Origin of the sequence: Tsuneonella sediminis, assembly GCF_051912845.1 — a bacterium.
Classification (GTDB): domain Bacteria; phylum Pseudomonadota; class Alphaproteobacteria; order Sphingomonadales; family Sphingomonadaceae; genus Tsuneonella; species Tsuneonella sediminis.
This window is the reverse complement of sequence record NZ_JBNCBU010000001.1, coordinates 939,484-1,051,224: the sequence shown is the minus strand read 5'-3', so window position 1 is coordinate 1,051,224 and position 111,741 is coordinate 939,484. Positions and strand designations below refer to the sequence as shown.

The following is a 111,741-nucleotide window of genomic DNA, read 5'->3' as shown; positions in this document are numbered from 1 at the left end:
TCAAACTCGCCAAGGAACTCAGCCGCCGCAGCACCGGGCAAACGCTCTACATCCTCGACGAGCCGACCACCGGCCTTCATTTCGAGGACGTCCGCAAGCTGCTCGAAGTGCTCCAGCGGCTGGTCGACCAAGGGAACTCGGTCGTGGTGATCGAACACAACCTGGACGTGATCAAGACCGCCGACTGGATCGTCGACCTCGGCCCCGAAGGCGGCGTGCGCGGCGGGGAGATCGTGGCGGAGGGGACGCCTGAGGCGGTCGCGGCGAATACGCGGAGCTTTACGGGGCAATATTTGCGGCCGATGTTGGCGAAGAGCGAAGAGCGGGTGGAAGAACCAGCCGGATGACGACGCGTCCATCGTCTGTGGTCAGTTAGCTTTAAAACTGTTAGCTGACCTAGCGATGAGCGGGGAGGGCGGCTGATGACATTGACCTTTTTCAATTTTGAAAAGGGCGAGATACCGCCTCCCGGCAAGCCAAACTCAATCCAGCTTTTTTACAACGACTGGGATGACTGGTTCACATATGAAACCAAGTTTGGCGTCGCCTACTTCGACGCCAACGGCGCCCGTCATCACATCGGCTGGGTGAAAATCGGACACGCTGGTCAAAATGGATTGGAACGGCGCACCAAATTGCCGCGGACTTTCACACAATTACCTGAAGATTTTTTTTCCGTTGGCTTGTCCGGCGATTATTACTCCGACATCGTAAATTTGGGCATCGCAGATGAATATTTCTCATCTATGCGCGACATGGCGTATGATTTAGAAATCTATCAGAAGCACAAAACGGAGCACGTAGCTCAGACTTCTCTCTTTAGGTCGATAGACCAAATGCGTTTAGAGACCCGGTACCATAGATTGGCACACGGTGACGTTGAGCTAACACCCTACAAGTTCACATATGAGTTTCCACCTAGAGATGAGAGACAGGTGGGCAACACGGCGGTTCTCGAGTTTAACGTCAAGCCACAGTCCTTGCCACCGACGAATGTTCACGTCCTGATTGGGCGTAACGGTGTAGGCAAAACTACCACCCTTAATAATATGATTGAGGCAATACTAACACCCGCCGCTAACACTGGTGAGTTCGAAATCGATTCCGTCTCCGGGGGGGAGGAATTTGCCAACTTGGTCGCTGTGACCTTTAGCGCTTTCGACTCCTTTGATCATGATGCACTTGGATCTAATTTCCACCATATCGGATTGAGAGGATGGGCGGAGGTTGATGGCGAACAGGTTCCTTATCTGAAGGATACCGACGAGCTTGTTTTCGACTTCGTTTCTGCCGCCTCAAATTGCCTTTCAGGAGTCAAAAGAGATCGTTGGGCTCGAGCTCTGGCGACCCTTTCGTCAGATCCGCTCTTTGCAGAGTCCGGCGTTGCAGAGCTGGCTGATACGACCATCCATTTTGACGATTGGGGTTCTGAAGCGCGGGAAATCTTTGGCGGACTAAGTTCCGGCCACGCCATCGTCTTACTTACGATCACGCGATTGGTTGAAGTCGTTGAGGAGCAAACGTTCGTCCTATTGGATGAGCCTGAAGGTCATCTGCATCCTCCACTTTTGTCTGCTTTCATAAGGGCTCTATCGGAACTTCTCATAAGTCAGAATGGCGTTTCCCTTGTTGCCACGCACTCGCCCGTCGTTCTGCAAGAGGTACCTGCGAGTTGCGTGTGGATTGTCAATCGATCTGGACGAACAATTGCTGCTTCGCGGCCGCCGTTAGAAACATTTGGGGAGGATGTCGGACGCCTCACGCACGCGGTTTTTGGATTGGAGGTGACTGATACGGGTTTCCACAAGATCATTCGCGAGAAGATGGTTGATGAAGGCTGGGACCTTGATAAGCTATTGGGGGAGTTCGAAGATCGAATAGGGTCCGAAGGAATGGCCGTTGCTCGCAGTCTTCAGGCACTGAAGTAATGCTTAGCCTCACTGTACCCGGTATCGCTCCTGGTGAAATTTATGATTTGGCCTCCGAGCGATTTCTTGACCCCAATTTTCGCCAACGGCTAGCCAGCGCGCGTCCTTCTTATCTGGATCAAGTGGCCAGCTATGGAGAAAAGGGCCGCACTCATAAACTTCACGAGATCCCTGAAGGAAACCCCGCCAACGGACTGACTAGCTCGGCCGACCTAGTGACTCTTTACGACCAAGGACTCTTACGGCGACGCTCGAAGGCCCGCCTTTTATACGAAGAAATTCGTCTTTCCACACCGTACAACATTTGTCCTTATTGTAATCACCGAAACGTTGGTCAACTTGACCACTTCCTAGCCAAAGGCAAATTCCCGATTTTTTCGGTTTGTCCAGAGAATTTGATACCATCGTGCTCCGATTGCAACAAGGTCAAGCAGGACAAAATTTACGAGAGCTTTGTTGATGCGCCGCTTCATCCGTATTTTGACTACTTTGAAGGGGTTGACTGGCTCACATGTTCTGTCGAGCAGTTTCAAGGCGGTTGGGTTGGAAAATTTGAGATTAACAACGCGGAGTTGCATGAGCATAACGTGTTGAAGTTGCGCAACCATTTTAGCGAGTTTGGGCTTTGGGAATTGTACACTATTCAAGCAACGACCGAGTTAGCGCGGCAGGCTGGGTTGGTAAACGCCTTTAGGGAATCTGGAGGAATTGAAGCGGTGCGAGATTATCTTGAGAAGTCACTCACCAGTTTCCGGTCTTTCAGTAACAATCATTGGCGGACCGCGTTGGCGCGCGGCTGCCTAAATGATGAAGCTTATTTAGCTGGGTAGTTCGCTTGGTCGCGGTGACGGCGATTACGGAGACTGGACACTAAACTGCCATACTCCAACTCAGAGCGCCGCTGCATCACCTCGCCAGAGGCACCATCTCGGGGGTGGAAGCGCAAGAGCCGGAACCCCGCCCCCTCTCACGCGCTGTTTTTCTTGAGGGAGAATCCCGGTGAGCAACGAGCGGACATTCCGCGAAGGCGACAATGTTGAGTGGAACAGCCACGGCGGCACACCGGGATGTTGCCCGCGCCGCGCACAAGCCGGAGGCGCTCAGGAAGCGCTGAGCGCCCGCACAAACCATTTTCCTACAGCCCCCCATCCCGCATACATAACGCGGTCCATCTCCCCACGGACGGACCCGCCCCATGCACGCCAACACCCCCGCGCTCACCCACCCGATCGCCGCGCTCGCGGACGATCCCGCCGACCTTGCCCCGCACGCCGTCTTCACCCGCGAGCGCCAGGTCGCGTTCCTCCACGCGCTCGCGGGGAGCGGGGCGGTGCGGCCTTCGGCGGCGCAGGCGGGGATCAGCTATCGCACTGCCTATCGCGAGCGGCGCGCCTCTCCCGCATTTCGCCGTGCGTGGGATGCCGCGCTGCTTTCGGCCCGCGCGCTGCACGAGGACGTGCTGGCATCGCGCGCGATCGACGGGGTGGAGGAGGAGGTGTGGTACCACGGCGAGGTCGTCGCCACCCGCCGCCGCTATGACGCGCGCCTGCTGCTCGCGCACCTCGCGCGGCTCGACCGGCTGACCGAAGACGCGCGGCTGCGCGCCTTTGCCGATGACTACGAGGGCGCGCTCGAGCGGTTCGCCGCCGGCATCGACGATCCCGCGCCGGTCTGCGCCGAGTGCGGCGAGGCGCTTGCCCCGCTGCCCGGCGAGCGCGTGGACGCGCCGGCGGACAATTCTTCGCCAGGATTGTGTGACAGGTGTGACAAACCCCCCGCCGCCGCCCGGCGGAAGAAGGCCGCCGCGCCTGCAATCGAGAACCCCTGTCCCGATTGCGGCGGGCGCTGCCTCGACGAGACGGCCGAGCTGACGAAGCGGGACTGCCAATGGTTCGGCAACCGGCTCCTCCGGTTCGAGGATGCGCGGCCCATCGGCGCGCGGTGGCCGCACCAGTTTCCCGGCTACGATCCCGACGAGGTCGAGGCCGAGCAGATGTGGGCGTTCGAGGAAGGGGTCGAGCGCTGGTGGCTCGTCGTCCCCGGCCCCGACGGCGACGACGGCAAGTGGCACTATGCCGACGGGGGGTGAGCGGGGGCTTGTCGCGGCGCCGGGGGGGCGTGCGCCTGCCCCGCCATCGGGCGACCGGGCGGCGGGGAGGGTCGATTAGGTGATTCGAGCCGGGACGTGTATAGCCGCGCCATCGCTGCGCCCGACCCCATGGCTTCGCCGCGACAGAGAGACGTCTCGTATGTGCTCCCGCCTTTTATCCGGAGCACCTGCGTGTCCCAAGTATACTTCGTCGCCCTGTTAACGCTCGCCTTTCTTGCGGCCGCCTGGCTGGCGTCGAACTGGCTCCTGCGCCGCCGCGAACAGCGGATGGCCGGGATGGACCTTCTCGAATCGGACGATCACGAAAGGATGCACGGTCCGTCCTGACCGGACGGCCGCTGCCTGCTCGCTTTCGATAATGGGGTAACGCGCGCGCCGCTCAGTCGAGCAGCGCGAGCTCGACCTGGCCCGAGCCGCGGGCGATCAGCCCCAGCTCGCCCGCTGCCGAGCGCGACAGGTCGATCACCCGGTTGCCGTGGAACGGGCCGCGATCGTTGATCCGCACTACCACCGACTTGCCGTTGGCGCGGTTGGTCACGCGGACCTTGCTTCCGAACGGCAGGGTCCGGTGCGCAGCGGTGAGCGCGCTCATGTCGAACGTCTCGCCGCTGGCGGTGCGGCGGCCGTTGAACTTGCGGCCATAGAAGCTGGCGACGCCCCCGCCGATCGCGGTGCCATCGTCGTCGGCCTCTTCGACCGGCGCGGTGATCGCGGTCACGTCGACCGCTCCGGCTGCCGGCGCGGTCCCGCTGACCGGGGTAGAGATGTCGGTGAAGGTGCGGACGAAGGCGTCGCTGTCGTCCGCCAGCGCCGACGTGCTCGCCGAGGCGGGCAGGGCGAGCGCGGCGGCGAAGGCCAGCATGCGCACGATCCGGCGGCCTGCAAAGGTCGATGTCCCGTCCATGCCGGGCGGTTTACTCCCGGTTCCGCCCGCCGGGCACCCCGTCACCCTCGCTCCACCCCGGAGTCACCACCGTTCATCGTGGAGTTACCGCGCGTTAACCACGTTCGCGCGTCGGCGGAGGCCTCGCCGCACCGATACTGCCGATGGACCTTGCCGCCCGGGATGCCGAGTCGCGTCGTGAGCGCGCCCATCGCGATCGCACGGTTTCGCCGGCCCGGATGACGCTTTGCCAGAATGCAAATGGGGCCGACCCGAAGGTCGACCCCACTCTCACCGGCGCGTGGTCCTTTCCGAAGAAAGGCGCTTGGCACCCAGTGTCGTTGCCATGCGGTCCCCGATCGAGGATCGGTTTCCATCCGGCTCTGTCACCGGCGCTCGCACCGGCATCCGGTTCCGTCTGGCGGTCGGTCCGGATCCGAAGATCCTTTCCTGTTCCGCCAGGCGGTTCCGAGACCGGCCGTCGATTGGTCTCCCGCCTCTCGCCCCCGAAGGGACGGCGGCTGCATCACTCCGGCCGAAGCCGTATGCGATGCCTCCTCGGCGAGCGACCGGATGACCGGTCGATGGTGGCCTGCCGGCGTCCTTCTTAAGCGATCCCCTTGCTTCTGGCCGAAGCCGTCTGCAAGGCGATCTCGAAGACCGCGCGGACTATGCCGCCACCTCGAAAGAATTTGGAAAAACTTCGAACTTTCAAACCGTTAGGATCGTCTGTTCAGTGGCTCCCGTGCCCTTCCGATAACCTGAAGTTGCATCCCGGAACCGAGTCGCGCAAGCACGCAAGTCCACGCTTTTCCACTGTCCCCGCTTTTCGTTGTGGACACGAGTGGATAACTCAACGGTTCGTCGCGGGGGCGTTCTGCGACCGAATATTTCAACGATCGCGCTGGGCGAGCAATCTCAGACGAAGCGCGTTGAGTTTGATGAACCCCTGGGCATCGGTCTGGTCGTAGGCGCCGGCATCGTCCTCGAATGTCACGTGCCGCTCCGAGTACAGCGACTGCGCGGACTTGCGCCCCACGACCTGCGCGCTTCCCTTGTAAAGCTTGAGCCGGACGGTCCCGCTGACCTTCTCCTGGCTGAGGTCGATCGCCGCCTGCAGCATTTCGCGCTCGGGAGCGAACCAGAAACCGTTGTAGATAAGCTCGGCGTACTTGGGCATGAGCTCGTCCTTGAGGTGCGCCGCCCCCCGGTCGAGTGTGATCTGCTCGATCCCGCGATGCGCGCGGGCGTAGATCTCGCCGCCAGGGGTTTCGTACATTCCGCGGCTCTTCATCCCCACGAAGCGGTTCTCGACGAGGTCGAGACGGCCGATACCGTGCCTGCGACCCAGATCATTGAGCGCGGCGAGGAGGGTCGCCGGGCTCATCGCCGTGCCGTTCAGCGCGACGCCGTCACCTTTCTCGAAATCGATCGTGATGTATTCGGGCGCGTCGGGCGCATCCTCGGGATTGTCGGTGCGCGAGTAGACGTAGTCGGGCACTTCCTCCCACGGATCTTCCAGCACCTTGCCCTCCGAAGAGGTATGCAAAAGGTTCGCGTCGGTCGAGAACGGGCTCTCGCCGCGCTTGTCCTTCGGGACGGGAATCTGATGCGCCTCGGCCCAGGCGATGAGCGCGGTGCGGCTGGTGAGGTCCCACTCGCGCCACGGGGCAATAACCTTGATATCCGGGTCGAGGGCGTAGGCGGACAGTTCGAAGCGAACCTGGTCGTTGCCCTTGCCTGTCGCGCCATGGGCGATCGCGTCGGCGCCGGTTTCGCGGGCGATCTCGATCAGCCGCTTGGAGATCAGCGGACGGGCGATGCTGGTGCCGAGCAGATAGTCGCCTTCGTACCGTGCGTTGGCGCGCATCATCGGAAAGACGAAGTCGCGCACGAATTCCTCGCGCAGGTCGTCGATGTAGATGTGGGCCTCGGGAATGCCCATCAGCTTCGCCTTGGCGCGCGCGGGTTCGAGCTCCTCGCCCTGGCCGAGGTCGGCGGTGAACGTGACGACTTCGCAGCCGTAAGTCACCTGCAGCCATTTTAGGATCACGCTGGTGTCGAGGCCGCCGGAATAGGCGAGGACGACCTTTTTGATATCGGACATGGACACTTTCCCGTTCGTTCGGCGCGGCCCCTATGGCAAGCTGCACCGGGCGGCAAGGGAGAGCACGATGGCGCGATACGAGGCGAAGACGAGGGTCACCCCCGTCAGTCCGGCCGAATTCATCGCCGAACTGCCCGACCCGCGGCGCCAAGAGGAAGCCCGGCTCCTCGACGCGCTCCACAGACGGGTGACCGGGTTGGAGCCGAAGATGTGGGGGCCGTCAATCATCGGCTACGGCAGCTATCGGTATCGCTATGCAAGTGGCCATGAGGGCGAGGCGATGCGCGCCGGTTTTTCGCCGCGCAAGGCAGCCCTGACCGTGTATCTGATGGGCACTTACTGTGATCGGCAGCCGGAAGCCGACGCCTTGTTCGCGCGCCTCGGCAAGCATAGGGCCGGCAAGTCGTGCCTCTATATCAGCCGGCTGTCGGCCGTAGATTCCGATGCCCTGGAAGGCCTCGTCAAGCTGAGCTGGGACACGATGAACGCGCTTTACCCTGCGTAAGAAGATGCAGACCGGCGCCCGGCTGGCGTGACCATGCGGAGGCAGCGAGGCTCAATCTGGCGCCAGCGGATGCCTTCATCCCGTGCGGGGACATGAACGGAGGGCGGCCTACTCGGCCGCCTCGCGAAGGGCCGGGTGAAGGTGCCAGACTGGCGGCGTCTCTGCGCTGCGCAGGCGCGCGCTTTCGATCTCGATAAACTCGCGCGTCATCGGAATGGCGGCGCGATCCTTCACGTATATCAGTTGCCAGTTGACGAGGCTGCCATTGCGGAAGGCCTGCTCCGCACCGGCCAGGTAAAACAGCCACATCCGGTAGAACTGCTCGTCGTAAAGCGCGACGATCTCATCCCGATGCAGGACCGTGCGGTTGTACCATTTCTCGAGCGTGTGGCTGTAATGGAAGCGCATCGCCTCCACGTCCATCACCTGCCATCCAGCCCTCTCGCTCGGTGCCACGAGCTCGCTGAGGGCGGGGATGTAGCCCCCGGGGAAGATGTATTTGCGGGTGAAGGCGTCGGTCCGCCCGGGAGGTCCGGCGCGCCCGCAACAATGGCTGATCATGACGCCATCGGGCTTCAACAGCCTTGCAGTATGCTCGAAGAATTGCGGGTAGTGCGGCGTGCCGACGTGTTCCAGTAGCCCGACCGAACTGATCCGGTCGAATTCGCCCTCGACGTCGCGGTAGTCCATCAGTTTGAACCTGACCTTGTCGGCTACGCCCTCGGCGTCGGCGCGCTCGCGGCAGAATGCGATCTGATCCTCGGCGAGCGCGACTCCGAGCACCTCGCACCCGTAATGCCGGTGCAGGTAGAGCGCGAAGCCGCCCCAGCCGCACCCTATATCGAGTACCTTCATGCCCGGCTTGAGGAACAGCTTCGCGGCCAGGTGCGCCTTCTTGTCGAGCTGCGCCTGCTCGAGCGAGGTCGCCTCCGGATCGCCGCGGTAATAGGCCATAGTGTACTGGCGGTCCTCGTCGAGGAACAGCTCGTAGAGCCGGCGCGTGAGATTGTAAGTGTGGGCGGCGTTTCGCGCCGCCTTGCCGCGCAGGTTCACGCTGTCGGCCATCGCGACGAGCCTGTCTGCTGCCCTGCGCAAGGGCCCTTGCGCCTGGATCGCGCGGTCTCCGTCGACCTTGGTGTTCGCCGTGACGAACAGCAGGAGATCACGGATGTCATGCGGCTCCTCGACCACGAGCCAGCCCCACATGAACGCTTCGCCTGCTCCCAGTTGCGGATAGCGGGCGATATGGCCTGCGGCGCGGCGGTCCGTCAGCCGGATTCGGATCGGTTCATCCAGGCCCGGTCCATATTCGAACACCTTTCCATCGTGGTCCGTGACGAGCAGACGCCCGCTTCGGATCCCCTGCTTCAGGAATTTGTCCAGCAGCCACATGATCGTTGCGTCCCCTAGATGCCAGCGTACCAGTGATAACCCGCGCGGTCCTCCCAGTATCCGCCATTGCCGCCGCCGATGCCCTCGAGGCTTGCGACCGCTTCGATCCCCGTCAGGTACTTGGCGTGCTTGTAGCCCAGTTGCCGTTCGACCCTGAGGCGCAGCGGGGCTCCGTTGCGCACGGGGAGTGGCTCGCCGTTGAGCAGGTGCGCGATGATCGTCTGCGGGTGGAAGGCGTCATCGAGGTCGATGCTCTCGTAGTATGGGGCGCCCGCAAGCGTGTCGGCGCAGCGGAACACGATATAGCGGGCCTGGGGCAGAAGCCCGGCACCTTCGAGGATCGTGGAAAGCTGCGGCCCGGTCCACTCGCCGATCGCGCTCCAGCCCTCCACGCAATCGTGCCGGGTGATTTGCGTGCGCTGGGGTAGCTTGCGGATATTGTCGAGGCTCAGATCGAGCCTGTGGGCGATCAGACCTCCGACTTGCAGCCGCCAGTCGGCGAACCCCGAGGCTTCGGCGATCGCGTAGTCTGGCGTGTCTATTGTTACCGATCCATTGCCGCGAAAGAACGGGGAGATCTCAGTGCGTTCGTATTCCTTGACCAAGCCCCCTCCGCCAAGGAGCCGCTGGGCCCCGCGGTGCCAGCCTTCCGACGCGCGGAACAGCGATTGCGCGGCGCGTGTGTCGGCGACTTTCGAACAGCCGCCGGCAAGCAGCGCAGCAGCGCCGGCGACGAACCCTCTACGGCGCATCGCGACCTCCGGTAATCATGTCGCGCATCTGCCGCCATGGATGTGACAGGAGTACGAGCGCGACGTGCAGGACGAGGAATCCGAAGATCGCCCACGCGAAGATGAAATGGAGCGATCGCATCGACTGGCGTCCGCCGACGGCCTCGATGACGGGCGAGAGAAGCGGCTCCATGCCCGGGCTGATGCCCATGCCGGTCAGGATCATGCCCGGCAGCAGTATCCCCAGGACAACCCCGTAGGCGAGTTTCTGGAGGAAATTGAACTTCGTTCCGGCGTGCTCGAAGTCCAGCCGCAGATGCCGCGCCACCTCGGCGCGTATTGCGCTCCAGCGCCACTCGGCCCGGGTTGTCGCGAGGTCGCGAACGAAGTGCCGGTTGGCCAGCATCGCGACCCACATGAACAGGAGGCCCAGCGCGAAGGGCCACGCCATCAGAACGTGCCACTCCCGCGCACCGGCAAGGCTGTAGTGACCGGGGATCGTCATCCATCCGGGGAAGCGCGGCACGGCGAGCCACTCGGTCCCGGCGGCGAATCCCCAGTCGCCCCAGTAAAGCCGCGGGTGGGCGTTGGAGATGTTGAGGCCGGACATGAAGAGAATGACGACGCAGACAAGGTTCAGCCAGTGCCACAGCCGGGTCGAGAGCGCATGGCGATTCAACGCGCGTGCCCTCGGGCGAGGTAGATCACGTCGCGCGGCTGAGCCAGAAGGTGCTGGCCGCTGTCGACGTAGAGAGTTTCGCCATTGGCGAACCACCCTTCCGCGAGAAAGAGGCACGCGTTGGCGATCTCATCGGGGCCAGTCCTGCGCTTCAGAAGGTTCAGCCGGTGGCTTGTCTCGGTTTCTTCGGGCGTCTGGTCGTGGCTTGGCAGGATGGCTCCGGGCGCGAGGGCATAGACCCTGTCTTCCGGCCCCGCGGCAGACATCGCCAGCATCGGCACCGTTGCTGCCAGCGCATGCTTGCTCATCGTGTAGGTGAAGAAATCGGGGTTGGGATTGGCAAGTTTCTGATCGGTCACGTGGATCACCCGCTTGCCTCCCTTCGACCGCGCATGGGTCAGGAACGCCTGCGCCATGCGAGCGGGACTCCCCGCATTCACTCGCAGCGTCTTGCGAAAGTTCTCCATGTCGATGTCCCCGTCGTCGTCGGGGACGAAAATCGACGCGGAGTTAATGAGGACGCGCCAGTCGGGAAGATGAGCGGCCAGCCGCGATACCATGTCCTTGGCCGCGTCGGCATCGGACAAGTTGCAGTGAATTGCGATAGCGCTGGGCAGTTGGGACGCCAGTTTCTCGGCCTCGGCAGCCGACCGGCCATAATGAATGACGACGTGCCATCCCGCGTCCCCGAATGCCTTGGCGATATCCGCACCGATCCGCTTTGCGCCGCCGGTCACGAGAACTGCAGGTCGTTTGGAAGCCTCCATAGCTTCCATCAAAGCACACGTGCGCAGGTATGGGAAAGCAAAAGGCGCGCCGCCTGTCGCGAGCGGCGCGCCTGTTCGTGTTCAGTTCAAGGGTCTAGCGGCAGCGGACCGTGCGGCGTTGCACTTCGCGGCCCAGCAGCGCGCCGGCGGCTGCGCCCAGAATGGTGCCAGTCGCGCGTTCGCCGCGGGTGTCGATTGCCCTGCCGACCAGCGCACCGGCAGCCGCACCGACGACCAGTCCGACCGTGCCGTTGGATTTCTTGCAGTAGTAGCGGCCGTCACGACCTTCCCAGTACTGGACGCCGTTTTCGCTCGTGTAGTGGCGATGGTTGTATCCGGTGTTGTGGGCAAGAGCGGGGGCAGCGGGGACCGCCATACTGGTAGCGGCGACGGCGAGAAGAAACTTGTTCATGGGGTATTCCTTTCCCTCATCAAGCGTGTCGACTGTTCGACGCTCCACCGGCCTTCGGGGTCCACAACCTCAGATGAACGGGAACGACCCATGCGTATCGCGCGGCAAACCGTTCTGAAATATCGACCGATCGTTCGCGGACATTTGCGGAAAAGACAAAAAGGGCGCCGCCCTTTCGGACGACGCCCCAATTGCGGATTGTTGCTCCAGCGATCAGCGGCAGCGGACCTCGCCGCGCTCGACCTGCCGGCCGAGCAGGGCGCCCGCGGCGGCGCCAAGAATGGTGCCAGTGGCGCGTTCGCCGCGCGTGTCGATCGCCCGGCCGACCAGCGCGCCGGCGGCGGCGCCGACGATCAATCCGGTGGTACCGTTGGATCGCTTGCAATAGTACCGACCGTCATCGCCTTGCCAGTACCGCACCCCGTTGCCGCTCGTGTAATAGCGCGGCTGGTAGTCCGAGTGCTTGGCGCGGTGGCCGTGCGCCGGCGCCCATCGCGGCGGATCGGCAAACGCCGGAGCGGCGGGTAGCGCGAGGCCGGCGGCGGCAATGGCGAGTAGAGACTTCTTCATCGTTGTTTCCTTCCCGAAGTAACCTGTGGCCGCAGGTCTGCGCTTCGGCAAACGAACCGCCGATGAACGCTTCATGCCGGCACGAGATTCGCGACGGAATGCGCTGCCGTTCGGGTGAGCCGATGACTCACGCGGAGAGTCTCTCCTCGTGCGGCGCCGGGGGAGCGGTATGCTGGCACGGGGAGAATGCCGATGCGATGTGACTTGGTAGACGTTTTCGGTTCAGGCCCTCTAAGCGGCAACCCGCTTGCAGTCGTGCATGGCGCCGAAGGCCTCGACGAGTCTCAGATGTTGCGACTGACGCAGTGGCTCGGATTCTCGGAAACGACCTTCCTGTTGCCGCCGACCGATCCCGCTGCCGATTACCGGGTGCGCATATTCTATCCCGCGGGAGAACTGCCTTTCGCCGGTCATCCCACGCTGGGTTCGTGCCATGCCTGGCTCCGCGCTGGCGGGCGGTCACGGCACGAGGGAATCTGCGTCCAACAGTGCGGCGTCGGCCTAGTCACTGTGCGCGGAACGCCCGATCACCTGGCATTCAAGGCGCCGCCTCTTATCCGCTCCGGTCCGCTCGAGGCGCGGGACCTCGCCGATTGTGTACGTCTGGCCGGCGTCGAGGAAGCCGCGGTCGTCGAGGGAGTCCATGTCGCCAACGGGCCGCAATGGCGCCTCCTTCGACTTGAAAGCGCGGAACAGGTGCTCGCGGCTCGGCCGGCGCCCGAAGCGCCTGCGGGGACCGACATCGGGCTCGCCGCGCCCGGCGCATCGGGTTCCGGGGTCGACTGGGAGCTCCGCGCGTTCTTCGCCGACCACAACGGCCGCTTGCGGGAGGACCCGGTGACAGGAAGCTTCAACGCCGGCGTTGCGCTGCACCTGTTTGACAGCGGGGCGGCGGCGGGGCCGACCGTTGCCGCGCAAGGACGGATGACCGGTGCAGACGGACGCGTTTCCTGGGAGCGCGATCCTGACGGCAGTGTCTGGATCGGGGGGCGGTGTGAGACGATATCGCTCGGTGCCGGCTTGCCGGTCTTCGCCGGCTAGCTAGCCGCCGCCGCCTCGCGGTCGCGCTCTGCCCGGCTCTTCTTTTCCGCCGCGGTCTTGAGCTGGCCGCAGGCCGCATCGATATCGCGCCCCCGCGGCGTGCGGACCGGGGCGCTGATCCCATTCTCGAACACGATGTCAGAGAAACGCTTCACCCGCTCGGGCGTCGAACATTCATAGGGCGCATCGGGCCAAGGGTTGAACGGAATGAGGTTGACCTTGGCCGGAAGCCTGTACTGCTTGATCAGTCGCACGAGTTCGCGCGCATCGTCGTCGCTGTCGTTCTTGCCCTTGAGCATGACGTATTCGAATGTGATTCGCCGGGCGTTGCTGGCGCCGGGATAGGCGGCGCAGGCCGTGAGCAACTCATCGATGCCATACTTCTTGTTGAGGGGAACGATTTCGTCGCGGATCTCCTTCGTCACCGCGTGAAGCGAAACCGCGAGGTTCACCCCGATCTCCTCGCCGCACCGGTCCATCATCGGTACGACACCGCTGGTCGACAGGGTAATCCGTCGCTTGGACAGGGCGAGGCCGTCGCCGTCCATGACGATCTTTAACGCGTCGCGCACGTTGTCGAAATTGTACAGCGGCTCGCCCATGCCCATCATCACGATGTTGGTGAGCAAGCGCCCGTCAGACGAATAGTGCCCCGCGTCCTCCGCCTCGTCGAGACCGGCCATGCTTCCCTTGGGCCATTCGCCCAGCGCATCGCGGGCAAGCATGACCTGGCCGACGATCTCGCCCGGGGTCAGGTTGCGGACGAGCTTCATCGTCCCGGTATGGCAGAACCGGCAGTTGAGCGTGCAGCCGACCTGGCTCGAAACGCAGAGTGTCCCGCGATCGGCATCGGGGATGAAGACCATCTCGAAGTCGTGGCCGTCCGCGGTGCGCAGCAGCCACTTGCGGGTGCCGTCGGAAGAATGCTGCGCTTCGACCACTTCGGGGCGGCCGACCACGAATCGCTCGGCGAGCCAGGGGCGCATGGTCTTGGCGATGTCGGTCATCGCCTCGAAGTCGGTGACGCCGCGGTGGTATAGCCAATGAAAGACCTGCTTCGCGCGCAGTTTGGCAGCCTTCGCATCGAGGCCGGCCTGCGCAAACAGTTCGGTGATGCGCGGCCGGGGCAGGCCGAGCAGATCGATGCGCCCGTCGGCACGCGGGGTCACGTCGCGCGAGACGGGGATCGGATCGACTGGTCCGGGGATCGACATAAGGGCGGTATCGGCCATGGCGTGGCGCATATAGGGTGAGCCGTCCTGACTGGCAAAGCCCATCGTCGAGGCGGGCCCTTTGAGCGGCGGAAAGCTGTTTCACTGCCCGCCATACCAGTCTGGACGCAGAAAATTCCATCAGGTGCGAAGGCCCGTCGCTTAAATTGCCCGGTTCGCCGAGCAACATTGTTGCTTCAGGGCAACACAATCTGGTTGTCTGAGGTTCATGAAACTGGTGCCCTACACGTCCGTTGAGCGGGTCCATGGCAGCCGCATGACCGGTTGCCTGTGACGAAAACGGAGTACTGTTAATGAATACCAAGATCGCATCGCTCGTCGCCGCTTCCCTCGCCGCCTTGGCCACCCCGGCCATGGCCCAGTCTGCGGGCGACGCGCCGTTCACCGGCGCTCGCGTGGGCGCCGAAGTGGGTTACGACCATATTCGGTCCGGCAGCACCGAGGACGTCGACAATACCCGCGATCTCAAGCAGTCGGTCGACGGCGTGACCTATGGTGGACTGGTCGGATACGATTTCGCGGCGGGCGACAACCTGCGCCTGGGCGCGGAAGCAAGCTATTCGGGCAGCAGCGCCGGAACCGATTTCGACAACGATCGCCCGACTGTTTTCAACCTCGGCAACGTCAAGGCCGATCGCGACATCTACGTGGGCGGCCGGCTCGGGTTCGTGACCAGCCCCAGCAGCATGGTCTACGTGAAGGGTGGCTACACCAACCAGCGCTACTCGCTGACCGGGACCGACGGAACCACCACGCTCGACGGCAAGCTCGACACCGACGGCTGGCGCGCGGGCGCGGGTGCGGAATTCGCGGTCGGCCGCAATTCCTTCATCGGCGCCGAATACCGCTACTCGAAGTACTCGAAGGGCGAAGTCGACTTCGAGGGCACGACGCCTGACGGCAGCCGCTTCAACCTCGACACCGATCGCCATCAGGTCGTGGCGACGGCGGGCATTCGCTTCTAGTCGGGCGAAGCCAGGGAACGGAAGGGCGGGGCCATGCGCTCCGCCCTTCTTCTTTGTTGCCAGGCCGTCAACGACGGGCGCGCGCACAACCGATCGATGCGGCATCGAGTGCCGTTGCCGCACCGCGGAGCGAATAGCGATCGGTGAACCGACGCCCCCGCACATCGGTCGCTGAAACCGCCATCGAACCCGCCGATCGCATCGCGGCGATGATCGCCGCGTCCATCGCCTTGTCCGCTGCCCAGGCATCGCCGCCGCCACCGGTCAGCGGAAAGCGCTTTCCGCCCAGCGTTAGGGAAATGGCGGGGGCCGCTGCCAACCTGCGCGACAAGCGGATGTGAACCTGTCCGCGTACCCCGCGCCGCGGCCACGTGCCGACGCTGGCAAAGGGTTCGTACTCGCGCGCCGCCCGGTTTGGCTGCGGCACGGCGATCGCATAGCATCGGCCGGCACCCGGGTCCCGGAACGCGCCCCAGTCCTCGAACACTCCAAGGTCGTCCCTCGCGCTTGCAGGAACCGCGAGCAACGCCAGCACGGACGCGACAAGCTTAATCATAGGCGATCCCCACGATCTCCCACTCCTTCTCGCCGCCCGGCAGCCGGACGGTTCGCAGGTCCCCCACGCTTGCTCCGCGCAGCGCACGCGCGAGCGGAGAGGACCATCCGATCCGGCCGACGCCTGCATCCTGCTCGTCATCGCCGACGAGGGTGACGACCTTCCGGACCTCGTCCTCGTCCGCCAGGGTCACCGTCGCACCGAAGAACGCGCGTGTCTTGTCAGGTTGCTCGCCGGGGACGACGACCCGGGCGGCCTTCATACGCCGCGCGAGGTGCGCCAGTTCACGGTCGATCTCGCGCATGCGCTTGCGGCCGTACAGGTAATCGCCGTTCTCGCTGCGGTCTCCGTTGCCAGCCGCCCAGCTGACTATCTCCACGATTTCAGGCCGCGCGGTTCCGAGCAGGTGCTCGTATCGCGCCTTGAGCGCGGTGAACCCTGCCGGCGTAATCGGATTGTCCGCCCCCATCCGGCCCGCTAACCCGGTGCGCGCTTGCCGATGAACTGGCTGACGCTCTTGGGCTGGGCGCCGAAGCGGATGCGTTCGGGATGCAGCGCCTCGTAGACGACCGCGTTCTCGAGCACGCGCTGGACATAGTTCTTGGTCTCGAAGATCGGGATCTCCTCGATCCAGCGCAGCCAGTCGATCCCGCCGAGCCGCGGGTCGCCGTTCGCGCGCAGCCACTTGTTCACGTTGCCCGGCCCGGCGTTGTAGGCCGCAGCGGCCAGCGGATAGCTGCCCCCGTAGTAATCCATCATCCGCGAGAAATACCCGTCGCCGAGGCGGATGTTATATTGCGGGTCGGTCATCAGGCTGGCGCTCATGTAGGCCATGCCCATCTTGCCTGCCTGCTCGTTCGCGGTGCCCGGCATGAGTTGCATGAGACCACGGGCCCCGGCGTGACTGATCCGGTCGATATCGAATTCGCTCTCTTGCCGCGCGATCGCGTGGACCATCGTATAATCGGCACCCGGCGGGGTTGCGATCACCGGGAAGCCGACCCGCGTGAATCCCTCGATCCCCTTCTCGGGGGCAGTCCTGCCGATCACCACCGCGAGTTCCTCCAGGCCCAGTTCCCGAGCGAGGCCGGCTGCTAGCTGGAGATCGGTCGGATCCCTGGCGTTGTCCGCGAGCGCGGTGAAGAAATAACGCTCGGTCCGCCAGTCGGTGCTGCGCGCCACTGCCCTAATCGCCTGGGCGAGGGGGGAGGCATTGAACCGGGCGATTTGCTGCTGGGTGGGAGCGCTGAGCGCAACCTGGCGAAACTCCGGCAGCGGCCGGCCCAGCCGCTCGAGAGCAAGCTGTCCGTAGAAGTACTCGGGATACTTCGCCGCCAATTCAAAATAGCGGGTGGCTTCCGCCTGGTTCCCCGCGCGGGCCGAAGCGTTACCCGCCCAATAGAAGCCCTTCGAACGCGTTTGCGGCGTCTGCGCGGCGTTGCCGTATCGGAAAAAGAGCGGGGCGGCGAGGTTGCCGTCGCCCATCGTCCAGAGTGCTTTCGTACCCCCCAGCCACATCAGCGAGGTGTAATCGTCGCGCAGCTTGTAGCTTAGTTGCGATATGTCGGTGCCCGGGGCGAACAGGTCATCGACCTTGCTCGCGATCGCCGCGGCAGTGTTGGCGCTGGCGCCACGCGCCTGCACGAGCATCTCGGTGACCATGTCCTCGGGATCGTGCGGCGGGCGCGCAAAGCTGGCCCGCGTGGCGAGCAGCTGCTGACCCCGGTCCGCCTGGCCATTCTTCCGGTAGTGCCGTGCGAGGCTGTAGACGTAACCGGGATCGCTCATGAGGTCGGCCGGAACCGACAGCCCGATCGCTTGCGGCAGGCTACCCTGCAACAAGGCGAGATGGGACATGAACTTCTCCCGGCTTGCCAGCGGCACCAGGTTCATCTGGCGCGCCGCCGCCTCGGTTTCGCCCTGCCACAGCAGTGCGCGCATCCGCTCCTCGTGATCGGCGGCCGAGAACTGCGAGCCGAACATGCTGGTTAGATAGGCTTCCGCAGGGCTGCTCATCCGGCCGCCTTGCCACGCCAACCGCGCCTGCTCGCGCGCCTCAGGCCGGCCGAGCGACGACAGGGCGAGGGCGTAGCGCGCACGGGCGGGATTGGTAAGCGGGGGAAAACGGTCGAAGAAGGCGATCACCTGGTCCGGACCGGGAGCGTCGCGCTCGAGCGCCTTCTCCGCATACGATCGGATCAGCGCCATCCGCGGATAAGTGGGATAGGCCAAGGCGAACCCCGCATAGTCGGAAAACCCCATCCGGTCGTTCGAGGTGAGCTGCTTCCAGCGCGCGACAGCGGCCGCGGCCTGGGTGGGCTGCGCAGCGACCATCATGGCACGCCCCGGGTCGGATTGCGACTGGGCAGCGAGCGGCGCAGCCGCGAGGGTAAGGGTTGCAAGTGCCGTAAAGCGCAGGAGATTCAGCTTGTTATCGACCATGCTGGACATTCTGCCTACCGGCTCCTTATCACGCGATGAATGCATGGTATCCCATGCGGGCAACGGGCACGCAAAGGCCACCCCCCTTGCGGCGCTTATGAGACTAACGAAGGCGAAGCGACAATGTTCTCGGGCTCGATTCCCGCTCTGGTGACTCCTTTTCGCGATGGGTCGTTCGACGAAGCGGCGTTCCGCCGTCTGGTCGATTGGCAGATCGAGCAAGGGTCGAAGGCGCTGGTCCCATGCGGCACCACCGGCGAAGCCTCGACGCTGTCGAATGCCGAGCATCACCGGGTGATCGAGGTCTGCATCGAGCAGGCCGCGGGGCGCGTTCCGGTCATTGCCGGTTGCGGCAGCAACGACACCATGAACGCGCTGCTTCACATGAACTTTTCCAAGAAGGCGGGCGCAGCCGCCGCGCTGTGCGTCGCGCCGTATTACAACCGGCCCAAGCAAAAGGGACTGATCGCGCATTTCAGCTATCTGGCCGAGCATTGCGACCTGCCGATCGTGCTCTACAACGTGCCCGGACGGACCGTGACCGACATCGAGCCCGAAACGGTCTGCGAACTCGCCAAGGCCTATCCGGACAAGATCGTCGCGATCAAGGACGCAAGCGGCGACCTGTCGCGCGTGACCGATCACCGGATGGGGATTGGCAAGCACTTTTGCCAGCTGTCCGGCGACGACGAGCTTGCGTTGCCCGCCAATGCGGCCGGGGCGGTGGGGTGCATCTCGGTCACCGCCAACGTCGCGCCGGCGCTCTGCGCCGAATTCCAGGCGGCCTGCGCGGCCAACGATCTCGCCCGTGCGCGCGAACTCAACGACCGGCTCTATCCGTTGCACTACGCCATGTTCGAGGACGCCAGCCCGGCACCGGTCAAATATGCCCTTAGCCGCCTGTTTCCCGACATCAGCCCGGCGGTGCGGCTCCCGCTTGTTGAGTGCGGCGATGCGGCCAAGCGAGCTGTCGACGAGGCCCTGGCACACGCGGGCCTCGTCTAGCGCGCAGTTCGGACTCGTGCGCGCTGCCCTTGGTGAGGCGGTCGAGGGTCCGGGATACCGCCCTCCTTTCGGACCGGCGGAAAGCGGGGCCTTTCGCTCCTGTCCCTGTGCGCCTACATGCGCCCTCCCATGGCGCGCCCGAAACCCGAAACCTTCGACAAGAAGAAGACCGTTGCGGAGAACCGCCGCGCACGGTTCGACTATTTCATCGAGGACAAGTTCGAAGCCGGGCTCATGCTCACCGGCACCGAGGTGAAAAGCCTGCGGGCAGGCGAGGCGACGATCGCCGAAAGCTATGCCGAGGTGCGCGGCGGCGAGGTGTGGCTGGTCAATTCCAACATTCCCGAATTCAGCCACGGCAACCGCAATAACCACGAACCGAAACGGCCGCGCAAGTTGCTGCTCCACGAGCGCGAGATCGACAAGATGACCGGCGCGGTCGAGCGCAAGGGCATGACGCTCGTCCCGCTGTCGATATACTTCAACAGCCGGGGCCGCGCGAAGGTCGAACTGGCGCTCGCCAAGGGCAAGCAGGCACAGGACAAGCGGGCGACGATCAAGGATCGCGACTGGAAGCGCGACAAGGCGCGCCTTTTGCGCGAGCGCGGCTGAGCCGCCTCTTCAAACCCATTTCGAAAAGTGTATCTGCACCTCCATGTCTAACCCCTTCCACCGCTGGGCCAGGCGCAACATGCCCACGCGCGAGGGGATGGCGAAGAACAAGTACCTCGCCCCGATCGCGCACCGGTTCCTGAGCCCCGAACTGTGGCGGTTTACCCGCCGCTCGGTTCCACGAGGAGTGGCGCTGGGCCTGTTCGCCGGCTTCATCGTCCCGGTCGGACAGATATTCCTTGCCGCGTTCCTCGCGCTGCCGGCGCGGGCAAACGTGCCGCTCGCCGCGCTGGTTACGTTCGTCACCAACCCGTTCACCCTGCCGTTCTGGCTCTACGTCGCGAACCAGGTGGGCGCATTTACCCTCAAGATCGATGCCGCGACCGTCAACGCTGCAAGCAACGAGCTGGCGAGCGGTCGGTGGGAGCAATTCGGCTGGTTTCTTCAGACAGCAGGCGTGACGGCCTTCGGATTTATCGTGCTGTCGGTCGTCAGCGCGGCGGTCGGCTATCTCGTGTCGGGTCTCGTCTGGCGTTTCGTGGTCGCGAACCGGCGCAAGGTCCGGCTCAAGCGGATGGGCGAGGAACGCGCCCGCCGCCGCGAGACCGCGCCATGATCGAGGGGGCGACCCAGCCCATCCGGCTTTACGGTTTCATCGCGGCCGCAATCGCGCTCAGCACGGCGGCGATCTGGCTCGCGAGCGGCGAGGGCCTGACTGCGGCCGCGTTCCTTGGCGGGGTCGCTGTATTTATAGGTACGGGCCTCGCATTGACCCGGCTGCGTCCCGCGACAGGGCCGGAGGATCTCGCTCCGCCCGATTGGTCGGTCACCGTCGCCGCCATCGAGAGACCGGGCGTGGCGGTCGCGATCGTCGATCGGGCCAATCGGCTGGTCTGCGCCAATTCCGCCTATACCGAGTGGTTCGGTGTCGGCAGCGCGCCGCCGAACCTGCCCCTTGACCGCTCCGCGCTGGAGGCGCTGTCGCGCGGAGCGCGGGAAGCCTGGCGCGATGGTTTTAGTTGCGCCGAAGAAATCGAGAGCGCCGACGGCACCCGGCGGTGGGCGGTGCAGGCCCAGCGCGCGGGAAGAGGAGACGACTACCTCGTCTGGCGGTTCGAGGGACAGGCCGAAGAGGACTTCGTAGCCGACCTCGCGCGGGCCATTGTCGGCCCGCTCGGCAGGCTGCTCTCACGCAGCGGGATCGAAGCTGCGCTGGTGGGGGCCGATGGCATCGTACGCGCCGCCGCTGCCGGCTTTGCTGTCCGGGCGGCAGGTGACCCAGCAGCAACGCTTGCGGGCCAGGATTTCGCCAGCCTCCTGCGCGCCGACGAGCGCGATCGGATCTTCTTCGCGCGCGAAGGACGCCGGGGCAGCCCGCAGACACTGATCCACGTGCCGCTGGGCGAGGCCGCCGAAAGCCGCGCGCCCGACGCAAACGCCGGCTCGAGCCTCATGCTTCTGATCGATGCAGGCGTTGGTCTCGGCGCGAACGGCGAGCAGGCCGGATCGGCGGCGACGCCCCAGCTCGAGGCGCTGCTCGGAGCGCTGCCGCTCGGCCTTGCCATGACTGATCGCGACGGCCGGCTGCTGTTTGCCAATGCGCCCTTCCGTCGCGCGGCCGGGATCGAGGACAAGCCGCTTCCGCAATACCCTTCGGACCTTGTCGTGCGCGAGGACAAGGGGCCCGTTTCCGACGCCGTTCGCCGGTTCGGCAAGGGCCCGGCCAGTGCAACAGACATGGCAGTTCGCCTGCGTGGGCAGCCCGACGATCCGGTCAGCCTGGGCATTGCGGGCGTCAGAGGGCTGGGAGAGGCCGCGGTGCTGCTCAGCCTTGTCGATTCGACCGAGGAGACCCGCCTCAAGCGGCAGGTGGCCCAGGCCACCAAGATGCAGGCAGTGGGGCAACTCGCCGGCGGGGTCGCGCATGATTTCAACAATGTGCTCACCGCGGTGATCGGTACCTGCGATCTCATGCTGCTGCGCCATACCCCGGGCGACAGCGATTACGACGACATCCAGCAGATCCGCGCGAACTCGAACCGTGCCGCGGCGCTGACCCGCCAGCTCCTCGCCTTCAGCCGTCAGCAGACGCTGCGGCCCGAGGTATTGCAGCTGCCCGACGTAGTGAGTGAGGTCAGCCAGCTCCTGCGCCGACTGCTTGGCGAGAAGATCGAGCTCAAGGTCCACCACGATCGGGATCTGGGACCGGTGCGCGCCGACCCCCAGCAACTTGAGCAGGTTATCGTGAACCTTGCGGCCAATGCGCGCGACGCGATGCAGTCGCGCGGCGACGGTTCAGGCAAGCTCTCCATCGCCACGCGCCGGGTCAGCGCGCGCGACGTGCGCAAGATGGGCAGCGAAATCATTCCCGAGGGCGATTACACCGCGCTGGTCGTGCAGGATTCGGGCGGCGGTATTCCGCACCAGCATCTGACCAAGATCTTCGAGCCCTTTTTCACCACGAAGCAGCAGGGCAGGGGCGTACCCCAGGGTATGACGCTGGGCGGAACGGGCCTCGGTCTTTCGACCGTCTACGGGATCGTCAAGCAATCGGGCGGCTTCATCTTTGCCGACAACATCCCCGAGACCGCCGGCACGAAGGCGGGCGCACGCTTCAGCGTCTATCTTCCAGTCTATCGCGGCGAGGTCCCCGGCAAGGCGCCGGCTGCAGAGACATCGCAAGTGGCGGAATGGTCGGGCGGCGGGCGCATCCTCCTCGTTGAGGACGAGGACATGGTGCGCGCGGTGGCCGAGCGCGCGCTCGTGCGGGCAGGCTACGCCGTGACAGCCTGCAGCGACGGCGAGGAGGGACTGGCGGCGGTCGCCAACGGGGGCGAGTTCGACCTTGTCATCTCTGACGTGGTGATGCCGGGCATGGACGGTCCGGCGATGGCGCGCGCGATCCGCAAGGCGAGGCCGGCGTTGCCCGTCCTGTTCATGTCGGGTTACGCGGAAGAGCAACTGCGCAACGATATCGATATCGCCGACATGCATTTCATTCCCAAGCCCTTCAGCGTCAAGCAGATCTCGGACAAGGTCGGGGGCATCCTCAGCGCCGCGCGCGGTTGACGCGCGTTCAGGTTGCGGCAAGAATAAGGATACAATGTTACATAGGTCGCCTCGAATGCGACCGAACGAGGGGAAATGCCCATGCGCCTCTACCGGCTGACTCTTGCCGCTGCCGCGGTGACCGCGACCGCCGCCATCGCTCAGAACCCCGCAGATCGGGAAACCGCGCAGGGCGAACTCGACGTGACGATTTACAACGGCAACGTCGCGCTGGTGCAAGACGTGCGGCGGCTCGACATCGACAGGGGCCGCAGCCGCATCGAATTCCCCGACGTGTCTGCGCAGATCCGGCCCGAGACGCTTAGCTTCAATGCTGCCGATGCGGGGATAGTCGAACAGAATTTCGATTTCGACCTGCTCACGCCGGCCAAGATGATGGAAAAGGCCATCGGCCAGACCGTCACGCTGATCCGCACCAATCCGGCCACCGGGGCAGAGACCCGCGAACGCGCGACGGTGCTGTCGACCGCGGGCGGGGTCGTGGTGAAGATCGGTGATCGGATCGAGGTGCTGCGCGACGACGGTTTGCCGGTTCGCGTGGTCTTCGATCGGGTGCCCCCCAACCTGCGCGCCCGGCCAACCCTGGCGGTGACCGTCGACAGCGACCGTGGCGGCGTCCGCCCCGCCTCGATCCGGTATCTGACCAGCGGGCTGGGCTGGTCGGCGGATTACGTCGCGCTTTACGACGAGGCGCGGGGGACCGCCGACATGCAGGGATGGGTGACCCTGACCAACCAGACCGGCACCACGTTTCACGACGCAGATACCGTGCTCGTTGCGGGAAGCCCCTCCACGAGCGGAAATAACCGCACTTATCGGCGTCCCTCTCCGACCCCGCCGCCGCGCGGAGGATTCGTTCCCGGGACCGAGACGGCCGAGCGGGAGCGGCTTGGCGACTATTACCTCTATCCCCTTCCCGGCCGCACGACCATCGCGAACGCCCAGACCAAGCAGGTCGGATTCCTCGACGTGCAGGCCGTCCCCGCACGGAAGATCTACGCCCGCACTGTCGGCTGGCTTGCGAGCGACGACCGGCCCGTCAACGTCGCCAGCGCTATCGGTTTTTCGACCTCTCGCGAACAGGGGCTGGGCGACGCGCTTCCCGCCGGCACTGTGCGGTTCTATCAGCGCGATGCCCGGGGCACGCCCCAATTCGTCGGGGAAAGCGGCATCGGCCATACCCCGATGGGCAGCGCCTTGACCCTGACCACCGGCGATGCATTCGACCTGTTCGTCCAGGCCGAAGTGATCGCCCGCGACAAGATCACTTCCGGGGAATACGAATCGAGCGGGCGCTACCGGGTGATCAAGGACGGCGAACAGGTCACCGAGTACAGGTACGACCGCGCGGTCGACTATTGGCGCACGACGATGCGCTACGCGTTCACCAACGCAAAGTCCGTGCCGGTCGAGGTCGAGCTTGCACAGGGCGGGCTCGACCGCGGGTGGTGGGCCCGCGATTACCGGGTGACGAGCGAGGACGTTCCCGGCGAGCAGGTCAATGCCGATACCCGTAAATACCTCGTGACGGTGCCCGCGAACGGCAAGCGCGAGGTCCGGGTGACCTACGAGACCCGGTACTAGGGACGGGGCCGTGCGCCGCGTCCTTCTGTGCCTCCTGCTGGCCGGCGCCGCTCCCGCTGCGGCGCGCGAGGCGGTCGACGCGTCGGAGCCTTCGGCGCTTTCGGTGACAGTCTATCGCGACCCCGATCGCGCGCCGGATCAGGACATGCGCCGCGACTGGCCGCGCGGCTTCGCGATGATTACCGAAACGCGCCAGGTAACCTTGCCCGCGGGAGAAGCGACGATCCGTTTCGAGGGAGTGTCCGAGGGCATGGTAGCGGTAACCGCGATCGTCACCGGTCTTCCAGGCGGCACGATCGAGAAGAACCGGAACGCGGACCTGCTGAGTCCGGGTGCGCTCGTCGACGGCTCGCTGGGCAACCGCGTCACCATCACCCGTACCGATCCCGCGAACGGGCGCGAAACGAGCGAATCGGCGATCGTGCGCAGCCGCGCCGACGGCGGCCTCGTGCTGCAGACGGGCAGCGGGTTCGAAGCGGTGCGCTGCTCGGGACTGCCTGAGAAACTCTCCTTCGATCGCGTGCCGGCGGGAGTTTCCGCAAGACCGGTCTATTCGATCGATACCGCGGCCCCGGTCGGCGGTACCTACACCGTGACGCTCACCTACCTGTCATGGGGCTTCGACTGGCAGGCGCATTACGTCGCCACGCTCGCTGAGGGCGGAGCTGTCGATGACGTGCGAATGCGCCTCACCAGCTGGCTGACGCTGGTCAACGACAACGGTCAGAGCTTCCCCGACGCCGAACTCATGGCCGTTGCCGGACGCCTCAGGGTAACCAGCGATTACGCGGCTCTCGCCGATCCGCCGCAGGGGCGCCCGTTGCAGCTCGTTTGCTACCCGATCGGAAGCACGGCTGCCGGCTCGCCAGTCCCATATTACGGCAACGCGCCCTATCCGCCGCCTCCGCCTCCACCGCCACCCATGGCTGCGGCTGTGATGGAGGAAGCCGACGCGCGCGGGCTGTCTATCATGGTGACCGGCTCGCGGATGGCAAAGGCCGCGATGGTCGCAACGGAAGAGGACCTGGCGGACCTCAAGCTCTACCGCGTGCCCGAGCGGGTGACCGTATCCGCGCAAAGCCAGAAGCAGATCGCGTTTCTCGATCGCGGCGAGGTCCGGGGCACCCTGTGGCACACCACCTACTGCGCGCCGTGGCGGAACGGCAACGGCGAGGCGGCACCCGCCGCGATCATTCTCGCCACCGTGAACGATTCGCGCCATGGCCTCGGCGCCGCGCTACCGACGGGCGGACTAACGGTCTTCGAAGCAACCCCTGCGGGGGATTTGCTCATCGGGGAAGATCGGGTGCGCGATTATGCCGAGGGGCAGGATGTCGAGATCGCGGTCGGTGACAGCGGGCAAGTCTTCGCCGCGTGCTCGGTCGAAGGGGCGGCTGAGAGCCGCCAATCGGGTGCCCGAGTGCCGATGAAACTGGTCGTAACGAACGCCACGCCGGCACCGGCGAAATTGCGGGTTACGCTCGGGGGATCGGTGGTGCGGATCGCCGGGCTGGCCGGTACCCGCGTCAAGGATGGTGCGCGGATTTACGAGACCAGCATTCCCGCCAACGGGCGCCGCGAGCTGCGCTGGACGGTGGTCGACGAATAACCGTAGCATAGGTCAGCGAAAAAATTTTCGTTCCACTCTTGTTCTCATGGAACAAAACGGATACATGCCGCTTCGGGTGACAGGTGGCCCCGGGATCGCCCAGGGGTCTAGGCAAAACGCGAAAGGGTGTGTCATGGCGGCTTCGAACCTCAAGCTGGTGGAAGACAAGAACTTGGATACGGACCGTCAGAAAGCGCTCGACGCCGCGCTCGCCCAGATCGACCGCGCGTTTGGCAAGGGCTCGGCGATGCGGCTGGGCCAGAAAGAAGCCATGCAGGTCGAGACGATCTCGACCGGAAGCCTCGGACTCGACATCGCGCTGGGCGTGGGTGGCCTGCCCAAGGGACGCGTGATCGAGGTGTACGGTCCCGAAAGCTCGGGCAAGACCACGCTCGCGCTCCACGTCATCGCCGAAGCGCAGAAGAACGGCGGAACCGCTGCTTTCGTCGATGCGGAACACGCGCTCGATCCGGTTTACGCCAGGAAGCTGGGCGTCAACATCGACGAACTGATCGTCTCGCAGCCCGACACCGGTGAGCAGGCGCTCGAGATTACCGACACTCTCGTGCGCTCGAACGCGATCGACGTGCTGGTGGTCGATTCGGTTGCAGCTCTCGTCCCCCGGGCCGAGATCGAGGGCGAGATGGGCGACAGTCACGTCGGGCTTCAGGCCCGCCTGATGAGCCAGTCGCTGCGCAAGCTCACCGGCTCGATCAACCGGTCGAAATGCATGGTGATCTTCATCAACCAGCTGCGCATGAAGATCGGCGTGATGTACGGCAACCCCGAGACCACGACCGGCGGCAATGCGCTCAAGTTCTACGCCTCGGTGCGGCTCGACATTCGCCGCACCGGACAGATCAAGGATCGCGACGACATCATCGGCAATTCGACGCGGGTGAAGGTCGTCAAGAACAAGGTAGCGCCGCCGTTCAAGCAGGTCGAATTCGACATCATGTACGGTGAAGGCATCTCGAAGATCGGCGAGATTCTGGACCTGGGCGTGAAGGCCGGCCTCGTCGAGAAGTCGGGATCGTGGTTCAGCTACGATTCGATCCGCATCGGCCAGGGCCGCGAGAACGCCAAGACCTATCTCAAGGAAAATCCCGAAGTTTGCGACAGGCTGGAAGCCGCAATCCGCGGCCGGACCGACGCCGTCGCCGAGGAGATGATGACGGGTCCGGACGCGGACGACGACGCCTGATCCTCACACCGGGCGCATGCTCGCGCCCGGAAGCACGGAATGCCGGTGCGGATGCCTTGGTGCGTTCGCACCGGCTTTTCCGTTTCTGCGCACCGCCTCATCGTGATACCGCCCTCAGCGTAACGCATTGTCGTGAGGGATGGGCCGCCGGATGACTGACCGCCGGGACTGGGAGGGTCGGACGGGCCGCAAGTGGGCCGAGGAATGGCGCCGCACCGATCGCAGCTTCGCCGAGGTCACCCAGCGCCTTCTCGACAACGCGCGACGCGGACCGGTCACCCGCGCACTCGACGTCGGCTGCGGAGCGGGCGAGCTATCGCTTGCCCTGGCCCGAGAGCACGGGGACGCCCGGATTCTCGGGATCGACGTGAGCCGGCAGCTCATCGAAGTAGCCCGCGAGCGCGGAGCGCACCTGCCCAACGCCAGGTTCGACGTCGCGGATGCCGCGACCTGGCGCGACCGGGAAGGTAGCCAGGACCTCGTGATTTCGCGCCACGGAGTCATGTTCTTTCCCGATCCCGTCGCCGCATTCGCTCATCTGCGGGCGCAAGCCGCACCCGGTGCCCGCCTGCTGTTCTCGTGCTTCCGCGAGCGCAGTGAGAACCCCTGGGCAAGCCGCATTGCCGAATTGCTTCCGCCGGGGAAGGTGCAGCCCACGGAACCCGGTGCCCCGGGACCGTTTGCATTTTCCGAGCGCGCCTATGTCGAGGCTATCCTCGTGGGGGCCAACTGGCGCGACATCGCCTTCGAGAAGGTCGATTATGCCTATGTGGCCGGAGTGGGCGGCGATCCGGTCGGCGATGCCCTCACCTATTTCCTCGCCATAGGGCCTGCGGCGGCCGCCGCCGCCGAGCTCGACCCCGACGAGCGGCGCGTCTTCGCCGACCGGCTCGAGGCGTTTCTCGCCGAATATCGTGACGGATCGATCGTCGCGATGCCGGCAGCAGCGTGGGTTGTCAGCGCGCGAGCAAACTGAGCGCGTCGCCGCCGCCTCCATGCTGCCGTAATTCGCTTGTCGCTCGCGCGCGCAGCAATTACCTGCGGTGACGCCATGACCTCGACCAACGACATCCGCCGGAGCTTCCTCGACTATTTCGCGTCTCAAGGACACCGCGTCGTGCCCAGCGCGCCGCTGGTGCCGTACAACGACCCGACGCTGATGTTCGTCAACGCGGGCATGGTGCCGTTCAAGAACGTTTTCACCGGCCTCGAGACCCCGCCGAATCCCACCGCGACGAGCAGCCAGAAGTGCGTGCGCGCGGGCGGCAAGCATAACGACCTCGACAACGTGGGTTACACCGCGCGCCACCATACCTTCTTCGAGATGCTGGGTAATTTCAGCTTCGGGGACTATTTCAAGGAGCAGGCGATCACCCATGCGTGGACGCTGCTTACCAGGGAATGGGGTCTCGACCCGGAGCGGCTGACCGCGACCGTCTATCATACCGATGACGAGGCGTACGAGCTCTGGCGCAAGATCAGCGGTCTGCCGGAAGCCCGGATCATCCGCATTCCGACCAAGGACAACTTCTGGGCAATGGGCTCGGAGGGACCGTGCGGCCCGTGTTCCGAAGTATTCTACGACCACGGCGATCACATTTTCGGCGGCCCACCCGGCAGCCCCGACGAGGACGGCGACCGGTTCGTCGAGATCTGGAACCTCGTGTTCATGCAGTACGAGCAGGCGGCCGACGAGATCGTCGCGGACCTTCCCAAGCCCAGCATCGACACCGGCATGGGACTCGAGCGCATCGCGGCCGTCATGCAGGGCGTATCCGACAACTACGACACCGACACCTTCCGGGCACTGATCGCAGCGGGCGAGAGCCTGACCGGCGTGCGCGCCGAAGACAATGCAAAGGCGAGCCACAGGGTGATTGCCGATCACCTGCGATCGACGAGCTTCCTGCTCGCCGACGGCGTGCTGCCGTCGAACGAGGGACGCGGCTACGTGCTGCGCCGGATCATGCGTCGCGCAATGCGTCACGCGCACCTGATCGGCGCGAAGGAGCCGCTAATGCACCGCCTGGTGCCGGCGCTAGTCACGGAAATGGGTCAGGCCTACCCCGAACTCGGCCGCGCGCAGCCGCTGATCGAGGAAACGCTCGAACGCGAGGAAACCCAGTTCCGCCGCACGCTGGCGAATGGCCTCAAGCTGCTCGACGAGGCGACCGGGGATATGGCCGAGGGCGGCGAACTCGATGGCGAGACCGCCTTCAGGCTCTACGACACGTACGGCTTTCCCTACGACCTCACCGAGGATGCGCTGCGCAGCCGCGGCATCGCTGTCGATCGCGCGGGCTTCGACGCGGCGATGGCGCGCCAGAAGGCCGCCGCGCGCGCCGCATGGAAGGGCAGCGGGCAGGCCGCTGACGGGGACCTGTGGTTCGACATCGCCGAACGCGAGGGCGCGACCGAATTCACCGGCTACAGTTCGACCGAGGGCGAGGGCAGGGTGGTCGCGCTGGTCAAGGCAGGGGCCGAGGTCGGAGAGGCGGCCCAGGGAGACGAGATCGTCGTCCTTACCAACCAGACCCCGTTCTATGGTGAAAGCGGGGGCCAGACCGGCGATGCCGGCACGATTACGACACCCGAGGGCTTGAAGATCGCCGTATCGGAAACCGGCAAGCCGCTCGGCCGGCTCCACGCGCACCACGGCAGGGTAGAGGCAGGCGCGATCAAGGTGGGCGATGTCGTTCACCTGTGGGTCGATGCCGATCGGCGTGACCGGATCCGCGCCAACCATTCGGCAACGCATCTCCTGCATGCGGCGCTGCGGCACAGGCTCGGCGACCATGTCACGCAGAAGGGTTCGCTGGTCGCGGAAGACCGGTTCCGTTTCGATTTCTCGCACCCCAAGCCGCTCGACCCCGAAGACATTGCGGCAATCGAGGCCGAAGTGAACGCCGAGATTCGCGCGAACGAGGTGGTCACGACCCGGCTGATGAGCCCCGACGATGCAATCGCGGCAGGTGCGATGGCGCTGTTCGGCGAGAAGTACGGAGACGAGGTCCGCGTGCTCAGCATGGGCCGCAAGCGCGACGGGTCCCGGCACTATTCGGTTGAACTGTGCGGCGGCACGCACGTGCGCGCCACGGGCGATATTGGGGTGTTTCGCATCGTTTCGGAAAGCGCCGTGAGCTCGGGCGTCCGGCGCATAGAGGCGCTGACCGGAGAGGCCGCGCGAAAGTGGATGGTTCAGCGCGAGGACGCACTGAAAGACGCTGCCGCTGCGATCCGCGCGACACCTGAGGAAGTGCCAGGCCGCGTCGCCGCGCTGCTTGACGAGCGCAAGCGGCTGGAGCGCGAGCTTGCCGAGGCCCGCAAGGCGCTTGCGCTCGGCGGCGGCTCGCAAGGCAAGGGTCCCGCAGCCGACGAGGACGTGGCTGGCGTGAAGTTTTCCGGGCAAGTGATCGAGGGGCTTGAGGCGAAGGCGCTGCGCGGATTGCTCGACGAGGCGAAGCAGCGGCTCGGTTCGGGCGTGGCGGCGATCGTTGCCGTCAACGACGGAAAGGCCGCGATCGCGGCGGCGGTGACAGACGATCTTACCAGCCGGGTGAGCGCGGTCGAACTCGTGCGCGCGGGGGTCGAGGCATTGGGCGGCAAGGGCGGCGGTGGCCGGCCCGATATGGCTCAAGGTGGCGGCCCGGACGGTAGCAGGGGCGCCGAGGCGATCGAGGCGGTCCGCCGCGCGCTTGCACGCGAGGCCGCGACCGCCTGATCGCAGTCAGGGATGGATCAGCCCCGGTTACCGCTCGCGTTGCGCGTCGCGGGACCGCTTCCGCGGGCGGTGTCCTTCACTTGCGTTACATCACCGGTCCGCTGCGGACCCTTGATCGGCCCGTTCTCCTCGCCCGACTGTTCCTTGGGCGCGGCATCGGGGCGCTGCTTGATATCGCTCATGTTAGTCTCCTTTCCCCTCACCAACGGTCAAGGCGGTCGATCTATCCGGCGTCATGGGCACCAGTGCGCAATTTCGGCTTGTGGTCGAGCGCGGCCTCGTGCTGCAGCAGCGCGCGAAACTCGTCGCGCTTCTCGTGGATCGAGGCGATGACCGGTCCCATCGCGACCCCGATGTCGACCAGCACCGCCTCGCTCAATTGCAGCGAGCTCTCGAGCGTCTCGGGCACCGCGTGCGAGGCGCCTGCGCGGTAGAGGTGCGTGGCGTGGTTCAGGTCGCGGGCACGAACGATGATCGGCAGGTCCGGGTGATCCTTGCGCAGCTTCGTGGTCAGGCGCTGCGCGAGCACCGGCTCGTCCATGGTGAGGATCACCGCCGAGGCGCTCTCGATGCCCAGCCGGTCGAGAGCGTTGCCTCGAGCCGCGTCGCCAAAGGTGGCCTTGTAACCCTTGCGCCGGGCGCGCTCGATCAGGTCCGCGTCGCTGTCGATGGCGATGTAGTCCTTGCCATGCCGCGTGAGCATGTCGGCCACCAGCCGCCCGACGCGGCCGATCCCGATGATGATCACCCGCGGCTCGCCCCGGCTGGCCTCGTCGATTTCCGGAACGGGCTCGATGCGCCGTGCGACCAGGCGTCCGAGCCGCGCGAGCAGGGGCGTCACCGTCAGGCCGAGCGCGGTCACGATCTGCCAGAACTGCGCGGTTTCCCGGTCCAGCAGCAGGGCGGCGGTTGCTGCGGCGAGAACGATCAGGGTCGTTTCGCTGGGCGATGCCATCATCACCCCGGTTTCGATCGCGGTGCTGCGGCGCGCCCCCATGAGGCGCAGAAGGATGCTGGTGACGATCGCCTTCAGGAGGAGGACGCCGACGACCGCGATGGCGATGGATCCGATCTGGTCCCATACCTGGAGGAGGTCGATCCCCATGCCGACGGTGATGAGAAAAATGCCGAGGGCGAGGCCCTTGAACGGCTCGATGATCCCCTCGACTTCGCCGTGGTATTCGGTCTCCGCGATCAGGAGCCCGGCGATCAGGGCGCCGACAATCGGCGAAAGCCCGGTCGCCGCGGTGGCGAGGCTCGCGCCCATCACCACCAGCAGGCTTGCAGCAAGGAATAGCTCGGGACTCTTCGTGCGCGCGGCCTGTGCGAACAGGCGGGGCAGAAACATCCGGCCGATGATCAGCAGTGCGGTGACGACCAGCAGGCCCTGCCACAGGGTATCGACCAGCCCCTCCCAGCCATCCGACTGCGCGTAGGGAGCCAGCGCGCCGAGCACGAAGATAATCGGCACGATCGCGATGTCCTCGAACAGGAGCATCGACAGGGCCGCACGCCCGACGGGGCTGGTCGTACCAGAGATCGGCAGGACGATTGCGGTCGATGACAGCGCAAGCGCGAAGCCGAGTGCGAAGGCCGCGGTAGTGTCGAGACCGGTGAGCGACAGCGCGAAGGCAAGCAGCGCCCCAATGATGATCAGTTCGAGCGCTCCCAGGCCGAAGACCAGGCGGCGCAGCGCCCACAGGCGGTTGAATGATAGTTCGAGCCCGATGGTGAACAGCAAGAGCACGATGCCGAACTCGGCGAACGGTTCGAGCGCCTCTGGATCCGTAATGGTCACGTGGTAGAGCCAGGGCGCCTCGGGCACGAGCCGGCCCAGCCCGAACGGCCCGACGAGAAGGCCGATGAGGATGAAGCCCATCACGGGAGTGATGCGAAACCGATGGAATATCGGGATCACCAGTCCTGCCGCGCCCAGGATGACGAGGGCATCGGACAGCATCGTCGATTGCGTCATCCCCTCCGTCATCGTGCCGGGTCTCGCGCTGCAATGGTCGACGCCGCATGGGTCAGGGGCGGGTGGTGTCTCGCAGAAGATCGCATGGCAGCGACGCTAGCGGGTTACGCCCCGACAGGGAAAATCAAATGTTCCGGGGTCGCGCGATAGGGTAGCTTTCCCGGCATGGAACCCGAGGTCCTGATCGTCGGAGGCGGCCCCGCGGGCATGATGGCCGGTCTCCTGCTTGCCCGCGCGGGGGTGGCGGCGACTGTGCTGGAGAAGCACGCGGACTTCTTTCGCGATTTCCGCGGCGACACGGTTCATCCCTCGACGATGCAAATCCTGGCCGAGCTCGGCCTGCTCGCGCGATTCCTTGACCGTCCGCATACCCGGATCAATCGGGCCGAGATCTGGTTCAACCAGCGGCGCCTGACAATCGGCGATCTCACGCATCTCGATATGCCGGCGCCATTCGTCGCGATGATGCCGCAATGGGACTTTCTCGATTTCCTGCGCGACGCGGCACTTCGGCTTCCCGGTTTTGCGCTGCGGATGGAAGCCGAGGCGACCGGGTTCGTCGAGGGGGGTGGCCGCATCGTGGGGGTCCGGCTCGCGAGCGGCGAGGAACTGCGCGCGCGGCGACTGGTGCTTTGCTGCGATGGTCGCGGCTCGATCGCGCGGCGGGTTCTGCCGGTCGAAACGCTGGGGGCGCCGATCGACGTGTTCTGGTTCGCCATCCCGAAGGCCACGCGCGGCAGTGCCCTGCGCGGGGTCGTAAGCGGACACCGGCTGTATGTCATGATCGACCGCGGCGAGTACTGGCAGTGCGCCGCGGTCATTGCCAAGGGCGGGGCGGACGCCGTCATGGCGCGGGGGATCGTGGCTTTCCGCAAGGACGTTGCTGAAGCGTTGCCGGAGGCTGATGGTATCGAAGCGGCGCTCCCCGACTGGACTGCCGTGCGGTTGCTCTCCGTATCGCTCGACCGGCTCACCGAATGGAGCCGCCCGGGCCTGCTCGCGATCGGCGATGCCGCACACGCCATGAGTCCGGTGGGTGGGATCGGCATCAACCTCGCGATCCAGGACGCGGTGGCGACGGCGAACATCCTCGCCGCGCCGCTCGCTGCGGAATGCGACACCGATCCGCTGCTGCGAAAAGTCCAGGAGCGCAGGCTCTGGCCGACCAGGATCATCCAGGGCCTCCAACGCGCCGCGCACGAACGCTTGCTCCGGCCGCTGATCGAAGAACGGGCTGACCTCCCGTCAGAACCCCCGCTTCCCTTGCGCCTGCTCGACCGGTTCCCCCTTCTTCGCCGGATTCCGGGCCACTTGATCGGGCACGGCATCCGGCAGGAACACGTCCGGTCGCCGATGGCGAAGGAGTTCTAGCCGCCTCCCGGTCCGTGTGGTCCGCCGAGCGGCTCGCGGCGCGGGCGGGGCTTGCCGGGATGCTTGCCGAATTCGTCCCACTCGATGCGGTAGAGGTCGAAGCGGCGGTCGGCGAGGTTGCGCACGGTGCCTTCCGCGCGGGCCCAGCTGAGGTCGGCGAGGTTGATGTCGCTGATCGTCAGCGTCTCGACGTTCTCGGTCGCCTCGGCCGCGATCCCGTCGCGGGCGAACGGAAAATCGCACGGGGTCAGGATGCAGCTCTGCGCGTACTGGATGTCCATGTTGCCGACGTTGGGCAGGTTGCCGACATTGCCGCTCATCACGACGAAGCACTGGTTCTCGATAGCGCGCGCCTGACTGCAATATCGGACCCGCAGGTACCCCTGGCGGCTGTCGGTGCAGAACGGCACGAAGATGATCCGCGCGCCCTCGTCGGCGAGGCGGCGGGAGAGTTCGGGAAACTCGCAGTCGTAGCAGATCTGTACGCCGATCGGGCCGCAATCTGTCTGAATCACGTCGATCTTGTCGCCGCCCTTGATGTTCCACCAGTACCGCTCGTTCGGGGTGGGGTGGATCTTCTCCTGCTCGTGCACCGATCCGTCGCGCAGGCAGACGTATGCGACGTTGTGGATGTCGCCGTCGTCCATCCGGGTCGGGTGGCTGCCGGCGATGATGTTGATGTTGAATCGCATCGCCATGTCGGAGATGTCGGCCTTGAGGCGCGGTGTATACTCGCTGAGGCGTTCGATCGCCTCGACGGGCGATAGTTCCTTTTCCTCGAAGCTCAGCAGCATCAGCGTGAAGAGCTCGGGGAAGAGGATGAAGTCGCTTTCGTAGTCGCTGGCTACATCGACGAAATATTGAACCGTGCGCAGGAATTCGCCGTAGTCGGCGACCGCGCGCGCCTGGAGCTGGCAGGTCGCCACCCGAACGCTCTCGACCCCGCGCGGCAAGCGCTTCTTCGCCGGCTGGTCGCTTTCCACGTAGGGATTGCGCCAGACCATCATCACGGCGTTGGCTTCCGACGCCTTGTCTTCGGGGAGGTAATTCTCGATCACGCGCTCGGGCTCGAAGCCGTTGGCGAGCTGGAAGCGCAGCACCGGGTCGTGGAGCTTTCCGGCGACGACCTGATCGAGGTAGTCCTCCGGCCCCTTCACCTTGCGCTTGTTGCGGCGATAACCGGGCATCCGGCCGGCGAACACGATGCCCTTGAGATCGTGCTCCTCGGCGAGCGCACGGCGTTCCTCGTAGAGGCGCCGGCCGATTCGCACGCCGCGCACCTTCGGGTCGACGCACATCTCGTAACCGTAAAGCCAGTCGCCGGTCGGGTCGTGGCGGCTGCCGAACCCGTTTCCGGTAATCTCGTCCCAGTCGTGGTCCTGGAACGCGAGAGCCTCGGCCACCTGCATCGTCGCGCAGTAACCGATCACTTGCTCGTCGAGCAGCGCAACGAAGCAGCCTTCGCGGAAGTTATTGATCTGCCCCCGGATCTCGCCATGGGTATAGGCCGGCATGTCATCGTAAACCCGGCGCACGAGGTTCGCGATGCCGGGGATGTCCTTGACCCGTGCGTTCCTCACCTCGAGGCGGCGCCGACCGAACTTTTCCGCCCTGGGCCGGCTGGCGGTGCGCCTGGCTGGGCGTTTGGCGGGCGAAGGGGTTTGGGCCATGGTGTTCCTTGCGCGGCGACGGATACGAAAGGACCGGGTGCAGCTGGCGCCGACCCGGTCCCGGTTCACTCTGTCAGGTCAATGACCGGAGGCGGTGAAGGTTTCAACTCCAGCCGGCCATTTCCTTTTCGAGGTTCTCGACGATCGCCTCGAAGAACTGCTCGGTGGTCATCCACGGCTGTTCGGGGCCGATCAGGAGGGCGAGGTCCTTTGTCATCTTGCCGCTCTCGACGGTATCGATGCAAACTCGTTCGAGGGTCTCGGCGAACTTCACCACCTCGGGCGTGCCGTCGAACTTGCCGCGATAGCTGAGGCCCTGCGTCCACGCGAAAATGCTGGCGATCGGGTTGGTCGACGTCGCCTTGCCCTGCTGGTGCTGGCGATAATGGCGGGTGACCGTGCCGTGCGCGGCCTCGGCCTCGACGGTCTTGCCGTCGGGCGCCATCAGGACCGAGGTCATCAGCCCGAGCGAGCCGAAGCCCTGCGCCACGGTGTCCGACTGAACGTCGCCGTCGTAGTTCTTGCACGCCCACACGAACTTGCCCGACCACTTGAGCGCCGAGGCGACCATGTCGTCGATCAGGCGATGTTCGTAGACAATGCCCTTTTCCTTGAATTTCGCGGCGAACCCTTCGCTGTCAAACACCTCCTGGAAGAGATCCTTGAAGCGCCCGTCATAGGCTTTCATGATCGTGTTCTTGGTCGACAGGTAGACCGGCCAGCCGAGGTTGAGGCCGTAGTTGAACGACGCGCGCGCGAAGTCGCGAATGCTGTCGTCGAGATTGTACATCGCCATCGCGACGCCGGCGCTCGGGAACTTGAACACCTCGAGGTCCAGACTCTCGCCGTCGTCCCCGTCAAACACCAGCCGCAGCGTGCCGGGGCCGGGGATCAGCGTGTCGGTGGCGCGGTACTGGTCGCCGAAAGCGTGACGGCCGACCACGATCGGGTCGGTCCAGCCGGGTACCAGCCGCGGCACGTTGGAGATCACGATCGGTTCGCGGAAGACGACGCCGCCCAGGATGTTGCGGATCGTGCCGTTCGGGCTCTTCCACATCTTCTTGAGGCCGAATTCCTCGACCCGCGCCTCGTCCGGCGTGATCGTGGCGCACTTCACGCCCACGCCGCAGGCCTTGATCGCGTTCGCACTGTCGACGGTAACCTGGTCGTCGGTCGCATCGCGATTCTCGATCGACAGGTCGAAATACTGCAGTTCCACGTCGAGGTAGGGCAGGATCAGCCGCTCGCGGATCCATTGCCAGATGATGCGGGTCATCTCGTCGCCGTCGATCTCGACGACCGGGTTCGCTACCTTGATCTTCGCCATGTGCGTCCTGCTCTGTCTGAAAGGGAGGTTGCGCGCGCTTTAGCAGGGCAGGGGCGGGGTGCAAGGGCGGCGCCCCAACGCAAAAGGCGCCGCTTGCGCGACGCCTTTTCGAATCCCTTCGATGGTGGGCGCACCAAGGATTGAACTTGGGACCCCTACGATGTCAACATAGTGCTCTACCACTGAGCTATGCGCCCACACCATCGAGCGGACGGCCATCTAGCGATGGTCCCGCATAAGGGCAAGGGGTCAGATGCGCGCGGCGGCTTCGGCGTGGAACATCCGGTCGACCTCGAGCACCAGGTCCTTGAGATGGAACGGTTTAGACAGGACCTTTGCGCGCGGCTGCTCGCGGCTGGCCTTGAGCGTGACGGCAGCAAAGCCGGTGATGAACATGACCTTCGTCGCTGGGGAGATCTCGTTGCAGCGCTGCGCGAGTTCGATCCCGTCCATCTCGGGCATCACTATGTCCGACAGGAGAAGGTCGAAATGGGCCGATTCGAGATGCGGAATGGCCTCCGTCCCTCGATCGACGGCGACAACCGAATAACCGGCATTTTCGAGCGCGCGCGCGAGATAGGTGCGCATCGCTTCCTCGTCTTCGGCGAGGAGGATGCGGATCGGGGCAGGGTCGTTCATGGCCGTCGCCATAGCCCAACGCGCTTAAGAAATCTTTCGCGTCGCGACCGATGACCTGCTTTGACACAAACGCCTGGGTGGTTACTTCTGCCGTCATGACCGAAGAGGCGGCCGGGATTGCGGGCGAGAGCGGGGGAGACATTCCCGGCACCGGCGCGCCTGCGTACACCCTGCGGCGGCCACCCGGTTCGCCGATCCCCGTCCTCGTCGCGGCTCCGCACGGCGGGCGCGCCTATCCGCCGGCGCTCAGCCAGCAGATGCGCGACGAATCCTATGCATCGCTCCGTCTCGAGGATCGCCATGTCGACCAACTGGCCGATTCGATCGCTGCCGCCACCGGAGCGGCGTTGCTGGTCGCGCACGCTCCACGCGCAATGCTCGACCTCAACCGCGCCACCGACGACATGGACTGGTCGATGGTCGCGGGCGGTTCTGCGCCCGGCACACGCCACTCCGCGGCCAACCGTCGGGCGCGCGGCGGCCTCGGCCTCGTTCCGCGCCGGCTGCCGGGCCTGGGCGAGATATGGAAATCGCGGATGACGCGCGCCGACCTCGACGCGCGGATCGAGGGTATCCATCGCCCCTATCACACCGCGCTTGCCGCCGCGCTCGAGGACCTGCGCGACCGCTGGGGAGCGGTGCTGCTGATCGACCTTCACTCGATGCCGCCGCTGCGCCCGCGCCATGCGGGAGAGCAACCCGGCGAGTTCGTGATCGGTGACCGGTTCGGCGCCAGTTGCGCCCACCGCCTCGTCGCGAGCGCGTTCGATTGGTTCGAGCGGCATGGTCGCATCGCTGTCCACAACCGCCCCTATGCGGGGGGGTACGTGCTCGACCGCCACGCCGCGCCCGCACGCGGAATCCACGCCATGCAGATCGAAGTCTGCCGGACGAGCTATCTCGATGCCCGCATGGAGGAGCCGAGCGGCCGGTTCGCAGGCGTGTCGCGAACGCTGGCCGGTCTCGTCAGGGCCCTGGCAGCGGACGTCGCCGATCTGGGCGGCGCCAGATTGCCGCTCGCCGCGGAGTAGGGGTCCGACACGGACCAGCTTTTCAGCTGGCTTGTCGCCCTCGCGTGCGGCCGGTCCCGGGGAACGAAGGCGGACGATCTGTACCCGGTTACCGTAAATCAAACGATACTGAGCCCGTCTCCACCGGATTTAGATACGCGTGCTCACTCGCAGCAACTGGCGCAAATTGAGCTATGGTGCAGATGAACTATGCTGTCGTTCGGAGAGGAGTACAAAATGCTGACGACATTCCGATCTTGCGCGGCGGTTCTCTTTCTGGCTGCCGCGGGTTGTGCCGGCGTGAACCAATCCCCGATCGGGCACTCATGGGCGGGCCAAAAGGCAAACGGTGAAACTTTGATTGCAGCGAACACCGTCGAGAGCCGGAGTTTTCGAAGCGACCTCCTGAATGCGGATGTCACTTACCATGTAGTTCTGCCCCCCATGATGCAGAGGGACCCGGAGGCGCGATATCCCGTCATTTACTGGCTGCACGGGTCAGGCGGCTACCCTCCAGGCGTGCTCGATATGCTCGCCAGCGGTTTTTATAACGCGATGATCAAGGAGAAAATGGACCCCGCCATCATCGTGTTTCCCGACGGCTTTGAAGGCACTTTGTGGGCAAATGCTGCTGATGGAAGCAGGCCGGTAGAGGATGTGCTGGTGAAGGAGCTTGTCCGTCACATCGATTTCACCTTCCCCACCCAAGCGAGCCCGAGTGCAAGAGCGATAGAAGGCGCAAGCATGGGAGGATATGGAGCGGCCCGTCTGGGAATGCTCTATCCGAACGTGTTCGGCACGATCTCGATGATCAATCCAGGCCCCATGCAGCCGGTCTTGGACCCGCAAAATGCCCCGCTTGCGGGGAGCGCACGGGCTCTGGCGACATTGAACGATGTGTTTGGTGGGGATGTGGAGGACTTCAAAAGGCGAAGCCCGTGGGCGATCGCCCAGGCATTCGCGGACCGTGAATGCACGCACACCGTGATGAGGATGATCCTGGGCAAAGACGATCCGATAACGCCAACCAATCTCATGTTTTCCCAACGTCTGCGTGAACTCGGCATATCTCACGAGGTTCGGTTGATTGCCGATGCTGGCCACAACCCGAAAGAAATGCTGGAAAATTTAGGCGATGATCATTGGGGCTTCCTGACCGCGGCTTCGACTGAAAAAGCGGACGAGGATCTTTCATGCGGCATTTCATAGTTTGCATGCAGTTTGTGCGGCCAATGGCCGCGCCCTTCACGCGTCTGCAAGCAAGGCCGCCGGCTCAAACCGTCCTTTGCTTCCCTCTCGGTCGGAAGACCCTGATGGGTTCAGGGAACCAACTGTCCGTTCCAAACGGCTCGTTTCACGAACGGGCCGCACATGCGGCGCCGCTCGACTGAGCTGTTCCGGTTACGTGCGCCCAAGAAAAAACCACCTGGTGCAAGCACCAGGTGGCCAAGGTTCAGGGAGGAGGTGCACCGCAGTGCACCAGCCCGAACCGGCCATGAGGGAAGCGCGGAACGGGCAAAACCTAGTTAAGCCCGCTCGTTGGCGGATTCAAGCCCCGTCCGGCCGACCGGACGGGGCGTTTCGTCGCGGTCAGTTGGCTGGCTGCGGCGCCTGGGCAGGCATCTTGCCCTGAGCGACCTGGCGGCCGAAGATCACACGCATCTGGTCGAGAGAGAACAGGTGCGCATACAGAAGTGGGAGCAGGCCGTTCTCGTTCCACTCCTTGACCTTGTCCGCGTCGAGCGCCCGCAGCTTGTCCTGGTCGATCATGCTGAAGCCGCGGTAGACATACGGCTTGTCGGGATCGTCGGCACGGGTGATCGCGATCTCACCGTCCATGAGAAGATCGTGCTTCTTGATCTCGTCCATGAACGCCTGTGTCTTGGCGCCGGCCTGCTCGAACTGCTCGCAGAACTGAAGCGCCACCTGCACCGGCTCGCGGGGCTGGCCGGCGTCGTCGAACAGGGCTTCGCCTTCCTTATGAGCGCCGATCGCATCGCAGGTCGGATCGAAACAGAGCGACAGCTCCTCAACATCCGGGGTGAGCTTGGCGAGCAGGAAGGGATAGCGGCGGACGTACGCGGGCAGGTAGAATTCGCCGATTGGCTTGCCTTCGTCGTCGATGAAGGTGTTCACGCCTTCGTTGAGGCCCATCAGGGCGAGCGGGACCGGCTGGTCGCCCGCGCTGAAGATGATCGGGAAATCGCGCTGGGCCTGGTTGAACTCCTCGACCGTCAGGGGCACGGCATGCTGGTTCTTCAGCCAGTCGACGCTGTCGAGCGGCTTCGACTTCCACTGCGCGTGGTCCCGGCTGTTGAGCGGCATGAGGTCGTTGTAGAACAGGGGCAAGGTGGGCTGCGGCGCGCTGGCCATCGGTCTCTCCGGATGAGCTGAATTTCGAACTCGCAGCGATCTGGGCGCCGCGCATGGAAGGCCGCGCTTTAGTGGCTGGCGCCCCGCGGTGCAAGCGGGAGCAGCTTGCCCGGATTGAGGAGCCCGGCGGGGTCCAGCGCCTGCTTCACTTGCCGCATCATGGCGAGTGCAACAGGGTCGCCCAGCCGCGCGAGCGCGTCCCGCTTGAGCTGACCGATTCCGTGTTCCGCGCTGATCGAACCGCCCCACTGTGTCACGAGGTCATAGACCTGGTCGCTGATCGCCTTGCCGTCGCCTTCCTGCCAGGCAACCGGATCCGCGCCCTCGGGCGCGACAACGTGGAAATGGATATTGCCGTCTCCAAGGTGGCCGAACGCGATCGCCCGGGTCCCGGGCCAGTCAGCCTCGATTCGCGGCACCGCTTCATCGACGAAGGCCGGCATCCGCTCGACCGCGACCGAGATGTCGTGCTGGACCGCGGGGCCTTGCGCGCGCTCTGCCGGGGCGATCGCATCGCGCAAGGACCAGAACGCCTCGGCCTGGGTTTCGCTGGCAGCAATCGCGGCGTCCTCGACCAGGTCCGCTTCGAACGCTGTCGCCAGAAGGTCTTCGGCAAGCCGCGGTAGTTTCTCGGCCCCCGCCCTGTCGGCAACGAGTTCGATGAGCACATGCCACGCATGGGGTCCGGCGAGCGGTGCGCGCGCAGCGGGAAGATGGGCGAGGACGTTTCCGAGCGTTTCGTGAGGCAGGACTTCGAACCCCTCCAGGGCAGCACCGGCCACGTCCTCGGCATGCAATAACAGCCCGCGCGCCACCTCGAGCGAGGGGACCCCGGCCCAGAGCACCCGGCGATCCGCGATCGCGGGCAGCAATCGCAGCGTCGCCGCGGTCACGATTCCCAGCGTTCCTTCGGATCCGATCAGCAACTGCTTGAGGTCGAAGCCCCGGTTGTCCTTCTTGAGCGGGGTGAGCGCGGAAAAGACGCTACCGTCGGCAAGCACCGCCTCGAGCCCCGTTACCTGCGCCCGCATCGAGCCGTGCCGCAGGACCTGGGTGCCGCCCGCGTTGGTCGAGATGAGCCCGCCCACGGTGGCCGAGCCCTTGCCGCCGAGCGTGAGGGGAAACCGCAGGTCTTGTGCTCCGACGGCTTCGTGCAGGGTCTGGAGGACGACTCCCGCCTCGCAGACGACCTGGCGGGATTTGGCATCGAGCGAGCGGATCGCGGCCATCCGGCGCAGCGAGACGAGCAGGGCGTCCCCCCCCTCGTCCGGGGTCGCCCCGCCGCACATTCCGCTGTTACCCCCCTGCGGGACGATCGGAACCGCGTGCCTTGCGCAAAGCTTCACGAGCGCGGCCACCTCGTCGGTCGAGGCGGGCGATGCCATCGCCAGCGCGCGACCGGTGAATCGTCCGCGCCAGTCGGTGAGCCAGGGAGCGATCAGATCGCAGTCGCGCGTGAGCCCGCGTGGACCCAGCAGCTCGCGCGCTTCGACGAGAAAGGCAGAGCGATCGGTTGGCACCGCGCCCCTATGACACGCCGCCGGGACCGTGCGCCAGACTCCATTGTTCTCTTTCCCGGCCGGATTAAGCCGCTATTCAACCCCGTGCGCTATTGGCGTCCTGATCGCTGGACCATGAACCCGACCCTCGCTCTCCTCGCCCCCTTGGCGCTGCTGGTCCCTTCGCTGGGCGACATGCTGGGAAGCGAGCAGCAAAGCCAGCTTCTGCCTCCCCCCGAGCCAATCGAAGCCGCGCCGCGTAGCCCCGTGGCCCCTCTCGACTTCGTCGACGGATCAAGCGTCCGCCAGGTGCGGATCGAGCAGCGCGTGACGATTCGCATAGCTCCCCGCGATCCGGCGGTCCGCCCCTCGATGCTGGCCCAGATGGCGCCCGACGCCGGCGCGCCGGCGCGCTTCGCGGAGAGGAGGATGGGCAAGTGCGTGCCGGTAAGCGGGATCGCCGCGGTCGAGCCCGATTCGGGCGGCCGGCTGCTTCTGTTCATGCGCGACCAACGGCTTGTCAGCGCCAGCCTCGATAAGGCGTGCAGGGCGCGCGACTTTTATTCCGGCTTCTATCTCGAGCGGACGGGTGACGGCCTGCTGTGCGTGGATCGCGACAAGCTGCATTCGCGCGCGGGTGCGAGTTGCGGGATCAGCAGGATGCGTCAACTCGTCGCCGCGGGCGACTGAGGGCCTGCGAATCTTGACTTCGAGGCCGTTTCCGCGCAGGGGCGCGCGCGGAACGCAACGGATATTCTATCCGTATACGCTTCGGGCGCTCGCCGCCCCCTAATCCGGAAATCGTAAACCGCATGACATTTGCCGATCTCGGCCTCTCTCCCGAATTGCTGAAGGCGGTCGAATCGGCCGGCTACACCGAGCCTACGCCGATCCAGGCCCAGGCCATTCCCCCAGTGCTCATGATGAAGGACATCATCGGCATCGCCCAGACGGGCACCGGCAAGACCGCCAGCTTCGTGCTGCCGATGATCGACATCATGAGCCACGGCCGCCGCCGCGCGCTCATGCCGCGCTCGCTTATCCTCGAACCGACGCGCGAACTTGCCGCGCAGGTAGCCGAGAACTTCGAGAAGTACGGGAAGAATCACGACCTCAAGATGGCGCTGCTGATCGGCGGCGTGCAGATGGGTGACCAGCTCAAGGCTCTCAACGAGGGCGTCGATATCCTCATCGCCACGCCGGGGCGGCTGATGGATCTCTTCGAGCGGGGCAAGATCCTGCTGACAGGTTGCGAACTGCTGGTCATCGACGAGGCGGATCGCATGCTCGACATGGGTTTCATCCCCGACATCGAATTCATCTGTTCGAAGCTTCCCGAGACGCGCCAGACGATGCTCTTCTCGGCGACGATGCCGCCTCCGATCGAAAAGCTGGCGAAAAAGTTTCTCGACAATCCCAAGCGCATCGAAGTCAGTCGCCGCGCCTCGACGAACGAGAACATCACCGCGTTCAAGGTGCCGGTGAAGGCGCGCGACAAGCGCAGCACCCTGCGCTGGTTCCTGGAAAACGACCTCGTCGAAACGGCGATCATCTTCGCTAATCGCAAGACGACCGTGCGCGATATCAACAAGAGCCTGCAAAGCTACGGCTTCCGTTCCAGCGAGATCCATGGCGACATGGATCAGGCGAGCAGGATCAAGGAACTCGACCGGTTCAAGAAGGGCGAGGTCAACATCCTCGTTGCGTCCGACGTCGCCGCCCGCGGCCTCGACATCAAGGGCGTGAGCCACGTTTTCAACTTCGATACGCCGTGGCATCCCGACGACTACGTCCATCGCATCGGCCGAACAGGCCGTGCGGGCAACAAGGGTCGCGCGTTCACCTTCGTCGCCGAAGACGACGCCGAGGCGATCGAGAACGTCGAGAAGCTCACCGGCGCACCGGTGCCGGTATTTGGCAAGAAAGACGTGCGGGTCGAACTGAAGGCGCCCGAAACCAGAGCACCGAAAAGCGATGCGGGCGAAGCGGACCCACAGGGTGACGAGCCTGCGGCGGACCGAGGGTCCCAGGCTCGCGAGCGCCGTCCGCGCCGCGAGCGCGGCGACGCGCCCGCCCGTCCGCCCCGCGAGGCCGAACCGCGCGCCCAGCGCGGCGCCCGCGGGGACCGCACGCGCCGCGACGAACGTGACGATGACGCTCTCTCGAAGCCAGGCGAATGGAACGGTCCCGTGCCCGGATTTCTCGACGTGGGCTTCGGCTGAACGCTAACTTTCGTCATCGCCTGACCCTGCCTTTCGCGGACTTGTTCTGTTCCGCGTTATCCTGCAATCGCCTGTCATCAGGATTTGCGGGATCGGGGGCCTGGGCCTTGTCAAAGTCGCACTATATTCATTTGCTGGACGGCAGTTCTTCGCGCCGGGCGAGACTTGCTAATGCGATGAACGCGCACGGTCTCCATACCGAGATCTACGAAACCGCCGACGAGCTGCGCGGGCAGTACGGACGGTCGGGGTATCCTGATCAGGGCGCGGTCCTGATGAGCGATGACGATCACACTGATCTTGCCGCCATGATCGCAGACATGCGCGAGGCCGGTTGCTTCCTGCCCGTCGTCGCGTTCACCGCCGATGTTCCCAAGCCGCGCCGGATCGTGAGCGCCCTGCGGGCCGGGGCGGTCGACTATCTGTGCTTCCCTGAAGACCTGGCGATCGTCGGCAGTACGGTCGAGGCGGTGATCGAACATGCGGCGAGTCTTGCCCGTCATTACGAAATGACCGCGCTCGCCAAGACCCGTATCGCCCGCCTGTCCCGACAGGAGCGTCGTGTCCTCGAATCGGTGATTGCCGGAGCCACGAGCAAGGAAACCGCGCGTCAGATGGGCCTGAGTAACCGCACGGTCGAAGTGCACCGCGCCGCAGTGCTGGCCAAGCTCGAGGTCGCCACCTCTGCAGGCGCGATAGCGATGGGGATCGCGGCGGGCATCATGGCCACGATCGACGATCGCGCGCCCAAGGAGCCAGACGAGGCTGTGCGGTCGACGCTCGCCGTTCGCCGGATCGGAACCGGCTCATCGCTGATCCCGCCGCCCGGCCGCATGATGGCCGCAGGACCGGAATTGTACCGGCAGGCGAGCTGATCGGCTTCCGCGCGCGTTTCAGGTTCCAGTCGGCGGATGGCAAGTCGGCCATCGCCGAACCGGTTCAGGCTGCACTGACGAAGCTGTCGATCACCCGCTTGCGGCCGGCTTGCTCGAACTCGATTTCCAGCTTGTTGCCTTCCTGATCCAGAACTTCGCCGTAACCGAACTTGTCGTGGAACACGCGCTGGCCAATCGCGATGTCGGTGCGAGGCTTGGCGGCGAAACTGGCGGCGCTGCGCGTATTTTCCTTCACCCGCGCAGGCGTGGAATCATAGCCTGTCGCCACCGCGCGCTGCCAGCCGGGGCCGCGGGTGAGGGTGCGCGCCGGCTGGACCCTGGCGACGTGCGCGAAGGGATCGTCGTGCTCGCTCATCTGCGCGCGCCATAGCGAGGCTCCGCCGGTGAGCGTGGTCTCTTCGGTGACGTGATCGGCCGGCAGTTCGCCGACGAAGCGGCTCGGGATCGAGCTCGTCCACTGGCCGTATATGCGCCGGTTCGCCGCATGGACGATGGTGCAGCGCCGCCGGGCGCGGGTAATCGCGACGTAGGCGAGGCGCCGCTCCTCCTCGAGACTGGCGAGCCCGCCTTCGTCGAGCGCGCGCTGGCTCGGAAACACGCCTTCCTCCCAGCCCGGCAGGAACAGGTGATCGAATTCGAGGCCCTTGGCGGCGTGGATGGTCATGATCGTGACCTTTTCGCCTTCGTCGGCGCGGTCGTTGTCCATCACCAGCGCGACGTGCTCGAGGAAATCCTGGAGAGTGTCGTACTCCTCCATCGCGCGCGCGAGTTCGCTCAGGTTCTCGAGCCGTCCGGCGGCCTCGGCGCTCTTCTCGGCCTTGAGCATCGCGTCATAGCCGCTCTCGTCGAGGACGGTGCGCAGCAACTCGGCAGGCCCGGTCGTCTCCGCAAGTTCGCGCCAACGCAGGAACTGTCGCATGAGGTTCGCGATAGTGCCGCGTGCACGGGCCGGCAGTTCGTCGCTGTCGGCAAGCTGAAGCGAGGCGGCGGCCAGCGGCAGCCCCGTGGCGCGGGCGTGGCGGTGCATCTGCTCGAGCGTCTTGGCCCCGAGCCCACGCTTGGGCTGGTTGTAGATCCGCTCGAAGGCAAGATCATCGGCCGGCTGGGCGATGACGCGCAAGTAAGCGAGAGCGTCGCGGATTTCGGCCCGCTCGTAGAAGCGAAAGCCTCCGATGATCCGGTAGTTTAGGCCGATCTGGATGAAACGGTCTTCGAATTCGCGGGTCTGGTACTGCGCCCGCACCAGGATCGCGATCTGGTCGAGCCCTGCGCCTTCGCGCTCCAGCCGCTCGATCTCCTCGCCGATCCGGCGGGCTTCCTCCGGCCCGTCCCATACCCCGATGACGCGCACCTTTTCGCCTGCGGGCATCTCGGTCCACAGCGTCTTGCCAAGCCGCTCGCTGTTCGCGTTGATGAGGCCGGAAGCCGCGGCGAGGATGTGCGGCGTCGAGCGATAGTTCTGCTCGAGCTTGATCACCGCCGCACCGGGGAAGTCTTTTTCGAACCTGAGGATGTTAGCCACCTCTGCCCCGCGCCACGAATAGATGGACTGATCGTCGTCGCCTACCACACAGATGTTCTTGCGCTCCTGGGCGAGCAGGCGAAGCCAGAGGTACTGGACCTGGTTGGTGTCCTGATACTCGTCGACGAGGATGTACTTGAAGCGTTGCTGATAGTGCTGGAGCACCTCGCGATGCTCGCGGAATACGTTGAGCATGTGCAGTAGCAGGTCGCCGAAATCGCAGGCGTTGAGCGCCTTGAGCCTATCCTGGTAGCGGGCGTAGAATTCCTCTCCCTTGCCGTTGGCGTAGGCCTCGTTCTCGATCGCATCGAGGTCCTTGGGGTTGAGACCCCGGTTCTTCCATCGATCGATCAGGCCGGCGAGCTGGCGAGCCGGCCAGCGCTTCTCGTCCAGCCCGGCCTCCACGATCAACGCCTTGAGCAGCCGCAGCTGGTCGTCGGTGTCGATGATCGTGTAGTTCGATTGCAGGCCGGCGAGTTCCGCATGGCGGCGAAGCATCTTTGCCCCGATCGAATGAAAGGTGCCGAGCCACGGCATTCCCTCGACCGCCTGGCCGATATGCCGTCCGACCCGCTCGCGCATCTCGCGCGCGGCCTTGTTGGTGAAGGTTACGCACAGGATCTCGCTTGGCCATGCCCGGCGCGTTGCGACGAGATGAGCCAGCCTTGCGGTCAGGGCAGCGGTCTTCCCGGTGCCGGCCCCTGCAAGCATCAGCACCGGCCCTTCAGTCGTCAGGACTGCTTCGCGCTGGGGCGCGTTGAGTCCTTGCGCATACGCCGGGACGTCGTGCCTGGCGGCGCTGGGAGTTGGGACTGTGTCGGACATGCGTTTCCCGTGAACAGCTAGGGAACAAGGAGCTGCGGTGCAAGGGCCGGGCGGAACCGTGCAGCCGTGCTGCGCGTAGTGACACGGTAGATGGAAGTTCCGGAGAATTTCACAATGAAGAGACTGATCCTTGCCGGTGCCGCCGCGCTGGCCTTCGCTGTTCCCGCAGCCGCGCAGGATGCGGGCATGTCCCACTCGATGGAGATGTCCGCCCAGCAGAAGTCGATGTACGACAGCTGGCCCGCCGATCGGCAGACCTCCTATGATGGCTGGCCGCACGACTACCAGATGTACTTCTGGACCCTCACCCCGACCCAAATGACCGGCTGGTGGGCGCTGACCGACGAGCAGCGCGGCAGGGTCTATGCGATGACACCCGAGCAGCGCGTCGCAGCGTGGACCGCGATAGAACGCCAGATGGCGGGCATGCCGGCCGGGAACGCGTCGGCGACAGCAAGCGCGGCGACCACCGCTGCCGCCACAGCGAGCACGTCGGATCCGCGCTTCGTAAGCAACGCGGTGGTGCAGACGACCCCGGCCGACCCCGGACCGCCAACCGGCGACCTGCCGATTTGCAGTCCCAATCAGCAGGACAACTGCATCAACGCATGGGAAGCCGGCAAGCGCGGGCCGGGCGTTGCGCGGCCGCTCAATTACTGGCCGGGCAAGCCGGCGAGCGAAATCCCGGGCAAGAAACCGGCCGAAAAGCCCGGAATGTAGGCACAAGAGAGATCGAAAGAGGATGGGGCGCCCCCCTCAGCAGGGAGGCGCCCTTCCTATTGGGCCAGGCGGAGGAGCCGCAGTCGTGCCTTGCCGACCTTGCGGTCGGCTTCGATGGAGAGGGTGCGGACCGCCAGATCCTCGGTCGCGCCGGTTTCGACCGCGACCCACGTGGCCGGACCGACCCAGCCGAGCCGCAAGAGGCGATCGAGCGCGACACCCGCGGCGCCGGTCCCATAGGGGGGGTCAACCAGGATCATGTCGTGCGGCATCTTCGCCGCACCCAGCGCCGTTACCGATCCTGCGCTGACCGTGGCGCGCGTCCGCGCATCGAGCGCGGCAATGTTGGCCCGGATTGCGTCGAGCGCCGCCTTGTCGTGTTCGACGAACAGACACGAAGCGGCACCGCGCGAAAGCGCCTCGATCCCGAGTGCCCCCGATCCCGCGAAGAGATCGGCGACCGCCAGTCCGTCGAAGTCGCCGATGCGGCTCGCCAGCATGTTGAACAGCGTTTCGCGCGTGCGGTCGGCGGTCGGGCGGGTGGATTCCCCTTTCGGCGCGACCAGCCTGCGGCCGCGCCATTCGCCGGCGATCACCCTCATGTGCGAAGGCTCTTGCGCAGCCTTTCGACCTGGACCTGCGGGATCTCGACCGCCGTCCCGCGGGGAAGGTCTCCCAGGTTGAACGGACCGTAACCAACCCGCAGCAGCCGGCTGACCTGCAATCCGAGATGTTCGAGAACGCGCCGAACCTCGCGGTTCTTGCCCTCGGTCAGCGTCAGCAGGACCCACTGGTTGCGTCCGCCCTTTCCACCCTTGGCCGCTCCCTCGAGGTCCGCCTCGATCCGGCCGTAGCGCACCCCTTCGATCTCGACCCCTTCGATCAGTTCGTCGAGCTGGGCCTGGCTTATCTCGCCGAATACGCGGGCCCGATAGGTGCGGGGCACGTTTGAGGCGGGCAATTCGAGCGCACGCTTCAGTTCGCCGTCGTTGGTCAGCAGCAACAGGCCCTCGGTGTTCATGTCGAGGCGTCCCACCGGCATGACCCGCGGCGCCCCCCGTGGCAGCGCGTTGCGCAGCGCGGTGTATATCGTCGGCCGCCCCTTCGGATCGCGCTCTGCGGTGAGCAGCCCCGAGGGCTTGTGAAAGGCGAAGACGCGCGTCTGGTCCGCTTGCGCGACCGGCTTGCCGTCGACCGTCACCCCCTTGAGGTTGGGGAGCACCGTGGCGGGGGTGTCCAGTACCTTGCCGCCGATCGCGACCCGGCCGTCGGCGATCATTCGCTCGACCTCGCGGCGCGATGCGATCCCGGCGCGCGCGAGCAGCTTGGCGATCCTTTCGCCGCTGCGCGGGGCAGGGCGTTCACCCGGTCTTTCGGTCTGCGGCATGGCGCGGGAACTAGGCGCTCAGTTCGCTGCGCGCAACGCCTCGCTCACGGTTTCGTGGAAACGGCTGATGCCGCCTTCAAGATCGCCCAGCGTCAGGTGGGGGACCGCCCCGGTCGACAGACCCTGCTGGCCAAGCTCGGCGGCGCGAAAGTCCTCGCCCGCGAACACGCCCCCGTCGAGCAGCGCCCACGAGCGCTCCCAGTGCTCGCGCGCCTTCTCGGTCGCGGGAGGTTCCGGGATGAGCATGAAGTCCTCGACAAGCGTGTGGTCAACTGCCTGCGGCCAGAGCGACATGACGTTGATGTAATCGGGGCTCGGGATAATGATGGTCGCCGGCAAGAGCTGATAGGCGAACGTCACGCGCCGACGCAGCGCGGTCATGTCGGTAAGGTCGATCCCGTCGAGCTCGTCCACGCGGCCCACCGCGCTGCGCGCGTGCGGGCCGATCATGTCGCCGCTGGTCACCCCGTCCTTGAAGAACGGGCCGATCGTCTTCGCGTGAAGCCGGGTGACGTGGTAGCTTTCGAGAAACGCGTCCATGACAAGCTTCCAGTTGCCCGCGACGCTGTGGGTCTTGCGACGGAACAGGAAATGGTCGGGCGCGCCAAACGCGGCCATGTCCTCGCCGAGCGTGTCGGCATGGGCGAACTCGGCTCCCTCGACCGGCGCAAACCAGATCAGCCCGCCCGCTTCGCGGCTCGGGAGCTCCCGCAGGTGGTAGTCGTCCTTGTCGAGACCCGGAAAACTGTCCGGGCGCGGTAGCGCGAGCAACGCGCCGTCGAGGCGGTAGGTCCACGCGTGATAGGGGCACACGAGCCGCGCGGCGCAGACCGCTTCCGCCCCCTCCACGAGGCGCGTTCCCCGGTGCCGGCAGACATTGAGGAAGACCTGCACCTTGCCTTGCCTGTCGCGCGTGACCAGCAGCGGCTTGCCGGACAGGTCGTGCGGAACCGCCATGCCCGGTTCGGGTAGCAGGGCGCTCGGCATCAGCACCTGGGGCAGCCGGTCGAACAGTGCGGACTTCTCGCGCCCGAAATGGTCGGGATCGGTATAGACCCCGGACGGGACCGTCGCGATCCCGCCTTGCGGGCGGGTGTCCCCCCGCGCGAGCGCCTCGGCGAGCGCGAGCTGGCCCGCGGTCGGACGTTTTCCCCCGAGCGTTGTGGTCTCGTTCATGGTGACGCTTTCTAATTCCTCTCGCTGCGGTAAGTGTCGCATGGATTTGGTCGCACGGAAAGGACGCTAGGGCATGGGCGGGGTCGAAGGCGAAGCACCGAAAAAGCCGTCGAGCTGGCGCATACTCGGGCGCGCTCTCAACAACCGGAAGACCGGCTTCATGCTGCTGTTCGGGTTCGCCAGCGGGCTGCCCTTCGCGCTGTTTCTCGGCACGCTGTTCGCCTGGCTGACGGAAGCCGAGGTCGATCTCGAAACGATGGGCGTGTTCAGCCTCATCGGGCTCGCCTACGCGTTCCAGTTCCTGTGGTCCCCGCTGATCGACAAGGTCGACATTCCCGGTCTGCGCAAGCTCGGCAAGCGCAAGCAGTGGATCGTGCCGATGCAGGTGATCCTCGGCGCGATCCTGGTGACGATGAGCCTGCTCGACCCCAAGGGCGCTCTCGGCATGTTCAGCCTGCTGGCCGGGATCGGCGCCTTCGCCAGCGCCACCCAGGACATCGCGATTAATGCCTGGCGCATCGACGTCGCCGACGAGAAGGCGACGCTCGATATCCTCTCGACGATCTACCAGATGGGATACCGGCTTTCCTCGCTTGTCGGAGGGGCGCTTGCGCTGATCATTGCCGAGCGGATCGGCTGGCCGCAAACCTATCTCGCGCTGGGCGTGATCCTGCTCGCGATCGGGGCGGCGGGCTTGTTTGCACCCAACGCCGAGGGCGACGGGTCCGAAGTGTCCGGCGAAAGCGAGGAGCAGGTGCGTGCGCTGCGCAAGGCAGGCGGGATCGCACCGTCGGTTCGTTACAAGGCGCTGGCGCTCGTCGGCCTGTTGTGGGCGGGCGCGATCGGGGTCGTGCTCAACTTCATGATCGCATCCCTGACCTCGCGCCCGGAAGACAGGCCGGATCCGACGGCGTTCACTCTCAACTGGGGTCCGTGGATCATCGTCGCGACGATCATCCTCCCCGCGCTGATTGCCGGCTGGCTCGCGGCCCAGCGCAAGAAGGGGCAGAACCTCCTGGTCGAGGACGCCCCGCCCGCGCGCGGAGCGAGCTATGCCGCCGACCATCTCTATCGCGCGCTCGTGCTGCCGCTCGAGGAATTCGTCGGGCGGCTCGGCTGGTCGCTGGTGCTCATTCTCGCGGTGGTGCTGACCTACCGCATCTGCGACGCGATCTGGGGGACGTTCGCCTATCCGTTCTACCTCGGCGAACTCGGGTATTCGAAGGACGAGGTCGCGTTCGCCAGCAAGTTCTTCGGCGTCGGCGCGATCGTGCTCGGCCTCGCGATCGGCGGCTGGATGCTGACCGCGCTGGGGCGAATGTTCACGCTTCTCGTCGGCGGGTTGCTCGCGGCGCTCACCAACCTGCTCTACGCTGACATGGCGCGCGGCGGGCAGGTTATGGACGCGGTGGCGAATTTGACCGGCTTTGCCGCGCTCGTATCGAGTTTTCCCGGCGGCAGCGAGAAACTGGCACGCCTGATGGTGACGATCGGCGGAGAGAACCTTGCTATCGGCATCGCCGGCGCTGCCTACATCGCGTGGCTGTCGTCGATCGTTTCCAAGCAATTCAGCGCGGTGCAATACGCCTTGCTGTCTTCCCTGACGCTTCTCATCGGCACGTTGGGACGGGGCGCGCTCGGCCAGATGATCGAGTTGCAGGGGTATTATGCCATTTTCATCTTCACGACCTGGATCGGGCTAGGCGCGATGGTGCTCGTCTGCTTCGAATGGTGGCGACAGGCGCGCACGGGCCACGCGGGTGAGATCGCGCCCCAGGCGGCGTCCGCCGTGGCGGACTAGCACCTGCCGGTCCGGCACGCCGGGATTCTTCAGACAAATTTAGGGTTGTCGATTAATCAAACCACCTCCCGACAATGCTATCGTTCGATCATGGCGACGAATCGCGACCATTGTTCCGAAGACGACAGTCGACGCCATTTCGCCCGGCTCGAAGTGGGGTTCGGCGCGCGGCTGGAAACGCTCGATGGAGGGCAGCCGGTGCGGCTGATCAACCTGTCCCAGGGCGGCGCGCAGCTCGTGCTCAGCGAACCCGAGGAAGCGGGCGAGGGATTTCTCACCTGGCTCGATTTCGAGACGTTCGGCGAACTTGCGTGGCAGGACGGCGACCGGATCGGTCTCACCTTCGATGTCCCGCTCAGCCCGCTTTGTCTTGCCGAGACCCGCCGCCGCGCGCCCTCGGTCGTAATGGACGAGCAATCCGGTTCTTCGTTCACCAAGGCATGGGTCTCGGGTGAAATCGGCGACGACTGACCTCAGTCGGGGATTTCCCCGTTCATGCGCAGAACGGACCCTGCCAGATAGAGCGAGCCGGCGATAAGGATCGGCAGGTCGTCCGCCGGTGACGCCCTCAGCGCATCGGCGACCCCGGCGAAAGAGCGGGCGGCAGGACCGAACGCGTCCGCCCCGTGGCTCTCGCTCCCCGGCACCGGAACAACGGACAGCGATGCGATCCGGCCTTCCAGCGCGCCTACGATCGCGTCCGGGTTCTTGTTCGCGAGCATCCCGATCACGAGATGCACCGGTGCACCGAAATGCCGCGCGATCGCCGCTCCGGCGTCGGGATTGTGGCCGCCGTCGAGCCATACTTGCCGGCCCGGAGCCAGCGCGGTAAGCGGACCATCGTGCAGAAGCTGCAACCGCGCCGGCCAGCGCGCGCGTCGCAGACCCTCCGCGATCGCATCGGCGCCGACAGAGACGTAGTCCTGGTGCCGCAACATGGCGACCGCCAGCGCGGCGTTGTCGACCTGGTGCGAGCCCGGAAGCGAAGGCGCGGGCAGGGCGAGGCGGCCGTGGCGGTCTTCGTATTCGACAGCGTCACCGGAGCGGGCAAACCAGTCGCTCCCGCGCATGTGGAGCGGCGCGCCTGCCGCCATCGCCGCCCGCTCGATCTCGAGTTCCGCCGCCTCCGGATAGGCCTGCGTGACGAGCGGCCGGCCGGGGCGCACGATGCCTGCCTTCTCGAACGCGATCCGCGCGAGAGGTTGCGAGGGCGTGCCCTGTTCGGGCGCGAGCAGAAATGCCTCGTGATCGATGCCCAGGCTGGCGATGCCGCAGACGGCAGGCTCTTCGATCACGTTCGTCGCGTCGAACCGTCCGCCCAAGCCGACTTCGATCACGCAGGCGTCGGCGGGGCTTTCGGCGAAGGCGAGAAAGGTCGCGGCCGTCGTCACTTCGAAGAAGCTGGGACCCAGGTCCTCGCCCGCGTCGAGCACCGTTTCCAGTCGTTCGGCAAGCTCGGCGTCGGAGACCAGCGCGCCGGCGATGCGAATGCGCTCGTTGTAGCGTACGAGGTGCGGCTTGGTCGCGGTGTGGACGCGCTTGCTGTCCGCCTCGAGGATCGCGCGAAGGTACGCGCAGGTCGATCCCTTGCCGTTGGTCCCGGCGACGTGGAACACCGGCGGCAGCCGCTTCTGCGGATTGCCGAGCCGGCCCAACAGCGCCCGGATGGTGCCGAGGCCGAACCGTCCCTGCGGCAGCGAAAGCCGCGCCAGCCGGTCGAGCTGCGCCTGCACCGCCGGGTCGTCTGACCGCGCGAAGTCCTTCAAGGCTTGCGCCCTTACGCCGCCTTCTTCGGCGCGAGGTAGTCGATCAGCGTGGCAAGCGTCGCCTTCAGGTCCTTCCGCTCGACCACCATGTCGACCATGCCGTGCTTGTGCAGGTATTCGGCGCGCTGGAAGCCATCGGGCAACTGCTCGCGGATGGTGTCCTGGATAACCCGCTGACCGGCAAAACCGATCAGTGCGCCCGGCTCTGCGATATGGACGTCACCGAGCATGGCATAACTGGCGGTCACGCCGCCGGTCGTCGGATCGGTGAGCACCACGATGTAGGGCAGGCCCGCCGCCTTGAGGCGGCGGGTCATCACGGTCGCCTTGGGCATCTGCATCAGGCTGAGGATGCCTTCCTGCATCCGCGCACCGCCTGCGGCGGTGACGACGACATACGGACACTTGCGGGCGAGCGCGCGCTCGGCCCCGGCGCAGAACGCGGTGCCGACCGCCATGCCCATCGATCCACCCATGAAAGTGAAATCCTGAACCCCCACGACCGCGGGATGGCCGTCAATCGTTCCCGCGCCTACGCTGAACGCGTCCTTGTGGGCGTTTGCGGCGCGCGCCTTCTTGAGGCGATCGGTGTATTTCGAGGTGTCGCGGAACCTGAGCGGGTCTTCCTTGACGGTGGGCTGCGGCAGCAGATCGAAGCCCTCGTCGAGAATCAGCGACAGCCGGCGGTCGGCGTTGATCCGGCCGTGATGATTGCACCGGGGGCAGACATTCAGGTTCTCCTCGTACTCCTTGACGAAGAGCATTTCCTGGCAGGCGGGGCACTTGACCCACAGGTTGTCGGGAGTGTCGCGCTTGGCGACGAAGGGAAGGCGATTGCGGACGCGGCTGAGCCAGCTCATGCGGTTTCTCTCTTTGCTGCGTGGACCACTTCGCTGATCGAAGCGGCCAGCGCCTGGATGTGTTCGGGGGCGTCGGCCCCGTGACGTTCGCACAGCTCGACCAGCGCCGAGCCGACGACCACGCCGTCGGCGACCCGTGCGATCGCGGCCGCCTGATCGGGAGTGCGCACCCCGAACCCGACCGCGATCGGCAGATCGGTCGAACCCTTCAGCCGGGCGACCGCGGTTGCGATCGAGCCGGTCGCGGCCTGCTGAAGCCCGGTGATCCCGGCGACCGAGACGTAGTAGACGAACCCGCTCGATCCCTCCAGTACGGCGGGCAGGCGCGCGGCGTCCGTAGTCGGGGTGGCGAGGCGGATGAGGTCGATCCCCTCGGCGCGCAACGCGGGGCCAAGCGCATCGTCTTCTTCAGGCGGGATGTCGACGCAGATCACCCCGTCGACCCCGCAGCCCTTTGCTTCGGCGGCGAACCATTCGGGTCCGCGGCGGATCATCGGGTTGGCATACCCCATCAGCACCAGCGGCACGTCGGGGTGGCGGTCGCGGAACTCGTTGGCGATCATCAACACGTCGCGCGTGGTCGTGCCTGCGCTCAAGGATCGCAGGTTCGCCGCCTGGATCGCGGGGCCGTCGGCCATCGGATCGGTGAATGGCATCCCCAGTTCGATCACGTCCGCGCCGCCAGCGACCAGTGCATCGAGATTGGCCGCGGTGTCGCCGTCGCCCGCCGTGATAAACGCGACGAACGCCGGACGGCCTTTGGCGAAAGCGGAAGCGAGACGGGTCATTTGCGCTTCCGGCTCCAGCGGTCGAGGAGCGGCCGGGCAGCGATCGGCGCGATGAAAAACGCGAATGTCCCGGCCGCCACGAGCGCAATGGTCGAAGCTGTCTTGGAGGGCCACTCAACCAGCAGGGTTGCGAGCATGAGCGGCAATGCGATCAAATACATGACCATCCGCTCGAAATAGCCTTCATTGCGGACCCATCTCACATCTCCACTCCCAGCGCATCCGCCACGGTGAAGATATCCTTGTCTCCCCGCCCGCACAGGTTCGCAAGGATCACCGCGTCGCGGTCCATTTCCTTCGCGCGCCTGGCGACGGCGGCGATGGCGTGGCTGGGTTCGAGGGCGGGGATGATGCCTTCGGTGCGGCAGAGGAGCTGGAAGGCGTCCAATGCCTCGTCGTCGGTGACCGCGGTGTATTCGACCCGGCCGATGTCCTTGAGCCAGGCGTGCTCGGGGCCGATGCCGGGATAGTCGAGCCCGGCGCTGATCGAGTGCGCCTCGGCGATCTGGCCGTCATCGTCCTGCAACAGGTAGGTCTTGTTGCCGTGGAGGACGCCGGGCGAGCCGCCGGCGAGGCTGGCGGCGTGCTGCTTGTCGAGTCCATGCCCCGCTGCCTCGACGCCGAGCATCCTGACGTCGGCATCGTCGAGGAACGGGTGGAACAGACCGATCGCGTTGCTGCCCCCGCCGATCGCCGCGACGAGCAGGTCGGGCAGGCGGCCGGTGCGGCTGAGCATCTGTTCGCGCGCCTCGCGCCCGATCACGCTCTGGAAATCGCGCACGAGCTCGGGATACGGATGCGGGCCGGCGGCGGTGCCGATGATGTAGAACGTGTCCTCGACATTCGCGACCCAGTGCCGCAGCGCCTCGTTCATCGCGTCCTTCAGCGTCGCCGCGCCGCTGGTGACCGGGATTACCTCGGCGCCGAGCAGCTTCATGCGGAAAACGTTGGGTTGCTGGCGGGACACGTCGGTCGCGCCCATGAAGATCGTGCAGGGCAAGCCGAACCGCGCGCAGACGGTGGCGGTGGCGACGCCGTGCTGGCCCGCGCCGGTTTCGGCTATGATCCGCGACTTGCCCATGCGGATCGCGAGGAGGATTTGGCCGATGCAGTTGTTGATCTTGTGCGCGCCGGTGTGGTTCAATTCGTCGCGCTTGAACCAGACCTGCGCGCCCCCGAGCGCTTCGGTCAGCCGTTCGGCGAAATAGAGCGGGCTGGGGCGGCCGACGTAATGTTCAAGCAGGTCGTCGAACTGCGCCTTGAACGCCGGGTCGGCCTTCGCTGCGCGATAGGCCTGCTCCAGTTCGAGAATCAGCGGCATCAGCGTCTCTGCGACGTACCGGCCACCGTAGTCGCCGAAATGCCCCCGCTCGTCAGGCTGGTTCCGATAGGAGTTGGGTGTCGATTCCATCGCCGGTCCCATGGCGGTCAAGTGCCGCGAAGTCGAGACAGGAAAGGTTCGGGGCGCCGCCTCAGGCGTTTCGCGCAGCCTCGACGAAGGCGCGGATGCGCCCGGCATCCTTTACGCCCGGTGCGCTCTCCAGCCCGCTCGAGGCATCGACCATCTCCGCTCCCGACACGCGGATCGCCTCCGCGACGTTGTCGGGCGTCAACCCCCCGGCAAGGCCCCAGGGAATCTGGTGGCGGAAGCCGCGCAGCAGCGTCCAGTCGATCGCGACCCCGTTGCCGCCCGGCAGCACGCCGGGCGCGGCATCGTAGAGCAGCCTGTCGACCGCGCCCTTGAACCGGAGCGCGCTCTCCAGCGAATCCGCGCTGCGCACGCCGATCGCCTTCCACAGCTCCTGCGGGACGTTCGGCTTGAGAAGACCGAGCCACTCGGCCGTCTCCCCTCCGTGAAACTGCACGACATCCGGCCTGACCGCATCGACAGCCAGCGCGGTCGGGACCGGCTGCTGGTTGACCAGCAGCAACACGACCCTGGTATCCTGCGGAACCCGCGCTCGCAGTCGTTTCGCCTCGTCGAGCGTGACGTGCCGGGGCGAGGGTTCGTAGTGAACCAGCCCCACGTAGTCGGCGCCCGCGTCGACCGCCGCGTCGACGGCTTCGGCGGTGTTGCACCCGCAGACTTTCACCAGCGTCCGATTCATGGCGTCAGAGCGTCGCCTCGATTGCGCGGGCGGCGGCCACCGGATCGTCGGCACGCGTTATCGGGCGACCGACCACCAGCACGCTCGCGCCATCGTCCCGCGCGGCGCGCGGGGTGACCACGCGCTTCTGGTCGCCCGTCGAGTGGTCCGGAAGGCGCAGCCCCGGAACGACGAAGAAGCCGTTCTTCCATTGCCTGCGGACCGCCCCGACCTCGCGCCCGGAACAGACTATTCCGTCGAGGCCGGCGGTCTGTGCCAGTTCGGCAAGCCGCATGACCTGATCGTGCGGCGACCCTTGCACGCCGGTACGTTCGAGGTCGCGCTCGTCGAGGCTGGTGAGCATGGTCACCGCTACAACCCTGCAGCGTTCGCCCGCTGCGGCTTTGGCGTCCTCCATCATCGCCCTTCCGCCCGACGCATGGACGGTAACGATTGCCGGCTCGAGCACGTGGATGGCCTGCATCGCCCCCGCAACGGTGTTGGGAATGTCGTGGAGCTTCAGGTCGAGGAAGATCGGCAGGCCGACGTGGGCAATTTCGTGCACCCCGTGGTGGCCGTGCGCACAGAAGAACTCGAGGCCGAGCTTGATGCCGCCGACATGCGCTCTGACCCGCGCGGCGAGGGCGCTGGCATCATCCAGCCGGGGCAGGTCGAGCGCGACGTAAACCGGGTTCGTCACGACTGGCGGGGAGCAGAGGCGGGCGTGTCGTGTTCCCCGTCCAGCGCATCGTCGCGCAGGTCGGGATCGGGCCGCGGCGCCTGCACCGTAGGCCCCGCGGCTGTGGGAGAGGGCGTCATGGCGACGTTTCGCGCGGCGGTTTCCAGGCCCGAAATCCGCCGCTGTAGCCGCCATTTAACCCCGCGGTGGAGCAACCACATCGGCACGAGTCCGAGTAGGAACGAGACCACGACGAGCGCGGGCACCTTGGTCTCGAGGACGAGGTTGTCCCAGATCTGCACTTCCACCGGCTTCCAGTTGAAGAAGCTGAAGACGAGCAGCACCACCAGCAGCGCGAACCAGGCGATGGTGCGGACGATCTGCATCTTGTTTCCTCGCTCCCCGTTTCGGCTCTCGTTCGGGCTTAACCGCGATGGGCGAAGTTGGGAAGGGCGGCGCTATTCACCGAACACGCGCGCGAAGATCGTATCGACGTGTTTGAAGTGATAATCGAGGTCGAACTTTTCCTCGAGTTCCGCGGGGCTCAGCGCGGCGGTCACCTCGCTGTCGGCCTTGAGCAGGTCGAGCAGGCTGAGTGCTCCGTCCGATTCCCACACCTTCATCGCGTTGCGCTGGACGATGGCATAGGCGTCTTCCCGGCTCACGCCGGCCTGGGTCAGCGCCAGCAGGACGCGCTGCGAGTGGACGAGGCCCCCCATCCGGTCGAGGTTCTTCTGCATCCGGCCGGGATAGACGAGGAGCTTGTCGACGACCCCGGTCAGCCGCGCGAGAGCGAAGTCCAGGGTGATCGTCGCATCGGGCCCAATGAACCGCTCGACCGACGAATGGCTGATGTCGCGCTCGTGCCATAGCGCGACGTTCTCGAGCGCAGGGAGGGCATAGGCACGGATCATGCGCGCCTGTCCGGTAAGATTTTCGGTCAGGATCGGGTTGCGCTTGTGCGGCATCGCGCTGGAACCCTTCTGCCCGGGCGAGAAGTATTCCTCCGCCTCCAGCACCTCGGTGCGCTGGAGATGGCGGATCTCCACCGCCAGGCGCTCGATGCTGCCCGCGATCACCGCGAGCGTCGCGAAGTACATCGCGTGCCGGTCACGCGGGATGACCTGTGTCGAGACCGGCTCGACCGCAAGACCGAGGCGTTCCGCGACATGGGCCTCGACCTCCGGCGAAACGTTGGCAAACGTCCCTACCGCGCCCGAAATTGCACAGGTGGCGATTTCCTCGCGCGCCGCGACCAGACGTTTGCGGCAACGCGCGAACTCGGCATGGGCCTGGGCCAGCTTGAGCCCGAAGGTCACCGGCTCGGCATGGATGCCGTGGCTGCGGCCGATCGTCGGCGTGTACTTGTGCTCCTGCGCGCGCCGCTCGATCGCCGCCAGCAGCAGGTCGAGGTCTTCGAGCAGCAGGTCGCTCGCCTTGGCCAGCTGAACGCTGAGTGTCGTATCCAGCACGTCGCTGCTGGTCATGCCCTGGTGCATGAACCGCGCCTCGTCCCCGACCTGCTCGGCTACCCAGGTGAGGAAGGCGATGACGTCGTGCTTGGTCACAGCCTCGATCGCGTCGATCGCGGCGACGTCGATCTTCGGATCGGTCGCCCACCAGTCCCACAACGCCTTCGCCGCGCTTTCAGGCACCACGCCGAGCTCGCCCAGCTTCTCGGTCGCGTGCGCCTCGATCTCGAACCAGATGCGATATCGCGCCTCCGCTTCCCAGATCGCGGACATGGCAGGACGGGCGTAGCGGGGGACCATCATCGACTCCGGTTGAAACGTGCCGAGCGGCTAGGGATGCTCGCCGGTCATATCAACCCTTTCGCCTTCAGGCTGACGTGACCCTGGCGCCCGACGATGACGTGATCGTGAACGACGATGCCGAGGAGGCGCCCCGCTTCGGCGATGCGGCGGGTGATCTCGATGTCGGCGCGGCTGGGTTCGGGATTGCCGCTCGGGTGATTGTGGACGAGGATCATCGCCGTAGCGCCCACGTCCAGCGCCTTGCGGACAACCTCGCGGGGGTGGATCGATGCCTCGTCGATCGATCCGTCGCCCACGTGGTGATCGACGATGAGCCGGTTGCGCGCGTCGAGATAGAGTACTCGCACGCGCTCTACCGTCAGGTGTGCCATGTCGATGGTCAGGTAATCGAGCAGTGCCTGCCAGCTGCCGAGAACGGGCTTGTCCTGAACTTCGCCCCGCGCCATGCGACGGGCGGCGAGCGCGACGGCCTTGAGCGCGCCCGCGCCGCCTTCGCCCATGCCCTTGACCTGCCGGAGCGCGCCGGGTTCGGCATTGAGCACCGCGCTCAGCGTGCCGAACCGGGCCAGCAGGGCCTTTGCCAGCGGCTTTGTGTCCCCGCGTGGGTTGGCGGCGAACAACAGATACTCGAGCACTTCATAGTCGGCCAGGGCCTCTGCGCCGCCATTCAGCAGTCGCTCGCGCAAACGGGCGCGGTGCCCGGCCCGGTCATTTGCCGCCGATCTGTCTTCAGCTTGCGGCAACCTTTCCCCCGTCATCGCGTTGACCTGCCAGCGCATTGCCTTCGGGCGCGCGGACGCGCAAGTAGGGGTCGATGGCCGAGGCCGACTGCGAGATGGAAAAGGAAGTCTCGGTCGGGCGTCGCCGGCGCTGGCCGCGCGTACTCGCAATTGCCGCGATCCTGGTACTCGTGGTGCTGGCGTCGTTGTGGTTCTCGCGCGAAAGGATCGCCGGGAATTTCATCGCCGGACAGCTCCGCCAGTACGACATTCCCGCCACCTACGAGATCGAGCGTGTCGGACCGGACAGGCAGGTCCTGACGAACGTGGTCGTCGGCGATCCGCAAGCGCCGGACCTGACGATCGAACGTGCCGAGGTGGCGATCAGCTACCGCTTCGGCACCCCCACCATCGGCCGGATCACGCTCGTCAGGCCGAGGCTCTACGGCACCCTGCGCGGAAGTACCTTGAGCTTCGGGACGCTCGACAAGGTGCTGTTTCGCGAAACGGACGAACCACCCGGACTTCCGCAACTCGACCTGCGCCTCGTCGACGGGAGGGCGCTGCTGGAAACCGACTTCGGCCCGGTCGGCATCAAGGCAGACGGGTCCGGCCGGCTTGATGACGGCTTTGCCGGCATCGTCGCGGCGGCCGCGCCTGCGCTCGACGGAGCCGGCTGCTCGGCGCGCAGGATGACGCTCTACGGCAAGGTCACGACCGCTGCCGGCAGGCCGGCGTTCGCGGGCCCTTTGCGCTTCGCCTCCCTCGATTGCGGGGACGACGCGAGGGTCACTGATGCCGCGATTTCGCTCGACGTAAATGCCGACAAGGACTTGGCCGGTATCGAGGGCGAGGGGCGCCTCGCCACGGGCGCGCTCGCGCTTGCGGGCACCCGCTCCAACGGACTCAACGGGACGGTCCGCGCGACCTGGCGGAACGACGCATTCGTAGCGCGCTATTCGCTCGCGGCGCGCGGCCTAGACCACCCCCAGGCGCGTGCCGCTTTGCTGACCGCCAAGGGGAGCCTGCGCGCCCGGTCGGGTCTCTCGACATTTGAGGTACAGGGCGATGTCGAAGGCAACGGGGTGCGCGTGGGGTCGGGGCTCGACCGTTTGCTCGCCCAAGCCGTCCGCTCGACCGACGGCACGCTGCTTGCGCCGGTGCTTGCCAAAGTGCGCACGGGGCTTGCGCGCGAGGGGCGGGCGAGCAGCCTGCAGGCCGCGTTTTCCGTCCGCCGATCGCGCGAGGGGTACAGCGTGCAAGTTCCCCGGGCATCGCTGCGCGGGGGCAGTGGCGCGACGCTGCTCGCGCTGAGCCGGGTCCAGGTCACCGGGGGCGGGCACGGACTTCCGCGCATCTCCGGCAATCTCGCGACCGGTGGTGCCGGCATGCCGCGCATTGCCGGGCGAATGGAGCGCGCGCCAGGCGGTAACGCGGTGCTGCGCCTGCGGATGGCGGAATACCGTGCTGGCGGCAGCTCGCTCGCCGTGCCCGAACTTGTACTCGCGCAGTCTTCGTCCGGTGCGCTGGGCTTCTCCGGGCGGGCGGTCGCGAGCGGACCGCTGCCCGGCGGCAACGCGCAAGGGCTTGCGCTGCCGGTGTCGGGGTCGTGGACAAGAACCGGGTTCACTCTGTGGAACCGGTGCGTCGACATCCGCTTCGACAGGCTCGCGGTCGCCTCGCTGACCCTCGAACGGCGCGGGCTGACACTGTGCCCCAGCCGGGGCCAACCGATCGTGAGGCAATCGGCGGAGGGCCTGAGGATCGCCGCCGGCGCGCCGTCGCTCGATCTGTCGGGACGGCTTGCCGATACGCCGATCCGCCTTCGCAGCGGGCCGGTTGGCCTCGCCTATCCGGGTGCCCTCAGCGCGCGCGCCGTCGACGTCGCGCTCGGCCCGCCGGCCACCGCCAGCACGTTTCGCATCTCCAACCTCACCGCGACGTTCGGGCGGGAAATCGCCGGGCGCTTCGACGATGCGGACGTGCGCCTGTTCGCCGTGCCGCTGAACCTCGAGAACACCTCGGGCGCCTGGCGCTATGCGGGCGGAGCGTTGCGTATCGACGATGGCGGCTTCAGGTTGGTCGACCGGCAAGCACCAGCTCGGTTCAATCCGCTGGTCGCCGAAGATGGCACGCTGACGCTTCGGGACAGCGTCATCCGCGCTGGGGCGACGCTGCGCGAACCGACATCGCGGCGGGCCGTCACCGATGTGACCGTCGTCCACGATCTTTCGACCGGGACCGGCCATGCCGACCTGGCCGTCAACGACCTGCTGTTCGACCGACAGTTGCAGCCCGACACGTTGAGCCGCCTTGCGCTTGGCGTCGTTGCCAACATGCGCGGGACCGTGAACGGGCGGGGGCGCATCGACTGGAACGCCCGCGGGGTGACGAGCACGGGCCGGTTCAGCAGCGACAGCCTCGATTTCGCAGCCGCGTTCGGTCCGGTCCGGGGCGCCAGCGGCACGGTCGAGTTCACCGACCTTCTCAACCTGACCACCGCGCCCAACCAGCGCCTGCGCATCGCGTCGGTGAACCCGGGCATCGTGGTCGAAGGCGGCGAACTGGTCTTCTCGATGCGGGACGGCGAGTTCCTCGCGGTCGAGGGGGCGACCTGGCCATTCATGGGCGGCACACTGACGCTGCGCTCGACGAACCTGCGCTTCGGGGCAAGCGAGGAGCGGCGCTATGTATTCGAAATCGTGGGCCTCGAAGCTGCCCAGTTCGTCGAACGGATGGAACTGTCCAACATCTCCGCGACGGGAACGTTCGACGGGACGGTGCCGATCGTTTTCGACAGCGAGGGGAACGGCCGTATCGAAGGCGGCCTGCTCGTTGCGCGCTCCCCCGGCGGCAACATCTCCTACGTCGGCGCGCTGAGCCGCGAGAACCTTGGGACCATGGCGAATTTCGCGTTCGATGCGTTGAAGTCACTCGACTACCGGCAGATGTCTATCGCGATGGATGGCCGCCTGACCGGCGAAATCGTCACCCGCGTGCGGTTCGACGGGGTGAAGCAGGGCGCAGGGGCCAAACGCAATTTCATCACCCGGCGGCTTGCGAACCTGCCGATCCGGTTCAACGTGAACATAACGGCGCCGTTCTATCAGCTGATCACGTCGATCAAGTCGATGTACGACCCGGCATCGGTCCGCGATCCGCGCGAGCTCGGCCTGCTGAGCGTAGACGGCCGGGTCCTGCGGCGGGCTACCGTACCGGCTCCGCCCGAGATCCAGCCTGCGGACATTGTCCCCGACCAACCGCCTGTTCAGACCCCCGAAAGCGAGACGAACCCATGATCCGATGCGAATTGACCCCGCCAGCGGGGCTTGCGACAACTCCGCGCATGGCGGGGGCATGGCGGAAGCTGCTGACGGGCGGAACGGTGCCGGGGGGCGTGATAGGCCTGCTTGCGCTCGGAGGGTGCGTTCAGGTGACCGCTCCCGACAAGCCGATCGTGATCGAGCTCAATGTCAACATCCGGCAGGAAGTCATCTATCGGTTGGCCGCGGACGCGGAAAACACGATCGATCAAAACGAGGACATCTTCTGATGCAGAGTTTCCGTATCACCCTGATCGCTTCCGCACTGGCTGCGGGACTGCTGGTCTCGACGCCTGCGCTCGCGCAGCGCGACCCTGCATATGACGCGGCGCGGTCCGCCGGCCTGGTGGGAGAAAAGATGGACGGCTATCTGGGGATCGTCGGCGCCAGCACGTCCGAACTCCAGCGGATCGTCAACGACATCAACATCAGGCGGCGCGCGGTCTATGCGGAAAAGGCGCGCGCGGCCAATGCCACGCTCGAGGAATATGCGCTCACGGCCGGCTGTCTCGCCATCGCCAGGACGGTGCCGGGTGAAAAGTACCAGGCACCCGATGGCAGTTGGCAGACCCGAACCAGCGCGCCGCCGATGCGCGACAGCCGCTGCCCGGCCTGACCCGGAACACCCTTGTCGAAGCGTGTTGCGTTACGCCGCGGAACGCGCGTTCGCGGATTGCAGGCAGGACGACAGGACGATTTCGGGCCTGCTGCCTAGAATGGTCAATTTGAAATAAACACCGGCGGAATATTGGCGCCTGGCTTTAGTTTGTCAGTTGCATCCGTTCTTGTGGATTGTTAACGCCCCGGCAGGCAATTCGGGGGTCGCACTTGCCGGAAGCATCAGGAGCGCTGGGCGAATGGCTCGTGCTTGTCCAGCACGAGCTTCTCCTTTTCGCCGGCGTCTTCTTCCTGATCGGGGCCCTCGACGAGTTCGCGGTGGACTTGATCTGGTTCGTGCTGCGCGTGACCGGACGGGCGCGCACCGTTCGTCTTTCAGAAGAGCAGACCGGCCCGGCACCGCTCGCCGGCGAAGCGGCGGTGTTCATCGCGGCCTGGCGCGAGGCGGGCGTGATCGGAGCGACCATCCGCCATGCCCTCTCCGCGTGGCCGCATGCGGACATGCGCCTGTATGTCGGAACGTACCGCAACGATCCACTCACGGCCGAAGCGGTCATCGCGGCGGCTGATCACGACCCCCGCCTGCGGCTGGTGATCCACGACTGCGACGGGCCGAGCACGAAGGCCGATTGCCTCAACCGGCTGTATCGGGCTCTCGAAGCGGATGAAGACCGGGTGGGCCGTGCGGCGCGCATGGTCGTGATGCACGATGCGGAAGACATGGTCGATCCCGCCGCGCTGGGTCTGCTCGACGAAGCGATCAGTTCTGTCGCGCTTGCCCAGATCCCGGTCCTGCCGGAACCTCTGCCACAGTCGCGCTGGGTCGCATCGCATTACTGCGAGGAATTCGCCGAGGCTCACGGGAAGGGCATGGTCGTGCGCGATGCGCTGGGAGCAGGCATCCCCGCCGCAGGCGTAGGGTGTGCGATCGCCCGCGAAACGCTCCTTGAACTCGCGGCCCGGCGCGGTCGCGACGGTCCCTTCGCCGCCGAGTGCCTGACGGAGGATTACGAACTCGGCCTCGGCGTGGCGGCGCTCGGCAGGCGGTCGAAGTTCCTGCGCTTTCGCCATCCCGACGGACGGCTCGTCGCGACGCGGGCTTGCTTTCCTGCCGATGTCGGCTGCGCGGTACGCCAGAAGTCCCGGTGGATACACGGGATCGCGCTCCAGTCGTGGGACCGCCTGGGTTGGAGCAGCCAACCTGCGGACCTGTGGATGCGGGTGCGGGACCGCCGCGGTCCACTGACCGCCCTGGTGCTGGCCGTGGCCTATTTCCTGATCCTGATCGCCTCGGTCGGCTGGCTTGCGCATCACGCGGGATATGCCCCCTCGTTTCCTGCCACGCCGCTCGTCACGGCGCTGATCGCCGCCAACACGCTGAGTTTCGTATGGCGGGGCGCGCTCCGGTTTGCCTTCACCGCACGGGAATATGGCTGGTTGGAAGGCGTTCGCGCCGTCATCCGCATCCCGCTGGCCAACGCCATCACCATCCTTGCGGGTCGCCGGGCTTTCTTCGAGTACCTTGGTTCCTTACGGGGCCGGGCGCCCCGTTGGAACAAGACCCGCCACATCGTCCACCCCGCATTGGGCGAGCAGCGCAGCCTCGGCATATGACCGGCCCGCTCGCCCGGTCGCGCCGCCGGGGCCAGCCGGTGATCGTTCTGGTAGCCATCGCGGCCGGCTGGATCGGGCTGCGGGCGGTCATGTGGGAGCGGCCCCTTGCCGAGGGCGCCGCCCAGCCGCGGGAAGGTGCGCCGCGGTCTGAATCCCTAACCCGCCAAGGGCCACCGGTACGAGGCGGGGATGCGGTAGAAGCGGACGGGCCTGCCGCCGACCCCGGCGTCTTCGCGGACGGTTTGAGCGACCGCGGCGCGCTCGCAGCCATCATGCCGCTGCCACGCCTTCGGAAAGCCGATCATCGCGCCTCGGGGTCGGGAGCCGCCATGCCGGCAGGTCCGGTAGCGGAGCTGCCGCCAGCGCCAGTGGGCCCGGTAGCCCCCATCGCTCCCGAAGCGATACGTCCACCCGGGACGCGGGGAAGTCCGCCAATGACCGCCTCGCCGGCCAGGCAATGGCACTTCGACGCCTGGTACGCCTGGCGTCCGGGAAGCGGGCAGCCCCGGGTGGCGGCGGGAGGGCCGCGCGCACCTGCCTACGGGGGCACGCAGGGCGGGCTGGTCTTGCGCCGCGATCTCGGTCGGGGAAATCGCCGGCCGCAGGCGTACCTGCGCGCAACCCAGGCCCCCTCGCGTCCAGCGCAAGCCGAGCTTGCGGTCGGGGTCGGCCTACGCCCATTGCCGCGTGTTCCGGTGCGCCTTCAGGCCGAGGCCCGCGCGACCCGGACGGAGGGCTGGACCGACCTGCGCCCCGCAGCGGCCGCGATCACCGAGCTCGCCCCGCACGACCTGCCACTTGCGCTCCGCATCGAGGCGTATGCGCAAAGCGGATACGTCGGAGGGCGCGAAGCGACGGCGTTCGTGGACGGACAGCTCCGGATCGATCGGGCGGTCATGTCGCTCGGCGGAGCCGAGGTGCGGGCCGGCGCGGGGGTCTGGGGCGGAGCGCAGAAGTACGCGGCGCGGCTCGATGTCGGTCCGGGCGTGACGCTCGACCTGCGCGGCGCCGGCATCCCGATGCGTATGTCCCTGGACTATCGCATGCGGGTGGCCGGCGAGGCCCGCCCGACCGATGGTCCCGCGGTCACGCTTTCGACCGGATTTTAGCGCGCGCATGCCTTTCGCTGTCAGCCCCTCTCGCGTAAGCGAGCGGCGATGGACGTGTACCTCCCGATCGCGAACCTTTCGGTCAACGGGCTGGTCATCGTCGCGCTCGGTGCGCTGACCGGGGTCCTGTCGGGGCTGTTCGGCGTCGGGGGCGGATTTCTCACGACCCCGCTGCTGATCTTCTACGGCATTCCGCCCACCGTCGCCGCCGCCTCGGCCTCGACGCAGGTTACGGGCGCCAGCGTGTCGGGCGTTCTCGCACACAACCGGCGCGGCGGGGTCGATTACAAGCTGGGCGCGGTGACGGTGGTCGGCGGCGCGATCGGCAGCATCATCGGCGCGCTGATGTTCCGCTTTTTCCAGTCGATCGGGCAAATCGATACCGTCATTTCGATCCTCTACGTGGTGATGCTCGGCACGATCGGCACCCTGATGGCCCGCGAAGCCTGGACGGCGATCCGCACGAGCACGACCGGCGAGCGGCCGCCCGCCGCGAAGCGCCGGCACCATCCGCTGGTCGCGGCGCTGCCGCTGCGCTGGCGGTTCTACCGTTCCGGCCTTTACATATCGCCCCTTGCACCGTTGCTCCTCGGCGTGGGCGTGGGCATCCTGACGATGCTGATGGGCGTGGGCGGCGGGTTCATCCTCGTGCCGGCGATGCTCTACATCCTCGGGATGAGCGCGGGGGTGGTCGTCGGCACCAGCCTGTTCAACATCCTTTTCGTGACGATGGTCACCACGATGATGCACGCGCTGACCACCAAGGCCGTCGATATCGTACTCGCCGCGCTGCTGCTGCTCGGTTCGGTATCGGGGGCGCAGATCGGCACGCAGTTCGCGCAAAAGCTGAAGCCCGAAGTGCTCCGCCTGGTGCTGGCGGCTATCGTCCTGCTCGTCGCGCTGCGGATGCTCTACGGGCTCGGCGTCACGCCGGACGAGATCTACACGGTCAGTCCATTATGAAGCGGTTCCTGCTTTTCCTCGCGCTGTGCGTGTTTCTGGCGGAGGATCCGGCGTTTGCGCGCGACCCGATCCTCGTGCCTGAAGTCAGCCAGCACGAGGTTAGGGTGCGTCAGGGCTTTACCGGAACCGAACTGCTGCTGTTCGGTGCCATTCTCGATCCGGCCGGCACGCGGGCTGCGCGAGGCTACGACGTCGTCGTCGTGCTCAAGGGGCCAGCCGAACCCATTCGGCTGCGCGAAAAGGCCAAGGTGGGCGGCATGTGGCTCAACGCCGCGAGCACCGATTTCCGTTCGGCACCGTCGTATTTCGCAGTCGCTGCATCGCGGCCCGTTTCCGAGATCGTGGATGAAAAGACGGCCGCGATCTACGAATTCGGCACCCGTTTCATCCAGCTGTCGCCGACGGGCGAGATCGACCCGGCCGAACAGATGCGGTTTTCCGCCGGACTGGTCGACCTCAAGCAGCGGCAGGGTCTTTACCAGGAGGACATGAACGGGGTCACGATTAGCGAGGGCGTGCTGTATCAGGCGCGCTTCGAGCTGCCCTCGCGCGTGACCACCGGAACCTACACCGCCGAAACCTTCGCGGTGAGCGACGGGCGTGTCGTCTCGTCCGCGGTCGCCGAGGTGGAAGTCAGGAAGGTCGGTTTCGAGCGCTTCGTCGAGATATTCGCGCACTCGCAATCGTTCCTGTACGGCCTGCTCGCGGTTGCGCTGTCGGTGGGCATGGGATGGATGGCGGGCCGGCTGTTCGCCCTGATCTAGGTTGCCGCTGCTAACCTTCGTTGACGCGATCTTAACCGCGTAGCGGCAATGTTCCGCGCGGGATCAGTAGCGGGATTTTCGCGCAATGGGCGACATGGACAATCAGGGTTTCGAGGGCGCGCAGCCGGTCGGCGGCGCGCCGCGGGGCGCGGGGGGCGACAACGCGTCGCAGCCGATCGGCGTGATCCTCGAGATCGCCGGTTCGGGATCGCAGATCGCACTCGACCTCGAACGCCTGACCGAGTGCATGGACGACGAGGATCCATCGGTGGCGCTCGCCGGGCAGGTTGGCAGCCAGGTCAAGATCCGGGTCGGCAATTCGTGGCTGCTCGCCAGCGTCCGGAACCAGAAGCAGGACCGGCGGGGCGGCGGCGTGCTCGCCAACATCGATTTCCTCGGAGAGGGCAGCGAGGAGAAGCTAACCGGCCGCATCAACGGTTTCCGCCGCGGCGTCACCCGTTATCCGATCCCCGGCGCGCTGATCTATCCCGCGACAACCGCGGACCTCAGGCAGATCTATGCCAGCGACGGCCGCTCGAACATCCAGATCGGCACCGTCTACCCCACCAAGGACATTCGCGCAGGGCTGTACGTCGACGCCATGCTCGGCAAGCACTTCGCGCTGCTCGGCTCGACCGGTACCGGCAAGTCGACCAGCGCCGCCCTGATCCTGCACCGGATCTGCGACGCCGCACCCGACGGGCACATCGTGATGATCGACCCGCACGGCGAATATTCGGCCGCGTTCCGCAACACCGGCCTGATCCTCGACGTCAGTAACCTGCAAATGCCGTACTGGCTGATGAACTTCGAGGAACACTGCGAGGTCCTGCTCACCACGAACGGCAACGACCGCCAGATCGACGCGGACATCCTTGCCAAGTGCCTGCTCAAGGCGCGGATGAAGAACCGGCTGTCCGAGCAGATGGGCAAGCTGACCGTCGATTCGCCGGTGCCCTACCTTCTCTCGGACCTGTCGAACGAGATCCAGAACGAGATGGGCAAGCTCGACAAGGCGACCAACACCGCGCCTTACCAGCGGATCAAGACCAAGCTGGAGGAACTGAAGGGCGACCCGCGCTACCAGTTCATGTTCTCCGGCATGCTCGTGGGCGACACGATGGCCGATTTCCTCGGCAAGATCTTCCGCATGCCGTCGAACGGCAAGCCGATCGCCATCATCGACGTGTCGGGCGTGCCGTCCGACATCACCAGCACCGTCGTCGCGGTGCTGAGCCGGCTGGTGTTCGACTTCGCGATCTGGGGCCGGGAGGAGAAGACCCGTCCGGTCCTTCTCGTCTGCGAAGAAGCGCACCGCTACGTCCCCAACGAGAAGAACGCCGATGGTTCGTCGGTCGGCAAGATCCTCAGCCGCATCGCCAAGGAAGGGCGCAAGTACGGCATCAGCCTCGGCCTCATAACCCAGCGCCCGTCGGATCTGGCCGAAGGCGTGCTGTCGCAGTGCGGCACGATCATCTCGATGCGCCTCAACAACGACCGCGATCAGGCCTTCGTGAAGGCCGCGATGCCCGAAGGCGCGCGCGGCTTCCTCGATTCGATCCCCGCGCTGCGCAACCGCGAGTGCATCATCTGCGGCGAGGGCGTGGCGATCCCGATTCGCGTCGCGTTCGACAACCTCGAGGAACAGAAGCGCCCGGCGTCCGAGGACCCCAGCTTCGTCGAACTGTGGCGCCAGTCGGGCGGCGAGGAAGAGCGGGTCCACCGCATCGTCCAGCGCTGGCGCAGCCAGGGCAAGTAAACACCCGGCTTACGTGCCGCGCGTGTCGCCGTAGAGGTGGATGTGCAGCCGGTCGGACAGGCGAAAGCCATGCTCGACGCACAGCGGGGCGAGCCATTGCTCGCGCTCGCGTAACGTCGCGCTGCGGGTGCCCTCGGGCATGAGGAAGATGCGGCCGGGCTCGATGCCGAAGCCTGCCTGGAGCGCCAGCACCTGGGTCACGTCGCCCGGAGCTGCGATCACGAACTTGAACACCGCGCGCGGATCGGCCGCCCAGGCGGCCAGCCGCTCGGGCAACAGCGCGAGCGCGGCCGCGTTGCCGCTGTGCGCGAGCTTTGGGCTGACCGTATACTGCTCGACGAACGCATCGAAACGGGACGCGGGCTCGACCGTGCCGTTGGTTTCCACCTCGATCGCGTGGTCGGGCAGGAGCGATGCCATCTCGCCCAGCGCAGGGGCCTGAAGCAGCGGTTCACCGCCGGTGACGACCAGGCGGCGTGGCGGCAGCCGGTCTATCGCGCGGGCGGCCTCGAGCGGGGTCAGCGAAACCTGGTTCGCCTTGCGGTCGAATGTACGGCCGCCCCGGTGTGGCCGCTCGTCTTCCGAGAAATGCCAGGTGTAGGCCGTATCGCACCACACGCAGGCAAGGTTGCACCGCGACAGGCGGATGAACGAGCACGGCTTTCCCGCCGATGGACCTTCGCCCTGCAGCGAGGCGAAGATCTCCGGGCCTCCAGTGTCGTCGGTGGCAAGAATCAGGTTCATCGCCGCGCGCCTGACGCGCCGGTGCGGTCCGTGTCACACCTGTCACACTGTCCTGCCGCAAAAAAGCGGGTGTATGCGCGCGTGCCATTCAGGAGGCGCAGGAGAGGGTGACGGGGGGAGGTCATCCGCGCGCCTTGCCACATTCCGCGCGTGTAGGAAAACGCGCCCGCCCCGTCAGCCGAGCCTTTCGAGTGCCGAGCGCAGCCGGTCCGCCTCGGCGGAGTGCTGGGCGTGGTCGGCGCGCGCCTTGGTGACGGCCTCGGGCTTCGCGCGCTCGACGAAGGCGGCGTTCGACAGCCGTCCGGCCAGCGCGGCGGCTTCCTTCTCGGCGGCTGCGAGCGCTTTCGTCAGCCGTGCCTTTTCGGCCTCGATGTCGATCAGCCCTTCGAGCGGGATGACCAGCGCGTCGCTGCCTGCGCCGACCTGCATCGCCGCGCCGCCAGGCGCGGGGGACGTGTGGACGGCCGAAAGGCGGGCAACCCGCTCGATCGCCGCCGAGTTGCCGGCCAGCACCTTGCTCGCGGTGTCGGAGGGGGCGGTGAGCCACGCCTCGAGCCGTGCGCCAGGGGCGAGGCCGAGCTCGTTCTTCGCCGTGCGCAGCGAGCGGGTGAGGTCGATCAGCCACTCGATTTCGGCCTTCGCGGCCGCATCGGTGGCCGCATCCGGCTCGGGCCATTTCGCGACGATCAGCTCGTAGGGCCGTTCGTCCCCCTGATGCCGTGCCTGCGCGTGCCACAGCTCCTCGGTGATGAACGGCATGAACGGGTGCAGCATGACGAGGATCTGGTCGAGGACCCAGCCGGCGACCGCCCTGGTCTCGTCGTCGAGCTGCCCCTTGATGAGCTCGAGATACCAGTCGCAGAAAGTGTCCCACGCAAAGTGGTAGATCGCGTTGGCGGCCGCGTCGAAGCGCAGGTCGCCCATCGCCTTGTCGATCTGCGCCAGGGTCTCGACGACCTCGCCCACGATCCACCGGTTGACCGCATGCGTGGCCTCCGGCGCGTGGATGGTCGCGCTCGCGCCGATGCCGTTGGCCTGGCAGAAGCGGGTCGCGTTCCACAGCTTGGTGGCGAAGTTGCGGTATCCCTCGACCCGGCCCTCGTCCATCTTCACGTCGCGGCCCTGGCTTTCCATCGCGCACATGAAGAAGCGCAGCGCGTCGGCGCCGAACTTGTCGATCAGGATCAGCGGATCAACCACGTTGCCCTTGGACTTGGACATCTTGGCCCCGTCCGCCGCGCGCACCAGCCCGTGGAGGTAGAGGCGCTTCCACGGTGCCCGCCCCAGAAAATGCATCCCCTGCATCGCCATCCGCGCATCCCAGAAGAACAGGATGTCGAAGCCGCTGATCAGCAGGTCGTTGGGATAGTGGCGTTCGAGCAGGTCGGTCTGCTCGGGCCAGCCGAGCGTAGCGAAAGGCCACAGCGCACTGGAGAACCATGTGTCGAGCACATCCTCGTCGCGGGTCAGCGCGACGCCGTCGCCGGCCTGCGCCTGCGCGGCCTCCTCGGTCTCGGCCACGTAGACGTTGCCGGCCTCGTCGTACCATGCCGGAATCCGGTGGCCCCACCACAGCTGGCGGCTGACGCACCACGGCTGGATGTTCTCCATCCAGTTGAAGAAGGTCTTTTCCCAGGTCTTCGGGACGATCTCGATCCGGCCGTCCTTCACCGCCTCGATCGGGCCTTGCGCCAGCGTCTTGGCGTCGACGTACCACTGGTCGGTCAGCATCGGCTCGATCACCACGCCGCCGCGGTCGCCGAATGGCTGCATGATGACCTTGTCCTCGACGCCCAGCATCAGGCCCTCGGCGTCGATATCGGCGACCACCCGCTCGCGCGCCTCGTAGCGGTTGAGCCCGCGGTATTCGTCGGGCACGAGGTTGAGCGCGTCGACCTCGCCCGGCGTGAACGGTGCGCCTTGCGCGATCTCGCGCGCGCGCGCCGCGGCTTGCTGGTAGGGCGCGCCGTCGCTCCGCATCGCGGCGACCTCGTCCATCAGCCGGTACATCGGGATGCCGTTCCGCTGCGCGACCCCGTAGTCGTTCTCGTCGTGCGCGCCGGTGATCTTGACCGCGCCGGAACCGAATTCGGGGTCGGGATAGTCGTCGGTGATGATCGGGATCTGCCGGCGGTGCTCCTTCGGGCCCACCGGGATCTCGCACAGCTTGCCCACGATCGGCGCGTAGCGCGCGTCCGACGGGTGGACGGCCACCGCGCCGTCGCCCAGCATGGTCTCGGGCCGGGTCGTGGCGATGGCGATGTAGTCGCGCTCCTCCTCGAGCGTGACGTTCCCCTCGGCATCGCGCTCGACGTAGGTGTAGGTCTCGCCGCCCGCGAGCGGATACTTGAAGTGCCACATGTGGCCCTGGACCTCGCGGGCCTCGACCTCGAGGTCGGAGATCGCGGTCTTCAAGGCCGGGTCCCAGTTCACCAGCCGCTTGTCGCGGTAGAGCAGACCCTGGTCGTAGAGGTCGACGAACACCTTCACCACGGCGCGGGTGAAGTGCGGGTCCATCGTGAACTGCTCGCGGCTCCAGTCCATCGAGCAGCCGAGGCGCCGGAGCTGTTGGGTGATCGTGCCGCCCGACTGCGCCTTCCATTCCCACACGTGGTCGACGAACGCCTCGCGCGGCATGTCGGTGCGCTTGACGCCCTGGCTCGCGAGGTTGCGCTCGACCACCATCTGCGTTGCGATACCGGCATGATCGGTGCCGACGACCCACAGCGCGTCCTTGCCCCGCATCCGCTCGTACCGCACCACGACGTCCTGCAGCGTGTTGTCGAGCGCGTGGCCGATGTGCAGGCTCCCCGTCACGTTGGGCGGCGGGTTGACGATCGTGAAGGGCTGCGCGCCGGGGCGCTCGGGCCTGAACAGCCCGTTCGTTTCCCAATGGTCGTACCAGCGCGCCTCGATAGCGGCGGGATCGAATGTCTTGTCGAGTTCCTGGGTCATTTCGGGTTGGCGCCATGCCAGCGCGATTTCGCACGTGCAACAGCGGTTGACGCATCCGCTTGTCGCGCGGCGATTTTCCCCGCATAGGCGAGGGGCATGAGCGAAGGGGCGAACTACGCGATCGAAGACGGTGGGGACGGCCCGGGCGGCGGACGCCGGCTGGTCCTGTCCGGCGAATATCTCGTCTCGACGATCGGGCCTGTCGACCAGGACCTGCGCGCAATCGACGAGCCGCTTTCCGAGATCGACCTGTCGCAGGTCACCGAAATCGACACCGTGGGGGCATGGGTCGCGCTCGGGCTGAAGCGGTCGACAGGCGGCGAGATCGTCGGGGCAAGCGATCGCGCGACGCGGCTGATCGAGGCGCTCGACAAGACGGTCGAGGGGGGCGAGGTGACGCCCGAGCGGCCACCCGTGTTCACCCGCGTCTTCGAGGCCACCGGCGAGCGGGTGGCCGCCGCGCAGCGCGGGACCGCCGGGGCGATCGCCTTCGTGGGGCAATTCATTCTCGCGGTCGGCGCGATCATTCGCCATCCGCGCCGGTTCCGCATCAAGGCGTTCGTGCGCCAGATGGAACTCGTCGGCGTCTCGGCGCTCGGGATCATCGGGCTGATGAGCTTCCTTATCGGCATCGTCATTGCGCAGCAGGGGGCGGTCCAGCTGGCCCAGTTCGGCGCAGAGACGCTGACCGTGAACCTGGTGGGGCGGATCACCCTGCGCGAACTGGGCGTGCTGATGACCGCGATCATGGTGGCCGGCCGTTCGGGCAGCGCGTTTGCCGCGCAGATCGGCACGATGAAGCTGACCGAGGAGGTCGACGCCATGCGCACGATCGGCATTTCGCCGATGGAGGCGCTGGTCGTTCCGCGCGTGCTCGCGGTCACGTTCATGATGATCCTGCTGGGGTTCTATTCCTCGGTCGTCGCGATCATCGGCGGTGCGGTGATCGGCGACATCCAGCTCGGCATCCCGTTCTTTTCCTTCCTTAGCCGGATCAAGGACGTGGTGCCGATCTACGACCTGTGGGTCGGCCTCGTGAAGGCGCCGGTATTCGGGCTGATCGTCGGCATGACCGGCTGCTACCAGGGCATGAAGGTCCAGGGCAACTCGGAGGAGGTCGGCCTCAAGACCACCAACGCGGTGGTCTTCGCGATCTTCACCGTGATCGTGCTCGACGCCTTCTTCGCGGTCTTCTTCACCAACGTCGGGTGGGCGTGATGGCGGGCGAGGAGGATAGCCTGGCGGACGATCCGCAGGTCGCCGAGGCGATCGAGGCCTATGGCGATCCGGACGTCAATCGCCCGCACGAGCGTTTCCGGGGGGATTACCCGATCGTCGTCGAGGGGCTCAAGAACAGCTTCGGCGAGCATGTGATCCACGAGGATCTCTCGCTGAAGGTCCGGCGGGGCGAGATTCTCGGCGTGGTCGGCGGATCGGGGACCGGCAAGTCGGTCCTGATGCGCTCGATCATCGGGTTGCAGGTGCCCGACGAGGGACACATCGACGTGTTCGGCCGCTCGATCACCGATGGCGAGCCGGACGAGGTGCTCGGCGTGCGCAACCGCTGGGGCGTCCTGTTCCAGGGCGGGGCGCTGTTCTCCACCCTGACGGTGGGCGAGAACGTCGAGGTGCCCCTGAAGCAGTTCTACCCCGATATCGACCCGGGCCTGATGCACGAGATCGCGCGCTACAAGGTGATGCTGTCGGGCCTGCCAGAGGAAGCGGTCGCCAAGTATCCGAGCGAGCTCTCGGGCGGCATGAAGAAGCGCGCCGGGCTGGCCCGCGCGCTGGCGCTCGATCCCGAACTGCTGTTTCTCGACGAGCCGACCGCGGGCCTCGACCCGATCGGCGCGGCCGCGTTCGACCGCCTCACGCGCGAGTTGCAGGATACGCTCGGGCTCACCGTGTTCCTCATCACCCACGATCTCGATACATTGCACGAGATCTGCGACCGGGTGGCGGTGATTGCGGACCGCAAGGTCATCGCGGTCGATACGGTGCCGAACCTCATGAAGCTCGACCACCCGTGGATCCAGGAATACTTCAACGGGCCACGCGGGCGCGCGGCGCTTACCGCGCAGGCGCTCGACGAGCTGCGGCGCCACATGGACAAGCCGGTGGCCGTCAACGCAATCAAAGCGTTGGACAAGCTGGACGGTAAGAAGGCATAGCGCACGCGGATGGAGACCAGGGCCAATCATGTCTGGGTGGGGGCGGTCACGCTGGTCCTGCTCGCGCTTATCGCCGGCGCGGTGGTCTGGCTTGCCGGGCTGAACAAGGGCGTCCAGAACGAATACGACATCTTCTTCAAGCAGTCGGTCGCGGGCCTTGCCAAGGGATCGCAGGTCAGCTTCTCGGGCGTTCCGTCCGGCCAGGTGACCGAGATCCAGCTGTGGAACAAGGACCCCGAATTCGTCCGCGTGCGGGTGAAGGTGGACGAAAGCACGCCGATCCTGGTCGGGACCACGGCGACGATCCAGGGCTCGTTCACCGGGGTGTCGACGATCATGCTCGACGGCGCGCGGCGCGGTGCGCCCCCGCTGACCTGCACGGGCGAAGGCGTGGGCAAGACCGCCTGCCCCGAAGGCGTTCCGGTGATCCCGACCAAGCCCGGCGGGCTGGGCGAACTGCTCGCCAATGCCCCGCTCCTGCTCGAACGGCTGGCCACGCTGACCGAACGGCTGACGCAGACGCTGTCGGACAAGAACCAGCAGTCGATCGAGGGCATACTTGCCAACACCAACCGCATGACCGCCGACCTCGCGCAGGCGACCCCGCAGGTCCAGCGCACGCTCGTCGAGCTGCAGGTCACCTTGGGCGAGGCGAGCCAGGCGCTCGACAGCTTCGAGAAGGTCATGGGCTCGGCCGACAACCTGCTCAACACCGAAGGGCAGAGCCTCGCCGCCCAGATGCGCACCACGCTGAGATCCGCAGACAGCGCCGCCAAGTCGCTGTCGGCCACGCTCGAGGATGCCCGGCCCGCCGCGCGCACGCTGTCGGAAAGCACGCTGCCCGCGGCCGAGGCCACGATCCGCGACCTGCGCGAGACCAGCCGCGCGCTCCGCGAGGTGACCGAGAAGATCAACAGCCAGGGTGCCGGCGGCCTGATCGGCGGCCAGAAGCTGCCCGACTACAAGCCAAAGTGACCGAAGCCGAAATGAGACCGCCGATGAAGACCACCCGCATCGCCCTGGCCTCGGCCCTTGCCCTGATGCTCGCGGGCTGCATCAGCCTCGGCGGCAAGGCACCCGACAACCTGCTCGGCCTGACCCCGACCGCCAGCGTCGCGGCGGGCACGACAATCAGCGGCGACATCGCGCAGGCGATCCAGGTCAACGAGCCCGACGCGCCCGCGCGTCTCTCGGTCACCCGCGTGCCCGTGCAGATCGACGACACGCGCATCGCCTACCTCAAGGATGCGGTCTGGGCCGACCGGCCCACGCGGCTGTTCCGCAAGCTCCTGGGCGAGACGATCCGCGCGAAGACCGGACGCCTCGTCATCGATTACGACGACCCGGCGCTGACCCCCAAGAACCAGCTGCGCGGCACGCTGGTCGACTTCGGCTACGATGCGCGCACCTCGAGCGTGGTGGTGACCTTCGACGCGGTCCGCGACGTCAACGGAACGCAGGTGATGACACGGCGCTTCTCCGCCACCGTCCCCGGCGTTGCCGCCGAATCCGGTCCGGTCGGCACGGCGCTCAACCAGGCCGCGAACGAAGTCGCGGGCCAGGTCGCCGACTGGGTGGGGTGAGCCGCCCTGCAGTTTCCCGCAGGGGCAGACTGTTGGTGTGACGGCTTTCGGAGCGCTTGGGCTCCCAATCAGTCTGTTTGCTGTCGATCCTGTTTGCCGACAATTCAGGCGAGGGTCCGGCCAAATCCAGCCTCAAGGCTGGTTGCGCGCGCCTGCTGCCCCGAAGTGAACGCAGATCACACTGATCTTCCTGCTGTCTGCTGCGTTTAGGTATCATTCATTGCCCGGCCGCAACGGAGGTTCGATTGCCAGCTAAAGCGAGATTCCGATCATGACCAAGTCCATCTTCATCAACCTGCCTGTCGCCGATCTTTCCGCCGCGGAACGCTTCTATGAAGCGGCTGGATTCGAGAAGAATTCGGACTTCAGCGACGAGACTGCCTGTTGCATGGTTTGGTCCGGCTCCATCTCGGTGATGCTGCTAACTCATCAGAAATGGGCCGCACATACCGATCGACCGCTTTGCCCTCCCAATCAGTGCGAAGTGATGCTGGCGCTTTCCGTCGAAGATAAGGAAGCCGTCGATGCCATGGTCGATGCGGCCGGTTCCCATGGAGGACGAGCGGATGTTAATCCCAGGCAAGACCATGGCTTCATGTATGGCCGCAGCTTCGCTGATCCTGACGGTCACATCTGGGAAGTTATATGGATGGACGCGGCCGCAATGACGCAGGCCAATTGATGCCGCGACCCGGTCCGCTTTCCACCCCATTTCCAGGCCTACGGCCGGAATTGCCTTTGCCCCTGGAGCGGTCGATGCCTCATCCGATCAGGTTTCCTTGATCGACCGAGCGAACTCTGCGGCTCTCAGGAAGTCGGCCCGGCGCTTGTCGCGCCGCTGCTGCGCCAGATGATCGCTTCCCCACAGCTCGACCTGCCAGGCCTCTTCCAGTTCGGCCGCGTCCCACAGCGCCTGCGCGTCGGCAGCGCGGTCGAGTGCCGAGAGGCCGACGCACAGCGACGCCGACAGCGAGGTCATCACCTCGAGCGCGGCGAGCGTGAAGGGATCGAGGCCCTCGAGCCGGGATCGCAGGGTGTCCAGCGTCTCGGCCGGCTGCGCCCGGTGGACGATCCCGCTCACCCTTTCGAGCGCGATGCCTTCGCGGGCCTCGAACGCGGTGACCAGCGGCTCCCACATCGACCACTGGCGCTTGTGCAGCGGCTCGTCGGGGTCCGCGCGGTAGCACAGCGTGTCGGTCTCGGCGTAGCGCAGGAGGGTGTCGATCGTCGCTGCCGGGCTCTCTGCCACGCTGTCGATGGCGTAATCCGCAAGGTCGCGCAGCGGGAAACCGGCCGGGTCGATTTCCTCGCCCTGGCACGCCCATTCGTTCGCCAGCATGTCGGCCGCGGCGCGGGTGGGCACGACCTGGGGAGCGCTGCCGGCCTGGGTGCGGATCGGCCGGCCATCAAGCAGCACGCGCCACCCGCCGCCTGGCGCTTCGTCCACCGCCACCGCTTTCCAGAACTTCCTCATCCGCGCGGCGTCCGCCACTTGCGGGCAAGAAGCTGCGGGACCACGAAGACGTCGAGCAGACCCACGCCGAGGAACACCCACCCGACGACTTCGGGCAGGCCGAGCGCGCCGTTGAGCACGAGCAACGCGATCAGGACGAAGGCCGCGCCGCTCAGGCGCACGAGGTTGAGGGCGAGGAAACGTCCACGTTCGCGGTCGGTGGGCGGGACGGGGCGCATCCGATCATCCGGCGGGCGGCTAGCCATCGAGCAGATCCTTCAGCTCGCTTACGTCGCGGGCGACTGCATGGGCTCCCGCATCGTGGAGCTCGTCCATTTCATGATAGCCCCAGGCAACGCCGATCGCCCGGACGCCGGCCGCCCGCGCCATCGCCATGTCGAAGCTGGTATCGCCGATCATGACCGTTTCGTCCGCCGACGCCCCGGTCTCGACCAGTGCCGCCTCGAGCATCGCCGGGTGCGGTTTGGACGGGTGCCTGTCGGCCGTCTGGAGCGAAGCGAACAGGCCGGCGATCCCGTGGCCCGCGAGGCACGCCGCAAGGCCGCGGTCGGACTTCCCCGTCGCTACCGCGAGCGACCACCCTTCCGTCCTGAGACCCCGCAGAAGGTCACCGATCCCTTCGAACAGCGGTTCTTCCAATCGGCCGGTTTCGCGCGCGGCGCGGAACGCGCGCTTGTAGGCCTCGACCGCAGCCGATTGCTGGTCGTCCGGCGCGCCGGACGCGAGGCGGCGTACGGCCTGCGGCAGGCTTAGCCCGACGATCCGCCGCACGGCATGGCGGTCGGGCGGGGGGAGGCCGGCAGCGGCAAACGCATCTTCCATGGCCTCGCAAACGGGTGCCTGCCCGTCGACGAGCGTGCCGTCGCAATCGAACACGGCGAGCTTCATGCGCCGAGCGTCCGCATGAGCTGGGCGAGCGCGGGGGACCCCGCTTCCTCGAGGCCAGCGGCGATCGCTTCGCGTTCGGCGGCCGGCTTGTTCTGCGACAGCTTGAGCGTCGGCCGCCAGGCGACGACTTCCATCTCGAAGCCGACTATCCCGCCGAACAGCTTGCGCCAGGTATCCGCGGGGGTCTCGCTTGCGGACCATCGCTCGCCGCCAAGAGTTGCCTCGTTTCGCTCGATGAGGGTGTGCAGCTGGCTGTCGAGCGCGTCCGAACCGATCCGCTCGACCCGGCCTTCGAGCTCGAGCGCGACGTAGTTCCATGTCGGCACCGTGGCCCTGTCGGCATACCAGCGGGGGCTCACATAGGCATCCGGCCCGTTCACGACGATCAGCGCCGTTCCGCCCGCGATCCATTTCGTCATCGCGTTGCCGCGCGACAGGTGGAACTGGATGAAATCGCCTTCAACCGGAACCAGCGGGACGTGCGCGACGCGCGGTCCGTCGGGTGTCTGGGCGAAGACCATCCCGAACCCGATTTCCTCCACCAGCGCCCTCAACAGCGCCCGATCGTCGCTGCGGAACAGCGGATTGGGATGCATCAGCGCCTACCCTTTTTCGAGCCGCCAGCGCCCGAACGGGCCCCCGCGCGGCCGCGGCGGGTGGGCTTGCTCTTGCGCACCTGCTTGGCGTGCTGGCGAGCGGCCTGCTTCTTTTCCTCCTTCGTCCGTTCGGGCGGCCCCTCGGTCGGCGAGGCGTCGCTGAGGGAAGGGTCGAAGCCCAGTTGCTCCATCGTCGCGGCGAAATGCTCGGGCAATTCGGCGGTGACGTCGATCTTGCCGCCCTTGGGACTGTCGATGATCAGACGCCGGGCGTGAAGGTGCATCTTGCGGCTGACGCTGCCGGTCAGGAACGCATCCTGCCCGCCGTACTTGCCATCGCCCACGATCGGGTGGCCGATCGCCGCCATGTGCGCGCGCAACTGGTGAGTGCGGCCGGTGAGCGGTTCGAGCTCGACCCAGGCAGCGCGGTTGCCTGCCCGGTCGACGACCCGATAGCGCGTTTTCGCGGGCTGGCCGTTTTCCTCGTCGACGTGCATCTTCTCGCCGCCGGTGCCCGGCTGCTTGGCGAGCGGCGCCTCGATCATCCCGTGCGATACTTCGGGCCGCCCCGCGACGAGCGCCCAGTAGACCTTCTTGGCGCTGCGGCCTGAAAACCGCTTCGAAAAGAACGCCGCACTGCCCGGCGTCCGTGCGACGAGGAGAACTCCCGAGGTGTCCTTGTCGAGCCGGTGGACGAGACGGGGGCGCGGATCTCCCTCTTCCATGAAGGCATCAAGCAAGCCGTCGACGTGGCTCGTCGTCTTGGTCCCCCCCTGCGTTGCGAGGCCGGGTGGCTTGTTGAGCACGATCGCAGCGGGCGTTTCCTCGATCACCATGCCCTTCGCCGCGGCAATCTCGTCGGCGGACAGCTCGCGGCGCCGGGGTTTGGCGCCCTTCGCCGCCTGGGGCTGGTCGCCGCCGGGCGGCACCCGCAGGACCTGGCCCGCGGCGAGGCGATCCTCAGGCCGGGCACGCTTGCCGTCGACCCGGATCTGCCCCGTGCGCGCCCAGCGGCTGACGGTGGCGAAGCCCACCTGCGGCAGGTTGCGCTTGAACCAGCGGTCGAGGCGCACCCCGTCGTCGTCGGCCGCGACGGTAAACTGACGTACCAAGTCCGCCATCACGCCAGCCGCATCGCGATGAGGCCGACGTACAGCCCGATAAGCCCCGCGAGCACCGAGATCGCGGCATAGGCAAATGCGCTTCCGGCCTGCCCGCGCTCGATCAGCAGCATGAGTTCGAGGCTGAAGGCGGAAAAGGTGGTGAACCCGCCGAGCAGGCCTACGCCGACCAGCAGGCGCCAGATTTCTCCGCCGCCGAATCGCGCGAGCCCACCTGCCAGCAGGCCCATCGCAAGGCTGCCGCTCACGTTCGCCGCAAGCGTCGCCCACGGAAAAGCGGTGACCGTCGCCGGACCCAGCAGCGAGGTCATCGAGCGGCCGAGCTGGTAGCGCAGGACGGCGCCCGCGCCGCCTCCGAGGAAGACCATGGCGCTGGCGGATAGGGGGGAGGGGACAGCCATCGAGCGCCCCTTAGCCGCAGGCGCCCGCTCGCGAAACCCTCGCCAGCGCTTGCAGAATCGCTCCACACGCGCTAGGGGCGCCCCGGTTCGGAGGCTCCCGGGAACGGAAGCCCCGCTTTTTTCGTATGTTTACAAAGGCGATACCCCGCCGACCGTCGCGGGCTCTGGGTCTTTGCTGTGAGGTGTTGGACTTTTTATGCAGATCATCGTTCGCGATAACAACGTCGACCAGGCCCTGCGCGCGCTCAAGAAGAAGCTGCAGCGCGAGGGCGTCTATCGCGAAATGAAGCTGCGCCGCCATTACGAGAAGCCGAGCGAGAAACGCGCCCGCGAGAAGGCGGCCGCCGTTCGCCGCGCCCGCAAGCTCGAGCGCAAGCGCGCGGAGCGCGACGGCGCGAAGTAAGCGCCACTTGCACCATCCACGGCACTGAGGCATCGGGGCGCGGAGCAATCCGCGCCCCTTGTCGTTCCGGAGCGTCAATTCCGGGTATCGCCGGGGCCCAGTTTCAGGACCTGCCGCATGACCGAGATCACCCGTGTTCCCCTTCAGCCGATCGCGAAGGGTTCGCTGACCAAGCTGTGGCTGGGCGTTGCCGCCGCGGTGGTGCTGGGCGTCGGCATTGCCTGGGCCAGCGTGCCCGCGGGCGTCGAGGTCGAGACGCTGGCCGAGGGCAGCGGTCCGACACCCGGGGCAAGCGACGTCGTCTTCATCAAGTACGTCGGCAAGCTGGCCGACGGCACCGAGTTCGACCGGTCGCGCGAGCTGCCGTTCCCGACCAACGGGATTATTCCCGACGGGATGCCGATGCAGGTGTCAGGCGTGGTCCCGGGTTTCGCCGAGGGCCTCCAGCAGATGCAGAAGGGCGGCAAGTACGTGCTGCACATCCCCGCGGACAAGGGATACGGTGCCAGCCCGCCGCCGGGTGCGCCGATCCCCCCCAACGCGGACCTGACCTTCGAGGTCGAACTGGTCGACTTCATGAGCGAGGAAGACGCCCAGCGCCGGTTCCAGGTGCTCCAGCAGATGATGCAGCAGACCCAGCAGGACCAGCAGGGCCAGCAGGGCCAGCAACCCGGCGCGCCGCAGTAGGCGCGCTTTTCAGCAAGACCTCACGCTTTTCTCATGGCCCGGCGGCACGGGTAGGCTAATCCACTTCCCGCGAGACGTGGGAGGGCGCATGACCGGGACGACGAAAGAGCACGGCGACTGGCCGCGGCTGCCCTGGCTGCTCGCCGCCGTCGGGTTCGTCGCGGGGCTGCTCGTCGAACTTGTAGCCGGTGGCGAAGGACCGGACACCAGGGTCGGCTGGCGCGCGGCCGCGAGCGCGCTGTTCGTGTTTGCGCCACTGGCCTTCGCCTTCACGGTGGAACGCGACCGGTGGAGGGAGCCGCTGGCGTTCGCGGCAATCATCGGCGCGGTCATGGCGGGACTCGCCTGGCGCGCGGTGGGCGCGGGCGATGCGATCGCCAATCCGGAATACGGGTTTCTTTCAGGACTCGTTGCGACCGGACTTGCGCTGCCGCTGTTCCAGTCGGATTTCCATCGAAGCCGCTGGGCGACGCCCTACGAGCGGCTCCACCGCAACGTCTGGAACGATGCCATCTGCGGCGCGGGCAGCCTCGCCTTCCTCGGCGCGTCGTGGCTCATGCTGCTACTCCTGTCCGAGCTGTTTCAGCTTCTCAAGCTCGACTTCCTGGAAGATCTGCTGCGGGAGGGATGGTTCGGCTGGAGCTTTTCCGGAGCGGCATTGGGCGCGGCGCTGGGAACCTTGCGCAACCAAATCGGGATCATCGGCACGCTGAGGAACGTGATAATGGTGGTTCTGTCGATCCTGGCAGTGCCGCTCGCGGCGGGCCTCGCCGTCTTTCTCGCCGCGATGATCGTGTCCGGCCCCGAGGTGTTGTGGGAGGCGACCCGCCGCGCGACTCCGATCCTGCTCCTGTGCGCGGCAGGCGCCTGGGTGCTCGCAAACGCGATCCTGCGCGACGAGGACGCGGCGATGTCGGGCAACCGGGCACTGCGGCTTGCCGCGCAGGCGCTCGCGCTGTCGATCCTGCCGCTGACGGCGTTCGCCGCGATCTCGATGGGCACCCGCGTGGCGCAGCACGGGCTCAGCCCCGAGCGGCTCTGGGGCCTCGTCGCGATCGCGGTCGCGACCGCCTACGGCCTTGCCTGGTTCGTCGCCGTCATGCGTGGCTGGAGAGGCGAATGGCGCGACAATCTGCGCCGCGCGAACCTGCACCTGGCGGTCCTCATCAGCGGTGTCGCGCTGGTGCTCGCCTTGCCGGTCCTCGATTTCGGCGCGATAGCCACGCGGCAGCAGCTCGCCCGGCTGGAAAGCGGGGCGGTGACCGCGGACAGGTTCGACTTTGTCGCGCTGCAGACGCGGTTCGGCGCCGCCGGGCGCCAGGCGGTGGCGAAGCTCGCACAGTCGGGCAATCCGGCCGTCGAGAAAAGGGCCCGGCTTGCGATCAGGGAGGCCAAGCTGATCGAGGCGAACCGTGCGCGCGCCCGCGTCGATGCCGACGCTCCGGTCGAGGTCGATTTCCGGTTCGACGATCCTGAACTCCGGGCGAAAGTTGTCGAACAGGTCGGTCGGCAACGGTGGTTCTGCCGCGGCGGCTGCGTCGCGCTCGACCTCGGGAGCGACGGCGCCGCCCGGCGTGTGGCCCTTGTGGCGGGTGACGGGGTGCACCGGCTGGCGCTGGACCCTTCGGGACAGGAGATGGTCCCGGCGCCACCGCTTCCTCCTGTGCAGGTCCGCGACATTTCTTCCGCGAAGGTCGAGGTGCGGGAGCGAACGCTGCGGCAGATCTACGTCGACGGTGCCCCGGTGGGCGAACCGTTCGAATAGCATCGCTCGCGGCTTGAAGCGCGGTGCCCTCGCGGCTAGGGCGCGGCCATGTCCGTAGACCGCGAAACAGTGGCCAAGATCGCCAGCCTCGCGCGCATCCAGATGGATGATGCGAGCCTCGATCGACTGGTGCCCGAATTCAACAACATCCTCGACTGGGTCGAACAACTGGGCGAGGTCGACACCAGCGGCGTCGAGCCGATGACCGCTGTGATCGAGAACCACCAGCGCCTGCGCGACGACGTGGTCGACGCCGACCCGCTGACCGGCGGCGGCGTGCGCGACGAGGTTCTTGCCAATGCCCCGGCGGCCGAACACGGCTTCTTCGGCGTGCCCAAGGTGATCGAATAGTGACCGACCTTACCGAACTCGGCGTCAAGGCGATCCGCGACGGGGTCGCTGCCGGCGACTTCACCGCCCGCGAGGTGGCGGAAAGCTTCAACGCCAGCGTCGCCGCCGCGCAGGGCGCTTTGAACGCCTTCATCGTGGCGACGCCCGAAAAGGCGGTCGAGGCGGCCGAAGCGGTCGACGCTGCGCGGGCGAGGGGCGACAGCCTCGGCAAGCTCGCGGGCGTGCCGATCGGCATGAAGGACCTGTTCGCCACGCGGGGCGTGCAGACCACCGCGGCCAGCCACATCCTCGAAGGGTTCGTGCCCGAGTACGAAAGCACCGTCTCGCAGAAGCTGTGGGACGCGGGTGCGGGAATGCTCGGCAAATTGAACCTCGACCAGTTCGCGATGGGATCGTCGAACGAGACGAGCTATTTCGGCAACGTCGTCAGTCCGTGGCGCAAGGAAGGCTCGAACGCTGGCCTTGCCCCGGGCGGCTCCTCGGGCGGCAGCTCGGCGGCGGTTTCGGCGCGGCTGTGCCCGGCGGCGACCGGGACGGACACCGGCGGATCGATCCGCCAGCCGGCCGCTTTCACCGGCATCGCGGGCATCAAGCCGACCTACGGGCGGTGCAGCCGCTGGGGCATCGTCGCCTTCGCCTCGAGCCTCGACCAGGCCGGCCCGATGGCGCGCGATGTTGCCGACTGCGCGATCATGCTCGAGGCGATGGCCGGATTCGACCCGAAGGATTCGACCAGCCTCGACCTCCCGGTGCCCGAATGGGAAGCGGCCCTCGACCCGGACATGCGCGGCAAGAAGGTCGGCATCCCGCGCGAATACCGGATGGACGGCACCGACGCCGCCATTCTGAAGAGCTGGGACGACGGAATCGCCTGGCTCAGGGATGCGGGGGCCGAGATCGTCGACGTCAGCCTGCCGCACACGAAATACGCCTTGCCTGCCTATTACATCGTCGCCCCCGCCGAGGCGTCGAGCAACCTCGCGCGCTACGACGGGGTGCGTTACGGCCTTCGCGAGCTTCCCGATGGCGCGAACCTGCAGGAGATGTACGCCGCTACCCGCGCGGCAGGGTTCGGCGACGAGGTCAAGCGCCGGATCATGATCGGCACATACGTGCTTTCTGCCGGTTTCTACGACGCCTACTACAACCAGGCGCAGCGCGTCCGCACGCTGATAGCGAACGACTTCAAGGCGGCGTTCGGCCAGTGCGACGTGATCCTGGCGCCGACGACGCCGACCGCCAGCTTCCCGCTTGGCGACAAGGTCGACGACCCGCTGGCGATGTACCTCAACGACGTGTTCGCCGTCCCCGCCAGCCTCGCCGGCCTTCCCGCGATGAGCGTGCCCGCCGGGCTCAATGCTGATGGTCTGCCGCTGGGCCTCCAGGTCATCGGCCGCGCGTTCGACGAACAGGGCGTGCTCAATGCCGGCCTTGCGATCGAGAGCCGCGCCGGGTTCACGGCCCGGCCGGAACGGTGGTGGTAGGATCAGCCTTGCGCGATGTACCAGTCGTCGAATTGCGAGAGATCTTCCAGCGTTCGGCGGTAACCGTGCGCGGTAAGCAACGCGTGCAGCTTTTCGCGGTAGGGCGTGAAATTGTGTTCGACGGTAATCGCCCCGAAACGGTAACGCTCGAAGTCGAACGCGGAGAGGATCGCATACTCTGATCCTTCGGTGTCGATCGACAGATAATCGATATGGGCGGGGGCGTTGTGGCGGTCGAGCATGTCGACAAGTGAAATCGTCGGGACGCGATAGGTGCGCGCACCGCGGCGATCGTGATGGTCATGGTCACGGAACGACGTGATCGTCGACAGCTCGCCCCACTCGGCCTCGGCAAATTCGAGGGTTTCGCCGCTCTTTTCCCACACGCAGTCGCGCTCGATCGCGGCAGCGCGGCCCGCCGCGGCCAGGGCCGCATGCCAACGCCGCGCCGGTTCTGCGAGAATGCCGGTCCATCCGAAGGCTTTTTCGAGCAGCCAGGTGTTGCTGAGCGATTTGCCGTCGGTCGCGCCGAATTCGACGAAAAAGCCGCCCCGCTTCCAGCCGTTGGCGTCCAGGGCGAACAGGTCCTGGTTGAGCTGGCTCTGGCTTTCGGCGAGCAGGTCGAGCGCCTGGCGCAGATGCGCGTCATCCACGAACGACAGCGCCTGGGCCTTTGCGCCGATCAAGGCGTCGCGTTGCAGCATGTCGAGGTGGTCGTGGTTGGCAAGGGCGAGGCCGCGGGTCGCGAGCAACCGCTTGATTGTTCGCTTGAGTGTCGGAGCCATGGACGCGATCGTGGGCATCGCGCGCCTTTGTAGCAATTGCCGCAACCCGGCAAGGCTGGCCCCCGGTACTTTCTCTTCCCTCCGCAACCCACACATCCTATTGCCGCGCCATGACTGAGAATTCCTACCGCATCCAGGGCGCCACGGGCGAATGGGAGGTCGTGATAGGCCTCGAGGTTCACGCGCAGGTCACCTCCAACGCCAAGCTGTTCAGCGGGGCGGCGACCGCGTTCGGGGCTGAGCCGAACAGCCAGGTCAGCCTCGTCGACGCGGCGATGCCGGGGATGCTGCCGGTGCCCAACCGCGAATGCATCCGCCAGGCGGTGCGCACCGGCATGGCGATCGACGCACAGATCAACCGCTGGAGCCGGTTCGACCGCAAGAACTACTTCTACGCCGACCTGCCGCAGGGCTACCAGATCAGCCAGCTCTACCACCCGATCGTGGGAGAGGGATCGCTCACCATCGAGGCGGACGAGAAGGCCGGCATCCCGGCGGACAAGGTCATCGGCATCGAGCGCATCCACGTCGAACAGGACGCAGGCAAGCTGATGCACGACCAGCATCCGTCGATGTCCTACGTCGACCTCAACCGCAGCGGCGTCGCGCTGATGGAAATCGTCAGCCGTCCCGACATGCGCTCGCCGGCGGAGGCCGGAGCCTATGTCCGCAAGCTGCGCGCGATCCTGCGCTATGTCGGCAGCTGCGACGGCAACATGGAAGAAGGCTCGATGCGCGCCGACGTCAATGTCTCGGTGCGCAGGCCGGGCGACGAGTTCGGTACCCGGACCGAAACGAAGAACGTGAACTCCGTCCGCTTCGTAATGCAGGCGATCGAGCACGAGGCGCGCCGCCAGGTCGATCTGATCGAGGACGGCGGGGTCGTGGTCCAGGAAACCCGGCTGTTCGATCCGGGCACCGGCACCACGCGCTCCATGCGGTCGAAGGAAGACGCGCACGACTACCGCTACTTTCCCGATCCCGACCTGCTCCCGCTCGAACTCGACGAGGACTTTCTCGTCGAGTGCCGCGCCTCGCTGCCCGAACTTCCCGACGCCAAGCGCCGCCGCTACGTCGAGGCGCTGGGCCTGACCGAATACAACGCTCGCGAGCTGACCGCCGAGGTCGAGACGTACGCGCGCTTCGAGCAGCTCCTGTCCGAAACCGCGGCGAAGCTCGGCAAGGACGAGAGGGACGTGGCGACCCAGGTCGCCAACTGGTCGCTGTCGGTAGCGCCCGGCGTGATGAATGCGCTCGGCGCCGAGGCGAACCCGGCCAACGCTACCGCCGCGGCGCAGGCGGCGATCCTCGCGATGCAGAGCGCGAGCGAGATCAGCGGCGGACAGGGCAAGGAGATCTTCGAGATCGTCCTCAGGACCGGCCGCGAACCCGCTGAAATCGCGGAAGCCGAGGGCCTGAAGCAGGTCAGCGACACCGGCGCGATCGAAGCCGCCATCGACCAGATCATCGCGAGCAACGCCGACAAGGTTGCCGAATATCGCGGCGGCAAGGACAAGCTGTTCGGCTTCTTTGTCGGCCAGACGATGAAGGCGATGCAGGGCAAGGCCAACCCGGCGGTCGTCAACCAGCTGCTGAAGGAAAGGCTGGACGGCTAGCGGCCGTCCTCGCCCGTTTTCCTAATGCCAGCGCCGCGCCCGCTCGACGCGGTTGCGGCCCCGCGACTTGGCCGAAAGCAGCGCGAGCTCGGCTTCGCGCAGGGTCGAGTCGGCCGAGACCGCGAAGCGCGCCACGCCCGCGCTGGCGGTCAGCCGATGACGGCCCGCTCCCTCGTTGAGCTCGGCCATCGCCGCGACGACCCGCGCGCAGGCGCCGTGGGCGGTCGCCGCGTCGACTTCGGGCAGGAGCACGCCGAACGTCCCGCCGCCCACGCGGCTGACGATGTCGTCGGCCCGCAGCAGGCTGCGCAGCAGGCGCGCGAAGGCGACCAGCACCTTGTCGCCGCCGCTGTGTCCGTGGCGCAGGTTGATCGTGCGGAAGTGGTCAAGGTCGAACAGCGCGACGTGGCCCGCAGCGCCGCTCTCGACGAGGTGGCCGAGCATGCGCACGAACGCCTCGCGATTGGTCAGGCGCGTCAGGGGATCGGTCATGGCGGCGACGAACAGCCGGTCCTCGAGCGCCCGGCGCTCGTCGATCGAGCGCAGCAGGCCGAGTGCGCCGGATTTTTCGGGCAGGCCGCCAAGCTTCATTTCCATCCATCGCTGCGATCCGTCCTGCGCGAGCGCGAGAACCTCGATCCAGCCGCTGCCGTCCTGGCCGCGCACTGCCGCGGCGTGCTCCGCGAGGACGGCCTCGCTGCACGACGGATGGAGGAGTTCGAGCAGATGCCGCCCCACCGGGTCTCCCGCGAAGGCCAGTCCAAGGCTGCCGGTGGCAGGGGTTGCGTGAACGATGCGCCCCATCCTGTCGGTCTTCAGCACGAGATCGGTCGGGCTTTGCGCCACCAGCCGATAGAGTGCCGAGGCTTCCCCCGGCGAAATTGCGCCCCACATCGTGTCCACGTTCCCGTTCGACGCGCCTCCGAATCGGCCCGATGCCGATTACGGAAACTAACGTTGCCCCCGGTTGCGCAAGATCCCGCTAACGCAACCATCGAATAAGAGTATTTCTACCCCCGGTTCTGCCAACAATCGCGTTATACGGATCGTTAAAAACAACTAACGACCTGAAAAAATGAACTTAAACGCGATTTGTTAACCACGTTGTCTTTTTACAATTGTGGAAAAGTTGCAAGCGGATTCTCGAACCGGGTTGACCTACAGTTCGATCATGATGCGCACGCGCTTCGGGTCGACTCCATACGCCTCCGCGATCTGGCGGCGACCCGCCTCGACCGCTTCGACCGGTCCCGAGGCCGCCGGTTCAAGCCCGCCCGGGGTTACGCCAAGCGCCTCGGCCAGTGCGGAAAGACGACGTTCGACGGGGCGCGCCTTGCCGTGTTCCCAGGCCCAGACCGTGGGCTTACTCACCCCGAGGCGGTTGGCGATGTCGGCGAGCGACAGGCCGCGCTCTGTCCGCAGGCGGTGGAGACGGGCGCCGAATTCCTCGCCTTGCGGCAAGCCGCCCCGATCGGCGCCGCGTACCGCGCCGCGAAGCTGCGCGGCGCTGAGCGCACCCGCCCCGAGCGGTTCTTCAAACCGGCATCCGTGCATCAGCCCGTCGGTCCAGATCACCCGCGCATCGCGCTCTCCGGCTTCGGGAAGGTCGACGACGATGCGTTCACCCTCGGCGAGGGCTGCGGACGTCTCGATAAGCAGGCCGGTCGCGGAAATGTTGTGGACCGTGACCGCGCTCTCGCTTCCTGATGCGAAGCGGCCGCTCACCCCGAGGTGGAGCGTGCGGCGGCCAGCGCTGCGCGGGTCGGTGCTCTCGTCGGTGTCGAAACGGGCTTCGATGGGCAAGTGGCTGTACTCCGCGAGTTTGCGGAGCGAGGGTGGTCCAGCGGGGTTAAGACCGGGTTAGCCGCGCGCCAATTCTATCGCGCGCGCGGCTCGACCTGGCGAATCATGCCCTCCTGCGCGACGCTCGCGACCAGCCTGCCGTCCTGGAAGATCTGCCCCCGGTTGAACCCGCGGCTGCCGCCCGACCACGGGCTGTCGCACGAATAGAGCAACCACTCGTCGGCGCGGAACGGCGCGTGGAACCAGATCGCGTGATCGAGGCTGGCACTTTTGACCTCGCCCCGCATCCACGACAGGCCGTGGGGCATGATGCTCGTGCCAAGAAGCTGCATGTCGCTGAGATAGGCTAGCACCGCGCGGTGGATGCGCGGATCGTCGGGCAGCGCAGCGCGGGCCCGGAACCACGAATGCTGGACCGGCTCCTGCGGTCCTTCGGTAAGCCAGTGGCGTCCCGTAGCCGCGCGAATCTCGATCGGGCGCGGCTCGTTGAAGAAGCGGCGAACCCGCTCGGGCAGTGTGGGTGCGACCTCTGCGCGCAGTTCCTCGTCCGACCGCAATTCGTCGGGACCCGGCACCTGCGGAAGCGTTGCGCGCTCGTGCTCCAGGCCTGGCTGGTGCTTCTGGAAGCTGGCCGCGAGGTTGAGGATCGGTTGCATCGCGCCATCGGGGCCGGGCTGGCTCGCCACCACGCGGCGGTTCGAGAAGCTGCCTCCATCGAGCTGGCGGTCAACCTCGAGCGCGATCGGATAGTCCTCGTTCCCGCCGCGCAGGAAGTAGGCGTGAAGCGAGTGCGCGGCGCGGTCTTCCTCCACCGTGCGTTCCGCGGCGATCAGCGCCTGGGCGATCACCTGCCCGCCGAACACGCGGCCTACGCCGCCTTTTTTTCGGGCGCCTTCGAACCGGTCTTCGCCCAGCGGCGCGGGATCGAGGAGGGCGACGAGGTCGGCGACGAGCGCTTCGTCAGAGGGTCTGTCGGTCATTGCCCGCGCATTGGGGCAGGCTTACGCGCGCGTCAACTCGCGCCCGACATTCGCCGCCATGCGCGCCAGGCCCAGGCCTTTGCGCGATTGGTCGCCGGCCAGCGGCGCGGGGCGCGGGGCGAAAGGCCTGCCTTGCGCAGCAGCGCATTCCAGCAGCGCGCGTCGGCCTCGGCGAACGACCAGTCACTGCGCCAGGTGATCGACAGCGAGATCGAGCTTTCCGGCCCGTTGCGAACGAAGTGCGGCGCCATGACCGGCACCAGCAGCGCTTCGCCCGGGGCCAGCGCGAAGTCCCGCCCCCCCGCGGCAAGCTCGTCGCGCCAAGCCAGTTCGCGCGGACCGCCCATGTGGTAGCTTTCGTGCGTCGTGTCGGGAGCATAGCGGGCGTCGCCGGGGGGGAACTGGGTCATCACCTTGCTGCCGACCAGCTGGAGCAGGATGTTATGCTCGGGGTCGAAATGATAGGGTGTGACCGCGCCGGGACTGGAAATGAACACGAAGGCCTGAGGGCGCAGAACCTTGCCGGTCCTGGCCTCTATCACCGGCCGCAGTTCGCCGAGCAGCGCGAGCACGAGCGCCTGGTACTCGGGCACGGCCTCGATGTTCTTGAGCACGGCCCAGCTGTTGCTGGTGGCGATGTGGCGGATGGTATCCTCGATCGCGAGCCCGGTGCCCCCGGGCTTGCCGTCGACGCCGATCGGCAGGTCGGCGCGGTTGTATTCGATCGACCGTTCGGGAAGCCGGCCAGCCAGGCTCGCGAGCGCATCGAGGGTGAGAAGGGAGTTGTCGCGCAGCCGGTGCTCGATCACCCGCGGCGTCTCCGGATAGGCGGCGGTGAAGGCACAGCGGGCGGCGGGGCCGAAGACGGCGGTGTCGAGCGCGGTGAAGCCGGTGCGGGCGTCCATCAGTCTAGAGTCCTTCAAGGGGGGCGCGGGTCTCGCCGCGGAGGATGAGCGAGCCGGTGACCCGGCGTGGGGGGCCTCCGATCGCGATGCTGACCCGGACGATCTCGCGTTTTTCGCGCCAGATGCGCTCGATCATGGGGTGGTCGGGGGCTGCGCAGCTGTCGGCCCACGCGATGTCCTCGCGCGCCAGCAAAGACAGGTTCTCGCGCTGGAGGAGGACCCCGGGAGAGAAACGGGCCAGCGATTCGTCGTAGGCGGTCTTGAAGCTGAACGCGCCAGGTGGGGCGAGCAGATTTGCCAGCATCGCGACGGGACGCCCGTCGAGCGTCAGGGCGAGCCGTTCGAGCCGGCCCTGGTCCGCGGCACCGGCAAGCGCCGTGCGGAAGAACCGCGCCGCTTGCGCGTCGCATGCGAGCGCGGAGCCCTGTGCACCTTTCCATCCGGAAGCTTCGAGCGCGAGGAAATCGTCGCACCACCCCGAAAGTCCCGCCGCATCCTCCCTGCGTTCGAATGCAACCGCCCCCAGGTCCGACAGCCGGGCGTGCTGGCGGCGCAGTTCCTTGCGTTTCTTCCCGCTCATCGACACTTCGAAATAGGCGCAAGGGGACAGGTTCGATCGCAAGACCGCGCGCTCATGCCGGTGGACGACCGCTGCCGGACGCCCTTCGATCCGGCACACGTCGCGCAGGGCGGCGAACACCGGGCCCTCGGTCGGCAACATCTCGAGATGGAGGAACAGGGCGGCTCGGGCGTGGGCGTCGGCCCACGACAGCAGGGACCGCCAGAAGGCGTGTTCGAACCCCGATGCGACCAGCGGCGTCCCGGCGAACGCATTGGGATGTCGCCAGTTGCCGATGTGAGGCAGCGGATACCCTTCGTAAGCGGACCGACGCACGAGCGGCAGGATGCCGACGAGGCGCCCGCCGAAGCTAAGCGAAGCCAGGAACGGCCGATCGTCCGCTGCAAAAGCTTCGAGGCCGGCCTGCACGAACCATCGTTCGCCGAACGGATTGGGCTCGGCCGCGGCTTCTGCCAGCGCGTCCCACCCGGTGTCGTCAGCAAACGCGCGCCAGGGCTGCACCGCGAAGGTGCCGGCACCCGATTCGTCCGGTGTGGCCAGGCCGAGCGCATGTTCCATGCGGGCGCGATACGCCAAGCGGCTGGAGGAAGCTTTAACGCGAGGCGCGAAAAGCCCGCCCCGTCCGAAAACGGGGCGGGCCGGAACGCTCTGGTTACCCGCCTACTTGAACGCGACGAGCGGCGGCGGCGCGTCCTTGTCGGCCGGGATATAGGCCGGGTTGAAGCGTTCTATCCATTTCGCCGCTTCCTCGATCCACTGGATGTGAACGTCGTCGTAGGGGAGGTTGTGAGTTCCCTGTTCCTGCACGATGTAACGGAAGTCCGTCCCCTCCTGCTTCCCCGCACGGCGCAGCGCGGCGACAAGCGTTTCGGCCTGCTCCATCGGGATGCGCTGGTCGCGCTTGGCGGCCACGATCAGGATCGGCGCCCATGTGCCCTCGGGGTGCAGCGCCGCGGAGATACCGTCCGGATCGTCGGATGTCGCCTGGAACCCGCGGCTGAACCGGCCGAGGTTGACGGTATCCCAGCGGTTCATCATCGCCATGTCGTAGATGCCTGCGCCCGCGACCGCGCACTTCCAGACATCGCCGTCGCGCTGCGCACCGCGGGCGGCCGCGTAACCGCCATAGGACCAGCCCATGATGCACGCCCGGTCGGGATCGATCGTCCCTTCCTTGCCGAACCAGGTCAGCGCGTCGACGAGATCGTCCTGCATCCGCTTGCCGTATCCGCCGGGTTCGCGGCCGAGCTTCTCGAAATCCTTTCCGTAGCCGCCCGAGCCGCGGTAGTTCGGCTGGATGACGACATAGCCCGCTTCGGCCAGCGGCTGGTTCCACGGTTCGCCTGCATTCGTCGCCGAGGCGACCCCGAACGGACCGCCGTGGGGCATCACCACCACGGGCAGGTTCCGGGCCCCCGTGCGGTGGCGCGGATAGGTGACGATTGCCTGGATCTTCGTGCCGTCGCGCGCGGTATACCATTCCGCCTTGACCGGATTGAGCGGCGCGTCCTTGAGCGCGACGCGCGACCAGTTGAGCAGCTTGATGTCGGCCTTGGGCACGTCGTAGATGTAATAGCCGCCCGCGCGCTTCACGCCGCCGGCGAAGATCACGAACTTCTCGCGTTTCTCGTCATAATCGACGATCGAGGCCTCGTTCTTGCCGAAGGTCTCATCCAGCATGGCCTGGATGTCCTTGAACAGCGGATCGACGTAGACCTCGCGGTGGGTGCCGTCGAATGTCCGGTAGCCGATGAGCTGGGTGCCCTTGTCGTCGCTGATCACGTCGCCAAGGTCGTAGCCCTTGGTCATGTAGACCGGCTCGCCCAGCGTCATCGTGGACAGGTCGGCCTTGTAGATCGCGGTGTATCCGTTCTGGCGCGAAGTGACGTAGGCTTGGTCGGTGCCGGGAATGAAGACCTCGGGCACCGGGGTGGATTCGGTGAAGGTCTTGTCGGCCGAGTTGAATACCGTGCGGAAGGTGTCGCGCTCGCCCGAGCGGTAGAGCACGCGCTGCTTGCCGCTGTCGCGATCATAGCCGATCCCGCCGCGAACGACGCCGGCGCTGTCGGCGACCCAGCTCTGCACCAAAGGATTGGTGCGCTGGGCGAACTTGAATTCGCCCGACCTGACGTCGACGTCGACGACCTCGGGCAGGCCATACCGCTCGGTTCCGTTGGCCACGCTGTCGCGCTGGAGGAGGTAGCGGCCCTTCTCGTGGTCGATATAGAGAATGCGCGAGGCGCTGCCTCCCGCGTCGCGCCAGGCCTGCTGGGTCGTCTGCCCGCTGTTCACATTGTAGGCGACGAGCCGGCTGAAGTCCGCCAGCTTTCCGTACAGGTTCTCGCGCAGCAGCACGGTGATGACGAGATCGTCGTTACCGACCCAGCGGTAATTCTGCATCGTGCGTTCGCCGGATTCGCGGGCTTCCTCGGCCTTGAGCACGATCCTGGGCGGCTTCGTCGGATTGGTCAGGTCCATCACCGCGAGAACCTCGCTGCCGTTCGCCGCGGCGCGATAGGCCAGCTTCTTGCCGTCGGGCGAGATGCGCGGCGAGCGCATGTTGGGTTGCTTGACGAACTCGGCGACCGGGATGCGTCCGGCGGCGGTTGCGGCAACCTGCGGCGGGGTGTCCTGCGCGGCGGCGACGGCGAACGGCGCGGATAGCGCCATGGCGGCTGCCGACAGCAGGCAGATCGATCGAATGAACATCGTGTTCCCTCACAAATGGACGGAAGGCGGGCAGGCCCTTGCCTTGCCTCGCCTCTGGCATCGGAAATTGGAGAGCGACCCCCACGGCTGCGTCCCCGGCGCGAAAGCGAGCCTATAGGCTGGGCCTTCGCGTTTCAAGTGGCTGGCGGCATGCGAAAAACCCCGCCCGGATCGCTCCGGACGGGGTCTCGATTTTTCGGGTGAACGGGACGCCTTGGTCAGCCGGCACCGCCCGCCGCCAGCGCCGCGAGCAGGAGCAAGGCCACGATGTTGGTGATCTTGATCATCGGGTTTACCGCCGGACCCGCGGTGTCCTTGTAGGGATCGCCCACGGTATCGCCGGTCACCGCGGCCTTGTGGGCCTCGGACCCCTTGCCACCGTGGTTGCCATCCTCGATGTACTTCTTCGCGTTGTCCCACGCGCCGCCGCCAGCGGTCATCGACAAGGCGACGAACAGCCCGCCGACGATGACACCCAGAAGCAATGCCCCCAGAGCCGCGAACCCGTTGGCCTGCCCGGCGATTGCGGTGATCGCGAAGTAGACGACGATCGGCGCCAGCACCGGCAGCATCGAGGGGACGATCATCTCCTTGATCGCCGCCTTGGTGACGAGGTCGACCGTGCGCGCGTAGTTCGGCTTGGATTCGTGCGTCATGATGCCCGGGTTGTTCGCGAACTGGTCGCGCACGTCGATCACGACGTCGCCCGCCGCGCGGCCGACGGCGGTCATGCCCATCGAGCCGAACAGGTAGGGCAGCAACGCGCCGAGCAGGAGGCCGACAATGACGTACGGGTTCTCCAGGCTGAAATCGACGTCGGTGTTGGGGAAGAACTCGCCAAGATCGGTGGTATAGGCGGCGAATAGCACCAGCGCGGCAAGGCCCGCCGATCCGATCGCGTAGCCCTTGGTCACCGCCTTGGTGGTGTTGCCCACCGCGTCGAGCAGGTCGGTCTTTTCGCGCACGCTTTCGTCGAGGCCCGCCATCTCGGCGATGCCACCGGCGTTGTCGGTGACCGGGCCATAAGCGTCGAGTGCCACGACCATGCCCGCGAGCGCCAGCATCGCGGTCGCCGCATAGGCGATGCCGATCAGGCCGGCGAGCTGGAAGGCGATGATGATGCCCGCCACGATCACCAGGGTCGGCAGTGCGGTCGCTTCCATGCTGATGGCGAGACCTTGGATCACGTTGGTGCCGTGACCGGTTTCCGACGACTTGGCGATCGAGCGCACCGGGCGATAGTTGGTGCCGGTGTAGTACTCGGTGATCCAGATGATCAGCCCGGTGATGACGAGACCGAGGAGCGAACACCAGAACAGGTCCCAGCCGGTGAAGCTGACGACCTGTTCGGCGAGGCCCTCCTCGGCGATCGGCTGGCCGGCGGTCACGTCAGCGAGGCTGCGGGTGACGACCGTGTCGATCCCGATCGCGGTATCGATGGCGACCCAGATCAGCGGGACCGACAGGACCGCGGTCACGAGGAAGCCTTTGTACATCGCGCCCATCACGTTCTTCCCGCCGCCGAGACGGACGAAATACGTGCCGATGATCGAGGTCAGGATGCACGCGCCGCCGATCAGCAGCGGCAGGCTCATCATCGGCATCAGCAGGTCGCCGAGGCCTTTCATGAGCAGCGCGGTGAGCACCATCGTGGCGCCCACGGTCACGACATAGGTCTCGAACAGGTCGGCGGCCATCCCGGCGCAGTCGCCGACGTTGTCGCCCACGTTGTCCGCGATAACTGCCGGGTTGCGCGGATCGTCCTCGGGAATGCCGGCCTCGACCTTGCCGACGAGGTCGGCGCCGACGTCGGCAGCCTTGGTGAAGATGCCGCCGCCGAGGCGCGCGAAGATCGAGATCAGCGAGGCGCCAAATGCAAGCGCGACGAGCGCATCGATGACCACACGGTCATTCGCAGCATAGCCCATCGAGGTCGTCAGCACCCAGAAGAACACCGCGATAGCGAGGAGGGCGAGGCCCGCCACCAGCATGCCGGTGATCGCGCCCGCGCGGAAGGCCATCGTCAGGCCGTCCTGCAGGCCGGTCGACGCGGCCTGTGCGGTGCGGACGTTCGAGCGGACCGAGATGTTCATTCCGATGAAGCCCGCGACGCCCGAAAGGATCGCGCCAAGCACGAACCCGCTGGCGGAAACCGCGCCCAGGAACACGAAGACGAGCACGGCGACAACGACGCCGACCATCGCGATCGTCGTGTACTGGCGCTTCAGGTAGGCCTGTGCGCCCTCCTGGATGGCCGCGGCGATTTCCTGCATCTTGTCGCTGCCGGCGCTCGCCCCGAGCACCTGGCGGCTGGTGACGAAGCCGTACACGACGGCCAGCAACCCGAGTATTATCGATATCATTACAAGGTCCACGGAAAGTCCCCTCCTGCTTGACGTGGATGATCGCCGCCTCTCCCGAGCGGCGCGCAGAGGGCCGGAGGTATAAGGCAGCGACTCGGGCTGGCAAGCCACAAAGCGCGCGAATTCCGGGGGAATCCGGCGCTAGTGTTCGAACCCCAGCCGGGAGAGATCGGGTATCTCGCGGTCCACCCACAACGGCGCGTAATCCGGCTCGTTCACCGTCCCGATCCGCCGTGCTGCAAGGGGCAGGTGCAGGTCGGGATCGGCTGTGAACAGAAGCTGGTAATCATCACCCCAGGTCGCGCACTCGCGAATGCGGCCAGGATCGGCGACCGGAAAGGTTTCGCTGCTGAGGTCGAAAGCCACCCCGCTCGCGCGTGCCATCCGGAATGCGTCGAGCAGCAACCCGTCCGACACGTCCATCATGGCACTGACCATCGGGGCGAGCGCCTGGCCTTGGGCGAGAAGCGGACGCGGACGGCGATAGGCGAGGTCGGCCGGGCTGCCGGTGCCGCGTTCGGAAGCAGCCATGCCCAGCATCGCGAGACCCAGCACGCCGGTGACATAAACAGCATCGCCGGGCCGCGCGCCGGATCGCGCGGGAACGGCGTGGTCCGCCCGGCCGATGGCGGTGCAACTCCAGCTGCGCGGGCCCGCACCGCGCACGGTGTCCCCGCCGAGCAACGGGACGGCGTAGGTGGCGAGAACCTCGTGCAGGCCCTCGAGAAAACGCTCGTCCCCGGTTCCGAGACTGTGAGTCAGCAGGATCCCGACCGGGGCCGCGCCTTTCGAGGCCAGGTCTGAAAGGTTCACTGCGACCAGTTTCCATGCGATGTCCGCCGGGTCCTCGTCCGCGCGAACGTGGACTCCTTCGAGAAGGCTGTCTTGCGTGACGACCAGCTTCTCGCCACCGACATCGAGAACCGCGGCATCGTCGTCGAGGCCGCGGGCTGCCGGGTGCGTCGCGATGCGGCGCAGGGCTTCGATGAAAGCAGCTTCGTTCATGCGCCCCTGTCACCCCGTAAGCATGCCGGGGCAAGGGCTGTTTCGCCGATCGAGGTTACGCCAACCCGCGCGGGACAGGTCCCAGCCTCGGGTTCAGGTGCGAACGGTCTTCGCTACCGCGTCGAGCACGCCGTTGACGAACTTGGCCTCACGATCATCGAAGAAAGCCTTGGCCACGTCGACCCATTCGCTGATCGCGGCGGCGACCGGCACGTCCGCGCGGGCGAGCAGCTCGTAGGCGCCGCCCCGCAGGATCTGGAGCATCGTCTTGTCGAGCCGCGCAAGCGTCCACCCCTCGGCCAGCTTGCGGGCGACCAGCTCGTCGATCTCGTCCATTCGCGCCAGTGTCCCCTTCACGAGGTCGTCGAAGAAATCGACCTCGGCCTCTGCGAACTCGTCGTCGTCGACGGTCATGCCGAGCCGGTGCTGGTGAAACTCGTCGAGCAGGCGCGCGGCGCCGGTGCCTTCCATCTGGTGCTGGTACAGTGCCTGCACGGCGGCAAGTCGCGCGGCGGAGCGGGCCTGGGAGCGGGGATTGCTGTTCATTTCAGTCTCAGTTCGATCGATCGGGCGTGCGCTTCGAGGCCCTCGGCGTGCGCCAGCGCGGCGGCCGCGGGGCCGATTTCGGCCAGGGCATCGGCGCCGACCTCGATGAAGCTCGTGCGCTTCATGAAATCGAGCACCGACAGTCCGCTGGAGAACCGCGCGCGGCGACCGGTGGGGAGGACGTGGTTGGGGCCCGCGACATAGTCGCCGACCGCCTCGGGCGCCATGCGGCCGATGAACAGGCTGCCGACGTGGCGGATTCTCTCGACGAACGGCTCAGGGTCCGCGACGGCAAGCTCGACGTGTTCCGCTGCGAGCGCGTTGGCGAGAGGGATCGCCTGCTCGAGGCCGTCCACCACGATGATCACTCCGTGGTCGTCCCAGCTTGCCCGGGCGACCTTGCGGGTCCTGAGCATCGCGCACTGGACGTCGACCCGATCCTCGACCTGCCCGGCGAACCCGGCGTCGTCGGTGATCAGGATCGACTGCGCGTCGGGATCGTGCTCTGCCTGGCTAAGGAGGTCGGCGGCGATCCAGTCGGGGTCGTTCTGACCGTCCGCGATGACGAGGATCTCGCTGGGGCCGGCGACCATGTCGATCCCGACCACCCCGTACAGCTGGCGCTTGGCCTCGGCGACCCAGGCATTGCCCGGGCCGGTGACGACGTCGACGCGGCCGATCCGTTCGGTGCCATAGGCGAGCGCGGCAATCGCCTGCGCGCCGCCCACCCGCCAGACCTCGTCGACCCCCGCGACGTGCGCAGCGGCGAGCACGAGCGGATTGGTCCGGCCGCCGGGGGTGGGCGTGACGACGGCAAGCCGCTCCACGCCCGCGACTTTGGCAGGGATAGCATTCATCAGGAGCGAGGACGGGTAGGCTGCGCGCCCGCCGGGAACGTAGAGCCCCGCGGCATCGACAGGGCGCCACCGCGCGCCAAGCCGAACCCCGCTGTCGTCGATCTCGTCACGGTCGGCGGGAAGCTGCTTTTCGTGATAGGCGCGAATGCGGTCCGCAGCGAGCGACAGTGCGTCGCGCAGTTCGGTCCCGAGATCCTCAAACGCGGCCTTGCAATCCGCCAGTTCGATCCGCCAGTCGCCATCCGCGGTCAGCTGGTGGTCGTCGAACCGGTGGGTGTATTCGCTGAGCGCGGCGTCGCCCATCGTCTTCACCCTGGCAAGGATCGCCGCGACGTCGCCGGCGATGTTGCCGCCGCTCTCGCGCCGGTCGTCGACGATCCGGCGGAACGCCTTCTCGAACCCGGGATCGGAGGCGCGCAGGAACTTCATGCCGCGATCTCCCGGAACCGGTCGACCAGAGCAGCGACCCGCGGATCGGTCTTCAGGGCGGCGCGGTTCACGATCAGCCGGGCGGTGATCTCCATGATCCTGGAGGTTTCGACAAGGCCGTTGTCCTTGAGCGTCCGTCCACTTGAAACGAGGTCGACGATCCGACCCGCAAGGCCAAGCTCGGGCGCGATCTCCATCGCCCCGTTCAGCTTCACGCACTCGGCCTGCACGCCGAGCGCCGCGAAATGGCGGCGGGTGAGGGCGGGATACTTGGTCGCCACCCGCACGTGCGTGCTGCCGTCGATCGAGGCTGCGCCGGCGGCGGGCTCGGCCACAGACAGGCGGCAATGGCCGATGCCGAGGTCGACCGGGGCGTAGAGGTCCGAATAGTCGAACTCCTCGATCACGTCCGCGCCGACGATCCCGGCCTGCGCGGCACCGTGCGCGACGAACGTGGCGACGTCGAACGCGCGGACCCGGATCACGCGGTAGCCGCCTCCATCGCAGGCGAAGGCGAGGCGGCGGTCGCCCTTGTCGTGGAAGCCCGCTTCGGGCACGACGCCCGCGCGCGCCATCAGCGGCAACGCCTCGTCGAGGATCCGTCCCTTGGGCACGGCGAAGGTGAGCGGCAGGCTGGAGGTTTCTGGCACGGCGCGGCGCACTTAGGGTGCAGGCGGCAAAAGGGCAACGCATGATGGCTGAAGGCGGGCCGAAGTACGAAGCGGTCGACATCGATCTCAAGGGCGAGGGCGCCGTCGGGCGCGCGTTCGAGAACCAGGTCGCCTACTGCCGCGCCGCGAACGCGCCGATTACCGCGCGCGTGGTTGCCGCGGTCGACAAGCTGCTCGACAGCGACGAGCCGGGCGCGCTGCTCGACCGTATCCGCAAGTGGCAGGGCGCTCCGCTCGCCGACGCGCTGCCGCTGCGTATCGCGGGCGGCATTCACGCCCTCTGGCTCTCGGGCGCACAGCCCGAACTCGGCTCGATCTACCGCGATCCCAACCCGACCCGGGAGGCGCACGACGACGTGGACCTCGTCCGCGACGCGATCCGGGCGCACGAGGCGCCGCTCATGGCGTGGCTCGCCAGCCCGCCGCAGACCAACGAGGCAGGGCGCTCGGCCAATTTCATGGCGGCAATGCTGTGGCTGGCGGACAAGGGACTGCCGCCGCTCTTCGAATGCCTGGAAATCGGCTCGTCGGCAGGCATCAACCTGATGATGGACCGATATGCCTACGACCTCGGCGGCACGCGCGCGGGGGCCGACCGCCCGGTGATGACCTTCGCGCCCGAATGGAAGGGGGCTCCGCCGCCGCAGGCCAATATCGCGATCGTCAGCCTGAAGGGCTGCGACGTCGCCCCGGTGGACCTCACCGACCCGGCACAGGCGCTGCGATTGAAGGCCTATATCTGGCCCGAGCACACCGTCCGCTTCGACCGCATGGAGGCCGCGATCGCCGCCGCGAAGGACCAGGCGCCCGACATCGTGCGAATGGATGCGGCCGCGTTCGTCGAGGCGGAACTGGCGAAGTCTCAGGCCGCGGACACGACGCGCGTCCTGATGCACTCGATCGTCTGGCAATACGTACCCAAGGACCAGCAGGCCCGGGTGACCGCGGCGATGGAGGCGGCGGGAGAGCGGGCGACCCGGGACCGTCCGCTGGCGTGGATCGCGGTCGAGGCCGACCGGACCGTCCACCGCCACGCGCTGAAGGTTCGCTACTGGCCCGGCGGCGAGGACGAGACACTGCTCGCCTGGTCGCACCCGCACGGCGCGGACATCGAGTGGTTGGGGTGAAATTGGCGGGTCAGGCGGGCTAAGTTGTCAAAACCGGACTGTCGGCAGCCGACCTCAAAGACGACATACATCAGTGGCGCGCGCACTACGTGGCGCCAAACACCAACTCGTTGCCAACAAATGGGCGGATCACCTTGCCCGGCATTCGGCGAAGCGCTTCGGCTATAAAGACCTCGCCGGTGCAATGCATCGGAACTATGTAAGTGGGGTCGATCTCGAGGAACTCGGCCACCGTCCGCCGCGCTTCATCCTCAGTCCTGGGCCGGACAAGATGGAACCCGCCCACAACCGCGTGAACCTTGCTAATCCCCGAGACTGCCTGAGCCTGGCGGACCGAGTTAAGCACCCCCCGATGGCTGCATGACGCGATAACGACCAGGCCGAGACCCTTCACAGCGTAACAAGTAGCGAGCTCATGTTCTCCATCGTCGGCGAGTTCAGGTGCGCTGCGTTTGTCTTGAGAAATCCCCGAAAGCTCGCAACCGACGCCCGGACGCATGCGTGTCGGGATCGCCGCACGCTCGAAACCCCGCAACGGGATGACGCCAGTCGTGAAGGCGTGTCCCGCAACCGTCCGCGGCTCGGGTGCGATTTGTGTCATCAACCCTGCCTCAGCGAGCTCTGCGCGGTCCAGAGTGCCCATTAGCGGCGGGGGGTTGCCGATTATCGCCACTCGCTCGCAGAACGTTTCCTCACCGCCAACGAAGAGCGGCAGCTTCTGCCCTGCGTCAGCTTTGGTTCCGAACAGTCCCGCGAAGCCGCCATAATGATCGAGATGGCCGTGGCTGAGCACGGCCGCGTCTATACTCGCCGGGTCGATGCTTAGAAGCTCGATATTGTTAGCCAGCACTTCCGAGCTGTAGCCGAAGTCGACCAACACTTGCCGCATCTCGGTGCCGCGTCTCGACTTGGCCAGGATGGACAGACCGAACTCAGCCATGAGAGACTTGCGCGACATGCGCGCTCCACGGCCTGCTCCGGTTCGCTTGACAACCAGACCGGGTAAGGCTTCGTCTGCCAAGAACGGGCCAAAGGTTGCAGCGTCGACGACAACTTGCAGCGTCAATTCATCGACGGTGGTGATGGCTGTCCGACGATCTGCACCCGAGGCAGAGGCAGTGAGCGCGACCGCCATTCCGGCACCTGTGGCTTTCAGAAATACTCGTCGATTTAGGTCACCGGCTTCGAGAGATTGCATTGTATTGTCCCTCCATGCCTCGGCATATCACGCTTGCGGCAGAACACTCTCCTGCAAAGCTTCATCGTCAGCTTGCCACCCCAAAGCGGCCGTCCGCGCCGCGACCCCGCGACCTCAGAACCAGACGCTCTCGACCCTCGTCAGCCTTCCGTCCGCTCGAGAAACGCGTCGAGCGCTTCACTGACCGCGTCCGGCGCCTCCCAGGTCACGAAATGCCCGCTGCCGGGCACCTCGACCAGCGTGAGGTTGTCGACCACCGCATCCAGACCTTCGATGTTCTCGGGCGGCAGGGCGAGGTCGTCCATTCCCCACAGCACGAGGGTGGGGATGGTGAGGTTCGGCAGCGCGGGCGGGGTCCAGCCTTCGGGCAGCGCGTAGGGCGCGTCAAGCGGCGGGACGTCGATCGGGCTCGCGCGGTACCAGTTGAGCATGGCGAACGCGGCGTCGCGGTCCTGCCAGTCCTTCAGCAGTTGCGCGCGTTCATCGGGTTCCATCGTGTCGCCGCTGTCCCAGCGGATCTCCTGCGCGAGAATGCCGAAGAGGCCCTGCTCTCGCACGAGGTCATCGTTTGCGGTGTCGCGGAAGCCTCTCATGTACTGGCTCGAAGTGCGCTGGTGCTCGTTGAGGTAGAGCAGCTTCTGGAAGATCGCCGGATGCGGCGCGTTGGCGATCACGGCGCGGGTGACGCGGCCGTTCAGCTGACCTGCGATCGCGGTGCCCCAGGCGATCGCGCCGCCCCAGTCGTGGCCGAGGATCGTAAACCGCTCGATTTCGAGCGCGTCGGCCAGCTGAAACACGTCGCCGATCAGCTTGTCGGGGGTATAGTCGGACGCCGCGGGCGGTTTCGAGCTGCCGCGATAGCCGCGCTGGTCGGGCGCGACGCAGCGGAACCTGTCCTTGAGGTGCGCGACCTGGTGGCGCCAGGTGCGGTGGCTTTCGGGAAAGCCGTGGAGGAAGATCAGCGCGGGCGCGCCTTTCGGTCCCTCGTCGACGCAGCCGAGCTCGATCCCGCTCGCCAGCTTCACCCGCTTCATCGTCACCCCTCCTTCAGCCGCTCCATGTAGCCGCGCGCCACCATCGCCTCGACCTGGTCGAGCAGCCAGCCAGGGGCGAGCCGCGCTTCACCCATCGCAAGTTCGGCGCCCTCGGCGATCAGGATTTCGCGCTGGCCGTCGGCAATGGCATCGAGCATCCGTGCGGCCGCTTCGTCCGGGTCGAGGCCCTCGTCGATCGCCTTGTCGCTCTTGCCGCGCGCGCTGCCGTCCGCGGTCAGGGCATTGCGGCTGACGTCGGTGCGGATCGAGCCGGGGAAAATCGTGTGTACCGAAACCCCGCTCTGCGACAGCTCCGCCCGCAGCGCTTCGGCATAACCGGCGAGGCCGAACTTGGCGGCGGAATAGGCGGTGCGCATAGGCACGCCGACCTTGCCGGCGATCGAGGAGACGAACGCGAGCGCCCCGTTTCCGCGCTCGCTCATCGGGCCGATGAGGCCTTGCGCGAAGGCGATCTGCGCGACGAGGTCCACTTCGATGATCTCGCGGTAGACCTGCATCCCGGTCTCGACCGCCGCCGAGCGCTGCGAAATGCCGGCATTGGCGACGGCGAGGTCGACGCCGCCCTTCCACGCGATCGCCTGAGCGGTCGCACCTGCCAGCGCGGCCTCGTCGCGCACGTCGAAGGGGAGGACGAGCGTCTCGCCGCCACCGATGGCGTCAGCGACGGCCTGCAGCCGCGCGGTGTCGCGGCCCGAGAGGACGACGTGCCCGCCGCGTGCCGCCCATTGCCGGGCGAGGGCCGCGCCGATCCCGCTCGATGCGCCAGTGATCCAGGCGACTTTTCCTTGGGGGTTCATGGGTAGCTCACCGTCTTGGGGACTTCGGGGAGGGGGATGAATTCCTCGCTGTCGCCGGGGACGAGCGGGAACCTGCCGGCGCGCCAGTCTTCCTTCGCCGCGTTGATCCGCTCGCGGCTGGAGCTGACGAAGTTCCACCAGACATGACGACCGGTCGCGAACGCCTCGCCGCCGAGCAACATCGCCCGTCCGCCGCGCTCCGACGCCAGCCGCATCGACGCTCCGGGAGCGAGCACGGTCAGCGCGAAGGGTTCGAGCGCGGTGCCTTCGATCGAGGCCTCGCCGCCGACGAGCATGACAGCGCGCTCGTCCGCCTGCGCGTCGATCGGCAGCGCGCCGCCCGGTTCGAGCACGATCTCGGCATAGATGGTCGCCGCGTGCGTGGTGGTCGGGGCGCGCTGGCCCCACAATTCGCCCATGATGACGACTGCCCGCGCGCCGCCGTCCTCGACCATGGGGAGATCGGTCTGCGCCTCGAACGCGGGATCGATCTCTTCCCTCCCGTCGGGTAGTGCGAGCCAGGTCTGCATCCCGTAGAGCCGCGGCCCGCCTGCACGCTCGGCCTGCGGCGAGCGTTCCGAGTGCACGATCCCCCGACCCGCGGTCATCAGGTTGACCTGTCCGGGGCGGATCGTGGCGAACGTGCCCAGGCTGTCGCGGTGATCGATCGCGCCCTCGAACAGCCAGGTGACCGTGGCGAGGTTGATGTGCGGGTGCGGCCGAACGTCCATGCCGCCGCCAGCGTCGAGCTGCGCAGGCCCGAACTCGTCGACGAAGATGAACGGCCCCACCATCGTGCGGCCCCTGCTTGGTAGCACCCGGCGGACCTTGAACTGGCCCAGATCATGGGTGACGGGCTGGATCGTCTCGACCACGCTCATGCGGCGTCGCCCGGGGCGAAGGCGCGGATGGCGAGCGCATGGATCCGCTGCCCGGGAATGTCGCCCAGTGCCGCATTGACCATCCGCTGGCGTTCGAGCCGCGACTTGCCGGCGAACGCGGCGCTTTCGATGACGACGGTGAAGTGCGATTCGCCGCTGCCGTCGTCGCCAGCATGGCCGCGATGCTTCGCACTGTCGTTGATTACCTGGAGGCGGCTAGGGGCGAAAGCGCCTTCCAGCAGCGCCTCCATCTCGTTTTGCAAGGGACCGGCCATGGCCCGAAGTCTTGGGAGCAATGCGGCGGGTTGTCCATGCCTGTCCGGGTGCCTACCTCGGTCCGGATGCGGCCAACACGTTTTCACGGGCGACACGAAGAATCGATCCAGCAATGCCAGGCGCCCGGTTGCGGCGAGCCGGGCCAGTTCCGCGCGCCCGGACCGCGTTCGGCCGGCTTCGACGGACCCGGTGAAAGTCTGTGGTTCTGCCTCGACCATGTGCGCGAATTCAACGCTGCCTACGACTGGTTTGAAGGGATGAGCGCCGAGGAGATCCTCGAGGCGCAGCACCCCGCCGCGGGATGGGCGAATTCGAGCACCCGGCGCGCTTTCCGCGCTGACGGGGGCGGCGGCGGTATGCCGCGCTGGGCCGATTTCGAAGACCCGCTCGACGCGATCGGTGCCCGCGCCTCGGACTTGCGCCGCCGCGCGCAGGGGCGGGCACAGGCCGCCCGCTTCACCCGTGCGGAGCAGGACGCGCTTGCCCTGATGGAGCTGCCATCGGACATCGACCGCGCTCAGTTGCGTCGCCGCTATTCGGAGCTCGTGCGGCTCTATCATCCCGACCGGAACGGCGGGGACCGCAGCCACGAAGTGCGGCTGACGCGGGTGGTCGAGGCGTACCAGTTGCTCAGGAAGAGCGTTGCGCTGGCCTAGGGTTTCGCCTGCGCCTTCGCGATCAGTTCATCGTCTATCGCGCGTGCGGCCTGGCGCGCCTCGCGCGCGTCGAGTCGCTCGGCATAGGAAGCGAGGGCCGATCGCCGCGGCAGTGATCCGAACGCGATGCCCCAGCCGACCTGGCTGCCGACATAGACATCGGCCATGGTGAACCGCTCGCCGCAAACGAATGCGTGCGCCTTCAGCCAGTCGTCGAGAGCGTCGACCGTCCGTTCAAAGCTGCCGAAACCGACCATTCCCTCGCGTTCCGCGGGGACCTCCCAGCTCATCGCCCTTGCCACGATAGCCTGCTCGAGGGGGGCGGCGGCGAAGACCAGCCACCGGAAATAGTCCGCCTTCTCGTGATCGCGCGGCAGCAGGTCGGGCGCCGACATCTCCGCAAGATAGTGGCAGATCGCGGCCGCCTCGGTCACGACGTGGTCGTGGCCGCCATGATGGTGGACCAGCGTGGGCACCTTGCCCATCGGGTTGACGCGGACCAGCGCGGACTTGTCGTGCCAGTCGACCAGTACCTGCTCATAATCCGCGCCTGCCTCGTGCAACGCCCAGCGGGCGATCTGTCCCCGGCTCATCGGGTTGGTATAGAACGTGTAGTCGGTCATCCGTCGCCCCCCTCAGTCCCCCTGCCGGGCGGCGTCGATCCTCGCCACATCGATCCTCGCCATGTCCATCATCGCGGAAAAGGCGCGCGCGGCCTCGTCCCCTCCGGCAGCAAAAGCATCGAGCAGCGTGCGCGGGGTGATCTGCCAGTTGAATCCCCATTTGTCCTTGCACCAGCCACAGGCGCTTTCCTGACCGCCGGCTCCAACGATCGCGTCCCAGTAGCGGTCCGTTTCCTGCTGGTCCTCGGTCACCACCATGAAGCTGACGCTTTCGTTGGGCTTGAACATGTCGCCCCCGTTGAGGCCCGAGAACGCGCGGCCCAGCACGGTGAATTCGACCGTCAGCGGGTCTCCCTGGCGCCCGCCGGGAAAGTCGGTCGGGGCGCGGAAGACGCGACCTACCGAACTGTCCGGAAACGTATCGGCATAGAAGCGCGCCGCGTCCTCGGCGTCGCCGTCGAACCACAGCACGGTCGTCAGCCGGTCGGCCATTTCGATCTCCTCGTCCGAGTTGCAACGCGGCCAGCGCGTCAGGAAGCGGCGTTATCGACGATCACCTCGAACCCGCCGAACACCATGCGCCTGCCGTCAAAGGGCATATCCGAACCATCCCCCCATTCCTTCATGCGTTCGTCCGCCATCATCTTCTCGTGCGCGGAGTCTGCGGTCTGCCGGTCGGGCCAGGTCATCCAGCTGAAGACGACCTTCTCTCCTTCCTCGAGTGCGACCGCGCGGCGGAAGTCGGTGACCTGGCCGTCCTTCACGTCGGTCTCCCATGCCTCGACGTGGCCCAGGCAGCCATAGTCGCGCGCGATCGGCCAGAACTTCTCGGCCACCTCGCGATAGGCGTCCTTCTGGTCGGCGGGAACGGGAACGATGAAACCTTGCACATACA

Annotated in this window: 108 protein-coding genes and 1 tRNA gene (2 of these 109 cut by a window edge); 47 read left to right on the top strand and 62 right to left on the bottom strand. The window is 66.4% G+C overall.

The window, feature by feature from the left end; genetic code table 11:
- From uvrA to ACPV3N_RS05340, 5 genes are all read left to right on the top strand, one after another.
- A protein-coding gene (gene uvrA, locus ACPV3N_RS05360; RefSeq protein WP_440115471.1) for an excinuclease ABC subunit UvrA crosses the window boundary here: on the top strand, window positions 1-347 show its 3' portion. It extends 2,593 nt beyond the left edge of the window; only the last 347 of its 2,940 coding nucleotides appear in the window; its start codon lies off the left edge, out of view; it ends in the stop codon at window positions 345-347.
- 75 nt (window positions 348-422) lie between these two features.
- Window positions 423-1,928 (top strand): AAA family ATPase, encoded by a 1,506-nt coding sequence (locus ACPV3N_RS05355; protein ID WP_440115470.1) that lies wholly within the window; start codon window positions 423-425, stop codon window positions 1,926-1,928.
- Complete coding sequence (locus ACPV3N_RS05350) at window positions 1,928-2,758, top strand: hypothetical protein (RefSeq protein ID WP_440115468.1); 831 nt, start codon at window positions 1,928-1,930, stop codon at window positions 2,756-2,758. Before ACPV3N_RS05355 ends, ACPV3N_RS05350 begins: the two co-directional genes overlap by 1 nt.
- Window positions 2,759-3,123: 365 nt before the next feature.
- Window positions 3,124-4,017 (top strand): hypothetical protein, encoded by an 894-nt coding sequence (locus tag ACPV3N_RS05345; protein WP_440115466.1) that lies wholly within the window; start codon window positions 3,124-3,126, stop codon window positions 4,015-4,017.
- A gap of 192 nt (window positions 4,018-4,209) precedes the next feature.
- Complete coding sequence (locus ACPV3N_RS05340; RefSeq protein ID WP_440115464.1) at window positions 4,210-4,365, top strand: hypothetical protein; 156 nt, start codon at window positions 4,210-4,212, stop codon at window positions 4,363-4,365.
- Between the two features lie 52 nt (window positions 4,366-4,417).
- Here the strand turns inward: ACPV3N_RS05340 and ACPV3N_RS05335 are convergent, their stop codons facing one another.
- Window positions 4,418-4,942, bottom strand: coding sequence for a septal ring lytic transglycosylase RlpA family protein (locus tag ACPV3N_RS05335; RefSeq protein ID WP_440115462.1), 525 nt, complete (start codon window positions 4,940-4,942; stop codon window positions 4,418-4,420).
- Between the two features lie 871 nt (window positions 4,943-5,813).
- The gene (locus tag ACPV3N_RS05330) at window positions 5,814-7,028 is read right to left on the bottom strand and encodes an argininosuccinate synthase (RefSeq protein WP_440115460.1); all 1,215 of its coding nucleotides are present in this window, start codon (window positions 7,026-7,028) and stop codon (window positions 5,814-5,816) included.
- Here ACPV3N_RS05330 and ACPV3N_RS05325 point away from each other — a divergent pair.
- Window positions 7,027-7,533, top strand: coding sequence for a DUF1801 domain-containing protein (locus tag ACPV3N_RS05325; protein WP_440115458.1), 507 nt, complete (start codon window positions 7,027-7,029; stop codon window positions 7,531-7,533). The genes ACPV3N_RS05330 and ACPV3N_RS05325 overlap by 2 nt on opposite strands.
- Window positions 7,534-7,641: 108 nt before the next feature.
- Here ACPV3N_RS05325 and ACPV3N_RS05320 read toward each other — a convergent pair whose 3' ends face one another.
- The 6 genes from ACPV3N_RS05320 to ACPV3N_RS05295 form a co-directional block, all read right to left on the bottom strand.
- The gene (locus tag ACPV3N_RS05320) at window positions 7,642-8,925 is read right to left on the bottom strand and encodes a class I SAM-dependent methyltransferase (RefSeq protein ID WP_440115456.1); all 1,284 of its coding nucleotides are present in this window, start codon (window positions 8,923-8,925) and stop codon (window positions 7,642-7,644) included.
- A gap of 14 nt (window positions 8,926-8,939) precedes the next feature.
- Window positions 8,940-9,677 carry a molybdopterin-dependent oxidoreductase gene (locus ACPV3N_RS05315; protein WP_440115454.1) on the bottom strand — a complete coding sequence of 246 codons (738 nt, stop codon included), beginning with the start codon at window positions 9,675-9,677 and terminating at the stop codon, window positions 8,940-8,942.
- Window positions 9,667-10,335, bottom strand: coding sequence for a cytochrome b/b6 domain-containing protein (locus ACPV3N_RS05310; protein WP_440115452.1), 669 nt, complete (start codon window positions 10,333-10,335; stop codon window positions 9,667-9,669). The genes ACPV3N_RS05315 and ACPV3N_RS05310 overlap by 11 nt, the downstream gene beginning before the upstream one ends.
- A complete protein-coding gene (locus ACPV3N_RS05305) occupies window positions 10,332-11,102 on the bottom strand; it encodes an SDR family oxidoreductase (RefSeq protein WP_440115450.1) in 771 nt (256 codons plus the stop codon). Before ACPV3N_RS05305 ends, ACPV3N_RS05310 begins: the two co-directional genes overlap by 4 nt.
- Window positions 11,103-11,196: 94 nt before the next feature.
- On the bottom strand, window positions 11,197-11,514 hold the full coding sequence (locus tag ACPV3N_RS05300) for a glycine zipper 2TM domain-containing protein (RefSeq protein ID WP_440115448.1): 318 nt from the start codon (window positions 11,512-11,514) through the stop codon (window positions 11,197-11,199).
- 213 nt (window positions 11,515-11,727) lie between these two features.
- Window positions 11,728-12,084 carry a glycine zipper 2TM domain-containing protein gene (locus ACPV3N_RS05295; protein ID WP_440115446.1) on the bottom strand — a complete coding sequence of 119 codons (357 nt, stop codon included), beginning with the start codon at window positions 12,082-12,084 and terminating at the stop codon, window positions 11,728-11,730.
- A 186-nt stretch (window positions 12,085-12,270) separates the two neighbouring features.
- On the opposite strand from ACPV3N_RS05295, the gene ACPV3N_RS05290 reads away from it, so the two are divergent.
- Complete coding sequence (locus ACPV3N_RS05290) at window positions 12,271-13,125, top strand: PhzF family phenazine biosynthesis protein (RefSeq protein WP_440115444.1); 855 nt, start codon at window positions 12,271-12,273, stop codon at window positions 13,123-13,125.
- Here the strand turns inward: ACPV3N_RS05290 and rlmN are convergent.
- The gene (gene rlmN / locus ACPV3N_RS05285) at window positions 13,122-14,357 is read right to left on the bottom strand and encodes a dual-specificity RNA methyltransferase RlmN (protein ID WP_440115442.1); all 1,236 of its coding nucleotides are present in this window, start codon (window positions 14,355-14,357) and stop codon (window positions 13,122-13,124) included. The genes ACPV3N_RS05290 and rlmN overlap by 4 nt on opposite strands.
- A 293-nt stretch (window positions 14,358-14,650) precedes the next feature.
- Here rlmN and ACPV3N_RS05280 point away from each other — a divergent pair, with 293 nt between their 5' ends.
- Entirely contained in the window at window positions 14,651-15,322 is a 672-nt protein-coding gene (locus ACPV3N_RS05280; RefSeq protein WP_440115440.1) for an outer membrane protein, read from the top strand.
- A gap of 67 nt (window positions 15,323-15,389) precedes the next feature.
- Here the strand turns inward: ACPV3N_RS05280 and ACPV3N_RS05275 are convergent, their stop codons facing one another.
- Genes ACPV3N_RS05275 through ACPV3N_RS05265 form a run of 3 tightly spaced genes read right to left on the bottom strand, consistent with a single transcriptional unit; the run spans window position 15,390 to window position 18,329 of the window.
- The gene (locus tag ACPV3N_RS05275; protein WP_440115438.1) at window positions 15,390-15,878 is read right to left on the bottom strand and encodes an invasion associated locus B family protein; all 489 of its coding nucleotides are present in this window, start codon (window positions 15,876-15,878) and stop codon (window positions 15,390-15,392) included.
- Entirely contained in the window at window positions 15,871-16,347 is a 477-nt protein-coding gene (locus ACPV3N_RS05270) for a GreA/GreB family elongation factor (protein ID WP_440115436.1), read from the bottom strand. The genes ACPV3N_RS05275 and ACPV3N_RS05270 overlap by 8 nt, the downstream gene beginning before the upstream one ends.
- A gap of 8 nt (window positions 16,348-16,355) precedes the next feature.
- The gene (locus ACPV3N_RS05265; RefSeq protein ID WP_440115434.1) at window positions 16,356-18,329 is read right to left on the bottom strand and encodes a lytic transglycosylase domain-containing protein; all 1,974 of its coding nucleotides are present in this window, start codon (window positions 18,327-18,329) and stop codon (window positions 16,356-16,358) included.
- 114 nt (window positions 18,330-18,443) lie between these two features.
- On the opposite strand from ACPV3N_RS05265, the gene dapA reads away from it, so the two are divergent.
- From dapA to alaS, 9 genes are all read left to right on the top strand, one after another.
- On the top strand, window positions 18,444-19,325 hold the full coding sequence (gene dapA, locus ACPV3N_RS05260) for a 4-hydroxy-tetrahydrodipicolinate synthase (protein ID WP_440115432.1): 882 nt from the start codon (window positions 18,444-18,446) through the stop codon (window positions 19,323-19,325).
- 129 nt (window positions 19,326-19,454) lie between these two features.
- Window positions 19,455-19,937 carry an SsrA-binding protein SmpB gene (smpB, locus tag ACPV3N_RS05255; protein ID WP_259961937.1) on the top strand — a complete coding sequence of 161 codons (483 nt, stop codon included), beginning with the start codon at window positions 19,455-19,457 and terminating at the stop codon, window positions 19,935-19,937.
- A 43-nt stretch (window positions 19,938-19,980) separates the two neighbouring features.
- Window positions 19,981-20,553, top strand: a complete 573-nt coding sequence (locus tag ACPV3N_RS05250; protein ID WP_440115430.1) for a DUF2062 domain-containing protein — start codon at window positions 19,981-19,983, stop codon at window positions 20,551-20,553.
- A complete protein-coding gene (locus tag ACPV3N_RS05245; RefSeq protein WP_440115428.1) occupies window positions 20,550-23,006 on the top strand; it encodes a response regulator in 2,457 nt (818 codons plus the stop codon). The genes ACPV3N_RS05250 and ACPV3N_RS05245 overlap by 4 nt, the downstream gene beginning before the upstream one ends.
- A gap of 81 nt (window positions 23,007-23,087) precedes the next feature.
- Window positions 23,088-24,590, top strand: a complete 1,503-nt coding sequence (locus ACPV3N_RS05240; RefSeq protein WP_440117444.1) for a DUF4139 domain-containing protein — start codon at window positions 23,088-23,090, stop codon at window positions 24,588-24,590.
- Window positions 24,591-24,600: 10 nt separating this feature from the next.
- The gene (locus ACPV3N_RS05235) at window positions 24,601-26,199 is read left to right on the top strand and encodes a DUF4139 domain-containing protein (RefSeq protein WP_440115426.1); all 1,599 of its coding nucleotides are present in this window, start codon (window positions 24,601-24,603) and stop codon (window positions 26,197-26,199) included.
- 133 nt (window positions 26,200-26,332) lie between these two features.
- A complete protein-coding gene (recA, locus tag ACPV3N_RS05230; protein WP_440115424.1) occupies window positions 26,333-27,403 on the top strand; it encodes a recombinase RecA in 1,071 nt (356 codons plus the stop codon).
- Window positions 27,404-27,554: 151 nt separating this feature from the next.
- A complete protein-coding gene (locus tag ACPV3N_RS05225) occupies window positions 27,555-28,379 on the top strand; it encodes a class I SAM-dependent methyltransferase (protein WP_440115422.1) in 825 nt (274 codons plus the stop codon).
- A gap of 75 nt (window positions 28,380-28,454) precedes the next feature.
- A complete protein-coding gene (alaS, locus tag ACPV3N_RS05220) occupies window positions 28,455-31,124 on the top strand; it encodes an alanine--tRNA ligase (RefSeq protein ID WP_440115420.1) in 2,670 nt (889 codons plus the stop codon).
- A gap of 17 nt (window positions 31,125-31,141) precedes the next feature.
- On the opposite strand, the gene ACPV3N_RS05215 is transcribed toward alaS, so the two are convergent.
- Both ACPV3N_RS05215 and ACPV3N_RS05210 read right to left on the bottom strand, forming a co-directional pair.
- Window positions 31,142-31,306, bottom strand: a complete 165-nt coding sequence (locus tag ACPV3N_RS05215) for a hypothetical protein (RefSeq protein WP_440115418.1) — start codon at window positions 31,304-31,306, stop codon at window positions 31,142-31,144.
- Window positions 31,307-31,347: 41 nt separating this feature from the next.
- Window positions 31,348-33,111, bottom strand: coding sequence for a cation:proton antiporter domain-containing protein (locus ACPV3N_RS05210; RefSeq protein WP_440115416.1), 1,764 nt, complete (start codon window positions 33,109-33,111; stop codon window positions 31,348-31,350).
- A 153-nt stretch (window positions 33,112-33,264) separates the two neighbouring features.
- On the opposite strand from ACPV3N_RS05210, the gene ACPV3N_RS05205 reads away from it, so the two are divergent.
- Window positions 33,265-34,470 carry an FAD-dependent oxidoreductase gene (locus ACPV3N_RS05205; protein ID WP_440115414.1) on the top strand — a complete coding sequence of 402 codons (1,206 nt, stop codon included), beginning with the start codon at window positions 33,265-33,267 and terminating at the stop codon, window positions 34,468-34,470.
- Here ACPV3N_RS05205 and ACPV3N_RS05200 read toward each other — a convergent pair.
- The 4 genes from ACPV3N_RS05200 to cpdR form a co-directional block, all read right to left on the bottom strand.
- Entirely contained in the window at window positions 34,467-36,140 is a 1,674-nt protein-coding gene (locus ACPV3N_RS05200; RefSeq protein WP_440115412.1) for a GNAT family N-acetyltransferase, read from the bottom strand. The genes ACPV3N_RS05205 and ACPV3N_RS05200 overlap by 4 nt on opposite strands.
- Window positions 36,141-36,243: 103 nt before the next feature.
- Window positions 36,244-37,467 carry an NADP-dependent isocitrate dehydrogenase gene (locus ACPV3N_RS05195; protein ID WP_440115410.1) on the bottom strand — a complete coding sequence of 408 codons (1,224 nt, stop codon included), beginning with the start codon at window positions 37,465-37,467 and terminating at the stop codon, window positions 36,244-36,246.
- A 122-nt stretch (window positions 37,468-37,589) separates the two neighbouring features.
- A tRNA-Val gene (locus ACPV3N_RS05190) sits at window positions 37,590-37,664 on the bottom strand.
- A gap of 52 nt (window positions 37,665-37,716) precedes the next feature.
- The gene (gene cpdR / locus ACPV3N_RS05185; protein WP_440115408.1) at window positions 37,717-38,106 is read right to left on the bottom strand and encodes a cell cycle two-component system response regulator CpdR; all 390 of its coding nucleotides are present in this window, start codon (window positions 38,104-38,106) and stop codon (window positions 37,717-37,719) included.
- A 95-nt stretch (window positions 38,107-38,201) separates the two neighbouring features.
- Here cpdR and ACPV3N_RS05180 point away from each other — a divergent pair, with 95 nt between their 5' ends.
- Together ACPV3N_RS05180 and ACPV3N_RS05175 are read left to right on the top strand one after the other, a co-directional pair.
- Window positions 38,202-39,137: an N-formylglutamate amidohydrolase gene (locus tag ACPV3N_RS05180; protein WP_440115406.1), complete on the top strand. Its 936-nt coding sequence runs from the start codon at window positions 38,202-38,204 to the stop codon at window positions 39,135-39,137.
- Between the two features lie 216 nt (window positions 39,138-39,353).
- A complete protein-coding gene (locus tag ACPV3N_RS05175) occupies window positions 39,354-40,325 on the top strand; it encodes an alpha/beta hydrolase (protein ID WP_440115404.1) in 972 nt (323 codons plus the stop codon).
- Between the two features lie 381 nt (window positions 40,326-40,706).
- Here ACPV3N_RS05175 and ACPV3N_RS05170 read toward each other — a convergent pair whose 3' ends face one another.
- Both ACPV3N_RS05170 and ACPV3N_RS05165 read right to left on the bottom strand, forming a co-directional pair.
- Complete coding sequence (locus tag ACPV3N_RS05170; protein WP_440115402.1) at window positions 40,707-41,489, bottom strand: SapC family protein; 783 nt, start codon at window positions 41,487-41,489, stop codon at window positions 40,707-40,709.
- 68 nt (window positions 41,490-41,557) lie between these two features.
- On the bottom strand, window positions 41,558-43,009 hold the full coding sequence (locus ACPV3N_RS05165) for an FAD-binding oxidoreductase (protein ID WP_440115400.1): 1,452 nt from the start codon (window positions 43,007-43,009) through the stop codon (window positions 41,558-41,560).
- A gap of 114 nt (window positions 43,010-43,123) precedes the next feature.
- Between ACPV3N_RS05165 and ACPV3N_RS05160 the strand changes: the two genes are divergently transcribed.
- The 3 genes from ACPV3N_RS05160 to ACPV3N_RS05150 all read left to right on the top strand — a co-directional run bounded on the left by ACPV3N_RS05160 (window position 43,124) and on the right by ACPV3N_RS05150 (window position 46,085).
- Window positions 43,124-43,678, top strand: coding sequence for a hypothetical protein (locus ACPV3N_RS05160; protein WP_440115398.1), 555 nt, complete (start codon window positions 43,124-43,126; stop codon window positions 43,676-43,678).
- Between the two features lie 122 nt (window positions 43,679-43,800).
- A complete protein-coding gene (locus ACPV3N_RS05155; protein WP_440115396.1) occupies window positions 43,801-45,210 on the top strand; it encodes a DEAD/DEAH box helicase in 1,410 nt (469 codons plus the stop codon).
- Window positions 45,211-45,386: 176 nt separating this feature from the next.
- The gene (locus ACPV3N_RS05150; protein ID WP_440115394.1) at window positions 45,387-46,085 is read left to right on the top strand and encodes a response regulator transcription factor; all 699 of its coding nucleotides are present in this window, start codon (window positions 45,387-45,389) and stop codon (window positions 46,083-46,085) included.
- 64 nt (window positions 46,086-46,149) lie between these two features.
- Here the strand turns inward: ACPV3N_RS05150 and ACPV3N_RS05145 are convergent, their stop codons facing one another.
- Window positions 46,150-48,453, bottom strand: a complete 2,304-nt coding sequence (locus ACPV3N_RS05145) for an ATP-dependent helicase (protein WP_440115392.1) — start codon at window positions 48,451-48,453, stop codon at window positions 46,150-46,152.
- 114 nt (window positions 48,454-48,567) lie between these two features.
- Between ACPV3N_RS05145 and ACPV3N_RS05140 the strand changes: the two genes are divergently transcribed.
- Window positions 48,568-49,173: a hypothetical protein gene (locus ACPV3N_RS05140; RefSeq protein WP_440115390.1), complete on the top strand. Its 606-nt coding sequence runs from the start codon at window positions 48,568-48,570 to the stop codon at window positions 49,171-49,173.
- 56 nt (window positions 49,174-49,229) lie between these two features.
- Here ACPV3N_RS05140 and rsmD read toward each other — a convergent pair whose 3' ends face one another.
- From rsmD to ACPV3N_RS05125, 3 genes are read right to left on the bottom strand one after another with little or no spacing between them, the layout of a single operon-like run.
- Complete coding sequence (gene rsmD, locus ACPV3N_RS05135; protein ID WP_440115388.1) at window positions 49,230-49,775, bottom strand: 16S rRNA (guanine(966)-N(2))-methyltransferase RsmD; 546 nt, start codon at window positions 49,773-49,775, stop codon at window positions 49,230-49,232.
- A complete protein-coding gene (locus ACPV3N_RS05130; protein WP_440115386.1) occupies window positions 49,772-50,560 on the bottom strand; it encodes a pseudouridine synthase in 789 nt (262 codons plus the stop codon). The genes rsmD and ACPV3N_RS05130 overlap by 4 nt, the downstream gene beginning before the upstream one ends.
- An 18-nt stretch (window positions 50,561-50,578) precedes the next feature.
- The gene (locus ACPV3N_RS05125) at window positions 50,579-51,736 is read right to left on the bottom strand and encodes an aromatic ring-hydroxylating oxygenase subunit alpha (protein ID WP_440115384.1); all 1,158 of its coding nucleotides are present in this window, start codon (window positions 51,734-51,736) and stop codon (window positions 50,579-50,581) included.
- Window positions 51,737-51,809: 73 nt separating this feature from the next.
- Here ACPV3N_RS05125 and ACPV3N_RS05120 point away from each other — a divergent pair, with 73 nt between their 5' ends.
- On the top strand, window positions 51,810-53,537 hold the full coding sequence (locus ACPV3N_RS05120) for an AmpG family muropeptide MFS transporter (RefSeq protein ID WP_440115382.1): 1,728 nt from the start codon (window positions 51,810-51,812) through the stop codon (window positions 53,535-53,537).
- A gap of 90 nt (window positions 53,538-53,627) precedes the next feature.
- The gene (locus ACPV3N_RS05115) at window positions 53,628-54,008 is read left to right on the top strand and encodes a PilZ domain-containing protein (RefSeq protein WP_440115380.1); all 381 of its coding nucleotides are present in this window, start codon (window positions 53,628-53,630) and stop codon (window positions 54,006-54,008) included.
- A 2-nt stretch (window positions 54,009-54,010) separates the two neighbouring features.
- On the opposite strand, the gene ACPV3N_RS05110 is transcribed toward ACPV3N_RS05115, so the two are convergent.
- The 10 genes from ACPV3N_RS05110 to radC all read right to left on the bottom strand — a co-directional run bounded on the left by ACPV3N_RS05110 (window position 54,011) and on the right by radC (window position 62,250).
- A complete protein-coding gene (locus tag ACPV3N_RS05110) occupies window positions 54,011-55,303 on the bottom strand; it encodes a bifunctional folylpolyglutamate synthase/dihydrofolate synthase (protein ID WP_440115378.1) in 1,293 nt (430 codons plus the stop codon).
- An 11-nt stretch (window positions 55,304-55,314) separates the two neighbouring features.
- Window positions 55,315-56,163, bottom strand: coding sequence for an acetyl-CoA carboxylase, carboxyltransferase subunit beta (gene accD / locus ACPV3N_RS05105; protein ID WP_440115376.1), 849 nt, complete (start codon window positions 56,161-56,163; stop codon window positions 55,315-55,317).
- Window positions 56,160-56,951, bottom strand: a complete 792-nt coding sequence (gene trpA, locus ACPV3N_RS05100) for a tryptophan synthase subunit alpha (RefSeq protein ID WP_440115374.1) — start codon at window positions 56,949-56,951, stop codon at window positions 56,160-56,162. Before trpA ends, accD begins: the two co-directional genes overlap by 4 nt.
- A complete protein-coding gene (locus ACPV3N_RS05095; RefSeq protein ID WP_440115372.1) occupies window positions 56,948-57,154 on the bottom strand; it encodes a hypothetical protein in 207 nt (68 codons plus the stop codon). The genes trpA and ACPV3N_RS05095 overlap by 4 nt, the downstream gene beginning before the upstream one ends.
- Window positions 57,151-58,362: a tryptophan synthase subunit beta gene (gene trpB / locus ACPV3N_RS05090; RefSeq protein ID WP_440115370.1), complete on the bottom strand. Its 1,212-nt coding sequence runs from the start codon at window positions 58,360-58,362 to the stop codon at window positions 57,151-57,153. Before trpB ends, ACPV3N_RS05095 begins: the two co-directional genes overlap by 4 nt.
- 61 nt (window positions 58,363-58,423) lie before the next feature.
- Entirely contained in the window at window positions 58,424-59,059 is a 636-nt protein-coding gene (locus ACPV3N_RS05085; protein WP_440115368.1) for a phosphoribosylanthranilate isomerase, read from the bottom strand.
- Window positions 59,060-59,063: 4 nt separating this feature from the next.
- Window positions 59,064-59,738, bottom strand: a complete 675-nt coding sequence (pyrF, locus tag ACPV3N_RS05080) for an orotidine-5'-phosphate decarboxylase (protein ID WP_440115366.1) — start codon at window positions 59,736-59,738, stop codon at window positions 59,064-59,066.
- A complete protein-coding gene (locus tag ACPV3N_RS05075; RefSeq protein WP_440115364.1) occupies window positions 59,735-60,103 on the bottom strand; it encodes a LapA family protein in 369 nt (122 codons plus the stop codon). Before ACPV3N_RS05075 ends, pyrF begins: the two co-directional genes overlap by 4 nt.
- A gap of 72 nt (window positions 60,104-60,175) precedes the next feature.
- Entirely contained in the window at window positions 60,176-61,489 is a 1,314-nt protein-coding gene (gene purB, locus ACPV3N_RS05070; RefSeq protein WP_440115362.1) for an adenylosuccinate lyase, read from the bottom strand.
- 47 nt (window positions 61,490-61,536) lie between these two features.
- Window positions 61,537-62,250: a RadC family protein gene (radC, locus tag ACPV3N_RS05065; protein WP_440117443.1), complete on the bottom strand. Its 714-nt coding sequence runs from the start codon at window positions 62,248-62,250 to the stop codon at window positions 61,537-61,539.
- A 56-nt stretch (window positions 62,251-62,306) separates the two neighbouring features.
- Here radC and ACPV3N_RS05060 point away from each other — a divergent pair, with 56 nt between their 5' ends.
- The 8 genes from ACPV3N_RS05060 (at window position 62,307) to ACPV3N_RS05025 (ending at window position 72,361) form a co-directional block, all read left to right on the top strand.
- Entirely contained in the window at window positions 62,307-65,510 is a 3,204-nt protein-coding gene (locus ACPV3N_RS05060; RefSeq protein WP_440115360.1) for an intermembrane phospholipid transport YdbH family protein, read from the top strand.
- A gap of 47 nt (window positions 65,511-65,557) precedes the next feature.
- On the top strand, window positions 65,558-65,764 hold the full coding sequence (locus ACPV3N_RS05055; RefSeq protein WP_440115358.1) for a YnbE family lipoprotein: 207 nt from the start codon (window positions 65,558-65,560) through the stop codon (window positions 65,762-65,764).
- A complete protein-coding gene (locus ACPV3N_RS05050; protein WP_440115356.1) occupies window positions 65,764-66,150 on the top strand; it encodes a YdbL family probable chaperone protein in 387 nt (128 codons plus the stop codon). Before ACPV3N_RS05055 ends, ACPV3N_RS05050 begins: the two co-directional genes overlap by 1 nt.
- A gap of 212 nt (window positions 66,151-66,362) precedes the next feature.
- The gene (locus tag ACPV3N_RS05045) at window positions 66,363-67,766 is read left to right on the top strand and encodes a glycosyl transferase family protein (RefSeq protein ID WP_440115354.1); all 1,404 of its coding nucleotides are present in this window, start codon (window positions 66,363-66,365) and stop codon (window positions 67,764-67,766) included.
- Window positions 67,767-68,200: 434 nt separating this feature from the next.
- Window positions 68,201-68,875, top strand: a complete 675-nt coding sequence (locus ACPV3N_RS05040) for a hypothetical protein (RefSeq protein ID WP_440115353.1) — start codon at window positions 68,201-68,203, stop codon at window positions 68,873-68,875.
- A 48-nt stretch (window positions 68,876-68,923) separates the two neighbouring features.
- Window positions 68,924-69,838 carry a sulfite exporter TauE/SafE family protein gene (locus ACPV3N_RS05035; RefSeq protein WP_440115351.1) on the top strand — a complete coding sequence of 305 codons (915 nt, stop codon included), beginning with the start codon at window positions 68,924-68,926 and terminating at the stop codon, window positions 69,836-69,838.
- Window positions 69,835-70,602, top strand: a complete 768-nt coding sequence (locus tag ACPV3N_RS05030; RefSeq protein WP_440115349.1) for a TIGR02186 family protein — start codon at window positions 69,835-69,837, stop codon at window positions 70,600-70,602. Before ACPV3N_RS05035 ends, ACPV3N_RS05030 begins: the two co-directional genes overlap by 4 nt.
- A 94-nt stretch (window positions 70,603-70,696) precedes the next feature.
- Entirely contained in the window at window positions 70,697-72,361 is a 1,665-nt protein-coding gene (locus tag ACPV3N_RS05025) for an ATP-binding protein (RefSeq protein WP_440115347.1), read from the top strand.
- Between the two features lie 9 nt (window positions 72,362-72,370).
- Here the strand turns inward: ACPV3N_RS05025 and ACPV3N_RS05020 are convergent, their stop codons facing one another.
- Together ACPV3N_RS05020 and ACPV3N_RS05015 are read right to left on the bottom strand one after the other, a co-directional pair.
- Window positions 72,371-73,105, bottom strand: a complete 735-nt coding sequence (locus ACPV3N_RS05020) for a 7-carboxy-7-deazaguanine synthase QueE (RefSeq protein WP_440115345.1) — start codon at window positions 73,103-73,105, stop codon at window positions 72,371-72,373.
- Window positions 73,106-73,279: 174 nt separating this feature from the next.
- Window positions 73,280-76,060, bottom strand: coding sequence for a valine--tRNA ligase (locus ACPV3N_RS05015; protein ID WP_440115343.1), 2,781 nt, complete (start codon window positions 76,058-76,060; stop codon window positions 73,280-73,282).
- Between the two features lie 96 nt (window positions 76,061-76,156).
- Between ACPV3N_RS05015 and ACPV3N_RS05010 the strand changes: the two genes are divergently transcribed.
- From ACPV3N_RS05010 to ACPV3N_RS04990, 5 genes are all read left to right on the top strand, one after another.
- The gene (locus tag ACPV3N_RS05010; RefSeq protein ID WP_440115341.1) at window positions 76,157-77,278 is read left to right on the top strand and encodes an ABC transporter permease; all 1,122 of its coding nucleotides are present in this window, start codon (window positions 76,157-76,159) and stop codon (window positions 77,276-77,278) included.
- The gene (locus tag ACPV3N_RS05005) at window positions 77,278-78,231 is read left to right on the top strand and encodes an ABC transporter ATP-binding protein (protein WP_440115339.1); all 954 of its coding nucleotides are present in this window, start codon (window positions 77,278-77,280) and stop codon (window positions 78,229-78,231) included. Before ACPV3N_RS05010 ends, ACPV3N_RS05005 begins: the two co-directional genes overlap by 1 nt.
- 9 nt (window positions 78,232-78,240) lie before the next feature.
- Window positions 78,241-79,206: an MlaD family protein gene (locus ACPV3N_RS05000; protein WP_440115337.1), complete on the top strand. Its 966-nt coding sequence runs from the start codon at window positions 78,241-78,243 to the stop codon at window positions 79,204-79,206.
- Between the two features lie 23 nt (window positions 79,207-79,229).
- Entirely contained in the window at window positions 79,230-79,814 is a 585-nt protein-coding gene (locus tag ACPV3N_RS04995) for an ABC-type transport auxiliary lipoprotein family protein (protein WP_440115335.1), read from the top strand.
- Window positions 79,815-80,085: 271 nt separating this feature from the next.
- Complete coding sequence (locus ACPV3N_RS04990) at window positions 80,086-80,496, top strand: VOC family protein (protein ID WP_440115333.1); 411 nt, start codon at window positions 80,086-80,088, stop codon at window positions 80,494-80,496.
- Window positions 80,497-80,583: 87 nt separating this feature from the next.
- On the opposite strand, the gene ACPV3N_RS04985 is transcribed toward ACPV3N_RS04990, so the two are convergent.
- The 6 genes from ACPV3N_RS04985 to crcB are packed head-to-tail and all read right to left on the bottom strand — an operon-like array spanning window position 80,584 to window position 84,294.
- On the bottom strand, window positions 80,584-81,288 hold the full coding sequence (locus ACPV3N_RS04985; protein WP_440115331.1) for an ATP12 family chaperone protein: 705 nt from the start codon (window positions 81,286-81,288) through the stop codon (window positions 80,584-80,586).
- On the bottom strand, window positions 81,285-81,533 hold the full coding sequence (locus tag ACPV3N_RS04980) for a hypothetical protein (protein WP_440115329.1): 249 nt from the start codon (window positions 81,531-81,533) through the stop codon (window positions 81,285-81,287). The genes ACPV3N_RS04985 and ACPV3N_RS04980 overlap by 4 nt, the downstream gene beginning before the upstream one ends.
- A complete protein-coding gene (locus tag ACPV3N_RS04975; protein ID WP_440115327.1) occupies window positions 81,526-82,176 on the bottom strand; it encodes an HAD-IA family hydrolase in 651 nt (216 codons plus the stop codon). Before ACPV3N_RS04975 ends, ACPV3N_RS04980 begins: the two co-directional genes overlap by 8 nt.
- The gene (locus ACPV3N_RS04970; RefSeq protein ID WP_440115325.1) at window positions 82,173-82,772 is read right to left on the bottom strand and encodes an FMN-binding negative transcriptional regulator; all 600 of its coding nucleotides are present in this window, start codon (window positions 82,770-82,772) and stop codon (window positions 82,173-82,175) included. The genes ACPV3N_RS04975 and ACPV3N_RS04970 overlap by 4 nt, the downstream gene beginning before the upstream one ends.
- A complete protein-coding gene (locus ACPV3N_RS04965; protein WP_440115323.1) occupies window positions 82,772-83,893 on the bottom strand; it encodes an RluA family pseudouridine synthase in 1,122 nt (373 codons plus the stop codon). The genes ACPV3N_RS04970 and ACPV3N_RS04965 overlap by 1 nt, the downstream gene beginning before the upstream one ends.
- A complete protein-coding gene (crcB, locus tag ACPV3N_RS04960; RefSeq protein WP_440115321.1) occupies window positions 83,893-84,294 on the bottom strand; it encodes a fluoride efflux transporter CrcB in 402 nt (133 codons plus the stop codon). Before crcB ends, ACPV3N_RS04965 begins: the two co-directional genes overlap by 1 nt.
- 196 nt (window positions 84,295-84,490) lie before the next feature.
- Here crcB and rpsU point away from each other — a divergent pair, with 196 nt between their 5' ends.
- The 5 genes from rpsU (at window position 84,491) to gatA (ending at window position 88,984) form a co-directional block, all read left to right on the top strand.
- Window positions 84,491-84,697, top strand: a complete 207-nt coding sequence (gene rpsU, locus ACPV3N_RS04955; RefSeq protein WP_047807610.1) for a 30S ribosomal protein S21 — start codon at window positions 84,491-84,493, stop codon at window positions 84,695-84,697.
- A gap of 117 nt (window positions 84,698-84,814) precedes the next feature.
- On the top strand, window positions 84,815-85,384 hold the full coding sequence (locus tag ACPV3N_RS04950) for an FKBP-type peptidyl-prolyl cis-trans isomerase (RefSeq protein WP_440115319.1): 570 nt from the start codon (window positions 84,815-84,817) through the stop codon (window positions 85,382-85,384).
- An 88-nt stretch (window positions 85,385-85,472) separates the two neighbouring features.
- Window positions 85,473-87,149 carry a DUF4153 domain-containing protein gene (locus tag ACPV3N_RS04945; RefSeq protein ID WP_440115317.1) on the top strand — a complete coding sequence of 559 codons (1,677 nt, stop codon included), beginning with the start codon at window positions 85,473-85,475 and terminating at the stop codon, window positions 87,147-87,149.
- Window positions 87,150-87,197: 48 nt separating this feature from the next.
- Window positions 87,198-87,500 (top strand): Asp-tRNA(Asn)/Glu-tRNA(Gln) amidotransferase subunit GatC, encoded by a 303-nt coding sequence (gatC, locus tag ACPV3N_RS04940; protein ID WP_440115316.1) that lies wholly within the window; start codon window positions 87,198-87,200, stop codon window positions 87,498-87,500.
- A complete protein-coding gene (gene gatA / locus ACPV3N_RS04935) occupies window positions 87,500-88,984 on the top strand; it encodes an Asp-tRNA(Asn)/Glu-tRNA(Gln) amidotransferase subunit GatA (protein WP_440115314.1) in 1,485 nt (494 codons plus the stop codon). Before gatC ends, gatA begins: the two co-directional genes overlap by 1 nt.
- Window positions 88,985-88,986: 2 nt before the next feature.
- Here the strand turns inward: gatA and ACPV3N_RS04930 are convergent, their stop codons facing one another.
- Window positions 88,987-89,769 (bottom strand): FkbM family methyltransferase, encoded by a 783-nt coding sequence (locus ACPV3N_RS04930; RefSeq protein ID WP_440115312.1) that lies wholly within the window; start codon window positions 89,767-89,769, stop codon window positions 88,987-88,989.
- A 110-nt stretch (window positions 89,770-89,879) separates the two neighbouring features.
- Here ACPV3N_RS04930 and gatB point away from each other — a divergent pair, with 110 nt between their 5' ends.
- Window positions 89,880-91,385: an Asp-tRNA(Asn)/Glu-tRNA(Gln) amidotransferase subunit GatB gene (gene gatB, locus ACPV3N_RS04925; RefSeq protein WP_440115310.1), complete on the top strand. Its 1,506-nt coding sequence runs from the start codon at window positions 89,880-89,882 to the stop codon at window positions 91,383-91,385.
- Window positions 91,386-91,406: 21 nt separating this feature from the next.
- Here gatB and ACPV3N_RS04920 read toward each other — a convergent pair whose 3' ends face one another.
- From ACPV3N_RS04920 to hisG, 11 genes are all read right to left on the bottom strand, one after another.
- Complete coding sequence (locus tag ACPV3N_RS04920; protein WP_440117441.1) at window positions 91,407-92,279, bottom strand: diguanylate cyclase domain-containing protein; 873 nt, start codon at window positions 92,277-92,279, stop codon at window positions 91,407-91,409.
- 264 nt (window positions 92,280-92,543) lie between these two features.
- Window positions 92,544-93,188 carry a helix-turn-helix domain-containing protein gene (locus tag ACPV3N_RS04915; protein WP_440115308.1) on the bottom strand — a complete coding sequence of 215 codons (645 nt, stop codon included), beginning with the start codon at window positions 93,186-93,188 and terminating at the stop codon, window positions 92,544-92,546.
- Between the two features lie 74 nt (window positions 93,189-93,262).
- On the bottom strand, window positions 93,263-94,168 hold the full coding sequence (locus tag ACPV3N_RS04910) for an acyl-CoA thioesterase (RefSeq protein WP_440115306.1): 906 nt from the start codon (window positions 94,166-94,168) through the stop codon (window positions 93,263-93,265).
- Between the two features lie 32 nt (window positions 94,169-94,200).
- A complete protein-coding gene (locus tag ACPV3N_RS04905) occupies window positions 94,201-95,073 on the bottom strand; it encodes a transcriptional regulator (RefSeq protein WP_440115304.1) in 873 nt (290 codons plus the stop codon).
- A 4-nt stretch (window positions 95,074-95,077) separates the two neighbouring features.
- Window positions 95,078-96,211: a GNAT family N-acetyltransferase gene (locus ACPV3N_RS04900; RefSeq protein WP_440115303.1), complete on the bottom strand. Its 1,134-nt coding sequence runs from the start codon at window positions 96,209-96,211 to the stop codon at window positions 95,078-95,080.
- A 102-nt stretch (window positions 96,212-96,313) separates the two neighbouring features.
- Window positions 96,314-98,362: an alpha/beta hydrolase family protein gene (locus ACPV3N_RS04895; protein ID WP_440115301.1), complete on the bottom strand. Its 2,049-nt coding sequence runs from the start codon at window positions 98,360-98,362 to the stop codon at window positions 96,314-96,316.
- 218 nt (window positions 98,363-98,580) lie between these two features.
- On the bottom strand, window positions 98,581-100,725 hold the full coding sequence (locus tag ACPV3N_RS04890; RefSeq protein WP_440115299.1) for a sodium-translocating pyrophosphatase: 2,145 nt from the start codon (window positions 100,723-100,725) through the stop codon (window positions 98,581-98,583).
- 141 nt (window positions 100,726-100,866) lie between these two features.
- Window positions 100,867-101,730 (bottom strand): thiamine-phosphate kinase, encoded by an 864-nt coding sequence (gene thiL / locus ACPV3N_RS04885; protein ID WP_440115297.1) that lies wholly within the window; start codon window positions 101,728-101,730, stop codon window positions 100,867-100,869.
- A gap of 93 nt (window positions 101,731-101,823) precedes the next feature.
- Window positions 101,824-102,276 carry a transcription antitermination factor NusB gene (nusB, locus tag ACPV3N_RS04880; RefSeq protein ID WP_440115295.1) on the bottom strand — a complete coding sequence of 151 codons (453 nt, stop codon included), beginning with the start codon at window positions 102,274-102,276 and terminating at the stop codon, window positions 101,824-101,826.
- Window positions 102,273-103,562 carry a histidinol dehydrogenase gene (hisD, locus tag ACPV3N_RS04875; protein ID WP_440115293.1) on the bottom strand — a complete coding sequence of 430 codons (1,290 nt, stop codon included), beginning with the start codon at window positions 103,560-103,562 and terminating at the stop codon, window positions 102,273-102,275. The genes nusB and hisD overlap by 4 nt, the downstream gene beginning before the upstream one ends.
- On the bottom strand, window positions 103,559-104,212 hold the full coding sequence (gene hisG, locus ACPV3N_RS04870) for an ATP phosphoribosyltransferase (protein ID WP_440115291.1): 654 nt from the start codon (window positions 104,210-104,212) through the stop codon (window positions 103,559-103,561). Before hisG ends, hisD begins: the two co-directional genes overlap by 4 nt.
- 41 nt (window positions 104,213-104,253) lie before the next feature.
- Here hisG and ACPV3N_RS04865 point away from each other — a divergent pair, with 41 nt between their 5' ends.
- Window positions 104,254-105,360 (top strand): DUF2332 domain-containing protein, encoded by a 1,107-nt coding sequence (locus tag ACPV3N_RS04865; RefSeq protein WP_440115289.1) that lies wholly within the window; start codon window positions 104,254-104,256, stop codon window positions 105,358-105,360.
- Between the two features lie 85 nt (window positions 105,361-105,445).
- Here ACPV3N_RS04865 and ACPV3N_RS04860 read toward each other — a convergent pair whose 3' ends face one another.
- The 5 genes from ACPV3N_RS04860 to ACPV3N_RS04840 form a co-directional block, all read right to left on the bottom strand.
- Entirely contained in the window at window positions 105,446-106,495 is a 1,050-nt protein-coding gene (locus tag ACPV3N_RS04860) for an MBL fold metallo-hydrolase (RefSeq protein ID WP_440115287.1), read from the bottom strand.
- A 203-nt stretch (window positions 106,496-106,698) separates the two neighbouring features.
- Complete coding sequence (locus ACPV3N_RS04855) at window positions 106,699-107,592, bottom strand: alpha/beta fold hydrolase (protein WP_440115285.1); 894 nt, start codon at window positions 107,590-107,592, stop codon at window positions 106,699-106,701.
- Between the two features lie 2 nt (window positions 107,593-107,594).
- Window positions 107,595-108,410, bottom strand: a complete 816-nt coding sequence (locus tag ACPV3N_RS04850) for an SDR family NAD(P)-dependent oxidoreductase (RefSeq protein WP_440115283.1) — start codon at window positions 108,408-108,410, stop codon at window positions 107,595-107,597.
- Window positions 108,407-109,291 carry a pirin family protein gene (locus ACPV3N_RS04845; protein ID WP_440115281.1) on the bottom strand — a complete coding sequence of 295 codons (885 nt, stop codon included), beginning with the start codon at window positions 109,289-109,291 and terminating at the stop codon, window positions 108,407-108,409. Before ACPV3N_RS04845 ends, ACPV3N_RS04850 begins: the two co-directional genes overlap by 4 nt.
- Complete coding sequence (locus ACPV3N_RS04840) at window positions 109,288-109,566, bottom strand: BolA family protein (RefSeq protein ID WP_440115279.1); 279 nt, start codon at window positions 109,564-109,566, stop codon at window positions 109,288-109,290. The genes ACPV3N_RS04845 and ACPV3N_RS04840 overlap by 4 nt, the downstream gene beginning before the upstream one ends.
- 66 nt (window positions 109,567-109,632) lie before the next feature.
- On the opposite strand from ACPV3N_RS04840, the gene ACPV3N_RS04835 reads away from it, so the two are divergent.
- Entirely contained in the window at window positions 109,633-110,223 is a 591-nt protein-coding gene (locus tag ACPV3N_RS04835) for a J domain-containing protein (RefSeq protein WP_440115277.1), read from the top strand.
- On the opposite strand, the gene ACPV3N_RS04830 is transcribed toward ACPV3N_RS04835, so the two are convergent.
- The 3 genes in view from ACPV3N_RS04830 to ACPV3N_RS04820 are tightly spaced (at most 38 nt apart) and all read right to left on the bottom strand, a layout consistent with a single transcriptional unit that may run on beyond the window.
- A complete protein-coding gene (locus ACPV3N_RS04830; RefSeq protein WP_440115275.1) occupies window positions 110,220-110,846 on the bottom strand; it encodes a glutathione S-transferase family protein in 627 nt (208 codons plus the stop codon). The genes ACPV3N_RS04835 and ACPV3N_RS04830 overlap by 4 nt on opposite strands.
- A 12-nt stretch (window positions 110,847-110,858) precedes the next feature.
- Window positions 110,859-111,338, bottom strand: a complete 480-nt coding sequence (locus ACPV3N_RS04825; protein ID WP_440115273.1) for a VOC family protein — start codon at window positions 111,336-111,338, stop codon at window positions 110,859-110,861.
- Window positions 111,339-111,376: 38 nt separating this feature from the next.
- Window positions 111,377-111,741 carry the 3' portion of a DUF1428 domain-containing protein gene (locus tag ACPV3N_RS04820; protein WP_440115271.1) on the bottom strand. The gene runs 1 nt beyond the window's last position, so 365 of the gene's 366 nt are visible here — the last part of the coding sequence; the start codon is cut by the window's right edge — 2 of its three bases fall inside, at window positions 111,740-111,741; its stop codon occupies window positions 111,377-111,379.

Coding starts and splice junctions, on each gene's coding strand:
- ACPV3N_RS05355 (WP_440115470.1), top strand. CDS start 423: ATGACATTGACCTTTTTCAATTTTGAAAAGGGCGAGATACCGCCTCCC.
- ACPV3N_RS05350 (WP_440115468.1), top strand. CDS start 1,928: ATGCTTAGCCTCACTGTACCCGGTATCGCTCCTGGTGAAATTTATGAT.
- ACPV3N_RS05345 (WP_440115466.1), top strand. CDS start 3,124: ATGCACGCCAACACCCCCGCGCTCACCCACCCGATCGCCGCGCTCGCG.
- ACPV3N_RS05335 (WP_440115462.1), bottom strand. CDS start 4,942: ATGGACGGGACATCGACCTTTGCAGGCCGCCGGATCGTGCGCATGCTG.
- ACPV3N_RS05325 (WP_440115458.1), top strand. CDS start 7,027: ATGGACACTTTCCCGTTCGTTCGGCGCGGCCCCTATGGCAAGCTGCAC.
- ACPV3N_RS05330 (WP_440115460.1), bottom strand. CDS start 7,028: ATGTCCGATATCAAAAAGGTCGTCCTCGCCTATTCCGGCGGCCTCGAC.
- ACPV3N_RS05320 (WP_440115456.1), bottom strand. CDS start 8,925: ATGTGGCTGCTGGACAAATTCCTGAAGCAGGGGATCCGAAGCGGGCGT.
- ACPV3N_RS05315 (WP_440115454.1), bottom strand. CDS start 9,677: ATGCGCCGTAGAGGGTTCGTCGCCGGCGCTGCTGCGCTGCTTGCCGGC.
- ACPV3N_RS05305 (WP_440115450.1), bottom strand. CDS start 11,102: ATGGAGGCTTCCAAACGACCTGCAGTTCTCGTGACCGGCGGCGCAAAG.
- ACPV3N_RS05300 (WP_440115448.1), bottom strand. CDS start 11,514: ATGAACAAGTTTCTTCTCGCCGTCGCCGCTACCAGTATGGCGGTCCCC.
- ACPV3N_RS05295 (WP_440115446.1), bottom strand. CDS start 12,084: ATGAAGAAGTCTCTACTCGCCATTGCCGCCGCCGGCCTCGCGCTACCC.
- ACPV3N_RS05290 (WP_440115444.1), top strand. CDS start 12,271: ATGCCGATGCGATGTGACTTGGTAGACGTTTTCGGTTCAGGCCCTCTA.
- rlmN (WP_440115442.1), bottom strand. CDS start 14,357: ATGGCCGATACCGCCCTTATGTCGATCCCCGGACCAGTCGATCCGATC.
- ACPV3N_RS05280 (WP_440115440.1), top strand. CDS start 14,651: ATGAATACCAAGATCGCATCGCTCGTCGCCGCTTCCCTCGCCGCCTTG.
- ACPV3N_RS05275 (WP_440115438.1), bottom strand. CDS start 15,878: ATGATTAAGCTTGTCGCGTCCGTGCTGGCGTTGCTCGCGGTTCCTGCA.
- ACPV3N_RS05270 (WP_440115436.1), bottom strand. CDS start 16,347: ATGGGGGCGGACAATCCGATTACGCCGGCAGGGTTCACCGCGCTCAAG.
- ACPV3N_RS05265 (WP_440115434.1), bottom strand. CDS start 18,329: ATGTCCAGCATGGTCGATAACAAGCTGAATCTCCTGCGCTTTACGGCA.
- dapA (WP_440115432.1), top strand. CDS start 18,444: ATGTTCTCGGGCTCGATTCCCGCTCTGGTGACTCCTTTTCGCGATGGG.
- smpB (WP_259961937.1), top strand. CDS start 19,455: ATGGCGCGCCCGAAACCCGAAACCTTCGACAAGAAGAAGACCGTTGCG.
- ACPV3N_RS05250 (WP_440115430.1), top strand. CDS start 19,981: ATGTCTAACCCCTTCCACCGCTGGGCCAGGCGCAACATGCCCACGCGC.
- ACPV3N_RS05245 (WP_440115428.1), top strand. CDS start 20,550: ATGATCGAGGGGGCGACCCAGCCCATCCGGCTTTACGGTTTCATCGCG.
- ACPV3N_RS05240 (WP_440117444.1), top strand. CDS start 23,088: ATGCGCCTCTACCGGCTGACTCTTGCCGCTGCCGCGGTGACCGCGACC.
- recA (WP_440115424.1), top strand. CDS start 26,333: ATGGCGGCTTCGAACCTCAAGCTGGTGGAAGACAAGAACTTGGATACG.
- ACPV3N_RS05225 (WP_440115422.1), top strand. CDS start 27,555: ATGACTGACCGCCGGGACTGGGAGGGTCGGACGGGCCGCAAGTGGGCC.
- alaS (WP_440115420.1), top strand. CDS start 28,455: ATGACCTCGACCAACGACATCCGCCGGAGCTTCCTCGACTATTTCGCG.
- ACPV3N_RS05215 (WP_440115418.1), bottom strand. CDS start 31,306: ATGAGCGATATCAAGCAGCGCCCCGATGCCGCGCCCAAGGAACAGTCG.
- ACPV3N_RS05210 (WP_440115416.1), bottom strand. CDS start 33,111: ATGACGGAGGGGATGACGCAATCGACGATGCTGTCCGATGCCCTCGTC.
- ACPV3N_RS05205 (WP_440115414.1), top strand. CDS start 33,265: ATGGAACCCGAGGTCCTGATCGTCGGAGGCGGCCCCGCGGGCATGATG.
- ACPV3N_RS05200 (WP_440115412.1), bottom strand. CDS start 36,140: ATGGCCCAAACCCCTTCGCCCGCCAAACGCCCAGCCAGGCGCACCGCC.
- ACPV3N_RS05195 (WP_440115410.1), bottom strand. CDS start 37,467: ATGGCGAAGATCAAGGTAGCGAACCCGGTCGTCGAGATCGACGGCGAC.
- cpdR (WP_440115408.1), bottom strand. CDS start 38,106: ATGAACGACCCTGCCCCGATCCGCATCCTCCTCGCCGAAGACGAGGAA.
- ACPV3N_RS05180 (WP_440115406.1), top strand. CDS start 38,202: ATGACCGAAGAGGCGGCCGGGATTGCGGGCGAGAGCGGGGGAGACATT.
- ACPV3N_RS05175 (WP_440115404.1), top strand. CDS start 39,354: ATGCTGACGACATTCCGATCTTGCGCGGCGGTTCTCTTTCTGGCTGCC.
- ACPV3N_RS05170 (WP_440115402.1), bottom strand. CDS start 41,489: ATGGCCAGCGCGCCGCAGCCCACCTTGCCCCTGTTCTACAACGACCTC.
- ACPV3N_RS05160 (WP_440115398.1), top strand. CDS start 43,124: ATGAACCCGACCCTCGCTCTCCTCGCCCCCTTGGCGCTGCTGGTCCCT.
- ACPV3N_RS05155 (WP_440115396.1), top strand. CDS start 43,801: ATGACATTTGCCGATCTCGGCCTCTCTCCCGAATTGCTGAAGGCGGTC.
- ACPV3N_RS05150 (WP_440115394.1), top strand. CDS start 45,387: ATGAACGCGCACGGTCTCCATACCGAGATCTACGAAACCGCCGACGAG.
- ACPV3N_RS05145 (WP_440115392.1), bottom strand. CDS start 48,453: ATGTCCGACACAGTCCCAACTCCCAGCGCCGCCAGGCACGACGTCCCG.
- ACPV3N_RS05140 (WP_440115390.1), top strand. CDS start 48,568: ATGAAGAGACTGATCCTTGCCGGTGCCGCCGCGCTGGCCTTCGCTGTT.
- rsmD (WP_440115388.1), bottom strand. CDS start 49,775: ATGAGGGTGATCGCCGGCGAATGGCGCGGCCGCAGGCTGGTCGCGCCG.
- ACPV3N_RS05130 (WP_440115386.1), bottom strand. CDS start 50,560: ATGCCGCAGACCGAAAGACCGGGTGAACGCCCTGCCCCGCGCAGCGGC.
- ACPV3N_RS05125 (WP_440115384.1), bottom strand. CDS start 51,736: ATGAACGAGACCACAACGCTCGGGGGAAAACGTCCGACCGCGGGCCAG.
- ACPV3N_RS05120 (WP_440115382.1), top strand. CDS start 51,810: ATGGGCGGGGTCGAAGGCGAAGCACCGAAAAAGCCGTCGAGCTGGCGC.
- ACPV3N_RS05115 (WP_440115380.1), top strand. CDS start 53,628: ATGGCGACGAATCGCGACCATTGTTCCGAAGACGACAGTCGACGCCAT.
- accD (WP_440115376.1), bottom strand. CDS start 56,163: ATGAGCTGGCTCAGCCGCGTCCGCAATCGCCTTCCCTTCGTCGCCAAG.
- trpA (WP_440115374.1), bottom strand. CDS start 56,951: ATGACCCGTCTCGCTTCCGCTTTCGCCAAAGGCCGTCCGGCGTTCGTC.
- trpB (WP_440115370.1), bottom strand. CDS start 58,362: ATGGAATCGACACCCAACTCCTATCGGAACCAGCCTGACGAGCGGGGG.
- ACPV3N_RS05085 (WP_440115368.1), bottom strand. CDS start 59,059: ATGAATCGGACGCTGGTGAAAGTCTGCGGGTGCAACACCGCCGAAGCC.
- ACPV3N_RS05075 (WP_440115364.1), bottom strand. CDS start 60,103: ATGCAGATCGTCCGCACCATCGCCTGGTTCGCGCTGCTGGTGGTGCTG.
- purB (WP_440115362.1), bottom strand. CDS start 61,489: ATGGTCCCCCGCTACGCCCGTCCTGCCATGTCCGCGATCTGGGAAGCG.
- radC (WP_440117443.1), bottom strand. CDS start 62,250: ATGACGGGGGAAAGGTTGCCGCAAGCTGAAGACAGATCGGCGGCAAAT.
- ACPV3N_RS05060 (WP_440115360.1), top strand. CDS start 62,307: ATGGCCGAGGCCGACTGCGAGATGGAAAAGGAAGTCTCGGTCGGGCGT.
- ACPV3N_RS05055 (WP_440115358.1), top strand. CDS start 65,558: ATGGCGGGGGCATGGCGGAAGCTGCTGACGGGCGGAACGGTGCCGGGG.
- ACPV3N_RS05050 (WP_440115356.1), top strand. CDS start 65,764: ATGCAGAGTTTCCGTATCACCCTGATCGCTTCCGCACTGGCTGCGGGA.
- ACPV3N_RS05040 (WP_440115353.1), top strand. CDS start 68,201: ATGACCGCCTCGCCGGCCAGGCAATGGCACTTCGACGCCTGGTACGCC.
- ACPV3N_RS05035 (WP_440115351.1), top strand. CDS start 68,924: ATGGACGTGTACCTCCCGATCGCGAACCTTTCGGTCAACGGGCTGGTC.
- ACPV3N_RS05030 (WP_440115349.1), top strand. CDS start 69,835: ATGAAGCGGTTCCTGCTTTTCCTCGCGCTGTGCGTGTTTCTGGCGGAG.
- ACPV3N_RS05025 (WP_440115347.1), top strand. CDS start 70,697: ATGGACAATCAGGGTTTCGAGGGCGCGCAGCCGGTCGGCGGCGCGCCG.
- ACPV3N_RS05020 (WP_440115345.1), bottom strand. CDS start 73,105: ATGAACCTGATTCTTGCCACCGACGACACTGGAGGCCCGGAGATCTTC.
- ACPV3N_RS05015 (WP_440115343.1), bottom strand. CDS start 76,060: ATGACCCAGGAACTCGACAAGACATTCGATCCCGCCGCTATCGAGGCG.
- ACPV3N_RS05010 (WP_440115341.1), top strand. CDS start 76,157: ATGAGCGAAGGGGCGAACTACGCGATCGAAGACGGTGGGGACGGCCCG.
- ACPV3N_RS05005 (WP_440115339.1), top strand. CDS start 77,278: ATGGCGGGCGAGGAGGATAGCCTGGCGGACGATCCGCAGGTCGCCGAG.
- ACPV3N_RS05000 (WP_440115337.1), top strand. CDS start 78,241: ATGGAGACCAGGGCCAATCATGTCTGGGTGGGGGCGGTCACGCTGGTC.
- ACPV3N_RS04995 (WP_440115335.1), top strand. CDS start 79,230: ATGAAGACCACCCGCATCGCCCTGGCCTCGGCCCTTGCCCTGATGCTC.
- ACPV3N_RS04990 (WP_440115333.1), top strand. CDS start 80,086: ATGACCAAGTCCATCTTCATCAACCTGCCTGTCGCCGATCTTTCCGCC.
- ACPV3N_RS04985 (WP_440115331.1), bottom strand. CDS start 81,288: ATGAGGAAGTTCTGGAAAGCGGTGGCGGTGGACGAAGCGCCAGGCGGC.
- ACPV3N_RS04980 (WP_440115329.1), bottom strand. CDS start 81,533: ATGGCTAGCCGCCCGCCGGATGATCGGATGCGCCCCGTCCCGCCCACC.
- ACPV3N_RS04975 (WP_440115327.1), bottom strand. CDS start 82,176: ATGAAGCTCGCCGTGTTCGATTGCGACGGCACGCTCGTCGACGGGCAG.
- ACPV3N_RS04970 (WP_440115325.1), bottom strand. CDS start 82,772: ATGCATCCCAATCCGCTGTTCCGCAGCGACGATCGGGCGCTGTTGAGG.
- ACPV3N_RS04965 (WP_440115323.1), bottom strand. CDS start 83,893: ATGGCGGACTTGGTACGTCAGTTTACCGTCGCGGCCGACGACGACGGG.
- crcB (WP_440115321.1), bottom strand. CDS start 84,294: ATGGCTGTCCCCTCCCCCCTATCCGCCAGCGCCATGGTCTTCCTCGGA.
- rpsU (WP_047807610.1), top strand. CDS start 84,491: ATGCAGATCATCGTTCGCGATAACAACGTCGACCAGGCCCTGCGCGCG.
- ACPV3N_RS04950 (WP_440115319.1), top strand. CDS start 84,815: ATGACCGAGATCACCCGTGTTCCCCTTCAGCCGATCGCGAAGGGTTCG.
- ACPV3N_RS04945 (WP_440115317.1), top strand. CDS start 85,473: ATGACCGGGACGACGAAAGAGCACGGCGACTGGCCGCGGCTGCCCTGG.
- gatC (WP_440115316.1), top strand. CDS start 87,198: ATGTCCGTAGACCGCGAAACAGTGGCCAAGATCGCCAGCCTCGCGCGC.
- ACPV3N_RS04930 (WP_440115312.1), bottom strand. CDS start 89,769: ATGGCTCCGACACTCAAGCGAACAATCAAGCGGTTGCTCGCGACCCGC.
- gatB (WP_440115310.1), top strand. CDS start 89,880: ATGACTGAGAATTCCTACCGCATCCAGGGCGCCACGGGCGAATGGGAG.
- ACPV3N_RS04920 (WP_440117441.1), bottom strand. CDS start 92,279: ATGTGGGGCGCAATTTCGCCGGGGGAAGCCTCGGCACTCTATCGGCTG.
- ACPV3N_RS04910 (WP_440115306.1), bottom strand. CDS start 94,168: ATGACCGACAGACCCTCTGACGAAGCGCTCGTCGCCGACCTCGTCGCC.
- ACPV3N_RS04905 (WP_440115304.1), bottom strand. CDS start 95,073: ATGGACGCCCGCACCGGCTTCACCGCGCTCGACACCGCCGTCTTCGGC.
- ACPV3N_RS04900 (WP_440115303.1), bottom strand. CDS start 96,211: ATGGAACATGCGCTCGGCCTGGCCACACCGGACGAATCGGGTGCCGGC.
- ACPV3N_RS04895 (WP_440115301.1), bottom strand. CDS start 98,362: ATGTTCATTCGATCGATCTGCCTGCTGTCGGCAGCCGCCATGGCGCTA.
- ACPV3N_RS04890 (WP_440115299.1), bottom strand. CDS start 100,725: ATGATATCGATAATACTCGGGTTGCTGGCCGTCGTGTACGGCTTCGTC.
- thiL (WP_440115297.1), bottom strand. CDS start 101,730: ATGAACGAAGCTGCTTTCATCGAAGCCCTGCGCCGCATCGCGACGCAC.
- nusB (WP_440115295.1), bottom strand. CDS start 102,276: ATGAACAGCAATCCCCGCTCCCAGGCCCGCTCCGCCGCGCGACTTGCC.
- hisD (WP_440115293.1), bottom strand. CDS start 103,562: ATGAAGTTCCTGCGCGCCTCCGATCCCGGGTTCGAGAAGGCGTTCCGC.
- ACPV3N_RS04865 (WP_440115289.1), top strand. CDS start 104,254: ATGATGGCTGAAGGCGGGCCGAAGTACGAAGCGGTCGACATCGATCTC.
- ACPV3N_RS04860 (WP_440115287.1), bottom strand. CDS start 106,495: ATGGCGGTCGCGCTCACTGCCTCTGCCTCGGGTGCAGATCGTCGGACA.
- ACPV3N_RS04855 (WP_440115285.1), bottom strand. CDS start 107,592: ATGAAGCGGGTGAAGCTGGCGAGCGGGATCGAGCTCGGCTGCGTCGAC.
- ACPV3N_RS04850 (WP_440115283.1), bottom strand. CDS start 108,410: ATGAACCCCCAAGGAAAAGTCGCCTGGATCACTGGCGCATCGAGCGGG.
- ACPV3N_RS04845 (WP_440115281.1), bottom strand. CDS start 109,291: ATGAGCGTGGTCGAGACGATCCAGCCCGTCACCCATGATCTGGGCCAG.
- ACPV3N_RS04840 (WP_440115279.1), bottom strand. CDS start 109,566: ATGGCCGGTCCCTTGCAAAACGAGATGGAGGCGCTGCTGGAAGGCGCT.
- ACPV3N_RS04835 (WP_440115277.1), top strand. CDS start 109,633: ATGCGGCCAACACGTTTTCACGGGCGACACGAAGAATCGATCCAGCAA.
- ACPV3N_RS04830 (WP_440115275.1), bottom strand. CDS start 110,846: ATGACCGACTACACGTTCTATACCAACCCGATGAGCCGGGGACAGATC.
- ACPV3N_RS04825 (WP_440115273.1), bottom strand. CDS start 111,338: ATGGCCGACCGGCTGACGACCGTGCTGTGGTTCGACGGCGACGCCGAG.